Below are 115,343 nucleotides of genomic sequence, written 5' to 3' on the forward strand. Positions count from 1 at the left end.
TGATAGCAACCGGTGATGGACCTTCGACGTCGACCCGCTTGATGCGGGATCCGGTGACCTCGATAAGTCCCTGTTCAGCAACGTCCTCGTCGTCCTGGGCAAAAGCCATGGACGGTATACTCGCAAAGGATGCTGCCACACCGGCCGTCAATGCGTAACGCACTGCGTCCTGGATGGGATTTCGCTCTTTCATAAGTCCTCCTCAGGGAGAGGTTAGTAGTTTTGATAACGACGGAAGATTCCGCTATTACCCCTAAGCCAACTAAGAAAACGCCGAATTCAAAAAACAACGGATTCCGTAGTTGCGGCGATACTAGCACAACAAAGCCAGAAAGAAATAACTTGTGGTAAAAAAATTACAAGCCTTGAGACCCAGTCAAAATCAGGCAACCGAGGCACTCGCTGGGGCAACTCATACCCGTGGCGTCAGCAACTGTACGCCAATTGAGAAACTTGGCAAAGGCCTTTTAATTCAATAACTAAGGAGTTCGATACGGGTTTGGTTTTCGGTTGGGAATTCCACTCGAAGCAGATCGACAGACTTTGTTGCAGATAAGCAACAGCCGGCAAGAACCCACTGCGGAATTGGTTGCTGTGGCAACAAAGCAACATCCAGCGCGTTTTTCGCGCTCGAATCAGGCGCCGATGGGGAGCGATGCCCGGAGCATCCTCCCGGCCAACAATTCCTGATCCTGGTAGATGTCCACCAGCGGCTCGGTCAGAAAACCCTGCGCCTCGAATAATGCGATGATCTCCTGGCCCTTTCGTTCGCTTACCGCGGCATTTTGCAAATCGTGCAAGCGGGCCAGGTTGGCATCGAGCTGCAGCCGGTATCGGGCAAGCAAGGCAAGAACATCGGGACCCAGTTTCCGCTGCTGGCGAAAACAATCGCTGACCGATTTCAGCGCGTTTTGCAGGATCCGGGGATCGGGTGTTTGTGAGACCAGCGATTTCAGGTCGGTTGCCGATCGGTTTAGTCGTTCGCGGCTTTCTTCGGCCGCGGGGTCGCCGGCCAGCAAATGCGCCTGGTCGGCGGAAACATTGCTCATATGCTTTAGGAGATCGGCCGCGTGATCGAAAAATCCACTGTTTTCCAGTAGCTTGCCCAGCCTCAGTTCTTCGGCCGCGGTCTGCAGGACCACCGAGTCTGAGTGATGCATCACAAACAACAGGCGCGCTCCAGGGGCGCAAACCCGGGCCAGTTCGGCGACGGTTTGGCTAAGCGGCGTGTACTCCAGCGCATATTGGCCGCTGACCATATCGATACTGTTAGCGGGCAGGCCGCAGTCCTCGGCCGGCGTTTTTGAATAAAAACGGATCGCCGCCAGGCCGTCTGCATTCGATTTCACCATTGCCAGCGGGTCGATGTCCGCCTGATCGATCGCGTGTATCGAAAAACCGCTTTGCCGCTCGCCGGAAATGCGGCTGGCGATCAGCGCGATCGCCCCGTTGCCGGTCCCGATGTCCAGAATCGTCGCGTTGCCTTTGGCAGAGCGGAAAAATTCCTCCCAGACCTGGCGCAGCTTCCCCTGGTAATTACCGTCAAAGGCGTCTGCGCAGGAGGTCAGGAAGCCGTGACGCCAGTAATCGTCCCAATGCGATGTATCCTTGTCTGCCGCCTTTGTCATGTCTGTCCGGGCCGATCTCTGTGCGGCAAAAAACCGGCTCCTAAGATAGCACTATCACCGGCTGGCCAGAATCCGTGCCAGTTCGTCAGCCACCGTTATCTGCTGCCGTTCCGTTATTGCGGGGAACAAAGGCAACGCAATCGTCCGGCCTGCTATGGCTTCCGTTGCCGGCAACGACCCCCGGGGGACCGGGTAGCGTTGGCGGTAGAAATCAAGCAAGTGAACGGCCGGGAAGTAATCCCCCAATTCAATGCCTTTGCGAGCCATCCCGGCGATTAGCCGATCGCGCCGCGGTCGCGGGGCGTCCAGGGTGAGGACATAGACAAACCAGGCAATGCGACCGTGCGCGCAGTCGCGCGGCGGCAGGCTGACGCCGGGTAGTCCTTCGAGCAGCCGGTGGTAACGGGCTGCCGCTGTACTTCGTCGTTCCAGGAACTCATCCAGCCTTTCGAGCTGGCCCGCCCCAAGCGCACAGGCGAGTTCGGCCAGCCGGTAATTATGGCCCAGCCGGTCTGCCAGGAAGCCGTCCGCTGTTCTTCCCTGGTTCCTGAGGGCGCGGCAGAGCGCCAGTAATTCAAGGTTCCGGCTGACGATGGCGCCCCCTTCGCCGGTAGTGATGAGTTTGTTGGGATAGAAGCCAAAAACACCGCAATCGCCCACACTGCCGACCGGCCTCCCGTTGCTGCTTGCGCCCAGCGCTTCGCAGGCGTCTTCGATCAGTCGCAGATTGTGGGCCCGGCAAAACTCAAGTACCGGGTCCATGGCAACCGGCCGGCCAAACAAGTGGACAACGATAACAGCCCTGGTCCTGTCGCTGACGCAGCGCGCCAGGTCTGCGCAGTCCATGTTCATGGTGTCGCGGCAGATATCGATAAAAACCGGTGTCGCGCCCCGCCTGACTATCGCATTGACCGTCGCGACGAAAGTAAAGGACGGCGTGATGACCTCGTCGCCGGGCCCGATATCCAACGCTTGCAGGCACAGATCCAATGCTGCGCTGCCCGAGCTGACCGCCACCGCACCCGGACAAGCGCAGCGTTCCGCGAGCGCGGCCTCGAATTCGTGCAACCTGGATCCCTGGCTCAGGCGGGTGCTACGCAACACCTCGGCAACGCCGGCAATCTCCGGCTCGGAGATATCGGGTTGCGCCAGGGGAATTTCAGCCATGGCCGGGATTGCGCTGTTCGGTCAGTACAGGGTCCGTGCAGGCGGGCACGTTTTTCTTTATCAGCAGTTCTTGTTTTTCCGGCAAACCGGCAATCAAGCTGGCGATCTGGCGTCCGGCGGTGCCGTCGCCATAAGGGTTTTGCATGTCGTACAACGAGGCCCGGAAAGTTTCGCTGCTGGCTTTGTCGATCGCGGCACGGATTTGGTCCGCTTGCGCCGGGCAGTCGATGATGTTGTCCGCGCGTTCGCGCCCCTGCTGGCGTATACCGATGTTGACCGCCGGTAATTTCAACGCCGGCGTTTCCATGATCCCGCTCGAGGAATTACCGATAAGAAAAAGGCTGTGCTTCAACAGCCCCCAGTAATCCAGGTGAGCCAGGTTCACAAACAGGCTGGCATTGGCGTTGCGCCGGCAGAAATCACGGGATTGCCGGATCAGCTTGCGGCTTCCCGCGTCCGCATTCGGGAAGCAGATGATCTTGGCAAGGGAAATATTTTCCAATGCGCCGAGCAAGGCAATGGCATCGGCTTCCGGGTCCGCCGCCAGCGTGACCGGGTGTACGGAAACCATGCAATAAGGCTGATCGAGATCGATTGCCAGTCTTTCACCGAGCTCGGCCGGGCCAGGGATCGTGGCTTCACGCAGGTGATCCAGTGACGGCGCACCGACCTGGTGTACGCGCCAGGCCTCTTCCCCCAGCGCCAGCACCCTTTGCTTTGCCATGGCCGTCGGCGTGAAATGGACGTGGCTAAGCTTGGTCAGGGCGTTGCGGACCGCATCGTCGATCGCGCCCTCGCTGATCTCGCCGCCCTCTATATGGGCGATCGGAATCCGCAGCGCCAGCGCGACGCTGGCCGGCGCCAGCATTTCGTATCGATCGGCGATGACCAGCACCAGGTCCGGCCGGTCGCGGGACAGTATTTCAGTCAGCCCCAGCGTCGCCAGTCCTATGGATTTGCTCATACCGACATCGCTGTCGGAACTGAGCAGGCACTCGACCGTTTCATCGACGGTAAAACCCTGGCGCTTGATTTCATCGGCGGTCGAGCCAAATTCGGGCGCCAGGTGGGCGCCCATAACGACCAGTTTCGGCTCGATCCGCGGGTGGGCCAGCATCTGCCGCAGCGGCCAGTGCAGGTGGCCAAAATCCGCTCTTGACGAGGTGATGACCGCGACTCTCACAGGCTGGCTCATCTCAGGTCCGTTGCCCGCGCGCGCTGGTGTTCCACGGGTATGGGAAGGCGCCATCCTCGATCTATCGTAGCGCCCAAAAGGCCAGTCCCTGGCTGATCTGCTCATGGTCAAGCCACTGGCCCTTGAGCATGACGCCCCTGATTTTTCGTGTATTGCTGATATCTGCGAACGGATTGGCTTCGAGCAGGATCAGATTCGCAGACAATCCCACCCGGACACGGCCAAACTGGTCTTCGGCGCCGAAGTAGCGGGCTGGATTGACAGTTCCGGTCCGCAACGCCTGGTAAGGCGTCAGACCCGCAGCGACCAGCAATTCGAGTTCCTGGTGAGCAGCGACTCCGGGCACGTTAAAAACCTGGGGGGCGTCAGAACCCAGCAACAGGCCCGCGCCCTGGTCGTGCAGGGCTTTGATGAGCTTGCGGCGGAGCGCGATAAACTGCTCCGCGGCCGCCCGATCGTAACCGGGATCGTTGAGTATCGCGTTTTTGCTCTTCGACCAGCTCGCGAGTGTAGCCGCCGGGACATAGGCCATTTCCGGCCACAGGGACATTTCCGAGGCAGCCGGCGGCAGGACCCAGTGCTCCAGAAATGTTTGTGTCGGGACGATCCAGACACCCGCCTTCGCGGTCGCACTGGCCAGCGGCTCGATCCGGGCTTCGTCGATCAGGCCTGCCAGCCCCAAACCGAACAAGCCATTGGCTGCGTCGGGATAGGCCGTGTCTTCCGGAACCAGCGCCTGCAGGTAGCCGTCCAGGTGATCGATGCTGGCCTGGCCCAGCCGCAACGCTTCGGGCACGCCGACCAGCAAGCCGACATGACCGGCGTAGGGGATGCCGAGTTCGTCGGCCACGCGATCGATCGCCCTGAATTCGCGCAGATTCAGCCCGGGGTGAAGTTTGACGAAGTCAAAGCCCGCGGCCTGCTGTTGCCTGACCTTGCTGCCCGCGTCCGCGGGGCCGTTAACGCTGCGGCCGTTCAGCGATGGCCCGGAGGTGTAAAGTCGAGGGCCGAATCTGTGCCCCAGCGCCAGTTGCCGCCTGAGATCCAGGTGATCCGCCGCGCCCAGCATGCCCCTGACTACAGTGATGCCGTGGGCGACATTGAGAAAAAGGATTCGGTCCAGGTTGTCCGGATCGGCCAGCCCCGGAATATGTGCGTGCATTTCCGCCAGCCCCGGCATCAGGTAGAGGTCATCGCCGCGGATTTTCCGCGTCCCCGGGGGCAGCGGGATTTCATCGGCCGGACCCATTTTGCTGATGCGGCCTTCTTCGATGATTACCGTTTGCGATGCCAACACGACTTCGCTATCCATCGTCAAAACATTGACATTGACGAACGCAAATGGCACAGACGCGGCGCTGGCGTAATCGCTGCCGAAGGCCGCAATACCCAGCAGGAAAACAGTCAGCAACCGAAAAATCATGGCCTGGGTCTCACCGCAAGTACAAAGAGCCCCGGCGGCCAGACGCCACCGGGGCCGAACGCATAGCGCCTACTCGCCGAGTATGCGCAAGGTAACCCGGCGATTTTCTGCGCGGCCCGCGGCCGTCGCATTGCTGGCGATCGGGTTGCTTTCGCCATAACCCCTGGCGCTCAGCATGCCGGCGTCGACCCCATGGCTGACGAGGTAGTTCATGACAGACTGGGCCCGGCGCCCGGACAGGTTCTGGTTATACGCGGCCGATCCGGAACTGTCGGTGTAACCGGCAACTTCGACTCGCAGATCGCTGTTCTTCAGTAGCGTGGCCGCGGCGTCATCGAGACGCGCCGACGAATCGGCGGTCAGGTCAGCGGAATTGGTCTCGAAATTAACCCCCCGCAGGTGGATTTCCTCCTGCAATTCGCAACCGCGATTGTCGACCCGCGTGCCAGCCGGCGTGCCCGGGCAGTTGTCCATATAGTCGGCCACGCCATCGCCATCGCTGTCGAGAGGGCATCCGCGCCCATCGACCGGTGCACCGGACGGCGTATCCGGGCAGCGGTCAGCGCCATCGACCACCCCATCGCCGTCGGCGTCATATTCGCATCCGTTCGCCTTGACGGCTCTGCCGCGTGGCGTGCCCGGGCATCGATCAGCGCCATCGGCCACGCCATCGCCATCCGCATCGCTGGGTGCGCTCGGCGCGGGCTCTGCGTGGGGAGAGCCAAAAGGAATCTGCAGACCGATCATCGCAACCAAATCGTTGGTCGAGCCGTTCGGGGCGAAGAACTTTCTCAGTCTCAGTTCAGGGCGCAACGAGACGGTGCCGCCGCGGCCCAGATCGATCAGCAAGCCCATGCCGATCGAACCTGTTTTTTCACGAAAATTAAGGGCCGGATCGGTACTGTCGATATTCATGGCGCCCAGCCCCAGCAAAAAATAGGGCGACCAGCTTGCGTCACGGAACCAGACTCGCAGGAAGTTCAGCTCCAGCTCGCGGATATCCTGATCCGCGCCCCCGCTGCCGGGGTGATTGACACTGGTGTACATCAGTTCCAGATTCACTTTGTCGGTCAGGGCGCGGCCAAAGCCAACGGCAAAACCGGACTCGTCTTCCCGCGGTTGGCCGTCGGCTACCCATACGCCGATGGCTGCGGGTGTCAGATACCACTGCCCGGCCTTTTCCTCGGCCAATGTCACGTTTGCCCAGATCAGGCCGATGCACAAAAACGCAAGAATTCTGGAAAGTTTCATTGGGTAGCTCCCCGGCTGTTGCAGGTGATGGTGTCCCGCAATCTGTGTGTTGCGATGGCGCCAACAGTCATTGATGGCGTGATAATAACCGAATTTTCTTGCCGGTACAGCGTGGATCAGGGCGAGAGAATTTCGGCCCAGTTATTGATCAGGCTGTCACGGCGCCTCAGCAAGGCGCGAATCTGGTCGCGGTTGATATAAGCGCCGAGTTCGGCGCTCAACTGCTCGGCATCCAGCGCGGCAAGCCGGTCGGCCATTTCCCGGGGCATCTTCAGCTCGCGCTCGCGCACGTACGGCGGTTTGTTGCGATAGGTTCGGAAACTGCGCGACTGGTCTATCAGTTTGAGCATCCAGTCGCCTTGCGTGTAAGTGACATTCTGTTGCGTGCGATCATCGTTATAGATCAGCGTGTCCCAGACATACATCAGGTCGTGTTGTGGTTGCAGCGGACACCAGCCATTGGCCTTGATCTTCTCGCGGTTTTTTTTCAGCAGGCTGATCAATCCATCCATCCAGAAAATCAGCGCGCCATCTTCGCCGTTTATGTTGCGCTCGACCGCAACCGGGACCATATCGAGACCCAGCATGCGGTCCAGCCGGTAAGCGGCGATTTCATACTGCCAGCGGTCTGAGACGTTCAGCATGCGGTTTTTATTGGGTCCGCGGCCGCGGCGAATTTCGGTCGACTCGGTCTTGAATATCGCGTCCAGTTGAACGCCGTCTTTTTCCAGGGTCAGGCGAGTCGGCAGGGTGACGCCAACGGGGATTGCCTCGCTGCCGATTACGCTCGCGGTACGCAAGAATTCCGCCAGCTCGTCATCCGACATATTGTTGGGCCGGGCGCCCACTTTTCTTGTTTGCACGTACGGGGATTCGAGGCCTTCCCGATCGAGGTAGCGGACCCGCAGACCATGCTCGTCGATAATCAGTGCGGCGGCGCTGCCGCCGTAGTGCGAAGTCAGCATGCCGGTATCCAGCAGGACGATTCTGCCGTCATCCCGGCTTTCAACTTTTCGGCTCGTTGTTGGCGTGTGTCCGAGTACCGCGCGTTGCACCTGCTGAGTCTCCAGCGCTCGCCTGGTGTTGCTGCTTTCGCTGAGTGGATAGCACAGCGCGCTGCCGCGATACCAGAGCGGGCCGTCGGCGTTGAGTGCCACGCCTTCATTGGCAGCCAACAGGCTGCTGGCGGCGAGACGAAACTCTTCCCTAACATCTTCGTCGGCTGCCAGGATCGTCGCAATGGCGATTACATCCGGGACGTTTTGTTTCGAAGAGACAAAACCTGCTTTGTTCAATGCATGCCATGCTTCCGCGTATAGTCGAATTTCCGCCAACATGGTTTGGTTCAGTTCGCCTAACGGCATTTCGCCGATCACCGGGGCCAGCCCGCCGTGCACGAAAAGCGTATCGTTGACGACGAGTACTACGGATTGTTCAAGCAGCCAGTTGCCGTACTTGCCCTGCGGCGAGAAAGCCTCAAGACGGGCAAAATATCCGGCCGGGAATTGTCGATCGAACTCCGCCCTTGTTTGATCGCTGGACAGGGTCGCCTGATCACGCTGGCGCTGATAATTGGCGTATGCGGCCTGGCGTTGTGCCACTGTTTCCTCGCCGGCAAATTCGGCAATCTCCTGTTCAGACACGTATCGCCAGTCACCGATCATGTTCATTACTTCGTGATTGCCCAGTGCCAGCAATACTTTGCCGCCGGCTTTGCCAGCCTGTGTCTGCAATGACATCAGCAGATCCAATGCCGCGCGCGATGCCGGACCGCGATCCACGATATCGCCAAGGCTGACCAGATAACTGTCGCCGCCGGACCAGTTGCCCTCGTCGTCGATGATGTCGGTTTGCCTCAAGATGCTGGCCATGTCCTCGTAGGCACCCGAAACATCGGCAATGACGACCACGCGGGATACACCGGAATACCTCGCTTCTGGATTATCCTCGGCGATTGCCTGGCCAACGGCCAGCACCATGATCGCTAGATGGAGGAACAGATTGAGCAATGGTCTGCGGGTCATAAAATTCAACCGTCGGTAAGCCGTTATTGATAACGTCACTGAGTAAGGCTAGGCGAAGCGAAGCGTTTTTGCCATAGTCTGGACGGCTGCGGGCGGATTTGGAGCGCAGGTGAGCTGATATGAGGATGGATTCACTATGAACCGAGTAATCGTTTTGCTGCTTTTAGGTCTTGCGGCCTGCGTTTCGCTGGCGGAACCGGTCAATGTTAAGGTCCGCGTCCTCGCTAACGACGCCAAGTTCGTCGGCACCAGCATGGGCGGCGTCAGGGTTGTCATTAGCGACATCGAAAATGGCGTCGTGCTGGCCACTGGGATCACCCGGGGCGAGACCGGGGACACCGGGCTGATCATGCACCAGCCACGGGCGAGAGGCGCGTCCATCATCACCGACGGAGCCGCGGTTTTTAGCGCCAGTATCGATATCAGCCGGCCGACCAGGGTTCTGGTCGAGGCCAGCGGCCCGCTGGGGTTCCCGAATTCCATGGCGCAGATCAGCGCAACCCACTGGCTGATCCCCGGCCATGACGTCGCCGATGGGTGGACCATGACTTTGCCGGGTTTTGTCCTCAAACTGATCGATATCCCGCGCAAGGCCGGCCGGGGTGACGATATCCCGGTCCATGTGAAGCTGGTCATGATGTGCGGTTGTCCGACCGAGCCAGGTGGGCTGTGGGATTCCGATCAGTACACGATCAAGGGCCAGATATGGAGCGGAGACACGGTGGTTTCTGAAGCCGACCTGGAGTACACGGGGAAAACCAGCCATTATCGCGCTGCCATAACGGCGACAGAGCCTGGCGTGCTGGAACTGCTGGTTTATGCTGTGGATACCAGCACCGGGAACACGGCCGTTGTGAAAGCGCCGCTGCTGGTTGATGAATAAGCCACCGAGATTTTTTTTGTGGCCTGTAATCGGCATGTCGGTGGCCGTGTTGGTGGTTGGCTGCGAGTCCATAGGGCGCACCGACTTTGAACGCCATAGCATGAGCAGTCTGAAAGTCCTGCCCGGTAGTGACGATGGCCTGCTCCTATTCGAAGCCAACACCAGCGCCCAATACCCAGACAGCCCCAGCGGGGATATCCAGCGCATGAAGTGGGCGGCCGACTGGATGGAAATCCGGGGATTTTGTCCGCACGGTTTTGCGGTGGAATCGCGTCGGCGCTATACGCCTGCGGATGACAACCCGTTTCGATACCACTTGCGTTACGAGCTGCGCTGCCTGTCGCCGGCCGAATAGCGACGATTCATGAATCAGCTGCCCGGGCCCTCACCAGGAATCCGCGATCCTTGGTCAAATATACGGGCTATTGCAGGTATTTTTCGAGCAAGGCTGCATAGCTGCCATCGCTCTTTTGCTCCCGCAAGGCGACGTTGATCGCGTCGACAAGCGATTGCTCGACCGATGCTTTTGCGAACATCAACCGTACCTCCCTGGTCTTGACGGCGATTGAATGGGCTTCTACTTCTTCGGCCAGCCCTTTCTTGCGAATGACCGCGGCGGCGACGAATGGGTCCTCGAGGAAGCCGTCCGCCTCAAAATTGATCAGGTTTGAGAAATTCATTTCCGAGATCGGTACGCTGATAAACAGGTCCTCGTATTCAGGGTGGTCCTGCAAAGCTGTAATTTCCTCACCATAAAGGTATTGGGATACCACGCCAATCCTGAAACCCTGCTCAAGCAGATCGCCCAGGTTGTCAGCCTGGAATCGTCCTTTTTCTCCGGCGCGGACAAAGAGCACGAAAGTCTCATCGCGATAGGGGTCCGAGAACATGGCGAATTCGGCTCTGCCCTCGGTCCTGGTTGCGCCCGGCAGCATATTGATATCGCCCTTCTTCAGCATTTCGAGCAGACTGGCCCAGTCACTGGCCAGGAACCTGGTCTTGCAGCCGATTCTGGCGGCAATTCCCCTGATCAACTCGACATCCAGTCCACGCAGCTCGCCGCCGAGATCCTGGTACTGGTATGGCTCCCACGGGTTCCAGCCTACGACCAGCGTACAATCTTCCGCGGGTTCCGGCGCGGGCACGGCTTTGCCCGGGCTGGGGTCAACGCCATCGCATGCGGCCAGTGTGAGCAAGAAAGCAATAATTAACGAACAGTCGGCGATTCGTCGCATAGTGGCCTCCAGGATTCATCAGACACCGACAGTAGTATCCCTTTTGTGCTTTTTTCTGCCCTGCGATCGTGACTACTGCTGATACCAAGTATAGGACACAGACTAATGATTTTGGGGTGCCCGGCCATTGATCTGCGTTGACATGGGCAGTCTTGGCGGACAGCAGGATTCTTTCATGAGCGATGCAGCATTTGATGCGGATCTGATTTGCCGCTATGGCGGTCAGGAGCCCCGCTATTCATTTTCCAGGCGGTAGCAGTGTTTTAACGACGGATTCCGTCCAGATACCGCAATTAGGGAGTATTCGGTCTGCTCGCTTGCTATGTTGGCCAGGACCAGACGGGAAGAAACATGAAAAAGTCGCGAGCCCTTTTTCCAATAGCACTGCTGCTGCTGTCGCCGGCAATTTACGCGGTCAGTGTTCCGGCAATCCATGCCGGCCTTTATCCCAGCGAACGCCACGCCCGCATGGCGGACCTCGATTACCTCGTTGGAATCTGGGAGATGACCAGCCGGGAGACGATTTCCGGCGGCCAGTATGCCGAAGCGAGCGGTATCCGGTCTTGTGTGTGGGTGCTCGATCGCACGGCAATTCGGTGCGATGACATATTTACCCATGTTCGTGCGACCAACGGGTTTCCCGATCTTTACGAACCCAGGGACAGGCTTTTCTATATCACGTTCAATGAGCAGGACGGCAATTACGAGTTTCTTTACATGAGCGCGCTGAGCGCCGAAAAAAACATTTTCCCGGCCGAGTTCGATATCGGCAGCAAGACCTTGTTGCACGAAATTCCCGGTGAGTCCCCCGGGCAAAGCGGGGAGGCCATGCAAGGTACGTGGCAAAAACTTATCGATGACAACCAGATTCGCGAAGAATACTGGATGATGTCCGGCGACGGCGGCACCATGGAATCGATAGAAATTACGTTGCGGAGAATGGTCGGCGGCGACAGGGACGGATTATTTTTCTGATCGCCGGTCCGGTCAGTCGCTGCCAAAGTACCTGCTGATCACCCGATCGCCCGGCTGAATTCCGTATTTGTCCGCTACGCCGGCGTTGAGTTCGAGCACTGCCAATACCGGTTCGCCAGACACAATGCTGTCAAGAGCATATGGCTCGGTTTCTTTTTCGATCCGGGCAATGGTGCCGTCCCGCCTGATAAACAACATGTCCAGCGACAACAGGGTGTTTTTCATCCACATGCTGATATTGTGAGGTTGTTGATATACGAACAGCATCCCCTGGCGTTCGCCAAGCTCATCGACAAACATCAGGCCACGCGCCTGCTGTTTCCCCGACAAGGCAAGAAATACGGATATTTCCAGGCTGCGGCCAGCCCGAGTCTCGATCCGGATCGTCGTTTGCGTGAAGCCCTCGATACCATCGGCGTCGGCCGGGCATGCCAGCAGAAAAAAAACGCCAGCCACCACGATAAAAGTGCGGCTGACGTTCCTTGCAAGAGTCTTTTTGTGCTCGAATCGATTGCTCGCTTTAGTCATTCCCCGATTCTACCAGCAGCGTCTTGGCGACGCGTCCCCGCATCGTGCCCAGCCCCCTGGCGCCGTGCATAACCAGGGTCAGCATGCCAATAGTGTAAACCGGCCGGCGCGGCATGCGGACGCCGTGAAATGATCCATTAATTCTCCCTTCCACCGGCGACCGGACTTTGCCTGCCGCAGGAAACAGCAAATTTCGGGTGGCCGGGGTTTCGTTCTGAGGCTAGAGTAAGGCTATGAATCAACCAGTGACTAACCTTGACCCAAGAAACCACGAGCGCATCGCCGCCGCGATCGGATTTATCCTGGACCATTACCAGGATCAGCCGCGGCTGGAGGATATCGCGAAACATGTGGGTCTGAGCAGCTGGCACTTTAACCGTCTCTTCAGGAGCTGGTCCGGGGTCACGCCGAAGCAGCTGGTGCAGTTCCTGTCGCTGCGCGCCGCCAAAGAAAGCCTCGACCGGCAAGCCAGTATCCTGTCGGCATCGCTGAATGCCGGTCTGTCGGGACCCGGCCGCCTGCATGACTTGTTTGTCACCATAGAGGCTATGACCCCCGGCGAATACAAAAATGGCGGCGCCGGCCTGGTTTTGGACTATGGATTCTCGGCAAGCCCTTTTGGCGATGTGTTGCTGGCCGGTACGCGGCGCGGTCTGAGTCACTTGTCGTTTGTCGATCAAGGCGCGGATGGCGCTGCCGATGAGCTGGGCAAAGCCTGGCCGAATGCGACGCTGGCAAGAAATGACCAAAGCATGTCCGCGCTTGCCCGGCAGATTTTTTCAGGCGGGGGGAATGCGTTGCATCTGCGGCTCAAGGGTACGAACTTTCAGCTGCAGGTCTGGCAGGCGCTGCTGAAAATCCCCAGCGGCAACCAGACCAGTTACAGCGAACTGGCCAAGACCATTGGCAGACCGAACAGCCACCGTGCGGTTGCCAATGCGGTCGGCAGAAACCCGGTGGCCTGGCTGATCCCCTGTCACCGGGTGCTGCGGGCGAGCGGCGCGCTGGGCGGATACCGGTGGGGAGTGGACCGCAAGGCGGAAATCCTGACCTGGGAGCTGGCACAAAAGGTATGAGGCCACGATGAGCCGTGCTCGCTTGGTCAACTGGCGAAATGGCCGGTCGGCTGCTATTTTTAGGCAGTAGCGATAAAAAAAAGGCCAGGTCATGATTTACCCGGATATTCTCGCCACCGTCGGCAACACACCGGTGGTCCGTATCAACAAACTCGCGCCCAAGCACGTTGATATGTACGTCAAGTGTGAGGCATTCAACCCGCTGTCTTCGGTCAAGGATCGTTTGGCGATGGGGGTCATCAACGACGCGGAGCGCAAAGGCAAATTAAAGCCGGGCCAGACCGTTATCGAGGCAACCTCGGGAAACACCGGGATCTCGCTGGCGATGGTTTGTGCGGTCCGCGGTTATCCCTTCGTCGCGGTGATGGCCGAGAGTTTTTCGGTTGAGCGGCGCAAGCTGATGAAAGCCCTCGGGGCGAAGGTCATTTTGACGCCAGCGGAGTTACGCGCGACCGGCATGGTAAAATTGGCTGAAGAACTCGCGGAAAAAAACGGCTGGTTTTACACCGAGCAATTCGATAATCCAGCCAATCCGGAATACCACCGCAATACCACCGGCCCGGAGATACTCAGGGATTTTGCCGATATGCCTCTGGATTACTGGGTCACCGGTTATGGGACCGGTGGGACGATAACCGGCGCCGGCCAGATTTTGAGGGCGGCGCGGCCGGGAATAAAAATCATTGCGGCGGAACCTGAAAATGCGGCATTGCTCGGCGGAGGCGAATGGCAGCCACACACCATCCAGGGGTGGACGCCGGACTTCATGCCCTCGGTACTCGACAGGAAAGTCATCGATGAAGTGGTCACGATAGGCGATGTCGAGGCCAGGGAAATGGCGCTCGAGCTGGCGCAAAAGGAGGGAATTTTCTGCGGAATTTCAAGCGGAGCGACCTTATGCGCTGCATTGAAAGTTGCCGAAAAGGCTGACGAGGGATCGGTTCTTCTGGCCATGCTGCCCGATACGGGCGAACGGTATTTGTCCACGGTATTGTTTGAAAACATCACCGAGGAATCGGATACGCTGGACTGACAGACAATTCGATACTCGAAGTCAGTCAATACCGACTCCGATTTTCAGTTATGTTTTTTCCATGTCTGGGCGTTCGAATGCGTGTAGAACAACCCTAAGTCCGCCAGGCTCCTAAAGGGGAACTGCATGAGAAAAGGTTTCAAACGACTTTTATGGATTGCTCCGGTCATCGCCCTGGTGTTCGTTTTTGTGGTTTTGTCACGGCCTGGCCCACTGAAAGTCGCGGTTGCCGAGGTCGAGCGCAGCGATGTCAGGTCTTCGGTGGCCAATACCCGGGCTGGTACCGTTGTCGCCTGCAGGCGGGCATTGCTGGCGCCGCAAATCGGCGGGCAGATAGCCAATTTGTACGTTACGGAAGGAGATGTGGTCAAGCAGGGCGAGCTTCTTCTGGAACTGTGGAACGATGACCGCAAGGCGGAATTGCTGCTGGCGGAAAGAAGTATCCGGGCCAGCCGGGTCCGGGCGGAAGAGGCGTGCACGATCGCCGCCACGGCAGACAAGGAAGCGAAGCGGCTGACGCGTCTGCTGAGCCAGGGGCTGGCATCGCAGGAAGATACCGAGGCGGCAGTGGGTCGCGCCGATGCAACCGAAGCCGGTTGCCGTGCGGCCCGGGCGTTGATCGATGTGAGTGAAGCGACGCGGGATATTGCGACCGCATCACTGGCGAAGACCCGGCTCAAGGCGCCATTCGCGGGTACCGTCGCCGAGATCAATGGTGAAATCGGCGAATTTGTTACGCCATCACCGGTGGGTATTCCCACACTGCCGGCCGTCGACCTGGTCGACAACTCGTGCCTGTACATATCCGCCCCGATAGACGAGGTCGATGCACCGGCCATACGGGTTGGCATGCCGGCGCGTATCACGATGGATGCGTTTCCCGGACAGTTTTTCGCGGGTCATGTCCGGCGGGTGGCGCCGTATGTGCTCGACCTCGAAAAACAGGCGAGAACCGTCGAAGTGGAGGCGGAAATCGATACCATCCCGGCGGACCAGGTGTTGTTGCCGGGATACAGCGCTGACCTGGAGATTGTCCTGGCCGAGCGTAAAGCTACCCTGCGGATTCCAACGCAAGCCATCGACGACGGCCGAGTGCTGGTGCTGGGAGACGACGGCATCTTGCGGGAAAGATCGATTTCGACCGGTATCGGTAACTGGGAATATACCGAAATCCTCGACGGCCTGGAGGCCGGGGAGCGAGTCGTCGTTAGCGTGGATCGTGCCGGTGTCGTAGCGGGCGCGGTCGCCCAGGCGGAGTAACCGAGCAGTATGATCCACCTCGAGAAAATCAACCGGATATTTCAGGTTGGCGATCAACAGGTCAGGGCGTTGCACGATATCGACCTGACAATCAGGAGCGGGGAGTACTTGTCGATCATGGGGCCGTCCGGTTCCGGCAAGTCCACTTTGCTCAATATCCTGGGATTGCTCGATCAGCCCAGCTCGGGGAAATACCAGCTCGATGGCCAGGAAACCACGCAGATGGGTGACGAACAAATGGCCCGAATACGCGGCGGGAAAATCGGTTTTGTATTCCAGTTTTTTCACCTGATCGGCCGTCTCAGCGCCGCGGAGAACATAGAATTGCCGCTAATAATTGCGGAAGAGGCGCCCGCGAAACGAAAACCGAAGGTACAGGAAATATTGCACAAGGTTGGCCTGGAGGACCGTGCCGACCACCGGCCCGACCAGCTTTCCGGTGGCCAGCGTCAACGGGTCGCGATAGCCAGGGCGACCATCACCAGGCCCGATATGCTGCTGGCCGACGAACCGACGGGAAACCTGGACAGCGTCTCGGGTACCGAGGTCATTCAGTTGATGGAAGAGATGAATAACAGCGGGCTAACTGTGCTTGTCGTTACCCACGACCCGAATGTCGGCGATCGCGCACGCCGGAAGATCGAAATGATAGATGGCGCGATCGTTGCCGATACCTCGCAGCGGGCCCATGAGAATACCTGACTTGTTGCAGCTTGCGTCAGGCGCCTTGCTGCGCAGGGGAGCCCGCGCTGGAATGATTCTACTCGCGATGGCGATTGGCGTGGCAGCGGTCATCGTACTGACCGGGCTGGGAGAGGGTGCGAGACGATATGTCAGCGATGAGTTTGCCTCGCTTGGAACCCATTTGCTCATCGTCATACCGGGCCGCGCCGAAACCACCGGGGCAGGCGCTGCCCTGCTCGTCGGCGAAACACCCAGAGACCTGACCTTGGACGACGCCCGCGCGCTGGGTCGCAGCCACGCCATCGAAAAATATGCGCCCCTGGTTGTGGGCTCGGCAGCCGTCAGTTACCTGGGGCTGGACAGAGAGGCGCCGGTCCTGGGATCGACAGCGGAACTGCTCGAGGTCCGCAACTGGAAAATGGCGCAGGGCCGGTTTCTGCCGGACGGCGATATCGATCGCCCCCAGTCCGTTGCCGTTATCGGCGCCAACATCAAACGAGAACTGTTTGTAAATACCAACGCGCTTGGCAAATGGCTGCGCGTGGGTGACCGCCGATTCAGGGTCATCGGGGTCTTGTCTTCCGAGGGCCGGGCGATCGGGATCGACGTCGAGGAGCTGGTTATCGTGCCGGTCGCCTCGGCGCAGATGCTTTTCAACAGTGCGTCCTTGTTCCGAATTCTGGTTCAGGCACGGTCGCGGGACGCAATGCCTGCAGCGAAAAAATTCATCCTTGCAACGATAGCGCGCAGGCACCAGGGCGAAGAGGACATTACCGTCATTACCCAGGACGCTGTACTCAAGACCTTCGATAAAATTTTTGTCGCGCTAACCATGACGCTCGGCGGCATCGCGGCGGTCAGTTTGTTGGTTGCCGGTATCCTGGTGATGAACGTCATGCTGGTCGCGGTTACCCAGCGTACGGCGGAAGTGGGTTTGCTAAAGGCCATCGGTGCCCGGTCGCGTCAGGTTCAGCGCCTGTTTCTTACCGAAGCCCTTTTGTTGTCGTTTACCGGTGGTTTACTCGGGCTGGTGATTGGCTACGGCGGCGCCTGGTTTCTGGGTATCGTCTACCCCGCGCTAACCTTCATGCCGCCATGGTGGGCGGTCGTGGCGGCAATGGTGACGGCTCTTTTCAGCGGCCTGTTTTTCGGTTTGCTGCCAGCCCGCCGGGCTGCAAAAATGGACCCGGTGCAGGCGCTTCGGGGCGGTTGAGATGAGAACCGCGGATATGGCACGGCTTGCAGGTAGCGCAGTGACGGCGCATCGCCTGCGCTCGGCGCTGACCACGCTCGGAATCGCAATCGGGATTTTTGCGGTGGTCCTGTTGACTTCCATCGGCGAGGGCATTCATCGCTTTGTGATGTCCGAGTTCACGCAGTTTGGCACCAATATCATTGGCATCAATCCCGGCAAGGCGACGACCATGGGTGCGTCGATCGGCGTTTTTGGCAGTGTTCGTCCGTTGTCCATCGATGATGCCGAAGCGTTGCGGCGCCTGCCTTATGTCGAGAGTGTCGTGGCCATGGTTCAGGGCAATGCCGAAATTGAGTTTGGCCGGTTGCAGCGTCGAACAACCGTTTACGGCGTTTCACCGGATTTTCCGACAGTGTTCCGGTTCAACGTCGCCAGCGGCAGTTTTTTGCCGCCGGATGATCCCCGCAATCCGCGTGCGGTAGCGGTACTCGGTAGTAAGCTGGCCAACGAGTTGTTCCCGAAAGAGAGCCCGGTGGGTGCGCGAATCCGGGTCGGTGGTGACCGCTACCGGGTTGTCGGTGTCATGGAGCCAAAGGGCACGATGCTGGGTTTCGATCTGGACGATACGATTTTCCTGCCGGCTTCCCGTGGCCTTGACCTTTTCGGCCGCGAAGGGTTGATGGAAATCGATATTCTGTACGCTGAAAATACACCGGTAGACGAGCTGGTCTCCGGCATCAGGCGGCTGTTGATTGCACGTCACGGTGGGGAAGACGTGACCATTACGACGCAGCAGCAAATGATGGACGTGCTTGGCTCGGTTCTGGGCGTGCTGACCTTCGCGGTCGGCGCGTTGGGTGGTATTTCCCTGCTGGTCGGTGGGGTCGGAATATTCAGCATAATGACGATATCGGTAAGCGAGAGAACCAACGAAGTGGGATTGCTCAGGGCGTTGGGAGCCAGTGAAGGACAGATACTCACGCTGTTCCTCGGCGAGGCCATTCTGTTGGCGGCTGCGGGCGGGTTTGCGGGGTTGGTGCTCGGTTGGGGTGGCGCGTGGATGATCAACCTGCTGATTCCCTCGATGCCGGTCCACACACCGCTGTATTTCGTTTTTCTGGCAGAGTTTGCCGCGATCCTTATCGGGTTGGTAGCTGGTGTTGCGCCTGCACGCCGCGCCGCTGCGATGGTCCCGGTGGAAGCGCTACGGACCGAATGAACAGGCCCTGGCAGTCGTTATTTTGACGGGACAATCTGATCGATAGGCAACGGCCGGCTGATTGCATATCCCTGCGCAAAGTCCAGTTTTAATTTTTGCAGTCTTTTGATGACTTTTTCGGACTCCACATGCTCGGCAATCGTTTTCTTCTGCATGGCATGACTGATTTCGTTGATCGATTTAACCATCTGCCAGTCTATTTCGTCGTCCCCCATACTGCGCACAAAGACGCCATCGATCTTGACATAGTCAACGGCAAGATTTTTCAGATAGGCGAAGGAAGAAATTCCATTGCCAAAATTATCGAGTGCAAACTCACATTCCTGGCCCTTCAGTTTGCTTATGAACCGGTTGGTTGCCGAAAGATTTTCCGTAGCGATGTTTTCGGAAATCTCAAAGCACAATTTCCGGCCGGGGATGCCACTTTCGCTGATTTGCCTGGATAACGAGTCGGCAAAACCCTTGTCGGCAATCGAATCAGCCGACAGGTTTATGAAGAACTTGCTGTTGTCGTTCATCAGCCGGCTGTTTTCCGTCAGCCAGGCCAGCGCCTTGATGATAATCCAGCGGTCCATGCGAATGGACAGGTTGTAGCGTTCGACTGCCGGGAAGAAAGCGCCTGGCGGGATTTCCCGGCCGTCCTCATCCAGCATCCTGACCAACAACTCATAATGGAAAAAATCGGCGTTATCTGCCAGCGGCTTGATCGGCTGCGCTGCCAGATGAAAGCGGTTTTCCTGCAGCGCTTGCTTGACTCTGGCCACCCAGCCGAGTTCACCCATTCTTTGCAGAGCAGTGGAGTCGTCCTCGACGAAAAGATGGACACGGTTTCTTCCGGAATCCTTGGCGCGGTAACAGGCTGCGTCGGCAGCGCCCATAACTTCGCTGAGACGCCTCCGCTCTGGCGAGATGGGCACGATTCCGATGCTGGCGCCGATCGTATGAATCTGACCACTCCAGGAAAAGCGGAGTTCATCGACCATAGTCCTCAGGCCTTCGGCAACGCGAACCGCGTCCTCTTCGCCGCAGTCGTGAAGTATCAGCGCAAACTCGTCGCCACCCAGTCTACTGAGCGTATCGCCGTGCCGGACCCGAGACTGCAGTTGCTCGGCGACCTGCCGCAGCAATTCATCGCCCGCAACATGGCCGCAGTTGTCGTTGATTTCCTTGAAACGATCAAGATCCATATAGCAGACTGCGTGCGGCCCTGGCTGGACGTGAATGTTATCCAGCAAGCTCTGCAGGCGGCGCTCGAATTCACGCCTGTTGAACACGCCGGTCAAAGGGTCGTGACTCGCTTCATAGGAAAGTTGGGCCGACTGCTCGTGAGTTTCCGTAATATCTGTCAGTGTTCCCTCGAAATAAGTCAGCCGGCCTTGTTCATCGGTTTCTGCGCGCGAATTCTCGAGTACGACAATCTTGCTGCCGTCTTTTTTTCTCAGGACCAACTCCGCGTTGCGTATCTTCCCATCCTCGTCAATTGCCTTGCGCCAGTTGGTCCGGTCTTCGGGATACATATATACATCCCGGGTAATATCCAGTGCGAGCAATTCATCTTCGGAGTCATAGCCCAGCATTCTGACCAGTGCCGGGTTGGCTGAAATAAAGCGGCCTTCAGGGCTGGTTTGGAAGACACCGGCGACGACGGATTCGAACAATTCCCGATACTTGGTTTCCGATGCCTGCAGTTGCTTGAGCGTATGTGTTCTCTCCGTCGTATAACGCAAACTGCGGGTAATCAGGTCCTGGGTCGCCGTCTGCCAGTTGATGTACTCGATGGCGCCCTTGGCGACCGTATTCTCGCCAAGCGCTTCTTCCTGCTTGCCGACCAGCGTAATCACCGGGATCTTTGCCGACCAGGACTGGAGCATCATGTAAGTTGACAGCCCCTGGCTGTCAGGAAGATTGATATCGAGTAGTACGACCGCCGGGTCATGGTCTGTCAGGCTGCCGAGCGCCTCGTCCAGCGTACCGCTCATTTCAATTTGGTAGTCTCGACCGGCCGGTGTCTCGAGCGCACCGACCACCAGGTCCTTGACCCTCCGGTTGTCTGTAATCAACAGGACTAGGGACTGCTCTTGCTGCACCGCACATTATCCCTTTGTTGAGCATGCCGATCGGGTGTTCCGGGTCTGAGCATACCGAATTCCCCTTTAAATGCGACCCAATTTTCCTTTTCCAACAAGGGTCCTCAGGCATCCGGTGGTTGTACGCCGTACTGCATCCACTGCTGTCGCCCGCAAGTCGCTGGGTTAACTGCTATGCTTAAATATCTGAGCGTGCAGGATCAAAAACGTGCGGAACTCATTATTGCACGGATTTTATCTGGGTGATTTGCTGGTCGAACCACTGAAAGGGCGAGTGACAGGCCAGGGCCCTCCCCGACATTTGCCATCAAAGGCATCTGAAGTGTTACTGAATCTTGCCAGCCGGTCGGGCGAACTGTATACGCGCCAGGAATTGCTCGACAAAGTCTGGGGCGACGGCCGCGGCAGCGATGAAGCGCTGGGTCATGCGATTAGCGAATTGCGGCATGCGCTGGATGACCATCCGGACGATCCGAAATATATTCAGACGGTCCCGACCCGTGGTTACCGGCTGGTTGCCGATGTCCGGGTGGCGAACGCATTGCCGAATGATGCCGCCGGTGCGGAGTTTCTCGAGATTCCCGGCGCCGGTCGCAATTTTCCCTTGTTCAATTCTTTGTTGCGCAGGGGTGTAGTCAGGGCGGGGCTCACCTATCTTGTCATCGGCTGGTTGTTGCTGCAGGTTGCCGATGTGGTCGTTGACAGGATACCGTGGCTGCCGACGTGGTCGGCGACCTTTATGATCTACATGGTGGTTGGCGGGCTTCCCATCGCGCTCCTGCTGACTTGGTTCCTGGAGTTTGCTGAAGGTCGCTGGACCATCGATAAGGGGGCCGGGCAGTACCCCGATAAGAAGTCTTTCAATCAAAGTTACATCATTTTGCTGGTTTCTGTAGTCATTGCCGGCGCATTGCTCTCCGCTTACCAGTTGTTTGTCAAGCCTCTGCCATTCGTACAATCGCAAGCTGAATTCAGACTGGCCCCGGTCGCCGAGATACCGGTTGAGCCTCATACGATTGCGGTCCTGCCGTTTCTGAATATCGACGGTAGTGATGACGGGCGCGTATTCAGCGAAGGGCTGGCCGAGGATGTGCTTGACCGTCTTGCCCGCATCCCGGGCCTCAGGGTTTCGTCACGCGGTGATGCATGGTCGCTGGCGGCCAACTCCACATCGCAGGAGGTGCGCTCACGGCTAAAGGTCGCGCATTTCCTGGAAGGCAGCGTCCGCGTAGTCGAGGATCGGCTGCGGGTTGTCGTTCAGTTGATCAATTCGGAAACCGGGTTTCACCTGTTTTCGAGGCGCTTCGATCGCAGGCTGAACGAATGGTTTGAAGTTCAGGATGAAATCACGCGACTGACGGTAGCCAACCTGCGGGTAGCCTTGCCGTCGCAAACGCTGGAGCTGTCCGCATCCTTGTCTTACGACGATAATCTTGACGCCTACGCACTTTACAGGCGAGGCATGCGAGCTTTTTACCAGCCGAAAAGCAGGCAGAGCATCGCCGAAGCCCTGGATTGGTTTGCACAGGCGCTGGTGGAAGACCCGGAATATGCGGCGGCCTACGCGGGTCTTTGCAAAACCTATACAGCCGGTTACCTGGCGATCGATGAGTCGGCTTTTATCGCCAAAGCCGAAACAGCCTGTGCAAACGCGCTGGCCATTAACCCGAATCTGTATGTGGTGTACGAGGCATTGGGGGATCTTTACCACCAGACCGGAAAGGACGCGGAGGCGGAATCCAGCTATCGCAGGGCGCTGTCTATAAACGAAAAAGATGTTCCTGCGCTTATCGGGCTGGGCAGGGTTTACTCCCGGATACAGCGGCTCGACGAAGCGGAAGCGTATTTTCTAAAGGCTGTGGCCCTGCAGCCGGGGAACTGGTCCAGTTACAACGCTCATGGCGGCTTCCTCTACCACAACGGCAGGTACACCGATGCGGCGAGACAATATCGGAAAATCGTGTCTTTGGACTCGAAAAACTCGACTGGCTACACCAACCTGGGTACAGCCCTGATGCTGTCCGGCGATTTTCCTCAGGCCATCGCAGCGTTTACCCAGGCGCTGGAGATCGGGCCGCATCGCACAACCTATTCCAACCTGGGGCTGCAGTATTACTATCTGCATCGGTATGAGGAGGCAGTTTCCGCTCACCAGGAGGCGGTTCGTTTGGCGCCGGATAATCACCTGGTCTGGGCAAATCTGGGTGACGCCTGGTATTTCGCGGAGGGCCAGCGCAATGCAACCAGCGCTTTTGGCAAAGCCGAGGAATTGGTCGATCAGCGATTGAGCGTCAATCCCAATGATCCGTCGGTACTTATGGATGCTGCCTGGATAAAGACAATGCTGGGCAAGCCGAATGAAGCGAATGAACTGACAGCTGCCGCTGTGGCAATAATGCCGTCCAATCCTTACCTTGTGTTCGCAAGAGCGCTGATCAATCTCAGGCAGAATCGAGTATCCGCAGCGCTGGCAGACCTGGAAACAGCGGTGGCAATGGGCTACTCAGTCAAAATAATTGCTGCCGAGCCCTATTTGGAGTCGTTGCGAATTGAACCACGGTTTACGGCTCTGCTCAAAAGTTCGGAGAAAAATTAGTCGTAAGAAACGAGCGGCGCACAGCCGGGCTTACCCGGGTAAACACAAGTACCGCTCAAGGAGGCACATAATGAACAGAATAGCCATTTTGATCGCCGCGCTTTTGCTGGTGCTGAGTGGGTGCGGTAAGAACGACGGGTCGAGACCGGGGTTTCAATATCCGCCCCCAACAGAAAAACAATGTCTGCACGCGTTTGCGACCATTAATACAATGGCCCCGAAAATACAGGTCCACCCGGAAACTGTAGTCGTACAAATGGAATGTAAATTAATACTTCAAATTGTGCCGCCACGGAAGATAATGGGTGATGTCACAATTAAGCATGAGGATTCCCCAAATGCCGCCCCAAGTAACTGGCTCGACAAAACAAATGACGGCAGCACAGACCTCATCCTGATCGACGTTCCAAAAAATGCCGCAGAAGGCATACACAAATACTCAGTTTCTATTCCTGGCTTCGAAAAACTGGATCCGCGTGCAGATGTAATTCCCTGATAGAGGACGCGGACTAGCGGAGGCTCAGGCTTCGTCCAGAAAGGAATCGCAGGTGGCGCGCGACTCATCGATTTCAGGAATCGACGAGCAAATGGCTTGCATTTTCATGCGAATCAGCCGAATGCTGTTGTCGTTCGCGCCATCTGCATTCCACTCGCGGAATTTCGAATCGAGCTTGACCAGTCGTTTCTTGGTACGCTGATAAAAAGCGTTCCCGTGCCCATCGAGTTCATCAAGAACACGGATGGTTTCTTCTTCTATCAGGCTGATATCGGTCGGCACCAGATCAAGCAGGCCGACCAGGTAATTAAATCCCCACTGGAATCGTGTGGCGGAACCGCTTGACTCGTCATAGGCCCGCCGTAGCCAGTCGACCGCTTCGTCTGTCCGGCCTGCGCGCTCGGCGAGTTCCGCCAGATCGAGCATAAAGTAGTACGGCGAATGCGATTTTTGGAGTTCACGAGTGAGCAACTCAGTTGCTTTTTCATCCATACCCGCTTCGGACAGGATATTCCAGGCCGCGTTAATGACCGCCTGGCGCTCAAAAGGGTTGGTCACCTGCGCGTCGGCCCAGTCGACATGATTGGCGATCTGCTGTTGGAATTCGGGCGACAGCGGTTTGTCGGGGTCATCTGCCCGCGCCATCCGGATGCGGCCGCGACTGGTATACAGTCTTTCCATTACTGAAATCCCTGGATCGGCCGCGACGATTTTCAGGGCCTGGCCCCACAGACCGAGCAGCGAGGCGCGGCGGGGACTTTCTGAGGCTGTAAATGCCCGCGCCATCTCGCCGGATGAAAAAAGGACGAATTCGAGATTGGCAAGGACCAATTTCCTTTCCCCCAGCAGGGTGCGGAGTGTTTTCAATGCTTCATTTTTCAGATTTTCACTTGGCGTGAATGGTTGGTCGTCGTCAGCAATAGCTTCGGCAATCGCGGACAGGTATTCAGTGTCGATTCGGCTGCAAATTTCGGTCAGCGGTTGCGGACAGATTGAAGACAAGGTTTCGAACAGTTCGAGTTTGTTTTTGCCGGCCAGTACTCTCTCGTTGTCCTGCCCCCAGCTGTAATAAGCCAGCAGACGGTATTCTTTTTCGTTTAACGCCGGCCCATGCCCGGTAACGCGGTCGATGAGTCTTGCCACTGGTTGAATATTGCTCAGGGCCAGGTCCAGTACGCTGTTATAACGCTGGATATCGATGCCGCCGGGAATGCGAGTCACTTCCACGCCTTGCGGTGAAAATATAATCATCGTTGGGTAGCCCATGACGCCGAATCCCTCGCCGATGCGTTGGGCGTTGACGGTATCGCCATCCAGATAGACTGGAACAAACAACGAAGATTTCGCAACAAACTCCTGACGATTAAAGATAGTGGCCTTGATCTGGTTGCATGGCGGGCACCAGTCCGCACCCCAGTAGAGGAATATCGGCTTGTCTTGTTTTTCGGCCGCGGCAAAAGCTTCCTCGGGAGAACCCTCGAACCACTGGATTTTGCCGACTGTAACCTGGTTCGATGAATTGCCTGCCGCGTCATCCGGCGTTTCCGAGTCGTTGCTGCCGCTGCATCCGGCCAGACCCATCGCCGTTAGGAGGAGCAGGATCGCTGGCAGTGTCATTTGCTTTGGGATCATGGGGTATTCCGGTTTTCAACGATAATGCAAGCAGCTTATTGGATTATTTACGTTTGTAAAGACCAGATCGGCAAGCAATGGTTACATCCAGGCCACTCTTGACATAGGCTGGAGGAAAGCATAGTCGGGGGGCTAGCCTTGGTGAAGTATGCGGGCCAGCAGTTTCCAAGGTATGATCGCTCGCCTTTGCCGATGCATTGACTGTTTATCGAAGACCGGTTTGCCGGCGCCAAATCAAAGGAAGAAAAATCAGCGGGAGCAGGTACAGCTATGATTCAATCACCGATAGGCGTCTTGTTCGCGCTGGTTTCCGTGGCCGCTTTTTTCTTTTATCTGGAAAAAAGCACCGGATGGAAAGTCTTCAACCTGTTTCCGCCGCTGCTTTTTATATATGCCACGCCGGTGCTGTTGAATAACCTTGGCGTCATGCCTGCCGATTCGGTTGTGTACACGGGTATGCGCGATTTTGGCCTGCCGGTTTTTATTACCCTGATGCTGTTGTCGGTTGATATCGGAGCTGCGGTACGGGTGATGGGCAAGGGTGTCCTGGTTATGTTGCTCGGTAGCGTCGGGGTGGTCGTCGGCGGCGTTGTTTCTTTTATGGTCGTACACGGCTGGCTGGCGGAAGATGCCTGGAAGGGGTGGGGTGCACTCGCTGGAAGCTGGATCGGCGGCACCGGTAACATGGCGGCCGTGGCCGGCGCGTTGGACACACCACCCGAGCAACTGGGTCTGGCGGTTCTCGCAGACAATCTCGTTTATGTAGTCTGGTTACCGATCTTGCTGGGGTCCAAGGCATTCGCCGAACGCTTCAACCGCTGGACCAAGGTGTCGGAAAATCGGGTGGCCGAGATGGAAAAGGCGGCCATGGAACTGCACAAAAATGACGCGACACCGGAAATGCGAGACTACCTGTTCCTGGCATTTATCGCCTTTGGCGTCACCTGGCTCGCGGCCTGGATCGCGCCGCTGCTGCCCGAATTCCAACCGGTACTGTCTACATCGACCTGGAATTTGCTGCTGGTCACGACTTTCGCACTGGCCTTGTCCTTTACCGGCGCCAGGAAGATAGCCGGATCGCACAACGTCGCGATGGCAATTATCTATATATTCGTTGCCAGCATGGGTGCGAGAGCATCGATGGAAGGACTCGGGCAAGCGCCGGCGTTTGTCCTCGGCGCCTTTATCTGGATCAGTATTCACGGCGCGTTTTGCCTGGCTGGCGCCTGGCTGTTCCGGGTCGACGTGCACAGCGCGGCAATTGCCTCGGCCGCCAATATAGGGGGCGCCGCTTCGGCGCCAGTCGTTGCCGCATATCACAGGCAGAGCCTTGTGCCGGTCGCGATACTGATGGCCCTGATTGGTTATGCGATCGGAAATTACCTGGCTTTGCTGACTGCCCGCCTGGCTTTTTGGGTCGGCAGTTGAGAGCAGGCCATGAGCTGGCAACAGGAACACCGGCCATTACCCGATGACAGCGACTGGGTCGTAGTGTTCGAATGCCGGTCGGCGGCTGGCTGCCGGGAACTGGCGCTGGTCCTGCAGGCGCAGAATATACACTGCAAAGTATCCGGTGAGTCTCACCGTTTGCTGTTGGTGCCAAGTGCGGATCTCAGCCGGGCGAACGCGGAACTTCTTGCCTACCTCGATGAGGAAAGCAAGCCAGTCCCGACACCGCCCCCGGCGCCAAAGCAGTCCAGCGGCATCGCCGGTGTTGTTGCTTATGTCTCGCTGCTTTTGATGTTCGCCTATTGGCAGAGCCACCAGAGTTTCGGTGTCGACTGGCTGGCCAGTGGACGGATTGATTCCACCGCCGTGTTGTCCGGCCAGTGGTGGCGGAGCGTAACGGCCCTGACCCTGCACCTGGATCTGGCCCACCTGACTGCGAACCTGGTGTTTGGCGCCGCGTTTGGCTATTTTGCGGCACAGCTTTTTGGTAACGGGCTGGCGTGGGCCGGTATTTTGCTTGGTGGTTCGCTCGGAAATTACCTGAATGTCTGGTTGCAAGGGCCGGGTCACCGCTCCATCGGCGCGTCTACCGCTATATTTGCGGCGCTGGGGCTGTTATCCGCGTTCACCTGGAGGCGATGGCGCAGACCCGGTGAAAAACTGCTCAGACGCTGGTCGCCAATACTTGCCGGTATCGCACTGCTTGCCTATACCGGCGCAGGCGGCGAGCGAACCGACGTGTTGGCTCACCTGACAGGCTTTGTCTGCGGTCTGCTGATAGGAGTCGCCTACGGTGCGGCGGGAAAGCGAATCCTGCTGAGTGCAGCGGCGCAAAGGATATTGGTGATGTTGGCTTTGTTTGCCCTGGCGCTGAGCTGGATGCTGGCGATTCAGTCGAATTCGGGGCGCCTGATCTGAACAGTGGCCGCGATCTCACCGCCGCTCTCGCTGCCTGTATCGGGCTGACCGCTTGCGCTGGCTTGCGCCGCTGAAGATTCATCGGTTCTGAACGTATTGGACCTCGGCATGGCGATTGTATTGTCGTCCCGGTCTTGACTGGCCAGTTTGTGAAAGCGATTGCGCAAGTCAACCAACGATTTCTGTACTACCTTCATAGAAAGTTCTTTTTTCGCCAGCTGCCCTTTGAGCTCTGCGATTTGAAGTTGCTGCTCCTTGCCGGCGACCTGGTCTGCCGCCGCCAACTGATCTGCATTCAGCTTGAATGTCTGCGTCTCGTCGCTGGAATCCAAGTGTCCTGATTTGTCTATACCGTCTGTTTTCTGATTGAGAATTTCCGAATGCAGGCTTTCAATCAATTTCTGCTTCTCTTCAAGCTTGGCTTTGTACTGTGAAATCTGGACATCACTCTTTCTGTGCTGGCCGCGCTCCAAGTTATGTTTGTCTATGTCGCCTTGCAACTCTTCGACCAATTTTTGTTGCGCCTTGTTACTGGTTTCCAGGTCCTGGTACCGTCGCGTGGCGTCTTTCACTGCATTCTGTAACTTGTCCAGGTCTTGGCGTTGATTGCCGAGTTTTACCCGCAGTTCTTCATTCTGGATCTGGAAGCGAATGTCGCGAGACTGAATCGCGCTCATGCTCAGCGTGTCCTCACCCGCTGATTCTTCACCGGCTCGGGCTTGTGCCAAACGAGCTTCCGCCATTCGGACTTTGACCTTTATTTCCTCAACGGTTTGTTTTAGCCCGCTGATCTTGGTCCGGGCCTCCGCTTTCTCTTTGAGAAAGAGGTCTGTACCTTTCTTCAGCGCTCTATTATTAAACTCGAGCGATTCGATTTTTTTCCGAAGTTCGATCGCCGTTTGGTCGGCTGTCTGAATCGTGCCCTCCATATTGGAAAGCATGTCAAGTTGCTTGCGGGCGAGCTTAAGTTCGTCGCGAAGCTTCTGTGTTTTCTTTTCATTTACCTCGAACTCGCTGTGGTTGTTTTTCTGCTTGTCGAGTTGCTCGCGCGCCTGTACGAGTTCACCGCGGAGCTCCTGTACCTTTTTCTCGTTGACCCCGAACGCTTTGTTGTCTCTTGCCTGCTTGTCCAGCTGTACACGGGCCTGCTCGAGTTCGCTGTGCAGTTCCTGGACCTTTTTCTCATGGGTATCGAAAGCGCCGTGGTCTCTTAGCTGTTTGTCCAACGAAGACTGCAACTCGTCCAGTTTTCGCTCCAGCGCCTGTCTGTCCGTCCGCCGTTCAATCAGGTCCTTGCGTAGACGGCTTATCTGCTCGGCTTGTTCCCGGGAAAATGTTTTCTCGGTTTCGAGTTCGGCCTTGACCGCATCAGCTACTGCAGTCAATTCCATACCGGAAGAATCAACCGCGTTCCTAGATGTTGTCTCCAGCCGGGATATTTCTTTTACCTTCTTTTTCAGGTCTTTCTGCAATCGTGACGATTCGGCTTTCCAGTCGTCGCGATTTTCCTCGGCGAGCTTGCGATCGTTTTTGTATTTTTTTGCATTGTTTTTCAGGCCATCAATTTTCCCGTTGAGGAAATCGATTTGCTCGTCGGTCGGCAGGTGTTTTACTTGCTTACGCAGTTCTCGGGTCAGTGATTGCTGATCGCTGAGATCGGCCTTGAGCGCGGAGATCAGCGTTTCCCATTCACCAAAGGTACGAGACAGGCGCGACAATGCTTTTCTCGCCGCGCGGCGAACGTCTTCTACAGTCTTTGCTCGTTCCATCCCATCCATACTGGGCCTGTCCTTGGTCAGGTCTGCCGGCGTGTGCCGGCGCAACGGCTTCACCGCCCGTCCCTGGCTGATTGATTATGACAAATATTGTATTAGCCGCGGTCGCAGTGATGCGATGCTTGTCACATTTTTAGCAGTCGGTCGGCATGGGGAAAGGCTTGAAAAACAGCCTGTTTAGCCCTCACGTCAGCAAGACGGGAGCCGCCCGGGCCTGCGCCTGGAAACAGCGATTCCCGGTGAGCAGCGGGTTAGTCCGACTTTCTGTCCGGGAATTCTTTTATATAGAGATCCTGCTTGGCAAACGGAATCTCGATCTGGTGTTTATTGAATTCCTTGTAGATTTGCTGGTGCAACTGGTCCAGGATACGACCGCGAAGCACCGGCTGCTCGACCCACCCCAATAGCTCGAATTCAAGGCCCGATGGGCCGAATCGGCGGAAGCGGACCCGAGCTTCCGGTTTTCGACAAAGATCGGAGCAGTCGTGCGCGATGTCCATCAGCACTTTTCTCACCAGGTCGATATCGCAGCCGTAGGCTGCACTGACCGCGACCCGGATGCGATATTTCTCATGAGGGCCGCCGCTTTCATTGAAAATCTTGCTGTTGCCCATGACCCCGTTGGGGATGGTGATTTCGACGTCGTCCCTGGTCAACAGCCGTGTGCTGCGCATGCCGATGTGCGTTACTTCGCCACGCTCGCCTGAATCCAAGACAATGAAGTCGCCGATCTTGTAAGGCGCATCCACGAGTATGGACATGCCGGCGAAAAAGTTGGCCAACGTGTCCTTGGCGGCAAAGCTCAGGGCCAGCCCGATGATTCCGGCGGACGCCAGCCAGGCCGTGACATTGATATTCCATGCCAGCATAACCATGTAAATCCCGATTGCGACCAAGGCGATGACGGCCAGGTTGATCAGTAGAGGCTGGGTACGTGGCTGAACGATGTTGAACGCATGCTGCTTATTGCCCAGGTACCCGATCAGCATGCGGGCGAATTGCATGAAGAATTGCAGCCAGACGATAATAGCGATGGTCTTGAGTAGGGCCAGCGTCGCGAATGTCGGGGTGGCAGGCATTTTGAGCCACAAGGTGGCGACGCCCAGACCGGTGAGAATAACCGCCAGCCGCAGCGGCCGATGCAGGATCTCGATCAGGCTGTCGTCAAAGGTATTCTTCGTCCGCGATGTCCAGCGCCCGATGACCCGTGACAGGACACGATCAACGATGCGCGACAGTATCCATGACAGCAGGACGATGACCGCGGCTTGGACCAAGCGGTACGGACCCAGTACCGAAAACAAAGGCAGAAGTTTGTCCGACAGGAAGTCCACCAGGGGGTTTCCGCTCGGATCAGTCTGTTCCATTTTCATTCTCCTTAGAGGCTGATTCGCTGCCAGGCTGGCAGCGCCGCAGCCACTCGGCCCGCTTGCGGAAAAACATCTGCAGGCCGTCAATCTCGGCTTGCCGAATATCCGGATGCCATGCTTCGAATATCAGCACGATACGTTCGCAGTCGCCGCGGTTCCAGGCTTCATGCTCGAAGCTGTCATCGAAGGCCAGAATTTTACCGGTTTCCCAGTGCCGGGTTTCTTCGCCAACGCGGATTCCACAGCCGTCCGGAATGATCAGCCCGAGGTGGATGGTCAGTCTAAAATTCATTTGGCCGTAATGGGGAATGATGTGGCCGCCAGGCTGCAACCGTGAAAAGAAGATTTCGGGCATGTAGTTTTCGGCTTCGGGGTAAGGCAGCGATTCCATGACTGCCATCGTTTTTGGGCAGCGCGTGTAATTCTCGGAAATCACGCCGGCCTTGGTCATATGGAAGGATGTCCACACGGGCGAGCCGACCAGCGAGGAAAAGTCAGTGCCCGCCCGGGTCTTGCTGTGGTCCGCGCCTTCCTCGTTGGCCACTATATAAGGGGAAAACTCTGCCTGTTCTTCGAGCAAGGCGTCCAGTTCGCCACGAATATCATCGTAGGCGGCTTCCACCCGCGACACCCAGTCGAATTCCTCGCTTTCGAACCAAGGCGTCGCCTGCATGCCCGGAATCAGGATGAACTCTGGCCGCTGCATCGGGTGGTTGTATTCGGGCTGCTCCTCGCGATACAAGATCCGCATGGCCCGTTCGAACCTGTCGCGCTCCTTCGCCGGGTATTTGCCTGCAAGTTCGTCGAGAATCTGCTGGTTCATCCGCTTGTAATGCTTGTTCAGCGCCCGCAGCGCAGAACCGATTTCCTGCCGGGCCGCCGGGGTCATTTTCGTATTGGTGGCTGCCTGATCCAGCGCCGGCTCGGTCAATACCGCGCGCTGCAGCAGTTCTGCGCCGGCTTCTGTCCGTCCCTTGGCGGTATACAGCATGCCGGCCTTGATCATGGCGGAAACATTCTCCGGATCCAGGCGGGCAGTATGGGCAAAATTGTCAGCAGCCTTCTCGTTCATGCCCAGATGCCGCTGAACGAAGGCCAGCCGATACCGATAGGCGGCTACATTAGGCTCTGCCTCCGTTGCGTCATCCAGCAGGCTCAAGCTGGAGTCGGTATCGCCGCGGCGGAACGCGAGCATTGCGAGCCTGAAGCAAGCCGGGGCAAACGGCGGCTGCGTCGCAGCGAGTTCCTGCAAGCGCTGCTCCGCCTGTCGCTGCCGGCCTTCGCGCAGGTCTTTTTCCGCCGCCGCAAAGGCTTCCTGTACTGATTCGGCGCTCATGGCTCGTGGTATCGGTCCTTGTTCCTCGCGGTAGCAGCGATCAGCAGTCTTCGTCGCTGACCAGGTCCAGGTTAAAAGTAATGCCGACCCTGGGGATGTCGTTTTGTTGCATTTCCACCCAGTGCTCGAGGTAAGACGGAAACATGACGATCAGCCCGGTTTGCGGTTGCACTGAGAACTCCAGGTTGCTGAATATGGTCTGCCCGGTTTGGCCACCTGGCTCGTGCATGCGAAAACCGGCTTTTGGGTCGAGAAAAGAGATTCGGGCAGAGGTCTTGTTTGCTGAAACGTAATAGGTGCCGCTGATCAGGCTGTTCCGGTGACGATGCACTTCGTGGTAGCAGCCCTTGACGGTGATAGTCCCGAACATGGTTATAAGGTTCAGCGGCGGATCCTCGGTCGAAAAGCCGATGCTCCGCGCAAAGCAGCGGCCGTGGCGCAGTATTTGCCCGCCAATCTCGGCGAATTCCGCGTCCTTTTGAATCTGGTTGCGGCTAAAAAAAGAGGTATAGCCGGTCCGGTACTCCTTTTTGCAGATTTCCACACCTTCCGGATCCGAATTCCTCAGCGTTTCGACCTTCTGTACCAGTTCCCGGTTGAATTCCCTGTCGTCGGTCAGGCGATTGATATAGATAGGCACCGGGAAAACCGGGAACATCGCTTTCTTGTTGTTTTCGGGCGTAGAAAATTTTGTCATGGCCTTTTCCCCGGTTATGCCTGGCGGGTGCGTACAGGATAACCCCTGGCTGCCGCGCTGGAAAACATCGTTTTGTCAGATTTGCCCAACGCGCCACCGTATATTGCTGCCTATAGCTCCGCTTCCTGTGATAGTCTGCCGGCCTTTATCCGGGCGCCAGCCATTGCCTGCGAAGGGGACAAACATGAAAATCGCTCGATTTACCAGCCTGTTTTTTGCGTTGATTCTGGCCGCATGTGACGGGACGGGACATGATCAGGATCAAATGACGGCGGAGGCCGTTGCGGATGCGAGTGAGAAAATCGTTCAGCTCAATGAGTTGTACGAGGAATGTTTCGATCGCTCGATGGAGCTGAACCCGATTTACGCGACTTTCATCGGCGACAATCGATACAACGACCGTTTCGCCAACAGCATCGGCCCTGAGCATATCGAAAAAAAATCCGCATTGACGCACGAGTGTCTCGATCGCTTGCTGGTGATCGGTTCCGACGGGCTGAGCGGTCAGGATTTGCTCAGTTTCCAGATTTTCCAGCGCAACCAGGAAGAAAACCTGGCCGGCGAGAAATTCCCGGGGGAGCTAATGCCGTTGAACCAGTTCAGGAGCACGCCGAATTTCTTCGCGCAAATGGGGTCAGGCGCCAGCCTGCACCCGTTCAAGACGGTCAAGGACTACCAGGATTTCCTGGGGCGCATCGACGGTTTTGTAATCTGGATGCACCAGGCACGGGACAACATGCGGGCAGGCATGGAAAAAGGGCTGGTGCAGCCTCGAGTGCTGATGGAAAAGGTCGTGCCGCAACTGGACGCGCACCTGGTAGCCGATATCGAGGAAAGCCTGTTTTACCGGCCAATTCAAAATATGCCGGAATCGTTTAGCGAAAATGAAAAAACGGCATTGACCACGGCGTATCGCAATGCGATTGCAAACAAGTTGATCCCGGTTTACCTCATGCTGCGGGATTTCGTCCGCGACGAGTATCTTCCGGCCACCCGCGAGAGCGTCGGCTTGAAAGACTTGCCCGGTGGTGATGCATGGTATGCGTATCTCATTGCGACCACGACGACCACCGATCTGTCGGCGCAAGCCATTCATGAGATTGGTCTTGCCGAGGTCGAGCGTATTCATGGCTCGATGCAAGCGGTCATGGATGAAGTCGGCTTCGACGGCACGCTCAAGGAATTTTTCGAGTTCCTGAATTCCGACCCGCAGTTTTATTATGACGAGCGGGATCAGCTCATCGATGGCTACAAGGCGCTGCGCGAGGAAGTGCACGCAAAGGCGCTCAAGATTTTTGATCGCCTGCCAAAAGCGGACTACGAGATTCGTGCGGTCGAGCCGTTTCGCGAAAAGACTGCCTCGGGCGGTTCCTACATGAGGCCATCGCCAGACGGCTCCCGCCCCGGCGTTTTTTATGCGAATGCCTACGATCTGAAGGCGCGGCCGAAATGGGCCATGCAATCGCTGTTCCTGCATGAGGCGATTCCGGGCCATCATTTTCAGGGCGCGCTGACACTGGAAATCGAGGATATGCCGCGTTTCAGGAAATTTGGCGGTTACACGGCTTACAGCGAAGGCTGGGGCCTGTACGCCGAGTCACTGGGCAAGGAAATCGGCATGTACGCGGATCCCTACCAGTATTTCGGGGCGCTCAATGCAGAGCTGTGGCGGGCGATTCGCCTGGTGGTCGATACCGGCCTGCATTACCTGGGCTGGACCCGGCAGCAGGTGCTGGATTTCATGTATGCCAATTCGGCAACGAATGAGGCGAAAGCCGTTGCCGAGGCCGAACGCTATATTGCCATTCCGAGCCAGGCGCTGGCCTATAAGATCGGTCAGCTCAAGATATCCGAGTTGCGCGCCCGTGCTGAATCCGCGCTGGGCGAGCGATTCGATATCAAGGCTTTCCATCGGCAAGTGCTGGAAGACGGCCCGCTGCCGCTGAGTGTGCTCGATGCCAAGATCGATCGCTGGATCGCCAGCCACTGAGCCACCGATGGTTTGACAGGGCGGCGCATGCCGCCCTTTTTTTGCCTCCCGGCCGGTGAAATATGCGGGCTCGCGTGCCTGTGCCGGCGCCTGATCACGGCTGGTGGCCTTGCCACTTGCGGCGGTGGGTTCGCTGAATTTATGCTGCTGCCCGGGCGCAGACGGAGAGAGTGATGAAAGTACGTTTTGCTTTGTTGACCGCGTTAGCCTGGCTTGCCTGCAGCGCAGCGATTGCCGGACCCGCCCTCGAGCAGATCATGGCGGACCCCGACTGGATCGGCAACCAGCCCGAAGGAGCTTACTGGAACGATTCCGGCGAGTCGGTTTTCTATAGCCAGAAACGCCGCGGCGAACGAATCCGCGACTGGTACCGTGTTTCGGTGGACGGCGGCGAGATCCAGGAGCCCGACGCCCGGGGTCTGACTGCGAGTTCGAATGCCAGCCGCGTTTACAACGGTGATCGTACCCGGGTGAGCTGGATTCACGCAGGCGATGTCTGGATTCGTGACCTGCCGGCAGGGGAGTCGCGGCAGCTGACCGCGACCGCAGACCCGGAAAGCGCACCGGTATTCATGGCCGACGGCAACCGGCTTGCCTGGGTTGGCGATGGCGCCTATCGGGTCCACGATTTCGATACCGGGTTGACTCGCCAGCTTGCCGATATCCGGTTGGAGAAAAGCCCCGGGGACGATCCGGAGTTTGACATGCTGCGCGAGCAGCAGATGCGGACCTACGAGACGCTTCGCGAGGACAGGCGCCTGGCCGATTCCCTGGAGAAACACGAGGAGGAGGTACATCGGGCGGATGCCAGCCGCACGCCGCTGCCGATCTACCTGGGCTCGGATCTGCGTGAAGTCACGCGCAGCCTGTCGCCATCGGGTCGTTACCTGATGCTGGTCGTCGAGAACGAAAAAGACGAGCCAGGACAAAGCGGGAAAATGCCCAACTATGTGACCGAGAGCGGTTACACAGAGATTCGCGATACCCGACCGAGGGTAAATCGCAACCCGCCGGCCGGCCAGGATATATTGCTGGTCGATTTGGGAGAAGGGTCGTTTGAAAAGCTGGACCTGGGCGTATTGCCGGGGATCAAAAAGGACCCACTGAGAAAAATCCGCAAGGCCGCGATCGAATGGCATGTCGAGCGCGGGGCCGATAAAGAGCAAGTCGAAGAAAAACTCAAGGCGCCGGATCAACGCACGCTGACGGTCCTCGAGATTAGCTGGAATGCCAACGGTAGCCAGGTCTTGCTGCAAATGGCGGCCAACGACAACAAGGATCGCTGGATAGCGACTGTCGATTTCGAAAATTCCGCCCTGGTGCCGCAGCACCGGCTGACCGACGGCGCCTGGATAAACTGGGACAACAATGAGCATGGCTGGATGCCTGATGGCGAAACCTTCTGGTACTTATCCGAGGAATCCGGCTATTCGCATCTTTTTCTCAAATCCATCGACCAGAAAAAATCCCGGCAATTGACCCGCGGTTCATTCGTCGTGACCGAACCCGAAGTCGACGCATCCGGTATGAGCTTTTATGTTCGAGCCAATCGCACTCACCCCGGTAACTACGAGATCTACAAGGTGCCGGCTGCTGGCGGCGAGTTGGCGCAGATAAGCGCGCTAGGCGGTGTGAACGGTTTTAGTTTGTCGCCCGACGGGCAACGCCTGCTGATCACGCACTCATCCTTGGACCGCCACCCAGACTTGTTCGTGCAGGATGCCGAGGCGGGCGCCGACCCGTTGCGGCTGACCGACACAGTTTCTGCGCAATACAAGGCTATCGACTGGGTCATACCCGAGATCGTCGAAGTGCCATCGAGCCACGTGGACCGGCCTGTCTATTCGAAGCTTTACCTGCCCGTCGATTACGATCCGGCCAGGCAATACCCGGCCGTGATGTTCGTGCACGGCGCTGGATACACTCAGAATGCGCACATGGGCTGGCCATATTATTTTCGCGAATTCATGTTTCACACACTGTTGACGCAAAACGGCTATATCGTCATCGATATGGATTACCGCGCATCCAAAGGTTATGGGCGCGAGTGGCGAACGGCCATCTATCGCAACATGGGGCATCCGGAGCTCGAGGATTTTATCGATGGCGTGGATTTTCTGGTGGAAAACTACAATGTGGACCGCGGCCGGGTCGGTATCTACGGGGGCTCGTATGGCGGGTTCATGACCTTCATGGCGCTGTTCCGCGCGCCCGAACTTTTCGCCGCGGGCGCCGCGCTCAGGCCCGTCGTTGACTGGCGGCATTACAACCATGGCTATACGTCGCGCATGCTCAACACGCCCGAGATCGACCCGATGGCTTTCGAGCGCAGCTCGCCGATCGAGTTCGCCGAGGGTTTGCGGAAACCACTGCTGATCGCCGCGGGCATGCAGGACGACAACGTTTTTTTCCAGGATTCGGTCATGCTGGTGCAGCGTCTGATCGAACTGCAAAAGGAAGATTTTGAAATCGCGATTTATCCGCTGGACCCGCACAGCTTCGTGCATGCGGATTCCTGGCTGGACGAGTACCGCCGCGTATTCAAATTGATGGAGCGACACCTGAAACCGGATTGATTTCCAGCCGGGTTTCAGCAGATGCAAAGGCGCCGGTGACCGCATGAGCGGGCACCGGCGCGTGTCTGAGAGGCTGGCTCCTCGGCGCTGGTTTATTCGCTGTCGCTTTCCGCGTTAAAAGCGACCAGGGTCCCGGCCGCCAGGCAGCCGCTTGCCAGGAACTCGCCATAGGCGTGGATACCCAGGCCGGTCTGCAGGTCTGCCAGCTCAACGCGTTCAATGGTCTGGGTATTTTCGTCTAAATTTCGAGTGATCAACAGAATGCGCGTTTCACCGGTGGTCACGATACAACGATCACCGATCTCGCTACTGATAACCAGGCTGCCACTTGCCAGGTCGATATTCAAAATAATGCCTTTGAGGCGGTCGATAACATCGGCCGTGCGTTTCAGGATCACCAGTGCCGACTTGACCAGGGCTGGCGAGCCGGGGGACAGGCTGATCACGCCATCGACCAGGCCACGATATTCCGCTCGAATCTCGCTGGCATCCAGCTCCACTCCATCGAGTGCGAAGATGCGCGTTCCTGCCTGTAGTTGAACCTGGACTGCCGATCCGGGCGTGAATCCCTGGTTAGGGGCGAGCAGGAAGCCAAACTGGCCGGTGGCAGGATCGACCCCGGTTGCGGTGATTCCACGCAGGTGGGCGAATGTGCCACGGCGGCCGAGTTCTATCGTGACCGTGTCCAGTGCGATGTGCCGGCGGGTATCGGCATCGTCGCCGGCGATCACGCCGGCAAAAGGCGCCGGGAATCCGATTGCCGTTAGTTCCTGCCCGCGAGTCAACTGTTCGAACCTGGCTGGGTCGCCCTGCTGATCGAAGATCCCGGTGTTTTCAGACGCCCGGACCACGATGCAATGACCAAAATTCAGATCGTCGTCGCTATGGTCCGCATCGGCAATGACATGCCTGGGGCAAAGCACGAAGCGCTGATTGTCACTATCGAGACGGACGATCAGGCCGTGAACGCGGGCGAGTTTGCCGAGACGCGTAAAGCGATCGATGCGTATGAAAATTACCGGGCGAACGGTCACTTCACCGTTTGTCGTCGACACGGTAATCGATTTTTCCGCATCAAAATCCAGTTCGATATGCAGCAGGCCGTCAGCGAGGACCTGGATCGGTTCGCTTGGGAAAAGGTCGATACGACCATCGACCGGCAGTGGTGGAGTGATCCTGACGGCGATATCGCCGTTCTCGTCATACTCGATCAGCTCGAGATCGGTCAGAATCATACGGATTCTTCCGTACTGGCCTGCCGGCACATCCTCGATGGCGATTATGTCGGCGACGTTGCCCAGGCTCAGCAGATTGATGGTCACGGGATCCGACAAGACACTGACCGGACCATCCGGCCCGATCAACAAGATTGCGGCGATGCTTGCGTTTACCTCATCGAAACGAAAATCCGGGGCATCGGTCAGCGAAATCGCAACAGTCCCGATTTGCGCTGATAGAGGCGGCTGGTTCGCTGTACTGGTATCGTCGACCTCGCCACAGGCGGCCAACATGGCGGCCAGCAACACACTGGTGAGGATTTTGAGTTGAAAATGACGCATGAGATCTTCCTTTTTCTACCTGGGCGGTTCGCCAATCGGACTTGCGACGGCTGGCCGCTATTGAGCGGGTTTATGGATTTAACGCAGAGTTGCGCCCATGGTTGACCTCGGGCGGATAAAAAAAGGACATCTGCCGTCTGCTTGCTGACAAAAGCTGGAAATTGAATGGGGGCGTACGCTTGCTCGATGAACTGGCAAAACTCGAAGAAACCGCACGACGGCTCGAACCGGATCAGGAGCAGCGCGCCGCGCTGAACCGTGATGTCGAGGCGTATGCCAACCAATTCCTGAACGCTTTACCCGGCCTGAAGACTTATGTGGCGGACGACCCGTCGACGACGCCGCAGCCACCCGCCATTGCGGACGAACCGGCCGGGCTTGCAAAGGCGCTCGCCTACCTGTCATCCGCTGTCGACCGGACCGGGATCAACCCGGCCTCCGGTGGCCACATCGGTTATATACCGGGTGGCGGGGTATACACGGCCGCCCTGGGCGATTACCTGGCCGATGTCTTCAATCGTTACGCTGGGATACTGTTTGCAGGCCCCGGTGCGGTGCGCCTGGAAAAAAGCCTGTTACGCTGGATGGGCTCGCTGATCGGTTTTCCGGAAGGGGCGGCCGGCGACCTGACATCGGGTGGCAGCATGGCCAACCTCACCGGTATTGTCGCCGGCCGGGAGGCGCACGAGGTGAGGGCCGCCGATATACCGCGGACCGTGGTTTATCTCAGTGAGCAGGCACATCATTCGGTAGAAAAAGCGCTGCGGGTAGCCGGACTCGGCGAGTGCGTGTTGCGTTTTCTGGAAATGGATGAGCGCTACCGGATCAGGCCGGAAGCGCTGGCGGCGGCGATAGAGACCGACCGGGCGGGTGCGTTGATTCCGTGGCTGGTCGTCGCCTCGGCTGGCACCACCGATGTCGGCGCCGTGGACCCGCTCGATGCCCTGGCCGATATTTGCCAGCAGCAGCACCTGTGGTTGCATATCGATGCCGCCTATGGGGGTTTCTTCGTACTTTGCGACGCGGCAAAGGAATTGCTCGGCGGCATGTCACGCGCGGATTCGGTGGTCATGGATCCGCACAAGGGATTGTTTCTTCCCTATGGCAGCGGCGCGGTGCTGGTGCGCGATCAGGCCGCCATGCACAGGGCTTTTAATTACCAGGCCCATTACATGCAGGATGCCACCCTGGATGTCGCGATGATGTCACCCGCCGATCTGTCGCCCGAGCTGAGCCGGCCGTTTCGGGGTCTGCGCCTGTGGCTGCCGCTGATGATCCACGGCCTCGCGCCGTTTCGCGCCGCACTGGACGAAAAACTGCTGCTGGCCAAATATTTCCACGAGGAAATCCAGAAAGTGGCTGGTTTTGCAGCGGGACCGGAGCCGCAATTGAGTGTGGCGACCTATCGCTATGTTCCAAAAAGCGGCGACGCCGACCGGTTCAACAAGCAACTGGTCGACGAAGTAAAAAAAGACGGCCGGGTTTTTATCTCCTCAACCCGCATTAATGGCCGGTTCGTCCTGCGCGCTGCAATACTGAATTTCCGCACCCACCGCGACACGGTAGATCTGACGATAGAAATCCTGGCCGATGCGGCGATGCGGCTGGCAAAAACCTAACCCGGCTTAATCATGAATAGTCCGGGCTGGTGGCAGGGGGTATCGATGACACGACAATATCGGTCATTAAAAATCATCGGTTTGCTTGCTCTGGTCTGTTTGCTGTCCGCGTGTGCAGCACGACCCGATTATCATGGCACGGTGCCTGAGGAAGCGCGACTCGATCTGGAAGCCAACCTCGGACTGGTGCGCGTCTGGGAGCATCTGGACATCGTCAGTGCAGCGGTACGCGATGACAGTTTGTTGCTCCATCTGAAACTCGATGGCAGGCCTTTTCACGGTCAGGCCACTCCTTCTACGCAGTTCGATATCAATATTCACACAGACTGGTTGCCGGTATTTTTTATCGAGGAAATCAGCCGGGAGAGTGTAGACGAAGAAAATAACGGCGAAACCAGCATTCCGGTGTTCGACGAGGTTCAGTGGCAGGAAATTTCCCGGCGAGTCGTCGAATCGTTTACACCGAGCCAGCCTTTACAGGGGGTAGTTATTAATTCCCGCGATACCGCGGTATATGCATACCGGAACCACGACGGCAGCATCGTGACCGAGACCGATCGCTCGAAATGGCCGACCGGGATTCCGCTGACCAATGTGCTGCGGCTGGAGAAGCAGGCGGACACCTTGCTTGAAATCATTGGTTCTTATCTCGATGAGACCGGCGTACGCAGCAGCCAGGTGCTGTTCAAGACCGGCGAGCTCGGGCCCCACGCCAGGCCGCTGGTCATCGTCGACCGATCACGCGGCCAGATCGGATTCCTGTCGTTGGAGCCGTTTACCTTTGGCAGCACCCCGACCAGCTTGGTGACCAGCGCCGGCAAGACCGGCTGGCAGATCGTACGCAGTTATTACATCGAACCGTTAAACCGGCCGGTCAGTTTTGTTTCGCGCTTGTTTTTTTTCGTGCTGGATACCGCATGGGACATCACCGAGCAATTATTCATCAACACTTTTTCCTATCGTTCCCTGAAGAATAAACCGATACCGCCGCTCAACGACGGTCCGGGTATGGACCTGGTTGCGTGGGAATCCACTCTCGACAGGATGTTCGGGGCGAAACGCGTCACCGGTATGGCGGAGTTCCTGATCGATGGCGATGAGTTTTTTCCATACTTTATCGATGCGATAAACAAGGCCGAGAAATCGGTCAAGATTCGAACCTATATTTTTGACCGGGATGACTTCGCTCTTGAGATTGCCGACCTGTTGAAAAAACGGTCAGCGGATGTCGAGATCAAGATAACCGTGGACGGCATTGGCAACCAGATGGCGCAAAAGGCAGAGGCCGGAACCACGCCGGCCGGATATCGGGCGCCGCCTGAAATCACGCGCTATCTCAGAGACGGATCCAGGGTTAAAACACGGGTGCTGACCAATCCATGGATGGCCGGCGACCATGTCAAGACTTCGATTATCGATGGCAAGATTGCGTTCATCGGCGGTATGAACATCGGCAGGGAATACCGCTGGGAGTGGCACGACCTGATGCTGAAGCTGACCGGCCCCGTGGTTAACCTGATCGAATACGATTTCGATGGGAAATGGGAGCACTCGTCCATCCTGGGCGATCTCGCGCTGGCCGCGCATTGGATGCGGAAAAAACGCGAATTGCCGGCGCCCGAGGAGTTTGAGATGCGGATATTGCGCACCAAGCCGGCGAAATCCGAGATCTACCGTGCCCAGCGCCAGGCGATACGCAGGGCGCAGAAATACATCTATATCGAGAACGCCTATTTCTCCAGCTCAGCCATTCTCTACGAACTGGTAAAGGCACGCATGCGCGGTGTCGATGTCAGGGTCATCATACCGATGGAAGGCAATCACGGGATCATGAATCTGGCAAACGTCGTGTCTGCCAACACCTTGTTAAAATATGGCGCGCGCGTCTATATTTACCCTGGCATGTCGCATGTCAAGGCGGCCATTTATGACGGCTGGTTGTGCTTTGGCTCAGCCAACATAGACAAAATGAGTTTCCGGGTTCAGCGTGAGATGAACATCGCCAGTTCCGATCCGGAGTTTGCAAGGCTGGCCATCGAAAAAGTATTTGACAAGGATTTCGCGGTAGCGGAAGAATTGACCAGCCCCTTGCCGGAAGACTGGAAAAACACGCTGGCCAGGATAGTCGCCAGCCAGCTTTAATGATTTTATTACGCGGTATTAGCAGAAAAAAACAAAAAATGGCGCGAAAAAAACAACCTGCCTGGGCCGCCTTCGCGGATCGTGAATTGCTCGATCTGCGTTTTTGTGATCTGGGTTTATCGCTAACAGGCACGGTGCTCGAGGTGCGGGTCGAGCGTCTTTACGAAGAACTCGCCGATCGGGAGATCGAATTCCGGCCGCACTGCTGGCTGAGCGAGGAGTGGTTTTCGCCCGATGGCGTGCCTGGTATCGCGATCGCTTTTTATCTCGCTCATCCGCGGCTGATGAAGCTGGAACGAAAGATGATGATGGAGGTCGAGGGCGGCAGCGAGAGCTGGTGCCTGAAATTGCTGAGGCATGAAACGGGCCACGCCCTGGATACGGCATATGGGTTGAGCCGCCGCGTTCGCTGGCGCAGGGTTTTCGGCAATCCGCGCAAGCCTTACCCGAAAACGTACCGGCCAAAGCCAACCAGCATGCGTTATGTGCAACACCTGGCGTTGTGGTATGCGCAGGCGCACCCGGCCGAGGATTTTGCCGAGACATTCGCCGTGTGGCTCAAACCGCGCTCGCGCTGGCGTCACGATTACCGGTCCTGGCCTGCGTTGGGCAAGCTCGAATATGTGAATGAGTTGATGGGTGATATCGCCGGGCGCAAGGCGAAAGTCTGTAGCCGCCGGCACGTCGCTTCGATCAGAAATCTCAAGTTGACGCTGCGCGATCACTATGCGGAAAAGCGCGCGCTGTACGCGATCGATCATGCCGAACTGCACGACCAGGAATTACGCCGGTTATTCGTGGACAATCACCGGGCGAAAAAAAACGCCATGACGGCCGCAACTTTTTTGCGCCGTAACCGCCGCCAGTTGTGTGAGGTCGTGGCATTCTGGACCGGGCAGAATTCCTATGGCGTACACCAGGTGCTCCGCGATATGCAGCAACGCTGCCTTGAATTGGGTCTGCGGGTCGGGCAGCAGGAGGAAGTCGCCATGCAACAGGCGGTTGCCATGTTGTCTACCCACATTATCAACTATCTGCACAGCGGCAGGTACAGGATCGCCGTATGAAGAAGTTGCGCGTCCTGGTTTTGGTGCACGAGGATCTGATCCCGCCAGACCATGACTCGGATTTGGACGAATCGGCGATGCTGGTTTGCCAGACCGAGTACGACGTTTGCGCCACGGTGCGTGAGGTCGGGCACGATGTCAGGGTACTCGGCCTGCGTTATGACCTGGGCGTGCTGCGCAAGACCCTGGTGGGATGGGAGCCGCACATTACCTTCAACCTGCTCGAGGAATTTCACGATGTAACGGCCTACGATCATCATGTCGTCGCCTACCTGGAGTTAATGAAACAGCGTTACACCGGTTGCAACCCAAGTGGGTTGTTCCTGTCGCGGGACAAGGCGCTGAGCAAGAAGATCATGATTTTTCATCGCATACCGACAGCGCGTTTCACCATCGGCAAGGCAGGGCGGCGAATTGCAGGACTGGGAAAACTTCGTTACCCGTTAATGATCAAGTCTGCGACGGAGGATGCTTCACTGGGGATCGCACAGGCCTCACGGGTCACGGACGCAGACAAAGTGCGTGAACGAGTCGCGTTTATTCATGAGCAAACCGGTACCGACGCCCTGATCGAGGAATACATAGACGGACGCGAACTGTATGTCGGCGTCATTGGGAATCACCGGCTGAAGACTTTTCCGGTCTGGGAAATGGATTTCGGCAGACTGCCTGCCGATAGCGCGCGGGTGGCGACGCGCAAGGTCAAGTGGGATCTCGCGTACCGCAAGAAATACGGCATCAGCAGCAAGCGGGCAACCGACCTGCCGCCGGAACTGGAAAAACGCATTCAAAAAATTGGCCGGCGCGTATACAAGGCCTTGCAACTAAGCGGTTACGCGCGCATCGATCTTCGCCTGACCGATGACGAAAAGGTTTTCGTGCTGGAAGCGAATGCCAACCCCGAGCTGTCTTATGGCGACGACTTCGCCGAAAGCGCGGAAGCGGCTGGCTATTCCTACCGCGATTTGCTCGAGCAGATCATCCGCATGGGGATGGGCTATCGGGCCGCCTGGCGCCATTAACAGCCTGTTAGCAACCGTCATTCGTCGTTCTCCGTTTCCCCGTTGTGGCGCGCAAACCAGTCGAGAATATTCGCCGCCTTGGCGATCAACTGGCTGGGTCTGATCGCGATACCGTGCGAGGCCCCGGGGACCCGGACCAGCGCAGTATCGATTTTTCTCAGTTTCAGTGCCTGGTAAAACTGCTCGCTTTCAGAAATCGGCGTGCGCAGGTCTTGCTCACCGGTCAACAGCATGGTTGGTGTGCTCACATTGCCGACCAGCGATAACGGCGAGCGCCGCATGTATTCGTCCTGGTGTTCCCATGGCGGGCCCGGGAACCAGTACCGGTAAACGAAACTGTAAATATCCGCGGTCAGCGCAAAGCTGTACCAGTTGATCACCGGTTTGGCAGCTACCGCCGCCCGGAAACGATCCGTCTTGCCGACGATCCACGCGGTCAACACGCCGCCACCGCTGCCGCCGGTGACATAAAGCTGATCCGGATCGACATAGCCTTTGGCCAGCACTGCGTCCACACCCGACATCAGGTCATCGTAATCGTTGCCCGGGTAGGCATGATGAATCAGGTTGCCGAATTCCTGGCCATAGGAAGTGCTGCCGCGAGGGTTGGTATAGAGCACCACATAGCCGGCGCTGGCATAAAGCTGGATCTCGGCTGCAAACCGCGGCCCATAATTGGCAAACGGCCCGCCGTGAATTTCCAGGATCAGCGGGTATTTCCTTGCCGGGTCGAAGCCTGGCGGCTTGACGATCCAGCCATGCACCGGCCGTTGATCGAAACTGCTCTCAAACCAGATCTCCTCGACCTGTCCCAGTTCCTTGCGGGCAAACAAATCGTCATTGACCGCCGTCAGTCTGCGGGCCTTGCCACCGCGACCATCGATAACCGCGAGGTCAGCCGGGCGATACGTGCTGACCTGGGTAAACGCGATCCGGTCGTGACCGGCGATACTGAAACTCGATGCGCTGTATGGACGCCCCAGCGTGGTGCCACCGAGCGAATCGGTTACCTGGCGCAGTTTTCCGGACAACGACAGATACCCGATGCGCGTGTTGCCCTGGTCGTCGTACTGAAAATAGATGCCTTTGCCATCGCGGCTGAAGCGCGGGTTTCGCAGATTGCGGTCGAAGTCCTCGCTGAGGGCCCGCGAACCGGTGCCATCGGCATTCATGACATACAATCGCGCATTGTCATAGCCTTGCAGGTGGTCATCGAAGCCGGTGTAGGCGATCAGCCGGCCATTACGCGAGATCGCCAGGCTGCCATCGGGGCCTTGACGATCGGTCAGCGCCTGGATTTCGCCGTCATCGACGCTGATCTTGTAGATCTCAGTATTGAGGGGGTCGTACTCCCAATCGTCATGGCGATTTGCGGAGATCAGGATGTGCATGCCATCGGGTGTCCAGTGTATGGGCGTTTCGTGATCAAAGTCGCCGTTGGTGATTTGTCGCGGCGTGCCGCCTTCTGCGGGAACCACAAAGACTTGCGTGTACCCTTGCTCGAGAAAGCCCCGGCCATCGAAGCGATAAGTCAGGCTATCGATCACTCGCACCGGATCCGCCCAATTCGCACCTTTCGGCTTGGCGGGCATTTTCGCGCCGCTATTCGCTTTCATCGACACATGCAGCGTAAAAGCCAGTTGCCGGCCATCGGGTGACCAGGACAGATTGCCCGCGCTGTGGGTCAGTCGTGTGATCCTGGCCGTCTGGCCGCTGTCCAGCCAGCGCAGCATGATTTCCATGTGGCCGTCGATCCGGGCCAGGTAGGCCAGACGCGTGCCATCGGGCGACCAACGCGGCGAAGTGTGGTTGACCAGCCCGGTGGTCAGTGGCCGCAGGTCGCCGCCGTCGTAGTCGATGATCCACAAGTTCGATTTCGCGCGGTCATTCATGATGTCCATGAAATTGCGCACGAAGATGACTTTGTCGCCATCGGGGGAGACTTGCGGATCGCTGACGAATTCAAGTTCGAATATATCACGTGCCGTGAAGCGCTCGGAGGCCTGGAGCGGCGCCACGAAAGCCGCCAGGACCAAGAGAATATTTAAAGCGATCGTTGGTGCATTCATAAGCATACGGTTTCGGGTTTGGCGATCAACTCGCGGCTGGATTCGCAAGCCGCGTTGCAGGATGCCGATATTGCCACAGCAATGGTTCCAGTGTGCTTTTCAGGACGGGCAAGGGGGAAAAAAAGAACCCGCCTGCGCGGCGGGTCCAAATATTTATGGTTTTTTTTATTATGCGGCCAATATTCACTTTGGCTGAAAGGAAAACTTGTCAAATAATGATGCAGAATTCGTGCCGTAAGAAGGATTTATCAGGAAAACAACGGTTTACGGAGCGCGCAGCAAAGCCCGAGGCAGCGAGTTGTAAAGAAAATCGACAGATTTTCGGGTTTGAGCGAAAGCCGGCGAGCCCTCGTTTCCATTTATGCGGGTTTTTTTCGCGTCCCCTCCGTCGATAATGGGATTAACCGCGGCTGTCCTCTTGGAGTATGCTGATTGCACTGGAGGCTTAAGGGTTGACGCTCGGCACGGTGGTGAAGCTACCGTGTGTAACGACGCCGGATAACTCCCTGCCGGGTGACTTGTCTTGCGTGAATGGCGTCAAACCAGCTTTTCAAGGGCAGGGCTATGCGGCCCGGTTGTGATCGAGGGGTTCCGCCGCTTATCCGCAGCGGACGGTCATTCACAAGCAGTTGTCCTGAGTACCGAAGATCCGAACAATCTGCGTTTTTTTAAGAAAATGGGTTCGCATATTGTTGCCGGTGCCAAAGTCGGTGAATTGCATACATGGTGCCTGGCGCTTCCGCTGCCCGGGCCAGAGTAAGGGTGGCGACTCTTGTTAGAGAGCTTTCAGAAATTTGCTTTGTTTCTGCGGCCGGTCAAGCCGCTGGCTTTTGCCGGGTTGTTTCTTTTTGCCGGGATGTTCGCCTGGAATACAATTTGGGCTGCAGATGGATCAGGGGAACAATGGGTGATTCCGTCCATTGTGGGCTTTCTCTGGGCGCTGTCGGTTTACAGTTTTATTGCCGGTTTCCAGCATGTACCCCTCAAAGCGGATTCACAGGCTTCCTTGCTGGCCAAGCTAAAGGCTGTTTTTCGCCGCGCGCCTTACTGGGTCCTGGCTTTCCTGGCGCTGACCAGCAGCGTGGTTGTGTTGATCCTGTCTTATCGCCTGTTTTCGATCTGGCTCCGCGATTTCGGTATTCACTAAGCCACCGGCCATAGACTTCGAGCCATGCACTGGTTTTTCTCCCGGTCGAGCAGCAAGGGCAGGTGGGTGATGTGGCATTCATCCCCCGCTGGAGCAACGAGTGTTGCAAAACCATAATTTTCGATCACCGTCAGCGCCGCTGCGGAATTCGGCGCCGCGAATCGCTGCGGGACGTACATCGTCATTGGTCTGCCAGCTCCAGGTATACGCGCCGATTGCGCTTACCCTTTTTCTCGGTTTTACTGATGATTACCCGGCCGATCTCGTTGCTGTTTTTCACGTGGGTGCCAGCGCAGGGTTGCAGGTCGAGGTCGCCGATTTTGAGTAGCCTGATTCTTTCTGAAGTACGCGGCGGTTTGACTGACAGCGTGCGGATCAGGTCCGGCCGCTTGTCCAGCTCCTCCCAGTCAGTCCAGATGGTTTCTGCCTGGTGCCCGCCCGCAATGAGCTGGTTGATTTTTTCACTCACCGCTTCTTTGTCAATCGGTTCCTGCATGTCAAAATCGAGCCGGCTTCGTCGTTCACCGATGGAGCCACCAGTGACGCCGTAGGGCAGCGCGACGCCGAGAAAGTGCAGGCTCGTGTGCATACGCATCAGCCGATAACGGCGCTCCCAATCGATCTCTATTTCTACCGCATCCCCTTCCGCAGGCAATTCATGACCCGCTTCCGGCACATGCAGCACTTCATGCGTGGGTCCGTAAATGGTATCGGTAATCGGCAACAGACGGCCACTGGCCAGTTTGATTGTGCCAGTGTCACCGGGCTGGCCACCGCCTCGCGGATAAAAAACTGTTTGCCCGAGCACGATTCCGAGCTCGCTGACTCGCTGCACCCTGGTTTGACAGGTCTTGAGATACGCATCCTGCAAATACAGCAATTCGGTCATCGTCAACTCCGGAATTCATGGCGAGCCGGCTGGTTTGGTAAATACTTGTGCCAAACCTATGCTATACGCAAGCTTGGGGGGAAGAAATGGCTGCGCCATCGAAACAGCGTCTGATACTTTGAGCCATCGCCATACTTTTCCCGATGGCCGCAAGTTTCCGGCTAACTCCGCTGTTGTACTGCCTGATGGCTGTTCATGCATTGCTGGTGACGGTGGGCGGTCATTACACCTATGCCGATGCACCGCTGGGTTTTTGGGTGCGGGATTTGTTCGATCTCGCGCTGAGCGGCGCGATCACGGCTCGATTGTTGCTCGCCCGCGTCCAGGATAGGCAGCTCGAAGCCCTATAGCCTGCGTGTCACCGGGGTCCCGGTTTCCAATGCCGTCTCGCGTCCGCCTGCCATGGCCCGAAAAAGTGTGATCTGAGTCACAAAAATGCGCCCGTCTGGGCCCTTCATCCCAAAGCTGTGAACGACCGCACAATCAGACATGGCGGGCGCTGGCACTGTGTCGGGTGCGGTAGTGGGAAAATCTATTACGGAAAACAAAGGACATGGCGCTTGACAGAAATTACATGCGCAGTACCGTCGCTCGCCGCGTGTTCACGCTGTTCGTGCTGGCCGCGTTGCTGCCGGTAACAGTCGCTGGGGTCTGGTCGCTGATCACCGTAAGTCGCCTGCTGGCCGAGCAGGCAGAGGAGCAACTCAAGGACCACGCGAAAACCCTGGGAGTTTCAGTGTACGAAAGGCTGGGGATGGCGGAAATGACGCTGAAAGAGCTGGCCCGGCAATATCAAATCGATCACCTCCATTCCGGAACCCCCTTTGGCCAGCAGCAGTTCAGCGCCATTGCCGTACTCGACGACGCGGGGCTGACCGGCATCAGAGGCGACCTTGACAGTATTCCCGCATTGAGCGAGGAAGGTCTCGAACATATCGCAAGCGGGCTTCCTCTCTTGCTCAGTCAGCATTCGGCGGAACATTTCGAACTGCTGTTGCTGACGGCAGCCGGAGACAATGGCGAAATCCTGGTTGCGCAACTGTTGCCGGAATACATTTGGGGCAATTCCTACTATCTCCCGGACCAGCACCAGATGTGCGTGCTGTGGAGCGATCGCAGCCCGCTGTATTGTTCCAGCGAAGAAATGAAACTGGCCTTGACCGAAGCAATGCCGGATAGCCTTGCCCAGGATACCGATGCCCCGATTCACTGGCGGCAAAATAACCGGAAACTCCTCGGCCAGACCTGGCAGGTTGCGCTCGAACCTCACTTCGCACACGAGCCCTGGGTGCTGCTGATCGGCAAGGCCGATCATGAGGTGCTGGCCGATGTCACCGATTTCCGCATAGTTTTTGTCACGGTTTTTCTTAGCGCTTTGCTGGTCGCGGCGTTAATCAGCAGATCGCAAATCAGAAAGAGAATGGTGCCGCTTGAGAAATTAACCACTTATGCAGGTCACGTCTCAAACAAGAGGTTCCATGAGTCGCTCGATGTGGATAGCGGCGACGAATTCGAAAGCCTGGCGGACAGCCTGCGTAAAATGTCCCGCGGTCTGGCCAGCCATTTTTCCATTCTCGCCACGATGTCGGAGGTCGATCGAAATATTCTGAGTTCGCCGGAGCCGGGTGCGGTAGTCGATATCGTTTTGGCACGGCTGCGAGAAATCGTGCCTTGCCACAACGCAGTGGTGACCGTGCTGGACCGTGCGGCGCCGAAAATGGCGCAAAACTACCTGCTATTCGCCGGCGAGAAGCAAAGTAAAACCAAACGAATAAAGATTGACCGGGATCTCGAGCTGATGTTCTCTGACGCACAGGCAGGAATTTTCCTGGACAGGGAAAAGCCGCCAGGTTTTTGCCAGGATTTGATCAACGATGGCGCTGTCAGCATGTTCTGTGTGCCAATTATCAAAGGTGAAAAGATTTATGGTGTTTTGACCCTGGGTTACAGCGAGGTGCCGGAACTGGATGGCGAACTGATGCGTCAGTCATCGGAGATTTGCGGGCGCCTTGCGTTGGCGATGGCGACGGTTGAGCGCGACGAGCAGTTGTATCACCAGGCACACTTCGACAATCTGACGGGTCTGGCCAACAGGCAGCTTTTCGCGCAGCGTCTCAACATGGAAATCCGCCGGGCGGAACGCGACCGTGGCTTGCTCGCACTGTTGTTTATCGACCTCGACAATTTCAAGATCATCAATGACGTCCGCGGGCACAGTGCAGGCGATCAGTTAATTCGCAAGGTTGCGGAGCGGCTTGGCAAGCGTGTCCGGGACAGCGATCTGATATCACGATTAGGTGGCGACGAATTTACCATCCTGCTTTCCTCGATCGATGGAGAAGAGGATGTCAGCCGTATTGCCAAGGAAATTCTCGAAAGCCTGCAAAAGCCGTTTACAATCGATGGCAGCCAGCATTTCATAAGCGCAAGTATCGGGGTCACCCTGTATCCGGGTGACGGCAGAACAGTGGAAGAATTGCTGCGCAACGCTGACACTGCGATGTATCGCGCCAAGGAAGCTGGTCGTGATCAGTGCATGTTCTTCCAGGAAGAAATGAATCTTGCGGCGGTGCGCAGGGTAAAACTGGAAAGCCAGTTGCGTACCGTTGTGGAGAGCGGCGGGATGAAAATGCATTTTCAACCGCTACTGGATTCGCAAACACTGGAGGTTGTCGGGGCGGAGGCGCTGATGCGCTGGCCGGTTTCCAGCGAGCGAGCGAGCTCGCCCGATGAGTTTATTCCAGTGGCCGAAGAGACCGGCCTGATCGTGCCAATGGGCTATGCCGCGCTGGAAGAGGCATGCCGGGCGATGATGGTTTGGCGAACCAAGGGTATCGAATTGGCAAGTATCGCCGTAAATGTATCACCACGACAGTTTAATGAGCCCGGTTTTGTCAGCGAAGTCCTGGCCATTCTTGGTCGCCATGGACTCGAGCCCCGGTTTCTGGAGCTCGAGATCACTGAAAGATTGCTCCTTGAAGAGGTGCAGCGCATCCGCATGGTGCTCGAAGAGCTGTGCCGCCACGAAATTCGCCTGGCTATCGATGACTTTGGAACGGGCTATTCAGCGCTGGGCTATTTGCGCCGTTATCCTGTCCAGACCATCAAAATCGATCGCAGTTTCGTGCATGAGATCGACCAGGCTGAAAGCCCGCAAAAACTCACCCGCGCAATTATCGCCATGAGTCATGGTCTTGGGAAAAGGGTGGTCGCCGAGGGGGTGGAAAATCAGAAACAATACGAGGTGCTGGCAGCGCAAGGTTGCGATCTGGTGCAAGGCCACTTGTTCAGCCATGCAATGCCGATCGATACATTTGCCAGCTATGTAAGGAAACAGAATGGCAAAGTGATGATGAAGGCTCTGATGGCCGGCGATACATAGGCCAGGCAAGTCAGAGTTTCCCTGACTGGCGAGCCTGACTGGCGAGCCTCATTGCCGGCGTCTTCGAAACGCGATCAGGGCAAGCGTCAGCAGTGTAACCAGCGAGGGGACCAGGGCGATATTGATCAGCCGCAGGTTGCGCCCGAGTTTTTCAATGTTTCTGTCGAGGTCGTGTCTGACCTGGCGCAATTCTTTTCGGATCTCCGCTCGATCGGCGATGTACCGGTCGATCTCCACTCTTTGCTCGTCGCTGAGCGTAAGGATTTGTCCATCTGATTGGTCCGCCTGTAATTCGCTCAGCGCTGTCTCGGTTTCTTCGAGTTTTGCCTGCAGTTCCTGCTCTTTCGCGCGGAACTGCTGATCCGCTATCCGCCGCAGCGTTTCTACCCTTTCGAACGGGCGGGAAAAACTGGCGCTGCCTCTAATGCTGATCAGGGCTTCGCTGCCACTGAGATTATCGAGCGCATTGGCGACAAAATCGCCGTTGTTGGCAAATTTCGACAGCATTCGCTGACCGAAGAAATTGCTGACTTGCACCCACAGGTGGTTTGCCAGCATGTCCGCATCACCGACGAGAATGATATTGACCGGCTCAAGGGATTGCGCCAGGTGCGCGGTTTCGGCGGTATCGTCGTCGTTATCGGGCGGAGTGTCGCCGAAAGCGGAGCGCACTTGGCCGCTGAGCCGCGCGGCGATAACATATGGTTGCCCGGAGGGTTCATAGCCATCTCGCAGGCTGTCCACATCCTGCAGATAAAAAAACCGGCCAATCGGGAGCAAAGCAGAATCCTCGGTCGTTGACAGTAAGGGCTGCAAAGTCGTGGTTGCGTCATCGGCCAGTGTGAAATGCCCGCTCAAGGCGACGTTGACGCTGCTCAGCAAACCGGTCAGCACGTCCTCGTCATTCAATTGCGCAGCGCCGAGCCCGAGCATGCCGATGTGCTCAATCGGCCGCGGCCCGCCCGTACTGACGGTCAGTGCAAGCTGCCGGTCAACCACGACCTGTGCCGGGTCGAACTGCACGCCCCAGGCGGCAAATAACTTCGGAATACCTGAGCTTTGGTCGCCCAGCATTTCATTGAACGGATTCTGCAGATCGGCGGCGGCGGTATCGGTTTCCGCCAGCGGATCGACAAACACGATCAGGCGCCCACCCTTGAGGACGAACTGATCGATCGCGTAAAGGGTGGTGGTGGGGAGTTGCTTGGGATGCACCAACATCAGTACATCGATATCCGGCTCGATCTGCAGGCCGTTTTTCGGCAACGCGCGAATCTCGAACATTTCGCTGATCGCTCCATGCACGGCCCAGGGCTGCTCCGGCGATCGGGTCGCCGGATTCCAGCCACCGGCGAGCGGCAGCTCGCTAAGCAAGCCGATGACGGCACGTTGCGGGTGGCTCAGCGTGTAGATCAGTTTGCTCAGGTCGTATTCGAGGAATTGCTCGTTGCGTTGCTGGAACGCAGGTACGATGATCACGTCATCGAAATCGTTGGTGCCTACCAGCCCGAAGTAAACAGAACCGATTCCGCGGCCTGCCTGCATCGCTTGCAGACCATAGTTCATCGCCTGGTCTTCTTCCTCGGAAAACGGCAGTGGATCGATGACCTGTAACTCGATCATGCCACCCGAGCGCCGTACGTATTCCTCGAGCATTTCCCTGACGCGGTTTGCATAGATCCTGATGCCGGGGAGTTTTCTGGTCGCTTCGTCGGAGAAAAAGAAGCGCAGGGTCAACGGTTGATCGATTGTCGCGAGAATCTCCGCGGTGCCTGCCGATACGCTGTACAGGCTGTTTTCCGTCAAATCCAGGCGCAAACCCTTGAGAAAGGTATTGCTCAGCAGGATCAATAAAACAAAACCAGCCGCTAGTGCAAGCAGCGAGAGCGCTCCCGTTGTTTTTTGTGCCATTGCTTTGCTGTCGCTCATGCCTTAGTCCGCTTTCTTCAGGTTGAGTACGATGGTGCTCGCATAAAGCCAGCTTGCAATGAGCACGGCAAAAAAGACGATATCCCGCAAATCGATCACGCCTTTGGACAGCGCCTGGAAGTGCGTCAAGAAACTGAATGAGGCAACGGTGTCTACGATTAGCTGGGGGAGCCAGCCGTGCAGGACATCGAGAACCAGCCCGAAGCCACTGAGCAGGAAAAGAAAGCACACGACAACGGTAATGATGAACGCGATAACCTGGTTGCGCGTCGCGGCCGATATGCAAACGCCGATCGCCATGAAACCGCCTGCCATCAGCAAGCTGCCCAGGTAGGCCGTAGCGATGGCGCCATTATCCGGCTGACCCAGATAGTTCACGGTAATCCAGATCGGGAATGTCAGCGCCAGCGCGATTGCTGAGAACGTCCAGGCCGCGAGAAATTTCCCCAAGGTCGCCTGCCAAAGCGTAAGCGGCAGACAAAGCAGCAACTCGATGCTGCCGCTGCTGCGTTCCTCGGCCCACAAGCGCATCGATATTGCCGGGATCAGGAACAGGTATAACCAGGGATGAAAGCTGAAAAAGGACGCCAGGTCGGCTTGGCCTCGCTCAAAAAAATTACCCAGGTAGAAAGTGAAGGCGCCCGAAAGCAGTTGGAAGATAACGATGAAAACGAAAGCCAGCGGCGTCGAAAAATAGGCTGCGAGTTCTCTTTTGAAAATGACCCTGATCTGGCTCATGCGCCGTGCCCCGTCGTAATATTCCTGAACACCTCTTCCATGCGACCGCTTTCCAGATGTAATTCCTTGAGGTTCCAATTCTTGTCGCTGGCAAGGCGGCTGATGTCCGGTAACAACGGTTGATTGCCTGCCGGGAAAGCTGTGATCCGCCCGGTTGCCTGATCCAGTTCAACCGATGCGACCCGGGGAAGCGCCGCAAGATCCGTTTTGATTTGGTCCACGCTGCCGGTGACCAGCGAGAGACTGACGGCGTTGTGGTAACGCGAACGGGCGATCAGGCCGTCCGGCGTGTCATCCGCCAACAGCCGGCCGCGCGCGATTATCATGACCCGGTTACAGACCGCATCCACCTCTTCGAGTATATGGGTCGAAATGACGATGATCTTGTCGGCCGCCATGTCCTGTATCAGTTGTCGCACTTCCTGCTTTTGGTTGGGGTCGAGACCATCGGTCGGTTCGTCCAGGATCAGAACCTGTGGATCGTGAATAATGGCCTGTGCCAGGCCGACCCGCCGGCGGAATCCCTTGGACAAGGTTTCCAGCCGCTGGCGCAATACCGGTGCAAGATGCAAACGCTCGATAACATCGCCCAGGCGCGAACGTCGGAAATCGCCGCCCAGACCCCGGATATCGGCGATAAAGCGCAGAAAGCCTTGTACCGTCATTTCGTCGTATCCGGGCGCCCCTTCGGGCAAATACCCCATACAGGCTTGTGCCGCGACAGGATTGGCGGTCAGCGAGTGGCCGCAGACGCTGACCGTTCCCGCGCTCGGCGTTATGAACCCCGCGATCATGCGCATGGTGGTGGTTTTGCCCGCGCCATTCGGTCCGAGAAAACCCAGCACCTGGCCAGGCTCGACGGTGATCGAAAGTGAGTCGACGGCGACCAGGTCACCATAGCGGCGAGTAAGATTTTCCGTTTTGATCATGAAACTATTATTCCCACGCCAATGACAGGCTCAGGCCAATCTGGCTGCGAGGCGGAATTTAACCACATGACCCGGAACAGAGAAAGGGGAGACGATGCATGGCAAATCCTCCGGGACTTCGCAGGCTTCGTATTGCTCCGGTTACGGCCACGGCGGCCCGGTGGGCAGCCAACCCATGAAGCTGTCGTCGATCGCCCGAGCCCACACCCGGAATCCGCGATTCTTGGCAAAAATATGCGGGTTGGAGTGTGATCCATGTCGTGGTCAGGACAAGAACCGGGTGCGATGCTGGTCACGTGGAGTTGACGAACTTATGGACGACATCGAATATTCAGGTTCCCAACGTATAATCTTGCCGAAAGACATCTTCAATCGCCCGCAGGTCTACCTTGGCGGGGCGATGGAGGATGTCGAGGTGAGCTGTGACCTTGAGCTCGATGGGTTCTCGACGCCAGTTTATGTCAAATTGACGGTCTGGTGTCTGCTCGTCCTGATGGGCTGTCTGATTCCTTCAGCCGCCGGATAGGCGCCTGAGGAATACCTAATTCCGACAGGCTCCCCATGCGCCTTATTCCCGATCGACGACCACCGGTTCTGACTCGCGCAGCGCAGCTCTCGCCTTGCGGCGTACGAAAGCGTATTGGTATTGGTCGAAAGAACTGTATTCGATGGCCTTCTTGTAATACTGGTGCGCCAGAGCCGTTTTCCCGTCACGCATATAGGCGGTCGCCAGCAGGTTGAGAAGATAGGGATTTTCCGAGCTGACGTTTTTCAGGAAAAGGATCGCTTGTCCCGGCTCGCCCGAGGCCAGGTGAACTTCGCCTTGAAGTTGCGCAATCTTTTGCTCGAGGTTCGCGTCGTTGTCTGGTGACAGCGTGCGGCTCAGTTTAACGATTAGCCGTCGGGCCTTGCGAACATCGTTCCTGACCAATGCGACCCTGGCCGTGTTGAACATATAGGCGCTCTCGATCGCGACCAGGCCGCGCTCATCGCCGGCCGACTCCTCGCAGATTCTAAGGATGTTGTCATAGACGTCCTGGGCCGAGCCGTGGTCGCCGTATTCAAGATAGGTATCTCCCAGGCGGTGCAGAAAATAAATATCGCCGCCGCGCGCCTGCCGGTCGATGATCGGGTTGTCACTGCCACTGATCGATGTCTTTCGGTAAAGCACACTCAAGTGCTTGATCGCCTCCGGGAAATTGCCGTCATCGATCAGAGAATCGACCAACGCGACCTGGTATTCGAGGTCTTGCGCCGGATCGGATTCAGCATCGAGTCTTGCAATCAGTATTTCCTGGGCAATCTTTGAATCGCCGCTCAGCGTCAGCGCGTTGGCCATCAAGACATAGCCTTGCCAACGACCCGGGTCTATCCTGATCGCGTTCTCCGCCATGCGCATGGCTTTATCGTATTTCCAGGTCTTGAGATAAAAACCACCGAGCGCCAGGTAGGCTTCGGCACGATCCGGGATCAGCGATCTTTCCTTTTCAAACGCGATATAGGCACGGTAATGATCCTTCAGCGCCAGGTACTGGTTGGCCAGGCTTTGCCAGGCGAGCGCCGAAACCGGGTATTTTTTTACCGCGGCGAGATGCGCATCCCTGGCCGCCGGAACCAGGCCGCCCTGGTTGAGCGATCGTCCCAGGTACAACAGCACCTCGGCGTCGTTAGGATAGGTTGCAGACAGTTCGAGCAGCAGATCCTTTCGCAGGCGGTTTTTCAGAAGTAATTTAACGAACCGGCGTTCGTTTTTTGGCAGCAGATAAAGATTCGCACCGGCCCTGACCCGATGCCAGTTCGCTTTCGGTACATCCAGGATACCGAGTTGCAAGTGAGCGCGGACAAACTCAGGATCCAGCTTCAGCGCTTTACGATAAAGACGAATGGCGCTATCGATATCAAAATTCCATTGTTTGTGACGTGCGTGTCTGAAGTACTCCCGGGCTTTCGAACTGCTGGTCGTGATCGGCAGCGTTGCCGGCTGCTGTGCGGGGATCGTACCGATGTCGAGGGTCTGCTCCACCAGTCCATCGAGTTCCGGGATGCCGGCCACTGCCCAGCTTCCGGCCAGGACCGGGAGCAGGAAAAGGGTAGGCAGAATCCGGTTCATTCTAAAAAGGTGCTTTTCGATCCACGAAATATACTCGGGAGTGACGCCGATGACGTATTAATAACCGTTTGGACGGCCACGGAAAAGGGCGGTTGGTGGTCCTTGAGACCAGCGGTGGTCCTGGCGCGCTGAGGTGCAGGACCCCCGGTTCTGTCAGAGTGTCCCGCTTTGCAGCTCAGGCGTTGTCAGCGACCTGAAAAGAAGTCGACATCTCTTTCTGGAGGGGCGCCGGCACTGGCTGATAATGACTAAAAGCCATCGTGAAGCTGCCGACACCGCCAGTCAAAGAGCCCAGCCTGGTCTGGTAATTTTCCAGCTCGGCCAGCGGCACTTCTCCGTCTATACGGACCTGGTTGCCGGTGAGAACTTCGTTGCCGTTGATGCGACCACGACGCGAGGACAAATCGCCGGCGATATCGCCCATGTGATCGCCCGGCACGGTGATTTCAATCTTGACGATGGGTTCGAGGATGATCGGCTTGGCCTGCTTGATGGCTTTAACGAACGCTTTTTTCCCTGCCGCGACGAACGCAACTTCTTTGGAGTCAACGGGATGGTATTTGCCATCGTAAACGGTAACCCGAATATCTTGCATTGCGTATCCGGCGATCGCACCGGATGTCAGTATCTGGCGCACTCCTTTTTCGACCGCCGGTATGAACTGGTATGGAATCGAACCACCAACGACCTTGTTGACGAATTCGAAACCCTGGTCCCTCGGTAGTGGCTCGATGCGCAGAAAAACTTCGCCAAACTGGCCGGCACCGCCAGTTTGTTTCTTGTGACGGTGGTGACCCTCGGCCTTGCGGGTGATGGTTTCGCGATAAGGGATACTGGGCGGCCGGGTGTTGACCTCGACGTGAAAGCGCTCTTTCATGCGCTCCATTATCGCGCGCAGGTGAAGTTCGCCACTGCCGCGCAGGACAGTTTCGTTGGCGGCCGCATGGTGCTCCACGACGAGGCTGGGGTCTTCCGCCGAAAGTTTTGCAAGCGCTTCGGACAATTTTTGTTCGTCACCCCGTCGTTTTGGCGTGATCGCAACACCATGCATCGGTGGTGGACTGCTAACGGCCTCCAGATGGAAGCGATCCTCGTCATGCGAATCATGCAGCACCGAGTCGAATTCGATTTCATCCACTTTTGCTACCGCACAAATATCGCCAGGTATGCCTCTGACCATTTCGACATGCTCTTTCCCCTGCAGGCGATACAAATGGGATACCTTGAACGGCTTTCGCGCATCGCCGATAAAAAGCTGGGTATTTGGCGAGATCGTACCCTGGTGAATACGGAAAATTCCCATGCGTCCGATAAACGGGTCAACGATGACTTTGAACACATGGGCGATCACATGTTTATCCGCATCCGGCTCCACCTTTACTGCCTCGGCATTGTCTCCCTCGCCCTTGATAAACGGTGGCGGGTTGCCCTCCATTGGATTTGGCATCAGCTGCGCAAATATATTGAGCAACTGGTTGATTCCCGCCCCGGTTTCCGCCGACACGAAACAGACCGGGACCAGGTGGCCGCGGCGCATGGCTTTTTCGAAAACGTCATGTAACTGCGACGGGTTCATGTCCTGTCCCTGTTCGAGGTATACCTCCATCAGTTCCTCATCGAGTTCAACAACCTGGTCGATAATTTCAGTGTGCGCCTCCTCTACAGATGAGAAATCGACGGCTTCTTCGTTTTTCGGCTCGAAATAACAGTCAATGACCTTTTTCGCGTCATCGGCTGGCAGGTTGACGGGCAGACATTCGTTGCCGAATGTCTCCCTGATATCGTTCATCAACTGCTGCAGGTCTATGCCCGGCACATCAATGTGGTTGATGATGATCATACGGCACAGACCGTCTTTGGCTGCGGCTTCCATCATCCTTCGGGTCACCAGTTCGATACCGTGTTCCGCGTGGATAACCACGGCCACGGTCTCGACGGCCGGTAAAATCGCGATACTGCGCCCGGCAAAGTCCGGGTATCCGGGAGTGTCTATCAGGTTGATGTGGGCGCCTTCATGCTCAAGCGAGCAAACGGCGGTTTCCAGCGAATGGCCCAGTTCTTTTTCGTGGGGATCGAAATCACAAACCGTGCTGCCTCGCTCCACGGTTCCTCGCGAGCGGATGGTCCCGGTTTTTTCCATCAATGCTTCGGCCAGCGTGGTTTTGCCGGCCGCGCTGTGGCCGACAAGGGCTATGTTGCGGATATCCGCAGATTGATAACTGCTCACGGCGCTTCTTCCTTTTTTTATGTTCTACAGCATCAGCTTGACCCGTCGTCGGCGGAAACAATCGGATCCGGCAAACGCCTTTCTGTCTCGCGGTCCGTTGGCGAAGCATCATGCACGCTGACGGGCCGGACTGGGAACTGACCGATCAGATCGCCCTGACCGGTATTCCAATATTAATTTGATTTAAGTACGGCGTATATGCGGTCTTTGTGCAGCAGACGTTTCTTCTTAACGTCTTCGCAATATTGATTATTGCGGGGCTCGACACCTTGTTCTATACGTATAACTTCGCGATTCAGCCGGGTGTAATCATCGGCGAGGTGGGCAAAGGTCTCGTCTGATTCCCAAAGTTTGTCTATCAACTCAGAAAACTCCGGGAATTCGTGCTGAAGATCGTGATTCTGGCCCATTATTGAGTCGATATTGATTAGATCTGCACTCATCGGCGTCTACCCCCTGTAGATAGGTCTGGAATGTGGATTAAGGTATTCGTTTGCTTCTCCTGGCGTGCCTGGCGCTGGTCGTCGGACCAGGGCCTTGTCGGGTTACGAGACCAATATAGCGCGCACGGAGCAGACCTGCATTCCTGCAATGCAGCAATTGAAAAAAACCCTTGATTACAAGGAGTTGAATTTTGGGGGAGGCGCTTTTGGGAGCAGTAGAGGGGACGAGGGGCGAAAGCAGGCGCAACGGGCCTATTCTTGGTTTTCGACTTCTTTGAGCGCCCGCATGATGCCGTCAAGACCCACTATTCTGTCTTTGTCTTTCTTCTTGCAACTGCGGAAGTATTTGCTAAAAGCCGCGACCTGGCCAGGTTCCGCCTGGCGCAGATAGGACAGGACATCCGTATAGGTACGATCTTCTTTATCGCCGATTGTTGGATTTTGCGCTGCCATAACGGGCTCCCTACCCATTGCCGTGTCTGTACCATAGCCCGTGGTCGGATTGGCCCACCGTGAACCAGTTCGCAGTTCGGGAAATTGCTGTAATGGTTGAAAACAGGGGCTTTCAGGTGGCCGCCGGTGGTGTGGCAGCGCGAGGTTTGCGGATCTGGCGCATCAGGATCAGCAGGACTCCCAGCAGGGTACAGCTGCCACCGGCTATCATGCGCGGCGTCAACTGGTCACCCATCAAAGTTACGCCGAAGATCACCGCGAAAACCGTGGCCAGCAAAAACGTGGGCATGACCAGCGACAGATCATAGCGCTGGATCAGGTAATACATGCCGCTGTGGGCGAGAACGCTGGCAGCCAGCGCCGTAAAAAGAACTGCTCCCCAGACCGACAGATCGGCCTGCAGCAAAATCGCAAACTGCCCGGGCTCAACTGCCAGGGACAGGCCGAGGAGTAGCGGCCAGCTGATCATCGCGATCCAGCTTTGTAGTTCAAAAACACCGACGCCGGTCAATTTCTTGGCGACCAGCAGCCCGCTGGCGCCGAACAGTGAGCCGAGAACCACCAGGGCGAGGGCGTTTCGATAGGCGAAGACTTGCGGGTCGAAACTTATCAGCATGATGCCGCCAAAAGCCATCGACAGGCCCAGCCAGCGCCAGAACCTGATTTTCTCGCCGAGAAACAGCATCGACAACACCGTCGCAAAAGGAATGCCAAGCTGCATCGCGATGGCAACGCTGGATACATCTGCGGCCATCGCGAGCCCGGTATAGGTCAGCGCAAAATGTATGCCGCCGGTAGCGACCGCGACAAAAATGACGGCGGGCATCTGGCCTCGATGGATTTTAAGAACCGGTAGCAGCACTATCGCGACGATGGCGAAGCGCAGGAAAGTAAACAGGATGGGTGGGATCTGCCCAACGCCATATTTGGCGACGACCACATTTAGGCCCCAGATCAGGTTGATCAGCAGGATCAGGAGTAGGTCTTTAGCAGCCAAGGAATATCCTGGAAGCTTATGCGAAACGGGGAAATATCCGTTATAGTCGCCTGCCTTTCCACAATACCGCAAGGGAAATTCCATGCTAATGCGAATTAGTTTCGATCTCAGCGAAAGTGACCTGCGTCATTTCGACTTGATCATGAAGGAGGCTCGCAGTGCGGCGAAAAAATCGGCGCCTGAGCAAATCATAACGGCAACACGCGAATTGCTTGTCAAGTTGGCAAACTCGAAAGTACCGGCCTTCGTTGAGCAGCGGCTGGAGCTCTTGCAGACGATGGTGGCCATGGTCACCGACGATGAATTCAAACTGCCCGCACCCGAGGTCACGCGGGCGCTGAACGGCCTGGCGTATTTTGTCGAGCCGGACGACCTGATTCCCGACCACATTCCCGGTCTGGGGTTTCTGGATGATGCCATCATGATCGAACTGGTGGCTCGCGATCTAAAGCACGAGCTGGATGCTTATCGCGATTTTTGTCAGTTCCGCGAACAACGGCGACCCCCGGGCGAAAATGACGGGCGCGGCGGCTGGCTGGATTCCCGGCGACAGCGGTTGCTCGCGCGCATGCGCCGGCGGCGCGAGAAGAAACAGCGAAGTTGATCGTACCGGAAGCAAGAGAACAGGAATTGCTGCTCGCTGCCGCGCGCATCGCGCGGGACCACTTTGGCATCGGCGGCAGCGCCAGTCGCCTGCATGGCTGCGAAGGACATATTTTCCGTGTCGGCGACGACGACGACAGGCTATGGGTGTTAAAGCTGAGCCCGGATGGCTCGACCGACTCCATCGAATTGCAGCGCAACGTCTTGCAGTTCCTGTCATCGAGAAATCCGGGTGTTGCGATCCAGTCGTTCAGACCCGCAATTGGCGGGAATCTGCCAAGAGTCCAATTTGACGGTGGGCATTGGCTGGCATGGGTGGTCAGTTTTCTGCCAGGGCCGGTTCAGGCTTTAACTCCCCGGGCGCAGCGCTCGCCCCGCGAGCTCGGATCGGTCATGGGCCGCCTGGACAAAATACTTGCTGATTTTGACGATGACAGGGTAAGGCGGTATCTACGCTGGGACCTCGCGCAAGGGAAGGATTTGCGGGCGGGTCGCGAAGCGATCCAGGATCCGGCACGCCGCGAACTGGCCGGCGGTATGCTCGAGCGCAGCCTGACGATGGTCGAGGGTCTGCAAGCGGACCTGAGAAAGTCGGTCATCCATGGGGATGCCAACGACTACAACCTGCTGACCAGCGGCGATGGCGCAAGCATCTCGGCGGTGATCGATTTTGGCGACCTCGTCGAGAGCTGGCGAGTTGCCGAAGCGGCCATCGCGGCCGCATATGCTCTGCTCGATTCGGATGAACCGGTAGCGGTGGCGGTCGAAGTGCTGGCCGGTTATCACTCGGAGTGGCCGCTCAATGAAGCGGAAATCGAGGCTTTCATGCCGTTGGTCGAGCTTCGCCTTTGCATGACCGTAATTCACGCGGCGATGGCGGCAGATGACGGTGACGAGTATTCACAAATTCACGCGGATGCCGTATGGCGTGCGCTGGCTGCGCTCGAGGATAGAAATCTTTGCCGCGGGCATTACCAGTGCCGTGCTGCCTGCGGACTGGATTCCACGCCGCAGACACGGCCCCTGACCCAGTGGCTGGCGAAACGCTCCGCTGGTTTTTGCCCGGTTATTGCGGACAATTTGCTGTCATCGGCGATCGTGCTGGATCTGTCGGTGGGCAGCGATGAAGTGAGTGCGCCGAACGATGACGTCGAGGCCTTGACCGAAAAATTGTTCGCCCACATCGAGTCGGCCGGCAGCACGGTAGGTATCGGCCGCTACAGGGAAAACCGCAGCCTGTACAAAAGTGAGCTTTTCAGGTCCGCAGGCAAGGAGGCGCGCAGCTTTCATTTGGGTCTGGACCTGTTCGCAGCGGCGGAGACGCCCGTCATGGCGCCGCTGGATGGCCAGGTGCTGAGCGTCACCGACAACGCCCGCGATCTCGATTACGGACCCACGGTTATTTTGCGGCACGATGCCGATGGTCAGGACTTCTTTACCCTGTACGGCCACCTGAGCCCGGCCACGCTGGATCATCTCGAGCCGGGACAGGATATCGGCGCGGGCGAGACGATCGGCTGGATCGGCACCTACCCTCGCAACGGCAACTGGCCGCCGCACCTGCACTTCCAGGTAATGACCGACATGCTCGATTACCAGGGAGACTTCCCCGGCGTCGCCAGCCCATCGGAAGCGTGGTACTGGCGGGGTTTGTGCATAGACCCAAACCTGATACTGGGCCTGGATCTGCCGCTCGATGCTGCCCAGGACGATCCTAGGCGTTGAGGATGTCGAGGATCGTAAGGATGTTCAGCCATGCCGGAAAACCACCCACGAAATCGTTGACGCCATGCTGGAGCAGGGCGTTATGCTCGGCGCGGATGGCCTGAGCCCGGCCCGGCCAAGAGGACAAAAAGGGGAAAAATAGTGACATATATGAAATGGCCAATGCTGGTTGTTTGTGGGTTGTTCGCCGCCTGCGAGCAGGGCACGGAGACCGCGGTAAGCGGGGACGCGCCCAAACAGGTTGAGCGACCCCGTTTCGAGATTAGCAGCGACGAGGTCTTCGACGCCGGCAGTATCCCGGCCTACAAAGGCAGCCATGACGAAATATATGCGCATATCGACCGCAACCTGGAACAACATCTGGCAAATCTTCAGCGCTGGGTCAGGCAGCCATCGATCAGTGCGCAAAATAAAGGTATCACCGAGATGGCGGGCATGCTGCGCGATGACTTGCTGGCCATAGGCTTCGCCGAGGTCGAACTGGTGCCCACCGACGGACACCCCGGCGTTTTTGCTCATTACGATGCGGGCGCGGAGAAAACCCTGGTCGTCTATATGATGTACGACGTGCAGCCGGTGAATCCCGAGGACTGGCTGGTGCCGCCGTTCGCCGGTGAACTCGTCGAACACGATCTTGGCAGCGTGCTGATGGCGCGCGGTGCGACCAATCAGAAAGGGCCGCAGCGGGCCCTGTTGAATGCGCTGGAGTCGATCATCAGCGTGACCGGCAGCCTGCCGGTAAACCTGATCGTGCTGGCCGAAGGGGAGGAGGAACTCGGTTCGCCGCACTTTCCCCGGATTATCGAAAAATACAAGGATCGCCTGATGGCTGCCGATGGCGTGTTCTTCCCGATCAACTCGCAAAACCGCGCGGGCGATATGCGCATGATACTCGGCGTCAAGGGCATCATTTACATGGAGCTGGAGGCGCGCGGCGGTCCGCATGGCGGACCGGTCAACCATGAAGTGCACGGCTCGTTGAAGGCCAATATCGACTCGCCGGTCTGGCGGCTGGTGCAGGCGCTGGCAAGCATGACAACGCCCGATGGCAATACCATTTTGATCGATGGCTATTACGACAAGGTCCAGCCACCGCCGGCGGAGGATATGCCGCTGATCAACTCCATGCTGGCATCCGCCGATGAGAAAAAGGCGATGCAGGCGCTGGGCATAGAGCGCTGGATCGATGGCCAGACCATGCAGGAAGCGCAGATGGATTATCTGTATAACCCGACCCTGAACATCAACGGTATCTGGGCTGGGTACACGGGAGCAGGGACAAAAACCATCTTGCCGCACGTGGCGACCGCAAAAGTGGACTCGCGCTTGCCACCGGGCCTGGACCCGGATGAAATGATGGCCCTGATCCGCACCCACCTGGACAGGCACGGCTTCACCGATATCACGATCCGACCGATGAGCGGTTACCCGGCATCGCAGACTTCTCTCGACTCGGAGCTGGTGCAGGCGGCGATCAGCGTATTCAATAAATATGGTGCGCCGCCAAGCGTTGAGCCTCGACTCGGCGGCAGTGCGCCTTTTTATGTGTTCACCGATATTTTGCAGCTGCCGATGGTGTTCACCGGTATCGGCCATGGCAACGGTGCGCACGCACCCAACGAGTTCATGGTGATCTACCCGAAAGCCGGCTCGAAAATCGCTGGTCTTGCCAAGATGGAAAAAGGCTATGTCGATATTTTGTACGCGCTGGCGGGACAGTAACGGGTTTTTTCGCGAACCCGGGGAGCGAGGGCGTGAGCGGTCCAGTCAATTTACGGCGGGAAATACATCGAAATCCTGAACGCTCGGGTCGCGAAACCGGCACGGCGAAGCGCCTGCTCCGGTTTTTCGAGCCGCTGCAGCCCGATGAAGTAATCGAGGAACTGGGCGGTACCGGGATCGCGTTTGTTTTCTCGGGCACGCAAGCCGGGCCGACGATCCTGCTCAGGTCTGAACTCGACGCCCTGCCGATCCAGGAAGTAAATGAGTTCGAGCATCGCTCGCTGCACGACGGCACCTCTCACAAATGCGGTCACGACGGCCACATGGCCATACTGGCCGCAGTCGGCGAAAAGCTGTCACAGAAACGACCCGCGCGCGGAAGAGTCGTGCTGTTATACCAGCCCGCCGAGGAAACCGGCCAGGGGGCGGCGGCGGTTGTCGCGGACGAAAAATTTGCGCCCATCAAACCGGACTTTTGCTTCGCGCTGCACAACCTGCCCGGTTTTCCGCTCGGTGAAATCGTCGTCCGCAACGGAACCTTCAGTTGTGCGTCGCGGGGCCTGGCGATCAGGCTCACCGGCAAGACGGCACATGCGGCTCAGCCGGAGACGGGCGTGAGCCCGGCGAAGGCGATGTGCCAGCTCATCGCCGAGCTGAGCGAGCTGCCGTCGGTCATGGATTTTGGCAACGAACTGGCATTCGCCACTGTAGTGGGCTCGCGTCTTGGCGAGCAGGCGTTCGGTACCGCGCCCGGCGAAGCCGAGATCTGGGCCACGTTGCGCAGCGAAACCGATGCGACCATGGCGCGTATGGTAAGCCATGCCGAAGGCCGGATCCGGCAACTGGCGGTTGAGCATGGCCTGGAATCTGGTATCGCCTACCGGGATATTTTCGCAGCCACGGTAAATTCGGAGCGCGCCGTCGATGTGATTCGCCGGGCGGCCGGCAATGGTCCGTTGAGCATTGCCGAGCAGCCGTTTCGCTGGTCGGAAGACTTTGGCTGTTTCGCCTCTGTTGCACAGTGCGCGATGTTTGGTCTCGGCGCCGGCGAGGCCATGGCCGAGCTGCACAACCCGGATTATGATTTTCCCGATGCGTTGATTTCGCTTGGCGCGGACATTTTTCTGGGCATACTGGAACAGGCGGGAAAGATGCAGAGCCCGTGAGTTTCTCGCTATTACTTCAGGCAGGACAGCCCACAGGAAAAAGACTCGTGAATGACAAACTCAATATCGCGATACTCGGCGCCGGCAATATCGGCACGGCGATTGCCAACGGCCTGGCGAAGGCCGGGACGGTCAGTGCTGACAGGATCATGCTGACCCGCCGCAAGATAAATTTTCTGGACGATATGAAAGCGCAAGGCTTCGGCGTATGCGCGGACAACAAAGAGGCGATTGGCAAGTCGAATATCGTCATCGTGGCGGTCGAACCCCAGCAACTCGATGAACTCATGTCGGAGATCGGCCCCGAACTGAAAGCCGGCCGCCATATCCTGATATCGGTGGTGTCGGGCGTCGATCTCGCGCAACTCAGGCTAAAGATCGACGCCAAAGTCGAATGCGTCCGGGCGATGCCCAATACCGCGACCGCGGTACGCGAGTCGATGACTTGCCTTGCATCGGATGATAGTGGCGGCGCGGGAATCGCGGCGGCCAAGGCGATCTTCGGCAGCGTCGGCCAGACCCTGGTTATCGACGAGGAACTGATGGGTGCGGCCACGGCGCTGGGGGCCTGTGGTGTCGCGTTTTTCCTGCGCGCGATCCGGGCAGCCTCGCAGGGCGGCATCGAAATCGGTTTTCATGCCGAAGATGCGCTGGCGATTGCGGCGCAAACCGCGAAGGGGGCGGCGACCTTGTTGCTGGCCCACGAGAAACACCCCGAACGTGAAATCGACCGGGTCACGACGCCACGTGGCTGCACGATAGCGGGTCTCAACCAGATGGAGCACGAGGGTTTCAGCTCGGCGATGATCAAGGGGATCACGGTATCGGCGGAGAAAGCGAGCTGTTTGCTGGCCGTGGGAAAGGATGGTTGAGAAAGCTTCGGCCCTGCACTAATTCTTGTTCCAGACCTTATCTAGAAATATTGGCCAGCGCGGATCATCGTGCAGACCGGCGAGCAATGCATCGGTTTTGATCCAGACCAGACCCGGGTCTCTGACTTTCAGAGCGGTTTCCAGCCACTCGAACGCGGCCTCGAGATCGCCGGCATCGGCGTAGATTTCCGCGATCTGGTAGGCGTCTTTCTTGCCGTATTCGCGGATAAATTCATCGAGCGCTGCCGCCCATGCGTCCTGCTCGCCGGTTCGTCCGAGCACCAGTATCCTGCCGAAGTCACGAACCCAGTTCACCGGCTCTTTTTCATATTCAGCCATGGCATTGGCCAGGTTTCCCTGCAGCAGGTAGTTGTATGCGATGTTACCGTGAATTCGTGCGACACCCGGGTCGATATCGAGCGCATGGCGTTGCAACTCCATACTTTCATCGAATCTGCCGGCAATGGTCAGCGCGGATGCAAGGCCAGCGATAGAAAGTATGGATAATGGGTCCAGTTTGACCGCCTTCTCCAGGCATTCGAGCGCAAAATCTCTTTGACCATCCATCGCCATTTGCGCACCGTACCAATTCAGGGCGTCGATGTTGTTGGGTTCCAGTTCAAGGGCGCGCAGAAATGTGGCCTTGGAAGCTACCAGGTCGAAGCCATATGCCCACTGGCCCGCCCCCAATGCGATGTGCGCCTCGGCCAACTGATCGTCCAGTGCCAGTGCTCGCTCCGCATACCGGCGGGCGATGGCATATCCTTGTGCAAACTGCAGCGACTCGGTATAGGTCCCGGTCCAGCGCGCCTGACTTAATGAGAGTTGCGCCCACGCCGCTGCATAGTCTGGATCGATGGCCACCGCCTCGTGAAGAACCGCGATCGACTGTTGAATATTGTCGCTACTGACATGTTCGCGGAGATAGCGGCCACGCAGGTACAGGTCGTAGGCCTCGATATTGTCTGTTCCCCGTGAGCCGACGACTTTTTCACCGGCATTGCCAAAAAGCGTGACTTTCAGCGCCGCGGCAACCGAGGCCGAGATCTCGTCCTGGATCGCGAATATATCGTTCAGCTCGCGGTCAAAAGTCTCCGACCACAGGTGGAAACCGGTTTCGGTATCGATCAACTGGGCAGTGATGCGGACCATGGGCCCCGATTGCCTAACGCTGCCCTCGAGCACATGGGCGACGCCGAGTTGTTCGCCGATCAGTCGCAGATCCTTGTTCTCGCCCTTGAACTGGAATGACGATGTTCGGCCGGCAACCTTGAGCCCCGGCATCTTGGCCAGTACATTCAGCAACTCCTCGGACAGGCCATCGGAGAAATACTCGTTCTCGATATCACCGCTCATGTTGACGAACGGCAGCACCGCGATCGATTTTTCCGGCACCCTGGCGGGTGTTACCCCAGCCTGATCCGGGGCGCTGATACTAGCCACCTCATCCCCAGAGCCGCTCAGGACCAGCTTGTCGTACAGCAGGAATCCAACCGCAATCGCCAGCGCGCCGATGATCATGAAATCCAGTTTGCGGCCGGTCCGGGTCGTGATCGACTGACTGCGATCGACGTCTTTTTCTTTTTTCAGCCCTTCCGGCGTCATCTCGAACGCCCAGGCGAAGATCAGGGCGAACGGGAAACCGATGATAATCAGCGCCGCGGTGACGGAGATGGCCCAGTCCGGCACGTGGAGCGCGGGAAACATCACGTCCACGACCTGTATCGTGACCCAGGCGACGATGATATAAACCAGTGCAACCCGCGTTACATTGCGACGCATCAATTCCTTGAAAAAGTCTTGCATCGGCTGGCCCAAAACCACGACAGCGGCAAGCTTAGCAGAGCGCCGCCTCACCACCCAACGCCAGGGCAGGCTTTTTTTAGCCCTTTGCTGTCATACCAGGCAGTCCAAGCCATCCAGCAGCATGTGGATGAGCAGGCCAATACCAAGCAGCCGGAGCGGACGGACGAAAACGATAAGCGCATAGACCAGGATGGCCGGCCATTGGTGCAGCGGATGAAAGCCGATGCTGCAACGGGTCGGATCGTATACCGGTGACGCCAGCAGATGATCCAGATCGACCAGCATCGTGGCGAGCATGATCAGCCAGGCTTTTAACCAGTATTTCCGGAAAAACAACCAGGCGATCCCGCCGGGTACCGCGGCATGCAGGATCAGGTGGATCAGCCCGCTGGCCGTGACGTTGCTCAGAGCCCGTGTCGTTCCAGCACCCTGGCCAGGAAGCCGGGTTCGGCACGGTTACGGTAGTTTTCGGTCTCGTCGACATCCAGTACGGAGCCATCCGCGGCCAGCACGATGGTTGTCGGCAACACGGTGTCGGTGTCGTAGCCGAGAGCCTGCATCCCGGCAGGCAGCCCTTGGTCATGGTTGATGCCGAGTACGGTCGCGGCCTGATTATCGGTGTCTACCCAAAAATCGAAAGGGACGTCGAACCGGGCAGCCAGCTCGCGAGTTTTTCTGGCTGGCTGCGGGCTGATCAGCACGATGCGGGCGCGGTCGCCCAGCTCACGATAGGCTGCGGCGAGTTCTTTGACCTGGACTACGCAGAATGGGCACCAGTTGCCACGATAAAACATCAACAACGCAGGTTTGCCGAGCAAGTCGCGGCTGTATACCGGCTTGCCGTCCAGATTCAGCGCCGAAAATTCCGGCAAGGGTTGCCCATTTTCGATTCTCGATGCCGAGCGATCGAGACGGCTGTACCAGAATTGGTAGGTCGCGTACGCAGCCAGGCACAGTCCGGCCAAGCTGGCGGCAGCGAGCGAACCCGCTCTGAAAACCCAGTCAAACGCTGCGAGCAAGGCGCCTGATGCCATGGTCAGCGAAACCGGGGTCAGGCGGGCCTGGTCGGCGGGCAATTTCCTGCCCAGCATTACCAAACCCAGCACCAGCAGCATCGGCGCGGATGCGAGGAGGGCGCCCAGCCAGCCAGGTGAAAAACCGCCGCCAAGATGGATGACAGCCTGGATCGAGACCACGGTCAGCAGCGCAAAAAACGCCATGACAAAAACCGATTTGACGCCGTTCATCATTTGTCCGCCGTGAAGTAAAAAACGCTCATCGTCCAACGCGTGCGCGACGGTGCGTCGGGTACGATGGAGGCCTTGATGATTTCCTGGTAACGGCCGTCGATCCGGAATTCCAGCCGCGCGGAAACAGCCTCGCCGGCTCGTGTCGTTCCCGAAAAACGCAGACTGATCGTGCCTGGTACGCTGCGTTCTGCCAGGCGGGCATCGACGCGAATGGTATTGAAGTGATTTTCGTAGGCAATCCAGCCTTGCATGCATAGCTTTTTTTCTTCATCGCAAAAAAGCTTGTTCTTGACCAGGACAAAGGTGTGTGCATGCAATACTGGTGAGCAAAACAGCAGGATTGCGAGCAGCGTTCCACGCCAGATGCCTGCGGCACGGATCATGATAGTTTTCCGGTAACTCATGTTGGCCATTATAGACCGCACCTTTCAAAGCGAAGTTCTTTTTTGTTGTTAGAATCGGTTCCTTGATTCTGCAGGCTGGAGATCGGGCATGGATTTTTTGAAGAAAGCTTGTCTGAGCGCTGGCTTGCTTGTAGTGGTACAGGCGCATGCCGCCGATCCGGTGGAACTCGAACTGCCACCGGGATTCGAGGCGACGGTATTTGCCAGCGGCCTGGGGCGAGCGCGCCACCTCGTGGTTCGGGGAAACGGCGATGTCTACGTTACGATGCGTCGTAGCAAAGACGGCAAAGGCGTCATCGGCTTGCGCGACAATGACGGAGACGGCGTCGCCGACCTCCAGGCGGCCTTCGGTCATGCGGGCGGCACTGGCGTGGCCATTTATCGCGATTATCTTTTTTTCTCCTCGGATGACACTGTTTACCGGATGAAATTCGCCGATGATGAACTGGTGCCCGGCGGTGATTTGGAAGTCGTCGTGTCCGGGTTTCCGCGGCAAAGTTCACACGCGGCGAAGTCGTTGGCGATTGGCGCCGATGGCAGCCTGTTCGTGAACTCGGGGGCGCCGTCCAACGCTTGCCAGAAGCGTGCCCGCTCGGCCGGCTCGAAGGGGCAGAACCCCTGCCCGCAGCTGTTCCGCGGCGGCGGTATCTGGAAGTTTTCAGCGGATCGTCTGGACCAGGACCAGGTGGCCGATGGTCAGCGCTATGTGACCGGTATCCGCAATTCGGTGGCGTTGGCTTTCAACGACGCTGCTGGCGAGCTGTATTTCGTCATGCATGGGAGGGATCAGCTCGATAGCCTTTGGCCGCGGTTTTTCAGCGCCGACCAACGCGAGGAACTGCCAGCCGAGGAATTTCACCTGGCTCTTGAGAGTTCCGATTTTGGTTGGCCCTATACCTATTACGATGGTTTGATAAATCAGCGCATGGTGGGGCCCGAATATGGCGGGGATGGCAAAAAAACGGCGCCGGATGGCAAATACCCGGACCCGCTGGTGGCTTTCCCGGCGCACTGGGCGCCCAATTCGCTGGTTTTCTATGCCGGCAGCCAGTTTCCCGCCGAATACCACGGCGGTGCCTTTGTCGCGTTTCACGGATCCTGGAATCGCGCGCCGGGCCTGCAAGGGGGCTACGAGATTGCGTTTGTGCCGATGAAAGAGGGGAAACCGTCCGCGGAATGGCGCACCTTTGCCGATGGTTTCATGGGCGACAGACCGATTCGAAATCCAGCGCAGGCGAAGCACCGGCCGGTCGGTCTTGCGGTCGGACCGGATGGCAGCTTGTATATCAGCGACTCGACCGGCGGGACCATCTGGAAAATTTCTTATTCAACTGCGGATTGAAGACAACTCAGCGCTGGATGATGCCCGCCAATGCCTCGTCGATTGCGGTCAGCGTCTCGTCATCGAGTTGAATTCCTGAAGCGGCTGCGTTTTCCTCAACCTGCTCGGGTCTCGATGCACCGACTATCGCGGACGCGACATTGGGTTCACGCAATACCCAGGCCAGCGCAAGCTGGCTCAGGCTCATTCCGAGTTCGTCCGCAAGCGGGCGCAGATTGTCGACGGCGTCAAACAAGGAGTCGTCAAGCAAGCGCTCCATGAACTGGTTCATCAATGGATTGGCTGCCCGCGAGTCGGCAGGTAATTCACTGCCGGGCTTGTACTTGCCAGTCAGTACTCCTTGTCCCAGCGGTGACCAGACGATCTGGCCGATACCGTTTTCCCTGCACAAAGGTATGACTTCTGCTTCAGGGTCCCGCCAGATCATGGAATATTGTGGTTGGCTGGATACAAAGGGCGCGACACCGTCAATATTCATGGCGGCCTGAATTTGTGGCGCGGTCCACTCGCTGAATCCGATATAACGCGCCTTACCGGCTTCCACCACTTCGTTCAAGGCCTGCATGGTTTCTTCCAGCGGTGTGTCGGGATCATAGCGATGGCACTGGTACAGATCCACGTAGTCAGTACGCAAGCGCTGCAAAGAATCGTTGATTTGTTTGTGAACCTGCTCTGCGGAAAGCCCGCTGTCGGTGTCGGTCATCGGGAAGTACAACTTGGTCGCCAGGACATAGCTATCCCTGGAGCGACCCACCAGCGCTTCGCCCAGGAAAGTCTCCGCCGCGCCCTTGCCGTAAACATTGGCGGTATCGATAAAATTAATGCCGCAATCGAAGGCTGCCGCCAGGCAGTTCCGGGCGCTGTCTGATGCCACGCCGACACCGTAGGTCAGCCACGAACCCAGCGCGATTTCCGAAACCTCCAGTTCGCTGTTTCCCAGTTGTCTGTATTGCATGTTCCTGATCCTTATTGGCATTTTGCGTGCCGGACGCGGCCGGGACGAAGAATGATCCATTTTCTTTTAACATAAACCAGATGATTCAATTTAACCATGGTTCCGAAGACCTTATTTGGTGCGGGAGCAGCGGCTTTTTTTCCATATTGTGCGCTGACTCACAGAATACATTGGGTGGCCGGATGTAGTCTGAGCCCATGCGCAAAAAGTATTACACACATTTTTTGCTTAACGAGCGGCAGGGTAGTTGCAGCGAATACAGTGGTGTCGTTGAGATAAACCGGCTTGCCCAGCACGAATTTGAAGGCGAAGAAATAAAGACGCTGCTGGCACAGAATTTCGACCTCGAGGCAGAGGAAGTCACCGTACTCGACTGGTCACGATTGCATTAGATTCGAATTAGCCCATGATCCCCTTAGGCTAACTTGCCCCCGATTTATCGGGGGCTTTTTTTTGCCTGCCTAATGCACGATGTCGGCGTTTGGACGCGAGGGGTTGCGCAGGGTCTTTAGGAAAGCGATCAGTTCTTCCTGCCGGCGCACATCCATGGACAAAAAACGATCGCGTGCCCATTCCGCATCGCCGCCGTGTGAGGTGATCGCCTCCTCAAGGGTCAGCGCCCGGCCGTCATGCATATAGGGCGCGGTATCGGCAACGCCCCACAGCTTGGCGGTAATATACTCGCGGTTTTGCTGTTTGCTGGCCGCCGAAAAATCTTCCGCGAGGTCCGGACCCATGTCGTGTCTCTTGAGATCCGAAAACATGGAAACCTCCACGCCGCCGCTCGATGGTTTGAAGCCCATGGGTCCTCGACGAAGATCGACCCGGTAATACACGTTGTCGGAAGGGGCGTCATCGACGACCGGAAAACTGAAGTCAAGCCAGGGGTTTTCCGTGGTCATCATTGGTCGATGGCAGTCGCTGCAGCCTGCTGCATGGAAACTGGCGATTCCTTTTCTCGCCGCACGCCGGGCGCGCAACCGCACCGGGGTGTCCTGGGTAGCGACAAAAATCTCCAGTGCACTCATCTCGCCGATGAGAACCTCGTCGGTAACACCGTCGCCATCATCATCGACACCGGGTCCGAATATCTCGACTGGCTGCATGCCCATGTGAAACATCATGGCGCCCTGGCTAAATTGCCTGAGCGTGGCGAATTGACCTTTGCGCCCGAATGGCCTGACCACCAGGTCGGCATCGATGCCCTGGACACCGGAAGTATCCAACTGACCATGGTTATCCGCAGAAATTTCGCCGAAATACACACCCTTGCTCGACAGCCTGATTGTCTGACCCGGGTTTTCCAGCGCTGTTGACTTCAGTGCTTGCAAATCCGCGGTCATTTCCTGGCCAATCGCCTGTACTCCGCCGCTGCCGAATAGCGAATTCGAGTTAATCAGCCGGCCATCGAAGCTGGCCTCGCCCCTGAGTAAATCGTCTGCCACATCGATGACTCGCGGCATAAACATCACGGAAGCGGACATGCCGCCAGCGCCGCCAATGCCAAAAATCGTGGGGACCGTGTCCGTGCTGACCAGATTGTGGCACTCGACACAGGTCTGGGCATCCAGGCCATTGACCCGCAAAAAGGTGCCGTTACCTTGTAATGTCGGCCGACCGCCGGGTGTAGTGGCGTCAGCCAGGTTCTGTGGACCGTCTCCAAACCCGTGGGCATGGTTGAATGGCGTTGCAAAAATCGCCAGACCTGCTTTCCGAAGCTGGTTCAGGCTCAGGTTCCCACTGACGATCTGGTCCTGGGTAATGCGCGGGCCGTCCGGGCCGAAGGTCTCGTCGTCAGGCGGTTTTTCTGACAGGACAGTCCGAGGCAGGAAGAGGGCCAGAATAATGGATAATAATGCGCTGCTTGTCTTGGGCATGGCTGGATGGCACCGTAGTTTTTTTGTAATTCTGCAGAAGAAATTTATGTGTTTTAGCGGCGCGATTCAAGTTGAAATACGGCCAGTCCGCATTATGTCAATCAGTACGGATACTGTTCGGGCAGGCCGGATTTGTCGTCGGAGAGCCCGGGTTATACACTCCCGGGTCGCCGCGCCAGTTCGGCCAGGCGTTATTGGCCTGGGGAATCATCGTAATTTAAAACTATTGGCGGGACCCATATGAAAATCAAATTCTTGCATATACCCGGATTCATACTATGCATCTTCACCCTTGCCGCCTGTACCCAGGAAATGGATCAGTCTGCGGTGGCCGAACAGGCGCTGACCCTGGGTATCGAGACCGCTAATTTCGACACGACGGTGCGGCCACAGGACGATTTTTACCGCTATACGAATGGAACCTGGCTGAAAAATACACAAATTCCGGAAGACAAGTCGAATTACGGCAGCTTTACCGCGCTGGCTGACGAGGCCGAGGAAAATCTGCGGGTTTTGATCGAGGAAGCCGCAGCCGACGAAAAAAAGGAGCCCGGCAGCGATGCACAGAAAGTCGGCGATTTCTATTTGAGCTTCATGAACGAAGAAGCCGTTGAGGCGGCCGGAACAACCCCGTTGGACCAACCGTTGGCACAAATTGACCGGATTCAAAGCAGCGCAGACGTTATCGCCTATATCGGCGCCAGCCAGCGCAAGGGTCTGGCCAATCCGTTCGTGCTTTTTGTCAACCAGGACTCCAAGGATTCGACGGTGTATGCCGCTTTTATGCACCAGACCGGTCTGGGACTTCCCAATCGCGACTATTATCTTGAAGACGATGAGAGATTTGTCACCCTGCGCGCGAAGTATCGCGATTACGTGGGGACGATGTATGAGCTGGTCGGGCTCGAAGGCGGCGCAGCAGCCGGGCAGACGGTCATGGACATGGAGACGGCGATTGCCGAAGCGCACTGGACGAAAGTACAGAACCGTCAGCGTGACAAGCTATACAACCCGTACAATGTCAGCGGCGCAAACGAATTGACCCCCGGCCTTGACTGGAATATTTTTCTCGCCGAGGCCGGACTAGACCCGGCACGGGATTTTATCGTCCGCCAGCCGAGTTTTTTTACCGCACTGGGAAAAATGATTGCGCAAACCCCGGTCGATGACTGGAAGACCTATTTCCGGTTCAAGTTGATCGATTCGGCGGCGCCTTTCCTGAGCGCGGCGTTTGTCGAAGCATCCTTCGACATGCACCGGCGGGCGGTACAGGGTGTCGAGCAGAATCAGCCGCGCTGGAAACGCGCCGTCCAGGCGACCGACGGCAACGTAGGCGAACTGGCAGGAAAAATGTATGTGGCGAAACATTTCTCGCCCGCAGCCAAGGGTCGCATGAACGAAATGATCGAAAACCTGCGCATGGTTTTCAATGAGGCGATCGATGAACTGGAGTGGATGGGCGAGCTGACCAAGGAACAGGCGCAGGACAAGCTGGCGAAATTCAATACCAAGATCGGTTATCCGGACAAGTGGCGGGACTACTCGACTCTGGAAGTCGTTGCCGGCGATCTCGCGGGTAACATCCTGCGCTCGAACGCAAGCCAGTACGACCGCATGATCGGCAAGCTGGGTGGGCCTATCGACCGAAGCGAGTGGTTGATGACGCCGCAGACGGTTAATGCCTATTACAACCCGCCGATGAATGAAATCGTATTCCCGGCGGCTATCCTGCAACCGCCGTTCTTCAATGTAGCAGCGGACGATGCGGTCAACTACGGTGCCATCGGCGGCGTAATCGGCCACGAGTTCAGTCACGGCTTCGATGACCAGGGGCGTAAAACGGATGGCGATGGCAACCTGCGCGACTGGTGGACCGAAGAAGACGCGGCCGAGTTTACGGCGCGGGCGCAGGGCCTGGTTGACCAATATGCCGCATACAGCCCAATGGAAGGCGAATACCTCAACGGCGAGCTGACCCTGGGCGAGAACATCGGCGACCTCGCCGGCCTGACCATGGCCTATCGCGCCTACCAGCACTCGCTCGGCGGCAAGGAAGCGCCGGTTATCGATGGATTCACCGGCGACCAGCGCTTCTTCCTTGGCTGGGCGCAGGTCTGGGCGCGCAAGTACCGTGACCAGGAGTTGCTGCGCCGCCTGAAAGTCGATCCGCATTCGCCCAGCGAATACCGGACCAATGGCACGGTTTCGAATATCCCGGAATTCTACGCTGCATTCGATGTGCAGGAAGGCGATGGCATGTATATCGCCGAAAAGGATCGGGTGAAAATCTGGTAGTCTCCGGTCAGTTGAAAAAGTAGTTTAGTCCTGAACCCGGCAGATTCTTGAGAGTCTGCCGGTTTTTTCGAGGTGTCAATATGTTGCCAAAGCTTAGCTTTGCATTGATTGGAGCGCTGCTCCTGTCTTCCTGCACTCAGGATGCCTACGATCCCGGTCGCGATTACTTTTCCTTTGCCAATAGCGATCAATTTGTCACCCGTCATCTTGACCTTGATCTCACCGTGGACTTCGATGCCAGGCAATTGGCGGGTAGTGTTCGTTTGTCCATGGAACGACTCGATCCGGCGGCGAGGGAACTGGTGCTCGACAGCCGTGCGCTGCATATCGAAAGTGTGAGCGTAGCTTTGCCGGATGGTTTGGAATGGGATGCCGGATTTCGGATCGGCGCCAGTGACAAGATTCTGGGTGAGCCCCTGACCATCAGTTTGCCCGACGGCTTTGATCCGGATCCGGCATTCAGCGTGACAATTCACTACCGGACAGACCCGGGCGCCACGGCGCTGCAATGGCTGCCGCCGGAGCTTACCGCGGGCGGCAAACACCCGTTCCTGTTTTCACAGTCGCAGGACATACATGCACGGAGCTGGGTACCGTTGCAGGACACGCCATCGGTGCGGGTCAGTTATGCCGCCACGATTCGAACCCCGCCCGAGCTGCTGGCATTGATGAGCGCCGAAAACGATCCGTTGACGGTACGCAGCGGAGAGTATCGCTTCGAAATGCCGCAGCCTATACCCAGCTATTTGCTTGCGATCGCCGTCGGCGATCTTTTCTTCGCGCCATTGGGGCCGCAAACAGGCGTATATGCCGAACCGGAAGTACTGGCGGCGGCGGCGTATGAGTTTGCCGATACCCAGCACATGCTGAATGCGGCAGCCGAAATGTATGGCGACTATCAGTGGGGCCGTTATGATTTGCTTATTTTGCCGCCCAGTTTTCCTTATGGCGGCATGGAGAATCCCAGGCTCTCATTTATTACGCCTACTATCCTCGCCGGCGATCGCAGCCTGGTTTCGCTGATCGCCCACGAGCTTGCCCATTCTTGGTCGGGAAACCTGGTCAGCAACCAGACCTGGCGCGATATCTGGTTGAACGAAGGCGTAACCAGCTACCTGGACAAGCGCCTGATGGAAGTGCTTTTTGGCAAAGAACGAGCTGACGAAGAACGGGTCATCGATTACCGGGAATTGATCGAGCAGCTCCCCGATATCAAGCCCGAGATGCAGGCCCTGGCGCCGAGGCTCAGCCGCGAGGACATCGAGAAAACGCGGGGCACGGTGTATTACAAGAAAGGCCAGCTCTTGCTGGAATACCTGGAACATGCATTCGGTCGGGATGTTTTCGACGAATTCCTGGCCGCCTACTTCGCTCATTTCCGGTTTCAGGCCATTACCAGTGAACAGTTTCTTGGCTATCTGAAGGAGAACCTCCTGGACCGGTATCCTGGCAAGGTCAGTCAGGCGCAGGTGGAACAATGGCTTTATCAGCCGGGCCTGCCGGAAGACGCGGTGATTCCGCAATCTGAATCGCTGCGTAGAGCCGCCGATCTGGCATTACAGTGGGCGGGTGGCGAAGTCTCCCTTGAGTCGGCGCCACTTGCGGACTGGAGTTCTCATGCCATCGTGCATTTCATTAACTCGCTGCCGGATACGCTCAGCAACGAGCAGCTAATGGAGCTGGATCAGGGAAATGGCTTGAGTTCAACGAGGAACGCCGAAATCAGTCGAGCCTGGTTCATCCAGGTGGCCAAACGCAGATACCAGCCTGCTTACGAGTCGATGCGGCAGCACCTGATCCGGTACGGGCGGATGCGGCTGGTGGTGCCGGTATACAAGGCTTTGGTCGAAAACGGTCAGGACCAGGCGCTGGCGGAAGAAATTTTTGCCCTGGCGAAGCCCGGCTACCACCCGATAACGATCATGGCCGCGGGGTCGGTGTTGGGCGATACGGCCGGCCAATAGGCCACTGCTACCAGCGCAATTCGTCGGCGCCTTCCGCGGCGGTTGCGAGCGCCACCATGCCGCTTGCCATCGCACACAGGCGGCCTTCGCTAAACAGGTTTCCCTCGACAAAACAAACGCTGTCGGATCGTTTCAGCGCAACCGCGTATGCGGTGACCGTCGGTCCATGAATCGCGCGGATAAATTTGATCGACAATTCAACCGTGCCCGCCGGCTGACCCAGATAATGAACGGCCCCGGCGACACCCAGCGATGCATCCAACAAGCCGGCCACCACGGCGCCGTTGACGTAGTCGCTGCCCAGCCCGCCCAGATGCTGTGGCAGGATCTCCGTAAGCACGACCTTGACGACGGTATCGTCGCTGATATCGAGTTTACTGCCAAAAGCGACCATGGCCGGCAAGGCGTTGAAATCCCGCTGCCACTGATAACGCTGGTTTTCATCCATGGGGATGGCTTTGCCCCGCGCCTTGAGGCTTTGAATCGATGTTTTCTCTTTAATGTCCATCGTTTGCTGCGATTGCGTGGACCAGGCAGGCTGGCAGCCGTATTCTGACACGAGAGATTGCCTCAGTCACCGTGCTTTTGGGTCAAACCCTGGTGGAAAAATCGATGAATCAACCTGGACAAAGTTCGCCTGGCAATCAGATCAGCATGAGCCTGCCGGCCTGGACCTATAGGCATGCGGAGTTTTTTGAACTGGAAAAACAACGCATATTCAGGCGTTCCTGGCAGGTCGTTTGCCATGTATCGGACATCCCGGAGCCGGGCGATTATTTTCGCTTCGATTTCCTCGATGAACCTCTGGTCGTTTTGCGAGACAAGCGGCGAGCTGTGCGGGCTTTTGCCAATGTCTGCCGTCACCGGGCAGCGAGGCTGCTGGATGGTGAAAATGGCAGCATGCGCGGAAGCTGTAGCGATGGACTGATCCGTTGCCCATACCACGCCTGGACTTATGACCTGGATGGCCGGTTGGCCCATATGCCCCATGAGGGGTCTTATCAGGGCTTCCGGAAACAGGATTGCCGTCTGCCGGAAATTGCTGCCGATATCTGGATGGGGTTTATTTTTGTCTCGCTGGAACCGGCCACGCCAACTGTCGGCGAGATCATGGCGCCATTTGACGAAAGCCTGTCCCCGTTACGCATGGATCAGATGAAAGCACTGGGCCGGGTTAGCCTGAGGTCGCGCAAGGTCAACTGGAAAAACGTTGTGGACAATTATGTAGACGGTCTGCACATCAATGTGGCGCACCCGGGTTTGCGCGGCGTCGCCGGCAAGAATTATCGCTTGAGCGCCGGTGAGCATGTTCAGCACATTCAGTCGCAATTGCATGACAGCGGGTCGCTCGGCTGGTCCGAGCGCATGTATTTGAAAGTGCTGCCGGAGCGTGCCGACCTGCCCGCTGAGCGTCGCCGGCTGTGGGAATATTTTCTGCTGTGGCCGAACACGGCATTCGATATTTACCCGGACCAGGTGGACTTCATGCAAATGTTGCCGCTTAGCTCCGGGGAAACCCTGATTCGCGAGATTTCCTATGCCCTGCCCGATGAATCGCGGGAAATGCGGCTGGCCCGCTACCTGAACTGGCGGGTCAACCGGAAAGTCAACGCGGAAGACAAGGACCTGACCGAGAGAGTGCAGCACGGCATGGGCAGCAGCGGTTTCAAACAAGGGCCGCTCGCGAGCAATGAAGTCTGTCTCAGGTTATTTGCCGACAAAATTCGCAGTATTTTGCCCGTTGCAAAGCTGGCCGAGGAACCGGCGGGGCCTCTGGCACCGGAATAGACATGGAGTTGTCCGTGCGCAACGAATGGGGTTCGATCGATACGCTGTTGATGCGGCATCCAAGGGAGGCCTTTGCAAACCAGGCGCAGATAGACCGGCAATGGCAGGCGCTCAATTACCGTGCCGCCCCGGATTTTGTGGTCGCGTGCCGGGAATTCGATGCCTTGCTCGAATTGTTGGCGCCGAGAGTCAACAAGATTGAACTGTTGCCGGTCGATGGCAGCAGTATCGATTCGTTGTATCTTCGTGATTCCAGCGTCTTATGCGATGCGGGTTCCATCCTTTGCCGAATGGGCAAGAAAAACCGGGCCGGTGAACCACCCGCAGTTGCAACCTGGCTAAGTGAAAATAGCCACGAGATAGCGGGCAGGATTGTCGATGATGGGCTGCTCGAAGGTGGCGATCTGCTCTGGCTCGATGAGCGTACCGTTGCTATCGGTCAGGGTTATCGGAGCAATCTTCAAGGCCTTGAGCAGTTTTCAAAATTCGCCGGCAATGATGTCGATGTGATTGCCGTACCTTTGCCGCATTGGAAGGGGCCAACCGACGTATTGCACCTGATGTCCGTGATCAGTCCGCTGGACCGGGATCTGGCCCTGGTTCATTCGCCACTGATGCCGGTGGTTTTCCGCGAGTATCTTTTGTCGCGGGATATTCGGCTGCTCGAGGTTCCCGCAGCGGAATATCCGGAACTCGCCTGCAATGTGCTGGCGCTCGGGCCCCGATTGTGCCTGATGGTATCGGGCAATCCGCTGACCCGGGCTTTACTGGAAAAAGCCGGCTGTGAAGTCCTGGTTTTTTCCGGCGACGACATTTGCCGGAAGGGGGAAGGAGGGCCGACCTGCCTGACCCGGCCATTGCGGCGTGCAGCGACCCGATGACGACGCCGATGGCCTCGGCATCGAGCGATGCCGATATTGCAGACCTGGCTGCATTTTATGCGGCCCAGTCCTGCAAAAAAGAATTTATCGATAAATTAAGTACTTGGCCCGGCTAGCGGTCTGTCCTGGCCGGGCTTCTCGGTGTTTGCAATATATTTCTGCAGACCGGGGTCCAGCCGAGTCGGGTCCAGGCCGCTGGCTGGCGGCAGGGCTCTCGAGTTGGCGGTGTTCCAGAACAGGACATTTGCCGCCAAGGCCCGATCGAGCAGGTCATCGTTCAGTGCCGCCAGGGTTTTGCCTGTGTAGGTGTCCTCCAGCTTCAAACCCAGCTCGCGGCCGATTGCGACGGCTTTCCTGCCTTCAGGGGTGCTGCGCGCATATCCCGCACCGAGATATCGCTGGCGTATATCGAATCGCTCCGGGTCGAACGGCAGATCCGGGAAATTATCGTCGTATTTCCTCAGGCGCATGACCGTGCGCCGCCACAGCGATTCCAGCACGCGCGGATTCGCCACTGACTCATCGACAACTCTGACCGCGACGATGCGGCTGTCGAGCCTTGCGGCGGCAAGACCCAGCCCCAGCCCTGCGACACTGCCGGTCGTACCCATCGCCATATAGATGAAATCGGGCTCCGCCAGCAAACCCTGTTCGATTTGCATGCGGAGTTCGAATGCCGCGCTGACAAAACCTGTTGCACCGGTTGCGTTTGAACCGCCGGCGGGGATGATCAGCGGATAAACGCCGGTTCTCTTTTTCTCGCGCCTGAGTTCTATGATTGCCGCTGTCGCCTGTTCGCTAATGTCTGGATAATCGCAGGTTCGCGCGCCGCTGCGCGCCACGGCGGCAAGATTGGCCGCAAGATAAGATGTGGCGGGTTGCCGGGAAAGAATCGCGATGCAATCGAGGCCGAGTTTTCTACTGCAGCGCGCGGTTGCCAGCACGTGATTTGAACCCGCCACGCCGAAGGTCATGACGGCCTTGCGATTTTCAGCGAGCGCACGACCGAGCAGAAACTCCAGTTTGCGCATCTTGTTGCCGCCGTACAGCGGGCTGCTCAGGTCATCGCGCTTGATCCAGACCCGCTTGCCAGGTTGTCCCGGCCAGCCTCGCCGGGTAATCGGCGTAGGCAGATTGGTCAGCGAGACCCAAGGCAGACCGCCGCCCAGACCCGGGTAGTATTCAAACAAGGCTGCCACCTCTTCAGCTTACCTTGTCGGCTTGCCCCCGCTCCATTTTTTTCGTGTTGTTCCGGCGGCCGCCCATGGCGGTTACGATCGAACCGCCGACCACCAGGACGGCGCCTGTCAGAGCCAGCGCTCCAAGGTTCTCGCTGGCCAGCCGGTCGGGAAACGAGCGACTGTAGATTTCGGCAAAAGACAGGGTCAGCAGTGGCGTAATCGCAAGGATCGCGCTGACCCTGGTCGCCTGCCAGTGATTCAGTGCTTCGGCAAAAGCGCCATAGGCGACCAGGGTATTGACGGAAGCCAACAGCAGCAGACCCAGCGCAAAACCGTTTATTTCGAATATTGCCGAAGGACGCGCCCAGGGCCAGAACAGCAACATCGACGCACAATAGAGCAGGAACATGATCTGGTTCGATTTCAGGTGCCGCAGCAACTGTTTCTGCGCCAGCGCGTATGCCGCCCAGCTTGCAGATGCCACCACGACCATCAGCACGCCGCTGGTATAGGCGCCGAGACCGGTGAACATCTCGGCTAGCCGATCATTGAAAAACAAACCCATGCCGCTCGTCAGGATCAGTACGCCGATCCACTGCCGACGTTCGAATCGTTCGCCGAAGAGCAGCAGCCCCCCTGCCATCAGCATGATGGGTGCCAGTTGTATGACGACTTGTGCGGTCCCGGGGCTGACCAGATTCAGGCTCAGAAGATACAGCAGGTAGTTGCCGGTCAGCCCGACAACCGCGATCAGCAGCAACCAGCGGGCGTTTGTCGACAGGCTGCCGATGGCGGGAAACCTGGCCGTTGCCCCGAGATATACTCCGACCACCAAGGCTGCGATCAGGAATCGATACCAGGTGATGGTGGCCGCATCCATATGCGCGAGCAAAAGTTTCAGCACGATCGGCAAAACGCCCCACATCGAAACCGTGGTGAGCGACAACAGCAGACCCAGTCGCCATCGTCCGGTCGTTTGATGCATGGTTTTATTCCTGACAGTTCGCGAAAAGCAGAAAGCTTATTCCTGTGTCCGGCCGGAAGCCACCCGGTGCATGGTTTTTCTTCGCTGTCGGCGGTTATGCAGGTTTGAGTGATTTAGAGATTCACCGGTTTCCCGGGTCGTGATCGAAAATCAACACATCGTGTGTTAATTTGTCCGGGTCCACACTATTGGCTATCGGAGCAAGCCGTGCCTGACCGCTATACGCCGGGCATCCTGGTTGAAGAATCAGTTGCGCCAGAGCAGGCTATTGAAAATGCCGCCGCCGCGATCACTGCTTTCGTTGGCCGCACCTTGCGCGGACCGCTTGATCTGCCCACCGAAATCAATAGTTTCCGCGACTTTAACGAGGTTTTCGGTAGTCTCTGGCGTTCGAGTCCGCTGTCTTTCTCGGTCGAGCAATATTTCTTACAAGGTGGCCGGAAGGCGATTATCGTTCGTGTTATCAATGGCGGAAGCAGCGCCACAATAGAAATTCCGTGCGGCGAGGAAATGCTGACGCTCGAGGCCAGGTCGCCGGGTGCGCACGAAGCACTGCGCGTATCGATCGATTACGACAATATCGAAGACAGTAACGAGCAGCTTTTCAATATTGTCATTCAGCGATTGCGTGACCAGCGCTCGACCATCGTCGCGGACCAGGAAATTTACCGCTGTGTCGGGATGACAGAAAACGACAGCGGGAATATTGCCAATGTCCTGCTCGATTCAGATCTGATGCGGGTCGTTGGCGAGGTGCCTTCGCAGCGGCCCGACCGGACCGTAAAAAATAGCGCGTTGGCGGAAGTGGCTTACCTGGGGGTGTCAGCGAAGGGGAGCGACGGTAGTGAAACGACCGATTACGATCTGATCGGTTCGGCCGCAGAGGCCACCGGCATGCACGCTCTGCAGAAAGTGCCTTGTTTCAATTTTCTCGTGTTACCGGCGCATGCGCGCGGCGAGGGACCGGGCCCGGTCGCGTTGCTGGCTGCGGCACGATTGTGCCGGCAGCGTGGAGCGATATTGCTGACCGACCCCGATGCGGCATGGAGCAACCCGGCCGACGCGATCGCCGGTATCAGGCGACTGAATTTTGCCAGCGACAATGCCGTGATGTTTTATCCCTGGCTAAAGACGATCAATCGGCTGACCGGTAGAATGGAAGATTTCCCGCCATCCGGTGCAATGGCAGGCTATCTGGCGCGTGGTTCGGCCGATGGCAAAGTCTGGCGAAAGCCGGAGGAAACCCAGGTTCTGCTGCGCGGTGGGATACGCATTTCCCGGATCGTGCCGGATGACCAGGCCGTTCACCTGCGGGCGTTGGGGGTCAACGTTCTCAGCAAGCATGGTTCGCTCGTGCAAACCGGTTCCGAGCTGATGACCCTGGGTCCGGGTCCGGGCGGCAGCCGGTCGCTGCGCGCCAGGCGGGTCTTGCAACAGTCCATCGAAAGCATTCGCCAGGGAACCCGCTGGATAGTGTTCCAGAAAAACGATGAGTACCTGTGGAAAAAGGTTCGTCTCCAGGTGGAGGCCTATCTTGCCAAAATACACCGTGAGGGAGCTTTCCCCGCCGGCAAGCAGAGTCAGGCCTGGTTCGTCCTGTGCGGGCCCAAGACCCACAGCGAAATCGATCTCGTGGAAGGCGCACTGAACATCATCGTAGCCCTTGCCCCCGTTCGGCCCGGTCAGTTCCTTGTTTACCGGATCCGTCATCTGATTGGCCGATCGGATGTGACCCGGGTCATCGGCCTGGAACTGGAAAGCATTAATTATCTGAGCGGCTGAACAACCGCAGCCTGCTAGTCCGGAATACCATAGCCACCACCGCCTGGCGTGTCGATAATCAGGATATCGCCGGGTTCGACCTGGAAACTTGCGGTAGCGTCGAGCCGGACTAAATCGCCGTTTGCTTTTTGCAGGCTGTTTCTGCCGGCAGCGGCATCTGCCCCACCCGCCAGGCCGGATGGTGCGGTTTTGCGATGACCGGAAAGTATCGCCGCCGTCATGGGTCGCAAAAACTCCAGGCTGCGATGCGCACCATTGCCGCCACGATACTTCCCATCGCCGCCGGATTTTTCGCGAATCGAAAATTCACGTACCCGCACGGGGAACCTGCTCTCGAGAACTTCAGGATCTGTCAGCCTGGAATTCGTCATGTGGGTGTGGATCGCATCGGTGCCATGAAAACCATCGCCGGCGCCGGACCCACCGCAGATTGTTTCGTAGTATTGCCATCGCGAATCGCCAAAGGTCAGGTTGTTCATCGTTCCCTGTGCGGCTGCCTGCAAATTCAGGGCGCCGTATAGCACGTCGACGATGCACTGGGAGGTTTCCACGTTACCGGCGACCACCGCCGCCGGGTATTCCGGCGCGAGCATACTGCCTGCCGGTATTTTGATCGCCAGCGGTTTCAGGCAGCCCTCGTTGAGCGGGATCTTGTGATCGACGAGGGTTCTGAACACATACAATACAGCCGCGGTACACACCGATGCCGGCGCATTGAAGTTGTTCCCGGCCTGCGGCGAGGTCCCTGCGAAATCGATAATTGCGCTGCGCTTTTTTTTGTCCACGCAGATCGCAACCCGTATCGTCTGCCCGGTATCCATGACCGACGAGTAGCTGCCGTCCTTGAGGTTGCTTATTGCGCGCCGAACGGACTCCTCGGCGTTGTCCTGGACATGCTCCACATAGGCCTGCACGGTGGCCAGTCCATAGTGGTCGATTACGTTGCCGAGTTCCTGCAGGCCACGCCGATTTGCCGCGACCTGTGCCTTGAGGTCCTCGATATTTTGTTGCGGGTTTCGCGCCGGCCATTCGCCGCTGCCTAGCAGATTGAGCAACCGGGCCTCATCGAGTTTCCCGTCCCTGACGATCCTGAGGTTATCCAGCAGCGCGCCTTCCTGTTCGATCCGGGTGCTGTCCGGTGGCATCGAGCCCGGTGTGATGCCGCCGATATCGGCATGATGTGCGCGCGATGCCAGGTAGAAAACAGGCTTTGCACGGTCAAACCAGACCGGCGTGACCACAGTAATATCGGGCAAATGGGTGCCGCCGGCATAGGGCGCATTGAGCGCGAAACTGTCGCCTGGCTGCATCTCCGCCGCGTGCTTTGCGACCACCGTGGCGACACTGGCGCCCATGGACCCCAGGTGTACCGGCATGTGTGGAGCGTTCGCCACCAGCCCGCCCCCTTCATCGAACAAGGCGCAGGAGAAATCCAGCCGCTCCTTGATGTTGACCGAATGCGCCGTGTTACGCAGCACCACACCCATCTGGGTCGCGATATGCATGAACAGGTTGTTAAAGACCTCCAGCATGATCGGGTCTGCGCCGGTGACCGCGCAGCCGTCTGCCGGCTTGACTTTTTCATCGCTCCTTTCCAGTTGAAGATGTCCGTCATCGAGAACGCTGGCTCGCCACCCGGGATCGACCACCGTGGTCGCAGAATCATCGAAAATCACTGCCGGGCCATCGATTGCACAGTCAGCCCCCAGGTCAACGCGGTCGAACCAGTCAGCGGTTTGCCAGCCGCCCGGGCAATAAAAGGGCAACTGCGCGACCGCATCCGGCAACGGTGATGCCGCCAATAACGCTGGCTGGATGTTTTCCGGTTCACCGATGGATTCGACGGCAAGGTTTTCGATGACCACGGCCTGGCCGGAAACCGAAAAGCCGTAGTGCGCGCGATGAGCGCTTGCGAAATCGTTTTTCATCGCGACCGGATCGGACCACGGTACCGTCAATACACTGTCGGAGCCCTGGTAGCGAAGCTGCGCCTGGCATCGGGTTTGCACACTCCTGCCTGCCGCTTGCTGCGCGGCGACTGCTGCGCGTGACTGCCGGGTCAACTGCTCAGCGAGCGGCTGCAGGGCGGCCAGCGATTCCTCGTCGAGAACGGTCGCAACGGTCTGTTGCCGCAGATCGCGGATTTCGGCCAGCCCCATACCCAATGCCGACAACACACCGGCCTGGGGGTGAATCAAAATCCGGCGCATGCCGAGGCTGTCTGCAACCTGGCAGCAAAGTTGCCCGCCGGCGCCGCCAAAGCAATACAGGGCGAACTCCTGGGCGTCGTGACCACGCTGGACGCTGACCGTCTTGATCGCGTTCGCCATATTTTCGACGGCGACAGTCAGGAATCCTTCCGCGACTTCTTCCACGGATTTTTCCCCGCCAGTTCCTGTGCTGATCTGACTGGCGAGTTCAGCGAAGGCCTTGCGGGTCGCGTCGAGATCCAGCGACTGATTGCCGGCAGGGCCAAAGACCATCGGGAAAAATTTTTCGCTCAATCTGCCCAGCAGCAAATTGGCGTCGGTAACGCACAACGGGCCATTCCTGCGGTAACAGGCTGGCCCCGGGTCGGCGCCCGCGGATTCCGGGCCAACCTGAAGTCGATCGTCGCGAAAGCGCAGACGCGATCCGCCGCCGGCGGCGACGGTTTCGATACGCATCATCGGCGCCCGCATTCGTACGCCGGCGACCTCGGTCTCGTAGACTCGTTCATAATCGCCGGCATACAGCGAGACATCGGTAGAAGTGCCACCCATGTCAAAAGCGATCAGCCGGTCGCAACCGGTGGCGGTACCCGCTTTTGCCATGGCCACCACGCCGCCGGCAGGACCCGACAGGATGCTGTTGCGGCCATGAAAGCGATGCGCTTCGGTCAGCCCGCCGTGGCTTTGCATGAACAGCAGGCGCATATCCGGATTCTTTTGGGTTAGCGCATCGTCTATCCGATCCACGTAACGCCTGAGCAGTGGCGTCAGGTAGGCATCGACCACGGTGGTATCGCCGCGTGACACCAGTCTGATCAGCGGCGCAGATTCGTGCGACACCGAGATCTGCGCGAAGCCGATGCGCGCCGCGATCGCCGCGATGGTTTTTTCATGGTCGGGGTAACGGTAACCATGCATCAGCACGATGGCGAGTGCCTTGAGGCCCTGTTCAAAAACCGCTTCGAGTTGTGCCTGAACCTTTTCCTGGTCCAGCGGCATCAGCAGTGTGCCATCGGCCGCCACGCGTTCGGCGATTTCGACGACCCGGCTATAAAGCATGTCGGGTAATACGATTTCCCGGGCAAAAATATCGGGGCGGTTCTGGTAACCGATACGCAGCGCATCGCCAAAGCCTTGCGTAATAATCAGCGCGAGCGGTTCACCCTTGCGCTCCAGCAAGGCGTTGGTCGCGACCGTCGTGCCCATTTTGACCGCGCCTAGCGGATGTGCCCTGAACGCAATGTTTGCAGAGTCATCGAGTACCCGCCGGATACCCTCCAGCGAAGCATCTGCATACCGATCATTTTCGGACAACAATTTTAGCGTCTGGATGCGCCCATCGGGCCTTTGCGCAACTACGTCGGTAAAGGTGCCGCCGCGGTCGATCCAGAATTGCCATTTTTTCTCTTCAGTCATCGATTTTTGAACTACGAAAGACGCTGGTCCGGCCAGAGGCGATCAGGTTAGCACCTGCGCAATACGAATGTGCCGGTTCAGCCTTCGTTCAGCTTTCGCAGCTTAAATTCAGATTATTCATGAAAGACACAGGAGATTCCGACATGTTCAGCCCATCACGCGACAATCTGTATTTTGGAAAAGAGACCCAAGAGAAGGATTTGTTATACTGATCAGCCCAAATATGCCGGGAGAAAAATCATGAACAGAATTGTGTCAGGCGTATCTGTTCTTTCTGTGGCGGTCATTTTAGTTGGCTGTACGGCGAGCTCACATGTACAGGATGTTCGCGCTGATAATGCGACTCGCCTTACCGTCGGGACGGTACAAAGAGAAATCCGGATTGGTATGTCGGCTACTAATGTCGCCGAGGCTTTGGGTTCGCCGAATATCGTGACTACCGATGGGGATCGCCAGGAAACCTGGATCTACGACAAGATATCGAGCGAAGTCGCTTATTCCAGAAGCAGCGGCACGGTCGTCGGCCTGATTTTCGGTAATAGCGCTGCGGGCCTGGGTGCTGGCAGCAAGTCGGCGGGTGCCACAGCGTCATCCCAACGCACACTTACCGTGATCATAAAGTTTGATGGCGACAATTTGGTTCGCGACTTTTCATACCACACTTCGCGCTTTTAGTACGGCGCCAGTCCCTTGATTTTTGCCGATAGCTGGGCCAAGAGTAGGGCCAATAGCAGGTTCGTGCTCCCGGCCTTTGGTCTGCTGGCCGTCCTTTTCCTGACTGCTTGTGCAGCAAAAGGAATGCCGGAGGGCGCGCTGAGGTTGCAGGAGAGCACACTGGACCTGAGAAACATCCAGACGAGAACATTTTCCGCTGATTCCGAAATAGAGATCCTGGCCGCGTCTATCGCGGTGTTGCAGGATATGGAATATAGTATAGATGAAATCGAACGGCCGCTCGGCGTATTGAGCGCCTCCAAACTCGTTGACGCCGATTCATCCAGTCAAAAGACCGGTTTGTTTTTTCTCGACCTATTGTGCGCGATGACAGGTAGCAGCGAATGTGATTCGTCGACTTATGCCGATGACTCGCAAAAAATAATGCTCACAATGGTGGTGACTCCCAGTCTTGCCAATGAAAACGACTTCGTTACGCGGGTGACGCTCCAGCGCGTCGTTTTTGATAAGCAGTCCCGGGTGAACCTCAGGGAAAAAATTGTCGATCCGGAAATCTACCAACAAATTTTTGACAACCTTTCAAAATCGCTCTTTTTGCAGGCAAACGAATGACAATCACTTTCAGGCCATACATGTTGACGCTGGTTTCCTTACTCGCAGCCGGGTGCGCTACTGTCCCGCCGGACGTCATTGGTAGCGGCACCCAGCTCGAAATCCGGCAAATGCAGACCAGGGAGTACGATACCCTGGACAAGCAAATGACCATGCGTTCGGTCATTTCGACGCTTCAGGATCTGGGTTTTCTCATCGATAAGGCGGATTTGAGTCTGGGAACGATAACCGCTACCCGCCTGCATCAATACGAGATGCGAATGACGATCACGGTCAGGGAAAAGGGGGAAAGTCGGGTCGCCGTTCGAGTTAGTGCCCGCATCGGGGAGAAAAATGTGGCCAATCCGAAAACCTATCAAGATTTTTTTGTGGCTTTGGACAAGGCGATGTTCCTAACTCTTCACAAGGTTGACTGAGGCTCTACTATATTGAATGTCCGCTTGCGGCCGAGGCTGTGTGAAAACCCGAATTCGAAAAAGATGGTGGTAAAGCCTTACCGAATACACTCGCTTCAAGCTCCAATTTGGGCTGTCAGATCGTTGTCTGATCGCTGCACATTATCAAAGTGAAGCGCTGTCCCATCGGTCGCCAAAACTGATGATTTTTCACACAGCCTCGGCCACAAGCGGACACAACTGCTCATATTCTGTTCAGCAATTTGGAAACAGAATCTCTTAAGTGAAAACTGTATGAAGTTGACGTACTACTGCCGTACAGATTTCCTCCTTTCGTCGGATTTCATTGTCAATGACGAAAGTTTAAAGTGAAATGCGCTTTTGCTCAGGGGAGAAACATAATGAGAAAGCTTGCCATTTTGATCGCGTCGCTTCTGCCTGTTATTGCGTTCGCACAAAACGTCGGGAAAGAAGCGGAAGGCGTTGTCGACCACCAGGAATTGCGATCCGGGAGCGGCGGTGTTGTGTACTTGGCCGGGAGCGACGAACCCTACACTGGCTTGGTTCGAGACTTCTATCCAAACGGTCAGCGAGAATCAGAATCGAGCTACGTCGATGGCAAGCAGGACGGCATCGACACCGAGTGGTACGACGACGGACAGAAGAAGGCCAAAAGAACCTGGGCGCTCGGCCAAAGAGTGCATGAGATTCTATGGTGGGAAAACGGGCAGAAAAGGCACGAATCGAAATACGTCGACGGCAAACTCCATGGCGGTACATCATGGTTTGAAGATGGAAACAAGAGAAAAGAAGACGTCTGGGTCGGCGGGCAAAAGAAGTCACGGACCGAATGGCACGAGAATGGAAACAAGAAATCAGAAGAATTCTACGTTGCTGGCAAAAAAGATGGCCAGTTTACGGCGTGGTACGAGAACGGACAGATGCAGGCTCAGGTTCCATTCTCCGAAGGTGCTCCGCATGGCAACGTGACCACGTGGGATCCAGAGGGGCGCAAGAGACTTGTAGAGAACTACGTGCACGGCAAAAAGGATGGCGTGAGAATTGAATGGCACGAGAATGGACAGATGAGGACCGAAGAGTTGTATCGTGCCGGTCAAAGGAAAGTCCTAAAAAGATGGGATGTGCATGGAAAACTCCTCATGAGCTGGCCTGAAGAGAATGCGCAAGATGATACATCTGCAAACGACAACGCTGTGCGCATGGAACAACTGAAGAAACGCGGCGGATGATTCTACGAAAAAGGCTCTGACGCCCCATATTCGGGAGCCGTGAAGGACTACTATCCGAATGGAAACAAGAAAAGTTCGTTAACCCTGGTTGATGGAAAACCGGTGGGACGCCAGTTCATGTGGCACGCCAGCGGGACCATAGAAGGCGAAGCGGAGTTCGATACTGATGGTACTGGCTACGGGAAAGAGTGGTACGAAGACGGACAATTGAAAAGAGAATCGCAATTTCGCAACGGAAAGGCCCACGGGCGAGAGACAACCTGGCATCCGAACGGACAGAAGAAGTCCGAAGAGACCCACTTTAGAAACGGATGGCCGACAACCGGTACGGCTACGACATGGCACGAAAACGGGCAAATGAAGTATCAAGAGACGTGGGGTGGTGGATCGATGAGAGAAAAGAAGTGTTGGGACGAGGAAGGAACCGAAATAGATGGATCTTGCCGACGATAATCGAATTGGATGAACGGCCGCTTCGGGTTGCGACCGCAGTCGTATGCGGACGTCGCGCTGGCGTTCTCGACAGTGAATCGCATTTTCTGATTTAGTATATTACCGCCGAGCCACATTTTTTCGCATAGTTCGTTTCGGCAAACGGCATTCGCAAACTGGATTTCTTATGGATCGCAACCTGGCCGTGATTCTGACCCTGGTTTTGTACCAGGTGGTGATGCTGGCGATCGGATTCTGGGCGATTCGCCGTACACGCGATACCGAGGATTTCTTTCTCGGCGGACGCAAGCTGGGGCCGGTGGTTGCGGCGATCAGCGCATCGGCCAGTTCTTCGTCTGCCTGGACCTTGCTGGGGGTAAGCGGGGCGGCCTATCTTTGGGGTGTATCGGCGGTCTGGCTGTTCCCGGCGACCTTGATGGGTTTTTTGATCAACTGGGGCCTGGTCGCGCCGCGGCTCGAGAGGCTGGCCCGAGAAAGTGGCGTCCTGACCTTGTCGGAACTGGTTGCCGGCAATCCGCTGGATCCGGGATTCAAAAGAAACATCCGGCTGTGCAGCCTGATTATTCTCTTTTCCTTTTTGTTTTATGTGGCCGCCCAGTTCCAGGCCGCCGGCGATGCGTTTTCCAATACCTTCGGTTGGTCGGCAAGAATCAGCCTGTTGGTGGGGGCTGGAATCATTCTCACTTACACGCTGCTCGGTGGTTTCTGGGCAGTCAGCGTCACCGATACCTTGCAGGGCCTGATGATGGCTGGTAGTGCCGCGTTGATCCCGGTGGTTGCGGTAATCGCCGTGGGCGGGCCGGTCCAGGTATGGCATGGCCTGCAAGAGTTGGGGCCACCGCTGGCCAGCCTGGGCGGCAGTTATGGCTGGTTCCTCGGCTTGTTCTTCGTCCTTGGCACGCTGGGAATCGGCATGGGCTACCCGGGGCAGCCGCACGTGGTCAATCGTTTCATGGCGATGCGTTCGGCAAAGGAGATTCCGCAGGCACGCGCCATCGCAATCGGCTGGGCCTTGCTGGTTTACTCGGGCATGTTGGTTTTGGGCTGGTCCGGCAGGGTCTTGTTCGGCGGTCTGGACGCTCACGAACAGATCTTTTTCGAAGTGGCAAACCAGCTGCTCCCGCCGGTGCTGGCGGGCGTCATGATCGCCGCGGTGCTGTCGGCCATCATGTCTACCGCCGACAGTCAGCTGCTGGTGGCGTCGTCATCGGTAGCCTATGACTGGCAGCTGGCAGAGCGCGGGCGCAAATCGTCGATACTCTATGCCAGGCTGGTCGTTATTCTGCTTGCCATCCTGTCTGTCATGCTGGCGATGTTCGCGCCCGAGGCGATTTTTTCGCGGGTGCTGTTCGCCTTTCATGCGCTGGGTTCATCTTTTGGGCCGATCCTGCTGATCAGGATATTCAAGGGTCAGGTCGCCTCGAATGCCGTGTATCAGAGCCTGTTGGCAGGCGTTGGGCTGACAATATTGTTGAACTGGCTGCCCGATACGCCGGGCGACTTTGCCGAGCGGCTGTTGCCGTTCGGGGTCGCGTTCTTCCTGGCCTGGCGTGGCCTGCCGGCCGAGCAGGGGTCGTCGGGCGCCTTGGCATCCATGACTTTCCCCGAAGATCGCGATTACGACTGAGCTGCATCCTTGCAATCAGGGCTGGTCACAACGCTGTCTTTCCGTTTGAATAGTTCTGGAGTATCTGTACGAGTCTGAAATCATGAGCCTTGAGAAAAAGCTCCGTACCCTGATCGCCCTGGCGATGATCGTGCTGGCTGTGGTGGGCGTGGCCGCCGTTCTTTATTTGACCGGCATACTGCTGGACGTGTCAGCACATCTGGCGGCGGCGCCGGCCTTTCTCAGATACCTGTACTGGGGCGTCTTAGTGATGGGTGTGCTGGCAATAGCCTGGAGTATTTATCGCCTGCTCAGGCCCGGCCACAAAGCAGAAACCGGGCAGATTTCTTTGCCGGATCAGATGGACGCCGCCGGTATGGCTGCACGGCTCGATGATGCCGAGGCGATCGGTATCGATGTCACGGAGGCGCGACGGGAATTAGAGCGGCTTGCCCGGGGCAACGTGGCTGGAACCCTGGCTTTGGCGCTGGTCGGCAACGTCAGCGCGGGGAAAAGCAGCCTGATCAAGGCGCTGATACCCGGCGCGGATCCGGTGATCGATGTCAGTGGAGGCTCGACGCGTAGCGTCAATCGTTACCAGTGGCGGGCGGATTCGGGCGATGTGCTGGAACTGGTGGACCTGCCCGGGCTGAACGAGGTTGCGGGGACGCTTGAGCAAATTACGCTCGACGAGGCCTTGCGCAGTCACCTGATCGTCTTCGTCTGTGAAGGTGATCTGAGCCGTGACGAATACCAGGCGCTGGCGCAACTGCTGGCGCTGGAGAAACCATTGCTAGTAGCGATCAACAAAAAAGATCGCTTCAGCGAAGGTGAACTCGCCGGGATCCGTACACGCTTGCGTGAGCGTGTCGGTTTGGAGCATGTACCGGTGGTTGCGATCAGTGCGGGTGGTTCGGAGATTGTCATGCGCGTCGATGCTGACGGCGAGCAGCGGCAAACGCAAAGGACGCGGGCAACCGAAATCGATGAATTGCTGGGCGCGCTCGAGCGTTTGCTCGATGGATCGCCCGAGGCATTGCGGCAACTGCGTGACCGCGCAGTATTTTTCCTGGTCGAGAGCCGCTTGCAAAAAGCCAGGAGCGCACACCTCGATGAAGCAGGCGCCGATCTGGTCAAAACCTATACGCGGCGTGCGGTGATCGGAGCGCTGGCGGCGGTCAGCCCGGGCACCGATATCCTGATCCAGGGTTACCTGGGTGCCGGCATGGTCAAAGCCCTGTGCAAATTACATGGAGTTTCGGCCCGGCAACTGGATATCGACAACTTCCTGAACTTCAGTCAGCGCCATATCGGCCGCACCTTTCCGTTGATGCTGGCGGTTGCCGGCAACGGTCTGAAGGCCTTTCCCGGCGTCGGTACGCTGACCGGTGGCCTGGTACACGCAGTCGCCTATGGAATGATTTTCGATTCGCTGGGCCATAGCCTGCGGCAGACGCTGGAACAACGCAGCGAGTTTTTGCCAGGCATGGCCGCGGCAGGTTTTAAGGAGAAACTGGGTGAAAATCTGGAGTCGCGTAGCGGAGCACTTGCCAAGATGGCTGTCGAGACGATCCGGGAAGGACTTGTCGGCCAGCCAAACGGAGACCGCGAACGAGAAGATCGACCAGGGTGAGGATCATCTCGCCCTGGCTCGGGCCAGCCTGGAGGAATTGATCGCCGATCCGCGTTTAGCGGGCAGCGTGCGGACATCGCTGAACGCGGATTACCAGGAATTGGCAGCGATGATCGATAAGCTCGAACACGGCCACTTGCATATTGCTGCATTTGGACGGGTCAGCACCGGGAAGTCTTCGTTGTTAAATGCCTTGCTCGGCGAGCAGCGGTTTGCGGTAAGCGCCTTGCATGGTGAGACGCGATCGCGGTCAGTGGCTCAATGGCAACAGGAGGAAAGCCAGGGGGTGTTCCTGATTGATACGCCCGGTATCAACGAAGTAGAGGGCGAGGAACGGGAAAAGCTGGCGACCGAAGTCGCAGGTCGGGCCGATCTCGTTTTGTTCGTTACCGACGGTGACATGACGGACAGCGAATTGCAGGGTCTGCGCGAAATTGCGGCGATGGACAGGCCGATATTACTGGTGCTGAACAAGGCGGATCGCTACGGACCCGATGAACGCGTCCGTCTCAGGCAGTCACTCATCCGTCATGCCGCCGGTTTGATCGCGGAAGAGAATATCGTGCTGTGCTCGGCTGCACCGGCCCCGATGATGTTCCTGGTCTCCGGCGAGGATGGCGTGGAACGCGAAGAACGCCGCCCGCAGGAAGCGGATTTGAACGAACTGAAAGAGCGGCTATGGGAAATTCTGGAAGCTGAAGGCAAGACGCTGGCCGCGGTAAACGCCGGCCTGTTTGCCGCGCAACTGAGCGATCGGCTCGGGCAAAAAATCTTGCGGGTCAGGCGGCATCTGGCCGATCGGCTGATCAAGATCTATTGCATTGGCAAGGGCGTCGCGGTAGGGGTCAACCCGGTTCCGGTTGCGGATCTGCTGGCAGCCGCTTTCGTCGATTTTGGCATGGTGATTCACTTGTCGCGGTTGTATGGCTTGCCCCTTGGCAGCAGCGAGGCGGGCAAGCTGGTCAAGGTCATCATGGCTCAATTGGCCGCGTTGATGGGGACGGTCTGGGCGGTAAATTTTATATCCAGCGCGCTCAAAGTTGGCACCGCGGGTTTGTCCACGCTGGTAACCGCCGGAGCGCAGGGCGCGGTGGCTTATTACAGTACCTACGTGGTTGGCCGGGTCGCTGAGGAATACCTGGCGCAAGGCTGTTCCTGGGGTAGCGGTGGCCCGAAACAGGTCGTGCAGCAAATACTCGAAAGCCTGGATCGTGAGTCCATTATGGCCCAGGGCCGGGAGCAGGTATTGGCTCGCCTGAAACGAGTGCAACGAGCTTGAGTGCAGCCGGTAAAAAAAGAGTTCAGCGGATTCGCGATGTTGTCGCGCGCATACCGCTTGGGAAAGTCGCCAGTTATGGCATGGTTGCGGATTTGGCCGGCTATCCGCGGCATGCGCGCTTTGTGGGCAGGGCGCTCGGCGAGTCATCCGATGGGCGAAGTGTGCCCTGGCACCGGGTGATCAATGCGCAGGGACGAATAGCGTTTCCACGGGACAGCGAATGTTTTGCCGAGCAGAGTCAGCGGCTGTCGAGAGAGGGTGTGACCGTGGTGGCGGGCAGCGTCGATATGACCGAGTTTAGCTGGCAACCCAGTCTGGACGAGATGCTTTGGGGGCCGGATCCGGTCGCTTTCTGAGGTAGGCGCCTCGCCGCGTCCGTGCTATTTTGACGCCCGCGTTCTGGAAAGGAAAGCAATGAAAATCTGGTTTTCACATGGCCAGGATGGGTCGCCGACCGGCGACAAGATCCAGATGCTGGCGAAGATCGCCGCCGACCGGGGCTGGCAATACGATTCCATCGATTATCGCGGGATGGAAGATCCCCGGGATCGAGTCGATAAGCTGCTGGTTGAATTACGCCAGGCTGGTGGGCCGGTTACCCTGGTCGGTTCCAGCCTGGGCGGCCATGTTGCGGCAACCGCCAGCATGGATGTCGAATGCCTGGGGTTGTTCTTATTGGCGCCCGCTTTTTATTACCCGGGTTACGAGGAACATACACCGGTGCCCGATGCCAGGCATATCGAGATCATCCATGGCTGGAACGACGACGTCATACCGGTCGATAACAGTGTGCGCTGGGCACGCGAGCATGCGGCGGTGCTGCACATCGTCAACGGCGGTCACCGGTTCGAAGAGAACATGCAGGAACTGACGATGCTGTTTACCGCCTTCTTGCAGAAAATCGAAGGGCTGGCCGGTTCAACGCCGTAGGCGAATCGCCCGATCGGCGATTCTGTCGATCAACCCGGGTGCGATCAGCTTCAGCCAGCGACCCATTTTTCCGCGCGCCGAAGTAATCAGCAAGCGCTGTCGTTTCCGCATCGCGCCGGCGATCAGGGCGGCACAATCCTCGGTGCTCATGATGCGTGCCTCCTGCATGGGTGTTTCACCCATGATTTCGCCGTCACCTTTGATGGCGCGGCGGTGAATCTGGCTGACCACGAAATCAGGTGCGATGATGCTGACGCCAACGCCGGTGCCGCGAAGTTCGATGCGCAACGATTCGAAAAACCCGACCATCGCATGTTTGCTCGCCGCGTATCCCGTTCGGCTGGGGACGCCGGTCAGCCCGGCCAGGCTGGCGACGGCGACGATAAGGCCCCGACTCTCGAGCAGGTGAGGCAAGGCAAAATGCGTGCAATAAACGGCGCCCAGGTAATTGATGTCCATGAGTTCCCGGAAAACCAGCAGATCGCTGACTTCGCTGAATTCTGCCCACATCGTCGCACCGGCGTTGTTGACCAGGATATCGATCCGGCCGAATCGGTCGATGCTGTTTTTAACCAGCGATTCACAGTCTGCTTTGCCGGTGACGTCGCATCTGCACACCAGCGTAGTTGCCCCGGCGGCCGCACATTCCCTGGCCAGGCTTTCGAGTCGCTCACGATTTCTCGCCGCGAGGACCAGCCGCGGACCCTGCGGAGCCAGTTCCAGTGCAAGAGCCCGCCCGATACCTTCGGATGCACCGGTTATAATAATGGTCTTGTTATTAAAATCCGGCATGGATGGTGGGACGGGTTTGAATTGGGAGCACAAAGATTAGCACGATAAGTGAAAGTGAAACGCGGAGGATGAAATGATCAGAAAAATTAGTTTGGTTTTGAGCCTGGCTGTCCCGATGATGGCTTGCGGGAGTGCGGAAAAAGACGCTGCCGAGGACAATAACGAAGAAGCTGCGACGGCCGAGGAAATCTTTAGCGAGAAAACCGTGTTTGACCCGATGGTCGATGCGATAGAAAAGGCCGAGGCTGTCCAGGAGACTGTCGACAAACAAAAGGAGCAATGGGACAAAATACTCGAAGAGGCAGAAAATGGCGATGGCGAAACCTGATCGCTTTGCTGGGGACATCGATTCTCAGAGTCGTTGTTGAGGCTTGCTGAATGCAAAGAATCCCCGAACCGGAGTTAATGAACGAGCCTGAACAGGCACGCGCCTACGCCGAAGCGGATTTCGACGAGGCTAATACCTTGTTCGTCGATCTGTTTACCAGCCGGTTTCCGGATTTTCATCGCGGTCGCCTGCTCGACCTGGGTTGCGGCCCGGCAGACATCAGTTTGCGTCTGGCGGCGGCATTGCCCGGGTTGCTTGTCGATGGAGTCGATGGCGCCGGAGAAATGTTGAAATTTGGCCGTGAACGGCTGGCGCTGGACCCGGCGCTGGCGTCCAGGGTCACGCTGATCGAGGGCATTATCCCGGGAGTTGAATTGCCGGCCAGCCAGTATGGGGCGCTGATCAGTAACAGCCTTTTGCACCATCTGCACCAACCCGATGTGCTTTGGCAAATGGTTTGCGGGCTTGCGGCACCGGGTGCGATTGTGATGATCATGGATTTGTTCAGGCCGCCAGACTGCGATCGTGCGGCGTCGCTCGTTCAATGTTACGCGCACGATGCGCCACCGATCCTGCAGGAGGATTTTTATAACTCGTTGCTGGCCGCCTTTACGCCAAACGAAGTCATGGAACAGTTGGCCCGGAATGATCTCGAATCATTGCAGGTCGAAACGGTTTCCGATCGACACCTGCTGATCAGCGGGCGGCTCGGCTAAAGGATTCGGGCGATGAGCCTGTCCGCAGTCAGTCGGTTTTTTCTTTACCTGAGGAGGAAAATTCAGCGTCTTATCCTGCGTTGTAAGGTTGTGCCCGACGATCTGGCCGAGCTTCAACTGCGCACGGATATTCCGGTTTGTTATGTGCTCGAATACAGCGGTCGCGGAAACCGGATGGCGTTGGACGAGGCTTGCCGGCGGCACGGGCTACCCGATGCTGAAAATGGTCTGGAATTGACGGATGTAACAGAACGCCGGGCGATTTTTTATCTGAAGCATTACCACGGTTGGTACCGGCGCAGGAGTCTGCATATTTCGGACCGTCTACGGCGGCTGGTCGAGGCGGCGTCGAAAAACCCGGATATGGAAATACAGATTGTACCCGCGGCAATTTTCTGGGGACGCGCGCCGGAACAGCGCTCGGGCCTGAAGCTGCTGTTCAGCGAGCAGTGGAAAGAAGGCGGGCGCTGGCGGCGCCTGATGCAGGTCCTGTTGCAAGGCAGGGAAACGATGGTCCATTTTTCCGCCCCGTTGTCGCTGCGCGACATTGTGGACGAGGGACTGGGTCCAAAAAAAGCAGAAAGAAAAATTGCAAGAATTTTGCGCGTGCATTTTCGTCGCCAGCGAGCTGCGACCATCGGGCCCGATCTTTCTCATCGCAGGAACCTGCTCAAAAGCATACTGCGCACCAGCGAAGTGCAGGCGGCGATTCAGAAAGAGGTTTCGTCAAACCAGATGTCGGAGAAGCGGGCCAGGGCCAAGGCTCGCTCCTATCTGAAAGAAATTTCCGCGGATTATTCCTATCCGGTGGTCAGGTTTCTGGCCATCGTTCTGAGCAAGGTCTGGAACCGTCTGTATGATGGCGTAGATCTTGCCAATGTCGATAATCTAAGGCAGATCGCGCCAAACTACGAACTGGTTTATGTCCCCTGTCACCGCAGCCATATTGACTATTTGCTGCTTTCCTATGTGATTTACAACCAGGGTCTGATGGTTCCCCATGTCGCTGCCGGCAAGAATCTCGATCTGCCGATAATCGGATCGATTCTGCGTAGCGGGGGCGCTTTTTTTCTTCGCCGCAGCTTCAAAGGCAAGCGGCTTTACTCTGTGGTATTCGAATCTTATCTGTCCGCGATTATAGCGCGTGGTTATTCGATCGAGTATTTTGTCGAGGGCGGGCGCAGCCGTACCGGGCGCCTGCTAAAAGCGAAGCCTGGCATGCTCGCGATGACGGTGCGCAGTTTTTTGAAGGACAGCACGCGGCCGATCGCTTTTGTACCTGTTTATTTTGGCTACGAAAAGCTGATCGAGGGCCAGGCTTTTATTCGTGAACTGCGCGGCGGGACAAAAAGCAAGGAAAGTTTTTTTGGTTTCCTGCGATATTTGCCGTCACTGCGCAACAGCTTTGGCAAGGTAGCCGTTAACTTCGGTCAGCCTTTGATTTTGCACGAGTTGCTGGATGAAATGCGCGAGGACTGGCGGAGCGATGAGGGCAGTCCGCAGTGGTTACCGCAGTTGGTCTCCGAGTTGGGTGACCGGATCATGCTGCGGATCAACGAAGCGGCCTCGGTTAGTCCCGCGGCGTTGCTGAGCATGGTTCTGCTAAGCACGCCACGGCAGGCCATGCTGGAAAGCGATCTCAGGGAGCAACTGGAGATGCTGGTTCAGTTGTTGTCGGCCGCGCCATACTCGCCGTGGATGTCGGTCACTCAAAAAACCGCGGACGAAATAATTGCCCATGGCGAAGCACTCGCTATCGTAAGCCGCGAAGAAAGAGAGCTCGGTGCGGTAGTCCGCATGAGAAACCGCAACGCGGTACTGATGACTTACGTCCGTAATAGCATCCAGCACCTGTTTATCCTGCCATCGCTGGTCGCCGCCTGTTTTACCAATCGCCCGCAACTTAGCGAGGCGGAGTTGGTAAGGCTTTGCGGGCTGGTTTATCCGTATCTCCAGGAGGAGCTGTTTTTACGCTGGCGGGTAGACGAACTCGCAGTAGAGGTTCCGAAAGTATTGCGAACCATGCGTGACCTTGGCCTGGTCAGAGAGGACGATGCGCGTGGCGTTTTTCGCCGCCCGGATACGGGCGCCCCACAGGCGGCGCAAATCAACTTCCTGGCGCGGACATCGTCACAAGCGCTGGAACGATTTTATATGGCGATCGCCGTGCTTCTCAGCCGCGGGAGCGGGCAGATAAACGCGGTGGAACTGGAGGAGGCGAGTCGCCGGGTCGCCCAGCATATGGCGTTGTTATATGAACTGGATTCACCCGATTATTTCGATCGCTCGTTGTTCAGGAGTTTCGTCTCCAGGATGCTGGCGAAAAAATTTCTGCGCGAAAATTCAGATGGCATGCTGGTTTTCGATGAGGCGCTTGAGAAGGTTGATCAGGACGCGCGCCTGGTACTCGGCGAACAGGTCAGGCTGAGCATCATGCAACTGGCGAGCCGATTACCCGACAAACAGCAGTCAAATGCCGCTAAATGATCATGCTGCAGTGCAGCGCGCAGCCCGCGCCGAATGCACTGCCGATCTTGCGCTTGTAATGGCAACGATCCACACAGGGCGCGCAGGCCGGGTCATCTGTCCCATCTGGCTGCATGGCGGACCAGGGACCGGGATTCATCAAAATCGGGGAAAATCATAAACCTAACGACGATGATGCCGGCCTGGCCAGGCGACCGGGCGATCTCGCCTTGCAATTCTGTGCCTACCGACGCGAAAAACCCCAAAGGACGGGAGCCCGGGCTTTAGCTGACTTGCCGCCGAAGGCATAAACAGGCAGGATTCGTCTTGAAAAACACAGGCTTGCAAGGGGAAACCGCGCTGGATTTTCATCTGAAGGCGCTTTGCCGTTGCAAAAATCGACGAGCGAAAATAACAGCCTGATAACAATCATGCGAGCACATCATCCGGGGAAGCAAATGAAAACCATACCCACAGACCGGCGCCGTCAGTCGGCACCGTTACCAGGCGCGATTCTCTCTGTTTTGTGCCTGTCAGTATTGCTTGTGCCAGCGGCCTGGCCGGTTGAATTTGGCGATTCAACCGATGGCTTGTACGGCAGCTGGGATACCACCATTTCCTATGGACAAACCTGGCGGGTGCAAAGCCCGGATTTGGAACTGATTGGCCTGGCAAATGGCGGTACGGCGCTGTCATTGAATCACGATGACGGTACGCTGAACTACGACACCGGGACGATCAGCCGAGTATTCAAACTCACCACCGAGATTGAAGCAAACTACAAGAATTTCGGATTTTTTGTCCGTGGTTTTGCTTTTTATGATGAGTGGAACGAAGAACAAGACAGGCTGCGCACGCCTTTGGGCTTACAGGGAAATGACCTGGTCAGCAGCGATTTCAGAGTCCTTGACCTGTATCTGTCGGCCAAGTTTGATCTCGGTTCGATGCCAGGCGAACTGCGGGTCGGCAGCCAGGTGCTGAACTGGGGCGAGAGTACCTTTTTCCCGGGCGGCATTAATGTTATCAGCCACTTCGATGTCTCGCGTCTGCGTACGCCCGGTGCGGAGCTCCGTGAAGCCTTGATCCCTCAGGATCTCGCGTGGTTATCGCTGGGCACATCGGAAAACACGAGTCTCGAGCTGTTCTACCAGTTCGAGTGGGACGATACGAAACCGGACCCGGTTGGATCCGCGTTCAGCACCAATGACTTTGCGGTCGGCGATGGCCAACAGGTGATGCTGGGATTCGGCATCTGGAGCGACCTGGGTACGGATTTCTCGCAGTTCAATGGCGGCACTATCGATAACTTCAACTTTGTCAGCCGCTTGCCCGATCGCAACGCGAAAGACAGCGGCCAGTTTGGCGCTCGCTTTACCTGGTACCTGGACGGCTTGTTCGATGGCACCGAGTTCGGCCTTTATTACATCAACTATCACAGTCGCCTGCCCTATGTGAACGGTGTTACCGGATCACAGGTGGGACTGGGCAACGGTATCGGTGCCGGAACGGCTGTGGGCGGGGCTGCGCAGGCGATCGCGTCCGGGCTGCCATTGAATACAGCGATCGCGGTTGGCACCCAGGCTGGGCTCAGCGCTTCCGCTGCAGCGGGCGGCAATCTTGATGCTGCGTCCGCGCTCCAGGCCGCGACCATCGGTGCGAATGCCGCTTTGCAGGGTGTCGATGCGTTGGCGCTGGCCAATGCCTTTGGTACTCACTATTACGCAGAAACGGCAGGCTACTTCGTCAATTTCCCCGAAGATATCGAGGTGTTCGGGGTGAGTTTCAATACCCAGATATTCGGTATTGCGGTGCAGGGCGAGGTGGCTTATCGCGACAAGCATCCGCTGCTGGTTGACGACGTGGAGCTTCTGTTTGCGGCCCTGTCCCCGCTGAACGCGGCACTGGGTGCGTTCGGCCAACTGGGACCATTCGGCGTTAACCAGGAAATTATTGGTGGCCGTGAGTTCAAGACCACTCAGTTTGATTTGACGCTGACCAAGGTTTTCGGCCCGACGCTGGGGGCCTCGCAGGCCGTACTGTTGTGGGAGGGCGGCTTGTTCAGGGTTAGCGATATGCCGGACCAGGGCAGTGGCGGACCCAACGGGCTTGGCTTGCGTCTGAATGGTCCGGGTACCGATATAAGCGGAAACGCATTGCTGTCATCGGCGCATTTTGGGCTGGTCGAAACGCCCGATCATTTCGCATCGGCCTCGTCCTGGGGTTACCGTTTGGTCGGACGGCTGGATTATGACAGCCTGATCGGACCGTGGAATGTTGCGCCGCGCTTTGCGTGGGCGGACGACGTAAACGGTGTGTCACCGGGACCGGGCGGGCTGTTTGTCGAGGGCCGCCAGGCGTTCACGTTCGGCGTCTCGGCGACCTATCAAAACACCTGGGTGATTGACCTGTCTTATACAGAGTTCAAGGGCGCAGGCCAGTACAACCTGATCAATGACCGTGACTTTATCTCTTTTAGCGTCAAAACCTCGTTCTGAGTCGCTGAACCTGGCAATCGGAGTCAAAAAAATGATGAAAAAACTACTAATTGGCGCAGGTACAGCCGCTGTTTTGAGCCTGGCCGCCGCCAGCATCCATGCCGAAGCGACAGCGGAACAGGTGGCCTCGCTGGGTGGAGACACCTATACGCCCTTTGGCGCGATCAGAGCCGGTAATGCCGACGGCTCGATCCCGGAATGGACCGGTGGCCTGGCATCGGCGGCAGAAGCCGGGTTCCCGGAATTCAAAACCGGCGGGCATCACCCCGATCCTTATGCGAACGACGAAGTGCTCTACACGATCAACGCACAAAACATGGGCCAGTACGCGGATCAGATGACCGAAGGCCAGAAAGCGATGATGCGGACCTACCCGGATACTTTTTTCCTGAATGTGTATCCGACCCGAAGGAGTGCGGCCTTTCCGCAGCGTATTTACGACGCGACCAAACTGACCGCGGCAAGCGCGCAACTGATTCCGAGTGGCAACGGCGTGACCGGCTCGGTTATCGGCATACCGTTTCCGTTCCCGAACAACGGGCTTGAGGCGATCTGGAATCATGTGCTGCGTTATCGCGCGGAAAAGGCGTACCGGACGATCGGGCAGGCGGCGGTAACCTCCGGCGGTAAATACACCATGGTCAAGTTTGCCGACCAGTACATCGCCAATTACAGCCTCGTCGGCATGACTGAAGAGAAGCTGGATAACGTGGTTATTTACTTCATGCAGAAAATCAGTTCGCCGCCGCGGCTGGCCGGGCAGGTTTTGTTGGTGCACGAAACCATGGATCAGGATCGTGAGCCTCGGCGCGCGTGGTTGTACAACCCGGGGCAACGTCGGGTCAGGCGGGCGCCGAATGTGGCGTTCGACAGCCCGCGTACGGCATCTGACGGTCTTTCGACCAGTGACCAATTCGATATGTACAACGGCAGTCCCGAACGTTACGACTGGACGCTGGTTGGCAAGAAAGAAATGCTGGTTCCGTATAATTCCTACAAGATCCACAGCAAGGATCTGAAATACACGGATGTTCTTCATGCCGGTCACGTCAACCCGGAACATGCCCGCTACGAGAAGCACCGCGTGTGGGTAGTCGATGCTGTCGTCAAATCTGGCTCGCGGCATATTTACAAACGGCGCACTTTCTATATAGACGAAGATTCCTGGCAGGTTATGGCGGTGGACTGCTATGACAACCGCGACCAGATCTGGCGGGTCCAGGAAGGGCATTCGATCAATTACTACGATCAACCGTCGTTCTGGACGACCCTGGAACTCACGATCGATTTGCAATCCAAGCGCTACCTGGCGATTGGATTGAACAATGAGGAGCCGAATACCTATATTTTCGGTGCGGACCTCAAGCAAAGCGATTTCTCCATCAGCGCATTGCGCCGGGCAGGTACCCGCTAGCGGCTTTTTCGGGGCAGCTTCGGCTGCCCCTGTCCGCTCGCCGCGCATGAAATCAATACTGTTCACGTTTACGACCGCGGTTGGCGCCTGCCTTTGTGCGTTTGCTGTTGCGCTTGCCCAGGATGAGCCGGCTTTTGGCGACCGCTGGTCCGCGCCGGCCAGGCTGGCCAGCCAGGATTTACTGCTTGCCATCGATGGCGTCTCCGGGGGGCTGGTTGTTGCCGGGGCGCGTGGCCATATATTGTTTAGCGGCGACCAGGGCGTATCCTGGAGGCAATCCAGCGTTCCGACACGTGCCACGCTGACCGGTGTTGATTTTGTGACGCTCGATATCGGCTGGGCTGTCGGCCATGACTCCATCATTTTGCATACCGACGACGGCGGTGAAACCTGGGCTATACAAAATCACGATCCCGCTGCCGAAACACCCTTTCTCGATGTTTGGTTTGCCGATGAGCAGAACGGGATTGCCATTGGGGCATATGGCCTGATGCTGGAAACAAGCGATGCCGGGACAACCTGGGAACAGGTGGCGTTTGAGCCCGTCACGCCAGCCGCGGTGACCGATGAAGCAGAAGCAGAGGACGCCTGGTGGGAATCGGAGATGGGTGGGGATTATCACCTGAACGACATCATGGAGACCCGTGACCGGCGGCTGTTTATCGCTGCCGAAGCCGGCAACATCTACCGCTCTGATGACCTGGGCGCAAGCTGGTTGACGGTTTCGCCCGATTACCAGGGTTCCTTTTTTGGAGTTTTTGAAGTCGAGGCCGGACGAGTTATCGCGGTTGGGCTGCGCGGCAACCTGTATTACACCGACGATCTTGGAGCGAGTTGGGTGCACGTCAGGCTGCCGACGATTGCCACACTGAACAGTGGCATTCGCCTCGTCGATGGAACCATCCTGGTGACCGGTCTGGGTGGCGCTGCACTGGTGAGTCGGGACAACGGGGACAGTTTTGAGCTGCATACCCAGCAAAATCGCAAGGGTATTCAGACCGCATTACAGCTCGATGACGGCAGCGTAATGGTGGTCGGCGAGGCCGGTGTCGATACGCTGGTGCTTGGCGCCGAGGGAAGTGCGAACAGTGACTGAAACGGGACCCATCGCTGCCATAGAAAACTTTATTTTCAGGCGCCGCCAGTGGGTCGTCGCATTCTTCGTCATAACCACTGTCTTCATGCTTTTCTCGGCGGTGACCAAACTGGCCATCGATGCCGGGTTCGACAAGATGGTGCCGATGAAGCACGACTACATGCGTACCTACTCCGAGCACCGGCAGGAATTTGGCGGCGCCAATCGTGTCCTGATCGCGCTGGTGGCGGACGGCGATGATATTTTTAGCCCCAGGTTTTTTGAAGCGCTGCGGGTAGCGACCGACGAGGTCTTTTTTATCGCGGGCGTGGATCGGGCGGCCGTGCAATCGGTGTGGACGCCCAACGTACGCTATACTGAGGTCGTTGAAGATGGCGTTCGGGGTGGTCCGGTCATTCCATCCGATTATACGCCCGACGCCATTGGCCTGGCCAAGGTCCGGGAGAATATCCTCAAGGCGGGCATCGTCGGCCGACTGGTTGCCAACGACTTCTCGGCGGCGATAATCAGCGCACAATTGCTGGAAAGCAACCCCGAAACCGGGGAGAAACTAGACCTGGTCAGGGTCTCGCATGACCTGGATGAAATGGTCAGGGCCAGGATTCTCGATGACCCGGCATTTGAGGGCATCGAGGTCAACATCATCGGTTTTGCCAAGGTGGTTGGCGACATAGCGGATGGCACCGGTCGAGTCCTGTTGTTTTTCCTGGTCGCGGCGCTGATTACGGCGGTACTGGTTTATCTCTATTGCCAGTCATTGAAAATCACCCTGATCCCGCTGTTATGCTCCCTGATTGCCGTGGCCTGGCAACTGGGTTCGCTGACCTTGCTGGGGTATGGCATCGACCCGATGGGCATCCTGGTGCCGTTCCTGGTTTTTGCCATCGGGGTCAGCCATGGCGTGCAGATGATCAGTTCGGTCGGCTCCGAGTTGTTCAAGGGCGCCAACTGCCGCGAAGCCGCCCGGATCAGTTTCCGCCGCCTGCTGGTACCCGGCGGAATTGCCCTGGCCAGCGATACGATCGGGTTCATCACCATTCTTTTGATCCCGGTCAGGGTTATCCAGGAAATGGCGATTACCGCGAGCCTGGGTGTGGCCGCGATTATCCTGACCAACCTGGTTTTGCTGCCGGTCCTGATTTCCTACTTGAATCTCGGCGACGATTACCGCGATCGTCTGCGGAGGCGTTCCGAAAACCTCAAGGGATTTTGGATCCGGCTTGCCCGCATTACCGACCGGAAGCCGGCCGCGATCATGCTGGCAATTGCGGGCGTTCTGTTGGTGTTTGGCTATTGGAAAGCAGCGGAAGTCAAAATCGGTGATCTGCACAAGGGCGTGCCGGAATTGCGCGCGGAATCGACCTATAACATGGACAGCGCATCGATCACCGATAGATTTTCAATCGGGGTCGACATCATCACGATCATTGTGGAAACGCCGTCACAGGGCTGCGTCCAGTATGAAGTCATGAACGCAATCGATGAATTCGCCTGGCATATGCGCAATGTCGAAGGCGTGCAGGGTGTCGTCGCGCTGCCGATGATTTCCAAGATCATCAATACCGGCTGGAACGAAGGCAACCTGAAGTGGCGCGTGTTGTCGCGGAACGAGGCGATCCTGGTTCAGTCGGTCGCCTATGTCGAGACCAGTACCGGGCTGTTGAATCGTAACTGCGACGTGATGCCGGTGATGATGTTTACCACCGATCACAAGGCCGAAACGATTGAAAATATTGTCGCTGAGTTCAAAGCCTATGTTGCCGCCAATCCGACCGACGGGGTCAGCATTCGCCTGGCCAGCGAAGACGACGATGTGAAGTTTCGCCTGGCGACCGGCAATGTGGGCGTGATGGCGGCGACCAACGAGGAAGTCTCCGATGCCCAGTTCCCGATACTGGTGGGCGTGTTCACAGCAATCATCCTGTTGTGCTGGGTCACCTTCCGGTCCCTGCGCGCCGTGCTTTGCATTGTCCTTCCCCTGGGCCTGGTTTCCCTGCTGGCTTACGCGCTGATGGCCTTTTTGGAAATAGGGCTAAAAGTCAATACTTTGCCAGTCGTCGCGCTGGGCGTTGGCGTGGGCGTGGACTATGGAATTTATATTTTCAGCCGCATGCAGGAGTTCCTCAAACGAGGAGAAACATTGCACGCGGCGTATCTGAATACACTGACGGTAACCGGTAACGGCGTCGTTTTTACCGCGGTTACCCTGGGTATAGGCGTTGCGACCTGGATATTTTCCCCGTTGAAGTTCCAGGCGGATATGGGAATTTTGCTGACCTTCATGTTCCTGGTGAACATGCTGGGCGCTATTTTTCTGTTGCCGGCGCTGGCAGCCTGGTTGTTTCCGGAAAACAGCCGGGAAAGCTGATATCGCAGATTTTCCTCAGGCGTTCAGATCAGGGATCATTTCACTTTGCAGGCGCTCGATCGCATCCTTGATCAGCAGCTTTCTTTTTTTTAGCCGCTTTAACATCAATTGATCGACAAATGGATCCTGCGACAGCCTGACGATAACTTCATCGAGATCGCGGTGTTCCATACGCAGTAGCTTCAGCTTGCGCAATTTACCGAATGCCTCGGTGTTGATTTTATCGTCCATGGTCGAAAATCGATTGCATGATCAAAGCTTAGACAACTTGCTTGTACGATGCCATGCGGGCAGGCTGAATCATGTCGGCAGCCGTGGCCAATCTACCGTCCTGTCGCCAAAAACCAGGAAGAACGGGTTTAGCAGACTGGCCTTTTGGTTGTATCGAATAACCTCACCGTCGATATTGGTCATTTGTCCGCCTGCAATTTCGACTACCGCCTGGGCCGCTGCCGTGTCCCACTCCGATGTGGGGCCAAGGCGGGGGTAGATATCTGCGCTGCCATCGGCAACCAGACAGATTTTCAGGGAACTGCCCATGGCAACGAGCTCGTAATCTCCGAGGCGCTCGAGGAATGCGTCCAGGCTGGCGCCGCGGTGAGACTTCGAGCCAACCACCCGGACAGGATGCTGGCATTTCGTGCTTGCATGGATGCTTACCGGCTCCTCTCCCGCATCCTGGCGCCAGGCGCCTGATTCCCGGCAGGCATAGTAGTCGCGACCGCTCACCGGCACGTGGACCACGCCGAGCACCGGCCGGTGCTCGTCGATCAGCGCGATATTCACGGTGAATTCGCCGTTGCGTTTCACGAACTCGCGGGTCCCATCCAATGGATCGACCAGCCAGTAGCGCGACCATCCGGACCGGGTCTCAAAACCGATCTCCGCGGATTCCTCGGACAGGATCGGCCAGCCGGGCGTCAGTTTTTCCAGCCCGGCCAGGATGGTGTCGTGGGCGGCCAGGTCGGCAGCCGTCAGCGGCGAGGCGTCCGCCTTGGTCTGCACTGCAAAATCGGTCTCATAGACGGCCAGAATTTGCTCGCCAGCCTGGCGGGCGATGTCGACGATCCCGGGCAACAAAGATCCGATTTCTTTCTCGTTCATCGATTTCTCGGAGACTCGATTGAATGGTGCACAAGGGTATACCATCCATCATCCATGGAATACCTGCGATGACAAGCAGCAATGCCTGCATGCCGAACTGGCAACAGACCGATACCGTGCTGCTCGATATGGACGGCACGGTGCTGGATTTGCGTTTTGACACCGTGTTCTGGCGGGAGACCGTGCCGCGGCGTTATGCGGAACTCAACGGCATCGGTTTTGCACAAGCTCTCGGGAAGCTTGAGCCAAAGTACGCGGAGGTACAGGGGACGCTGGACTGGTATTGCCTGGATTTCTGGAGCGCCGAACTTGGCATCAACCTTGAGCGGCTCAAGGCAGAGGTAGAACAGCATATCGAGTATCTGCCCGGGGCGCTGGATTTTTTATGCTGGCTGGGACGAACCGGCAAGCGCGTTGTCCTGGTGACCAATGCCCATCAGGACAGTCTCAATCTGAAGATCAAACGCACGGGTCTGGACCGGCATTTCGACGCGTTGTTCACTGCGCATGAATTTGGTTTGCCCAAGGAATATCCGGAGTTCTGGGGGCGTTTCGCCAGGCAGGAACAATTTGATCCGGCCAGGACCCTTTTTGTAGACGACAGCTTGCCGGTGCTGCGTGCGGCGAGGGAATTCGGGATCAAGCAGCTTTTTGCGATCAGCCGGCCGGACTCTGGCGCGCCAGGCCAGGACACGGCCGAATTTCCTGCCATCGCTGACTTGTCGGGCCTGCTCCAGTCTGGCTAGCGCCCGCGTGGCCTGCTCCTGCCCCTGAAGGCAGGCTTGCCCGATCGTTGGCTTTTTCTGTGCTTTTCCGGTTTTCGCGGGCGCGGCGGCGGCCGTTTCAATTCGGGAAGCAAGTCAGGCGTTATCTTGCCTACCGGGATCCGGTGTTCGATGTATTCCTCGATGTCCGGCAGGTACACGACAGAGTCCTCGCAACCAAAACTGATCGCGTCTCCGCTGGCGCCGGCTCGAGCCGTCCGGCCGATGCGATGTACATAGTCTTCTGCGTCCTGCGGGAGATCGTAATTGAAGACATGACTGACATCGGGTATGTGCAGGCCGCGCGAGGCCACATCGGTAGCAATCAGGACCGGCAGTTTCCCGCTGGTGAAATCACGTATCAAGGCCTGGCGTTTTCGTTGCGGCACATCGCCGGTAATGGCGCGCGCATCGAAACCGTTGTGGACCAGCCATGCTTGTAAATGTTCCGCACCTCTTTTCGTGTTGAGGAACACCATGGTCCGGGTGGCGTTCATCTGTTGCAGCAAGCCGACCAGCAAGGATATTTTTTCGTGGTTGGACGGGAAGTAAATAAGCTGGCGAACCCGGTCGACGGTGATCCGGTCGGCCTCGATCTTGATGAGTTCCGGGTCGTTCATATGCTCGTATGCCAGCTCGAGTACACGTTGCGACAAGGTGGCTGAGAACAGCATATTCAATCTCGCCACAGGCGGTGGCAGACGTCTGAGCAAATAACGAATATCCCGGATGAAACCGAGATCGAACATCCGGTCGGCTTCGTCGAGCACGACGACCTCAACCGAATCCAGGCTGAAAATCCGCTGCTTGAAATAATCGATGAAACGGCCCGGCGTGCCGATCAGCACATCCACGCCCCGTTGCAACATCTGGCGTTGCTTGTCGTAGTCCGTGCCGCCGTAGACCAGTCCGATCTTCAGCCCGGTATGGGCTCCAAGCATCTCCGCGTCTTTGGCAATCTGGATGGCCAGTTCACGGGTTGGCGCGAGTATCATCGCCCGCGGATCGTTGAGCCGCCTTTGTGCGCCAGCCGGCCGCGTCAACAGCCGTTGAAACAGCGCCAGCAGGAAAGCGGCCGTTTTGCCGGTGCCGGTTTGCGCCTGGCCCGCCACATCGTTGCCGGCCAGCGCTCGAGGCAGGGTTTTTGCCTGAATCGGCGTGCAGTATTCGAATCCGGCGTCTGCCAGCCCCTGATTCAGCTCTGGAGCAAGGTTGAAACTGTCGAATTCGACATCTGTAAGCGGGTTATCGGGCATTTAGGGTACTTTCTTGTTGAATTTTCGGTCTCAGCACTTGCAACCGGCGAATGACCGGTACAAAATGTACTCTATTACGCAGCGGCTTGCAGTGAGCCCGCCGAATCCTTCACCAGCAGTCGATTCCCAGTAGCCGAATTCAAAAGCCGCGTATTTCAGAACATATTGCCTGATTAATTGTCCGGCGTCATTTTTCCGATTTTTTCTTTAACCGGCGTTGCCGGTAAAAAACCATAAGACCTGATACCCAGAAGGAAGCCTAAGTTGAGTGAGCAAGTAATCCATACGAGTGACGATAGTTTTGAAGCCGATGTCATTAAATCAGAGGTGCCGGTGCTGCTGGATTTCTGGGCCGAATGGTGCGCCCCGTGCAAAATGATTGCGCCGATCCTCACCGAGATAGCCGAGGAATATAAGGGACGCCTGAAAATTGCCAAACTCAATATCGACGAAAACCCGTCGATTCCCCCCAAATTCGGGATTCGTGGAATCCCAACGCTGATCCTGTTCAAAAACGGGACGGTCGAAGGACAAAAAGTCGGGGCGCTTTCCAAGTCCCAGTTAACCGCATTTCTGGAAACCAACTTGTGAGGGGCTACTTGGGCAATCAACCACGCGGCGGACGCAGCACGAACAAGTCCGGTAACCGAGCCAAAGGCGGTAACAACGGCAAGGGCGGGAAAGGTCGTTCGCGGCGTCCTCGCGAGATTGACGATGGCACCCGGGCAGAAGAGCTGGAAATAATTCCGGCAGAAGAGCTCGATGCGAAAAAATCGTCGTTAAACCTGACCGAACTCAAACACCGTCCGGTCACCGAGTTGGCGGAACTTGCGGAGGAAAATGGGCTGGAGGACCTGGCCCGTGCCCGCAAGCAGGATATTATTTTCACCATCTTAAAGGCCCATTCGCAAAAGGGCGAGGACATCTATGGCGATGGCGTGCTGGAGATCCTCCAGGACGGTTTTGGTTTTCTTCGTTCTGCCGATAGTTCCTACCTGGCCGGCCCCGATGATATCTATGTGTCGCCGAGCCAGATTCGCCGCTTCAGTTTGCGCACCGGCGATACC

99 protein-coding genes (1 of these 99 running past the window's edge) are annotated in these 115,343 nt (G+C 57.3%); 57 read left to right on the forward strand and 42 right to left on the reverse strand.

The window, feature by feature from the left end:
• From IIA05_02300 to IIA05_02330, 7 genes are all read right to left on the reverse strand, one after another.
• Positions 1-193 (reverse strand): hypothetical protein (locus IIA05_02300; protein MCH9025930.1); only part of this gene is annotated, 193 nt, incomplete at its 3' end.
• A 442-nt stretch (positions 194-635) separates the two neighbouring features.
• Positions 636-1,628: a class I SAM-dependent methyltransferase gene (locus IIA05_02305; protein MCH9025931.1), complete on the reverse strand. Its 993-nt coding sequence runs from the start codon at positions 1,626-1,628 to the stop codon at positions 636-638.
• 54 nt (positions 1,629-1,682) lie between these two features.
• A complete protein-coding gene (locus tag IIA05_02310) occupies positions 1,683-2,795 on the reverse strand; it encodes a DegT/DnrJ/EryC1/StrS family aminotransferase (GenBank protein ID MCH9025932.1) in 1,113 nt (370 codons plus the stop codon).
• A complete protein-coding gene (neuC, locus tag IIA05_02315) occupies positions 2,788-3,990 on the reverse strand; it encodes a UDP-N-acetylglucosamine 2-epimerase (hydrolyzing) (GenBank protein MCH9025933.1) in 1,203 nt (400 codons plus the stop codon). The genes IIA05_02310 and neuC overlap by 8 nt, the downstream gene beginning before the upstream one ends.
• Before the next feature lie 61 nt (positions 3,991-4,051).
• Entirely contained in the window at positions 4,052-5,413 is a 1,362-nt protein-coding gene (locus IIA05_02320; protein ID MCH9025934.1) for an amidohydrolase family protein, read from the reverse strand.
• 69 nt (positions 5,414-5,482) lie between these two features.
• Positions 5,483-6,664 carry an OmpA family protein gene (locus IIA05_02325; protein MCH9025935.1) on the reverse strand — a complete coding sequence of 394 codons (1,182 nt, stop codon included), beginning with the start codon at positions 6,662-6,664 and terminating at the stop codon, positions 5,483-5,485.
• Positions 6,665-6,780: 116 nt separating this feature from the next.
• Positions 6,781-8,688 (reverse strand): metallophosphoesterase, encoded by a 1,908-nt coding sequence (locus IIA05_02330; GenBank protein MCH9025936.1) that lies wholly within the window; start codon positions 8,686-8,688, stop codon positions 6,781-6,783.
• 136 nt (positions 8,689-8,824) lie between these two features.
• Here IIA05_02330 and IIA05_02335 point away from each other — a divergent pair, with 136 nt between their 5' ends.
• Both IIA05_02335 and IIA05_02340 read left to right on the forward strand, forming a co-directional pair.
• Positions 8,825-9,571, forward strand: a complete 747-nt coding sequence (locus IIA05_02335) for a hypothetical protein (GenBank protein MCH9025937.1) — start codon at positions 8,825-8,827, stop codon at positions 9,569-9,571.
• A 34-nt stretch (positions 9,572-9,605) separates the two neighbouring features.
• Positions 9,606-9,926, forward strand: coding sequence for a hypothetical protein (locus IIA05_02340; GenBank protein MCH9025938.1), 321 nt, complete (start codon positions 9,606-9,608; stop codon positions 9,924-9,926).
• 67 nt (positions 9,927-9,993) lie between these two features.
• Here IIA05_02340 and IIA05_02345 read toward each other — a convergent pair whose 3' ends face one another.
• Positions 9,994-10,806, reverse strand: a complete 813-nt coding sequence (locus IIA05_02345; protein ID MCH9025939.1) for an amino acid ABC transporter substrate-binding protein — start codon at positions 10,804-10,806, stop codon at positions 9,994-9,996.
• Positions 10,807-11,157: 351 nt separating this feature from the next.
• On the opposite strand from IIA05_02345, the gene IIA05_02350 reads away from it, so the two are divergent.
• Entirely contained in the window at positions 11,158-11,781 is a 624-nt protein-coding gene (locus tag IIA05_02350) for a DUF1579 family protein (protein ID MCH9025940.1), read from the forward strand.
• A gap of 12 nt (positions 11,782-11,793) precedes the next feature.
• Here the strand turns inward: IIA05_02350 and IIA05_02355 are convergent, their stop codons facing one another.
• The gene (locus IIA05_02355) at positions 11,794-12,309 is read right to left on the reverse strand and encodes a DUF192 domain-containing protein (protein MCH9025941.1); all 516 of its coding nucleotides are present in this window, start codon (positions 12,307-12,309) and stop codon (positions 11,794-11,796) included.
• Positions 12,302-12,463 carry a hypothetical protein gene (locus tag IIA05_02360; protein MCH9025942.1) on the reverse strand — a complete coding sequence of 54 codons (162 nt, stop codon included), beginning with the start codon at positions 12,461-12,463 and terminating at the stop codon, positions 12,302-12,304. The genes IIA05_02355 and IIA05_02360 overlap by 8 nt, the downstream gene beginning before the upstream one ends.
• Before the next feature lie 79 nt (positions 12,464-12,542).
• On the opposite strand from IIA05_02360, the gene IIA05_02365 reads away from it, so the two are divergent.
• The 6 genes from IIA05_02365 to IIA05_02390 all read left to right on the forward strand — a co-directional run bounded on the left by IIA05_02365 (position 12,543) and on the right by IIA05_02390 (position 18,776).
• Complete coding sequence (locus IIA05_02365) at positions 12,543-13,385, forward strand: methylated-DNA--[protein]-cysteine S-methyltransferase (protein ID MCH9025943.1); 843 nt, start codon at positions 12,543-12,545, stop codon at positions 13,383-13,385.
• A gap of 91 nt (positions 13,386-13,476) precedes the next feature.
• Positions 13,477-14,418: a cysteine synthase A gene (gene cysK, locus IIA05_02370; GenBank protein MCH9025944.1), complete on the forward strand. Its 942-nt coding sequence runs from the start codon at positions 13,477-13,479 to the stop codon at positions 14,416-14,418.
• A gap of 126 nt (positions 14,419-14,544) precedes the next feature.
• Positions 14,545-15,678: an efflux RND transporter periplasmic adaptor subunit gene (locus IIA05_02375; GenBank protein MCH9025945.1), complete on the forward strand. Its 1,134-nt coding sequence runs from the start codon at positions 14,545-14,547 to the stop codon at positions 15,676-15,678.
• Positions 15,679-15,687: 9 nt separating this feature from the next.
• Positions 15,688-16,380, forward strand: a complete 693-nt coding sequence (locus tag IIA05_02380; protein ID MCH9025946.1) for an ABC transporter ATP-binding protein — start codon at positions 15,688-15,690, stop codon at positions 16,378-16,380.
• Entirely contained in the window at positions 16,367-17,575 is a 1,209-nt protein-coding gene (locus IIA05_02385; protein ID MCH9025947.1) for an ABC transporter permease, read from the forward strand. Before IIA05_02380 ends, IIA05_02385 begins: the two co-directional genes overlap by 14 nt.
• Before the next feature lies 1 nt (position 17,576).
• Positions 17,577-18,776, forward strand: coding sequence for an ABC transporter permease (locus IIA05_02390; protein MCH9025948.1), 1,200 nt, complete (start codon positions 17,577-17,579; stop codon positions 18,774-18,776).
• 17 nt (positions 18,777-18,793) lie between these two features.
• Here the strand turns inward: IIA05_02390 and IIA05_02395 are convergent, their stop codons facing one another.
• Entirely contained in the window at positions 18,794-20,863 is a 2,070-nt protein-coding gene (locus tag IIA05_02395; GenBank protein ID MCH9025949.1) for an EAL domain-containing protein, read from the reverse strand.
• Positions 20,864-21,071: 208 nt separating this feature from the next.
• Between IIA05_02395 and IIA05_02400 the strand changes: the two genes are divergently transcribed.
• Positions 21,072-23,459, forward strand: a complete 2,388-nt coding sequence (locus IIA05_02400) for a tetratricopeptide repeat protein (protein ID MCH9025950.1) — start codon at positions 21,072-21,074, stop codon at positions 23,457-23,459.
• A gap of 70 nt (positions 23,460-23,529) precedes the next feature.
• The gene (locus IIA05_02405; GenBank protein ID MCH9025951.1) at positions 23,530-23,955 is read left to right on the forward strand and encodes a hypothetical protein; all 426 of its coding nucleotides are present in this window, start codon (positions 23,530-23,532) and stop codon (positions 23,953-23,955) included.
• 24 nt (positions 23,956-23,979) lie between these two features.
• Here the strand turns inward: IIA05_02405 and IIA05_02410 are convergent, their stop codons facing one another.
• Positions 23,980-25,587, reverse strand: coding sequence for a thioredoxin family protein (locus tag IIA05_02410; GenBank protein MCH9025952.1), 1,608 nt, complete (start codon positions 25,585-25,587; stop codon positions 23,980-23,982).
• 270 nt (positions 25,588-25,857) lie between these two features.
• On the opposite strand from IIA05_02410, the gene IIA05_02415 reads away from it, so the two are divergent.
• Both IIA05_02415 and IIA05_02420 read left to right on the forward strand, forming a co-directional pair.
• Positions 25,858-27,015 (forward strand): DUF819 family protein, encoded by a 1,158-nt coding sequence (locus tag IIA05_02415; protein ID MCH9025953.1) that lies wholly within the window; start codon positions 25,858-25,860, stop codon positions 27,013-27,015.
• A 9-nt stretch (positions 27,016-27,024) separates the two neighbouring features.
• Complete coding sequence (locus IIA05_02420; protein MCH9025954.1) at positions 27,025-27,954, forward strand: rhomboid family intramembrane serine protease; 930 nt, start codon at positions 27,025-27,027, stop codon at positions 27,952-27,954.
• Here IIA05_02420 and IIA05_02425 read toward each other — a convergent pair.
• From IIA05_02425 to IIA05_02440, 4 genes are all read right to left on the reverse strand, one after another.
• Positions 27,927-29,786 carry a hypothetical protein gene (locus IIA05_02425; protein ID MCH9025955.1) on the reverse strand — a complete coding sequence of 620 codons (1,860 nt, stop codon included), beginning with the start codon at positions 29,784-29,786 and terminating at the stop codon, positions 27,927-27,929. The genes IIA05_02420 and IIA05_02425 overlap by 28 nt on opposite strands.
• Before the next feature lie 194 nt (positions 29,787-29,980).
• The gene (locus IIA05_02430) at positions 29,981-31,096 is read right to left on the reverse strand and encodes a mechanosensitive ion channel family protein (protein MCH9025956.1); all 1,116 of its coding nucleotides are present in this window, start codon (positions 31,094-31,096) and stop codon (positions 29,981-29,983) included.
• Positions 31,083-32,435 carry an aspartyl/asparaginyl beta-hydroxylase domain-containing protein gene (locus IIA05_02435; protein ID MCH9025957.1) on the reverse strand — a complete coding sequence of 451 codons (1,353 nt, stop codon included), beginning with the start codon at positions 32,433-32,435 and terminating at the stop codon, positions 31,083-31,085. Before IIA05_02435 ends, IIA05_02430 begins: the two co-directional genes overlap by 14 nt.
• Before the next feature lie 40 nt (positions 32,436-32,475).
• The gene (locus tag IIA05_02440) at positions 32,476-33,132 is read right to left on the reverse strand and encodes a hypothetical protein (protein MCH9025958.1); all 657 of its coding nucleotides are present in this window, start codon (positions 33,130-33,132) and stop codon (positions 32,476-32,478) included.
• Between the two features lie 184 nt (positions 33,133-33,316).
• Here IIA05_02440 and IIA05_02445 point away from each other — a divergent pair, with 184 nt between their 5' ends.
• Positions 33,317-35,122, forward strand: a complete 1,806-nt coding sequence (locus tag IIA05_02445; GenBank protein MCH9025959.1) for a DUF885 domain-containing protein — start codon at positions 33,317-33,319, stop codon at positions 35,120-35,122.
• Between the two features lie 173 nt (positions 35,123-35,295).
• Positions 35,296-37,698, forward strand: coding sequence for a prolyl oligopeptidase family serine peptidase (locus tag IIA05_02450; protein ID MCH9025960.1), 2,403 nt, complete (start codon positions 35,296-35,298; stop codon positions 37,696-37,698).
• Between the two features lie 92 nt (positions 37,699-37,790).
• Here the strand turns inward: IIA05_02450 and IIA05_02455 are convergent, their stop codons facing one another.
• Positions 37,791-39,257, reverse strand: a complete 1,467-nt coding sequence (locus tag IIA05_02455; protein ID MCH9025961.1) for a DUF4382 domain-containing protein — start codon at positions 39,255-39,257, stop codon at positions 37,791-37,793.
• A 179-nt stretch (positions 39,258-39,436) separates the two neighbouring features.
• Here IIA05_02455 and IIA05_02460 point away from each other — a divergent pair, with 179 nt between their 5' ends.
• The 4 genes from IIA05_02460 to IIA05_02475 are packed head-to-tail and all read left to right on the forward strand — an operon-like array spanning position 39,437 to position 45,107.
• Complete coding sequence (locus IIA05_02460; GenBank protein ID MCH9025962.1) at positions 39,437-40,876, forward strand: aminotransferase class V-fold PLP-dependent enzyme; 1,440 nt, start codon at positions 39,437-39,439, stop codon at positions 40,874-40,876.
• A gap of 45 nt (positions 40,877-40,921) precedes the next feature.
• Entirely contained in the window at positions 40,922-43,018 is a 2,097-nt protein-coding gene (locus tag IIA05_02465; GenBank protein ID MCH9025963.1) for a phosphatidylserine/phosphatidylglycerophosphate/cardiolipin synthase family protein, read from the forward strand.
• Positions 43,019-43,056: 38 nt separating this feature from the next.
• On the forward strand, positions 43,057-44,085 hold the full coding sequence (locus tag IIA05_02470; GenBank protein ID MCH9025964.1) for a putative zinc-binding metallopeptidase: 1,029 nt from the start codon (positions 43,057-43,059) through the stop codon (positions 44,083-44,085).
• Positions 44,082-45,107, forward strand: a complete 1,026-nt coding sequence (locus IIA05_02475; protein MCH9025965.1) for a D-alanine--D-alanine ligase — start codon at positions 44,082-44,084, stop codon at positions 45,105-45,107. The genes IIA05_02470 and IIA05_02475 overlap by 4 nt, the downstream gene beginning before the upstream one ends.
• Positions 45,108-45,124: 17 nt before the next feature.
• Here IIA05_02475 and IIA05_02480 read toward each other — a convergent pair whose 3' ends face one another.
• Positions 45,125-47,176 carry a S9 family peptidase gene (locus tag IIA05_02480; GenBank protein ID MCH9025966.1) on the reverse strand — a complete coding sequence of 684 codons (2,052 nt, stop codon included), beginning with the start codon at positions 47,174-47,176 and terminating at the stop codon, positions 45,125-45,127.
• Positions 47,177-47,699: 523 nt separating this feature from the next.
• Here IIA05_02480 and IIA05_02485 point away from each other — a divergent pair.
• Entirely contained in the window at positions 47,700-47,936 is a 237-nt protein-coding gene (locus tag IIA05_02485) for a hypothetical protein (protein ID MCH9025967.1), read from the forward strand.
• Positions 47,937-47,948: 12 nt separating this feature from the next.
• Positions 47,949-48,323 (forward strand): hypothetical protein, encoded by a 375-nt coding sequence (locus IIA05_02490; protein MCH9025968.1) that lies wholly within the window; start codon positions 47,949-47,951, stop codon positions 48,321-48,323.
• Here IIA05_02490 and IIA05_02495 read toward each other — a convergent pair.
• Entirely contained in the window at positions 48,320-48,508 is a 189-nt protein-coding gene (locus tag IIA05_02495) for an FMN-binding negative transcriptional regulator (protein MCH9025969.1), read from the reverse strand. The two genes, IIA05_02490 and IIA05_02495, sit on opposite strands and share 4 nt — an antisense overlap.
• Entirely contained in the window at positions 48,505-49,212 is a 708-nt protein-coding gene (locus tag IIA05_02500; GenBank protein MCH9025970.1) for an alanyl-tRNA editing protein, read from the reverse strand. Before IIA05_02500 ends, IIA05_02495 begins: the two co-directional genes overlap by 4 nt.
• Before the next feature lie 143 nt (positions 49,213-49,355).
• On the opposite strand from IIA05_02500, the gene IIA05_02505 reads away from it, so the two are divergent.
• A complete protein-coding gene (locus IIA05_02505) occupies positions 49,356-49,562 on the forward strand; it encodes a DUF2238 domain-containing protein (GenBank protein ID MCH9025971.1) in 207 nt (68 codons plus the stop codon).
• 203 nt (positions 49,563-49,765) lie between these two features.
• On the forward strand, positions 49,766-52,594 hold the full coding sequence (locus IIA05_02510) for an EAL domain-containing protein (protein MCH9025972.1): 2,829 nt from the start codon (positions 49,766-49,768) through the stop codon (positions 52,592-52,594).
• A gap of 48 nt (positions 52,595-52,642) precedes the next feature.
• Here the strand turns inward: IIA05_02510 and IIA05_02515 are convergent, their stop codons facing one another.
• The 3 genes from IIA05_02515 to IIA05_02525 are packed head-to-tail and all read right to left on the reverse strand — an operon-like array spanning position 52,643 to position 56,190.
• On the reverse strand, positions 52,643-54,523 hold the full coding sequence (locus IIA05_02515) for a Gldg family protein (GenBank protein ID MCH9025973.1): 1,881 nt from the start codon (positions 54,521-54,523) through the stop codon (positions 52,643-52,645).
• A 3-nt stretch (positions 54,524-54,526) separates the two neighbouring features.
• The gene (locus tag IIA05_02520) at positions 54,527-55,261 is read right to left on the reverse strand and encodes an ABC transporter permease (protein MCH9025974.1); all 735 of its coding nucleotides are present in this window, start codon (positions 55,259-55,261) and stop codon (positions 54,527-54,529) included.
• The gene (locus IIA05_02525; protein MCH9025975.1) at positions 55,258-56,190 is read right to left on the reverse strand and encodes an ATP-binding cassette domain-containing protein; all 933 of its coding nucleotides are present in this window, start codon (positions 56,188-56,190) and stop codon (positions 55,258-55,260) included. The genes IIA05_02520 and IIA05_02525 overlap by 4 nt, the downstream gene beginning before the upstream one ends.
• Positions 56,191-56,503: 313 nt before the next feature.
• Here IIA05_02525 and IIA05_02530 point away from each other — a divergent pair, with 313 nt between their 5' ends.
• Positions 56,504-56,716, forward strand: coding sequence for a hypothetical protein (locus IIA05_02530; protein ID MCH9025976.1), 213 nt, complete (start codon positions 56,504-56,506; stop codon positions 56,714-56,716).
• A 42-nt stretch (positions 56,717-56,758) separates the two neighbouring features.
• Here IIA05_02530 and IIA05_02535 read toward each other — a convergent pair whose 3' ends face one another.
• From IIA05_02535 to IIA05_02555, 5 genes are all read right to left on the reverse strand, one after another.
• Positions 56,759-58,300, reverse strand: coding sequence for a hypothetical protein (locus IIA05_02535; protein MCH9025977.1), 1,542 nt, complete (start codon positions 58,298-58,300; stop codon positions 56,759-56,761).
• Between the two features lie 175 nt (positions 58,301-58,475).
• A complete protein-coding gene (locus IIA05_02540; GenBank protein ID MCH9025978.1) occupies positions 58,476-60,527 on the reverse strand; it encodes an elongation factor G in 2,052 nt (683 codons plus the stop codon).
• A gap of 173 nt (positions 60,528-60,700) precedes the next feature.
• Positions 60,701-60,937 (reverse strand): DUF465 domain-containing protein, encoded by a 237-nt coding sequence (locus tag IIA05_02545; protein MCH9025979.1) that lies wholly within the window; start codon positions 60,935-60,937, stop codon positions 60,701-60,703.
• Positions 60,938-61,222: 285 nt separating this feature from the next.
• Positions 61,223-61,423, reverse strand: a complete 201-nt coding sequence (locus IIA05_02550; protein ID MCH9025980.1) for a hypothetical protein — start codon at positions 61,421-61,423, stop codon at positions 61,223-61,225.
• Positions 61,424-61,535: 112 nt separating this feature from the next.
• Positions 61,536-62,420 carry a DMT family transporter gene (locus IIA05_02555; GenBank protein ID MCH9025981.1) on the reverse strand — a complete coding sequence of 295 codons (885 nt, stop codon included), beginning with the start codon at positions 62,418-62,420 and terminating at the stop codon, positions 61,536-61,538.
• Between the two features lie 82 nt (positions 62,421-62,502).
• On the opposite strand from IIA05_02555, the gene IIA05_02560 reads away from it, so the two are divergent.
• The 6 genes from IIA05_02560 to proC are packed head-to-tail and all read left to right on the forward strand — an operon-like array spanning position 62,503 to position 68,508.
• On the forward strand, positions 62,503-63,024 hold the full coding sequence (locus IIA05_02560; GenBank protein ID MCH9025982.1) for a DUF1232 domain-containing protein: 522 nt from the start codon (positions 62,503-62,505) through the stop codon (positions 63,022-63,024).
• Positions 63,021-64,748: a peptidoglycan DD-metalloendopeptidase family protein gene (locus IIA05_02565; GenBank protein ID MCH9025983.1), complete on the forward strand. Its 1,728-nt coding sequence runs from the start codon at positions 63,021-63,023 to the stop codon at positions 64,746-64,748. Before IIA05_02560 ends, IIA05_02565 begins: the two co-directional genes overlap by 4 nt.
• On the forward strand, positions 64,720-64,890 hold the full coding sequence (locus tag IIA05_02570) for a hypothetical protein (protein ID MCH9025984.1): 171 nt from the start codon (positions 64,720-64,722) through the stop codon (positions 64,888-64,890). Before IIA05_02565 ends, IIA05_02570 begins: the two co-directional genes overlap by 29 nt.
• Before the next feature lie 20 nt (positions 64,891-64,910).
• Entirely contained in the window at positions 64,911-66,470 is a 1,560-nt protein-coding gene (locus IIA05_02575) for a M20/M25/M40 family metallo-hydrolase (protein MCH9025985.1), read from the forward strand.
• Between the two features lie 32 nt (positions 66,471-66,502).
• Positions 66,503-67,636 carry an amidohydrolase gene (locus IIA05_02580; protein ID MCH9025986.1) on the forward strand — a complete coding sequence of 378 codons (1,134 nt, stop codon included), beginning with the start codon at positions 66,503-66,505 and terminating at the stop codon, positions 67,634-67,636.
• Between the two features lie 47 nt (positions 67,637-67,683).
• Complete coding sequence (gene proC / locus IIA05_02585) at positions 67,684-68,508, forward strand: pyrroline-5-carboxylate reductase (protein ID MCH9025987.1); 825 nt, start codon at positions 67,684-67,686, stop codon at positions 68,506-68,508.
• Between the two features lie 18 nt (positions 68,509-68,526).
• Here the strand turns inward: proC and IIA05_02590 are convergent, their stop codons facing one another.
• Genes IIA05_02590 through IIA05_02605 form a run of 4 tightly spaced genes read right to left on the reverse strand, consistent with a single transcriptional unit; the run spans position 68,527 to position 71,947 of the window.
• Positions 68,527-70,365 (reverse strand): hypothetical protein, encoded by a 1,839-nt coding sequence (locus tag IIA05_02590; protein ID MCH9025988.1) that lies wholly within the window; start codon positions 70,363-70,365, stop codon positions 68,527-68,529.
• Positions 70,366-70,404: 39 nt separating this feature from the next.
• On the reverse strand, positions 70,405-70,722 hold the full coding sequence (locus IIA05_02595; protein MCH9025989.1) for a hypothetical protein: 318 nt from the start codon (positions 70,720-70,722) through the stop codon (positions 70,405-70,407).
• The gene (locus IIA05_02600; GenBank protein MCH9025990.1) at positions 70,719-71,561 is read right to left on the reverse strand and encodes a redoxin domain-containing protein; all 843 of its coding nucleotides are present in this window, start codon (positions 71,559-71,561) and stop codon (positions 70,719-70,721) included. Before IIA05_02600 ends, IIA05_02595 begins: the two co-directional genes overlap by 4 nt.
• Positions 71,561-71,947, reverse strand: coding sequence for a hypothetical protein (locus IIA05_02605; protein ID MCH9025991.1), 387 nt, complete (start codon positions 71,945-71,947; stop codon positions 71,561-71,563). Before IIA05_02605 ends, IIA05_02600 begins: the two co-directional genes overlap by 1 nt.
• 109 nt (positions 71,948-72,056) lie before the next feature.
• On the opposite strand from IIA05_02605, the gene IIA05_02610 reads away from it, so the two are divergent.
• The gene (locus tag IIA05_02610; protein MCH9025992.1) at positions 72,057-73,310 is read left to right on the forward strand and encodes a PQQ-dependent sugar dehydrogenase; all 1,254 of its coding nucleotides are present in this window, start codon (positions 72,057-72,059) and stop codon (positions 73,308-73,310) included.
• A gap of 7 nt (positions 73,311-73,317) precedes the next feature.
• On the opposite strand, the gene IIA05_02615 is transcribed toward IIA05_02610, so the two are convergent.
• Positions 73,318-74,265, reverse strand: coding sequence for an aldo/keto reductase family protein (locus IIA05_02615; GenBank protein MCH9025993.1), 948 nt, complete (start codon positions 74,263-74,265; stop codon positions 73,318-73,320).
• Positions 74,266-74,462: 197 nt separating this feature from the next.
• Between IIA05_02615 and IIA05_02620 the strand changes: the two genes are divergently transcribed.
• The gene (locus tag IIA05_02620; protein MCH9025994.1) at positions 74,463-74,657 is read left to right on the forward strand and encodes a hypothetical protein; all 195 of its coding nucleotides are present in this window, start codon (positions 74,463-74,465) and stop codon (positions 74,655-74,657) included.
• 69 nt (positions 74,658-74,726) lie between these two features.
• On the opposite strand, the gene IIA05_02625 is transcribed toward IIA05_02620, so the two are convergent.
• On the reverse strand, positions 74,727-76,142 hold the full coding sequence (locus IIA05_02625) for a hypothetical protein (protein ID MCH9025995.1): 1,416 nt from the start codon (positions 76,140-76,142) through the stop codon (positions 74,727-74,729).
• Positions 76,143-76,382: 240 nt separating this feature from the next.
• Here IIA05_02625 and IIA05_02630 point away from each other — a divergent pair, with 240 nt between their 5' ends.
• A complete protein-coding gene (locus tag IIA05_02630; protein MCH9025996.1) occupies positions 76,383-78,437 on the forward strand; it encodes a hypothetical protein in 2,055 nt (684 codons plus the stop codon).
• An 80-nt stretch (positions 78,438-78,517) separates the two neighbouring features.
• Positions 78,518-80,401: a M1 family metallopeptidase gene (locus IIA05_02635; protein ID MCH9025997.1), complete on the forward strand. Its 1,884-nt coding sequence runs from the start codon at positions 78,518-78,520 to the stop codon at positions 80,399-80,401.
• A gap of 7 nt (positions 80,402-80,408) precedes the next feature.
• On the opposite strand, the gene IIA05_02640 is transcribed toward IIA05_02635, so the two are convergent.
• A complete protein-coding gene (locus IIA05_02640) occupies positions 80,409-80,909 on the reverse strand; it encodes a PaaI family thioesterase (protein ID MCH9025998.1) in 501 nt (166 codons plus the stop codon).
• A 104-nt stretch (positions 80,910-81,013) separates the two neighbouring features.
• Here IIA05_02640 and IIA05_02645 point away from each other — a divergent pair, with 104 nt between their 5' ends.
• Together IIA05_02645 and IIA05_02650 are read left to right on the forward strand one after the other, a co-directional pair.
• Positions 81,014-82,189, forward strand: a complete 1,176-nt coding sequence (locus IIA05_02645; GenBank protein MCH9025999.1) for an aromatic ring-hydroxylating dioxygenase subunit alpha — start codon at positions 81,014-81,016, stop codon at positions 82,187-82,189.
• 2 nt (positions 82,190-82,191) lie between these two features.
• Positions 82,192-83,070, forward strand: a complete 879-nt coding sequence (locus IIA05_02650) for a hypothetical protein (GenBank protein MCH9026000.1) — start codon at positions 82,192-82,194, stop codon at positions 83,068-83,070.
• 95 nt (positions 83,071-83,165) lie between these two features.
• Here the strand turns inward: IIA05_02650 and IIA05_02655 are convergent, their stop codons facing one another.
• Together IIA05_02655 and IIA05_02660 are read right to left on the reverse strand one after the other, a co-directional pair.
• The gene (locus IIA05_02655; protein ID MCH9026001.1) at positions 83,166-84,269 is read right to left on the reverse strand and encodes a pyridoxal-phosphate dependent enzyme; all 1,104 of its coding nucleotides are present in this window, start codon (positions 84,267-84,269) and stop codon (positions 83,166-83,168) included.
• 4 nt (positions 84,270-84,273) lie between these two features.
• Positions 84,274-85,236 carry a DMT family transporter gene (locus tag IIA05_02660; GenBank protein MCH9026002.1) on the reverse strand — a complete coding sequence of 321 codons (963 nt, stop codon included), beginning with the start codon at positions 85,234-85,236 and terminating at the stop codon, positions 84,274-84,276.
• A 207-nt stretch (positions 85,237-85,443) separates the two neighbouring features.
• Between IIA05_02660 and IIA05_02665 the strand changes: the two genes are divergently transcribed.
• Positions 85,444-87,018, forward strand: a complete 1,575-nt coding sequence (locus IIA05_02665; protein ID MCH9026003.1) for a phage tail sheath family protein — start codon at positions 85,444-85,446, stop codon at positions 87,016-87,018.
• A gap of 14 nt (positions 87,019-87,032) precedes the next feature.
• Here IIA05_02665 and IIA05_02670 read toward each other — a convergent pair whose 3' ends face one another.
• Positions 87,033-90,644 carry a hydantoinase B/oxoprolinase family protein gene (locus IIA05_02670; protein MCH9026004.1) on the reverse strand — a complete coding sequence of 1,204 codons (3,612 nt, stop codon included), beginning with the start codon at positions 90,642-90,644 and terminating at the stop codon, positions 87,033-87,035.
• A gap of 240 nt (positions 90,645-90,884) precedes the next feature.
• Between IIA05_02670 and IIA05_02675 the strand changes: the two genes are divergently transcribed.
• From IIA05_02675 to IIA05_02720, 10 genes are all read left to right on the forward strand, one after another.
• Positions 90,885-91,319, forward strand: a complete 435-nt coding sequence (locus tag IIA05_02675) for a hypothetical protein (GenBank protein ID MCH9026005.1) — start codon at positions 90,885-90,887, stop codon at positions 91,317-91,319.
• 15 nt (positions 91,320-91,334) lie between these two features.
• On the forward strand, positions 91,335-91,931 hold the full coding sequence (locus tag IIA05_02680; GenBank protein MCH9026006.1) for a hypothetical protein: 597 nt from the start codon (positions 91,335-91,337) through the stop codon (positions 91,929-91,931).
• A gap of 20 nt (positions 91,932-91,951) precedes the next feature.
• On the forward strand, positions 91,952-92,347 hold the full coding sequence (locus IIA05_02685) for a hypothetical protein (GenBank protein ID MCH9026007.1): 396 nt from the start codon (positions 91,952-91,954) through the stop codon (positions 92,345-92,347).
• A gap of 380 nt (positions 92,348-92,727) precedes the next feature.
• The gene (locus IIA05_02690) at positions 92,728-93,576 is read left to right on the forward strand and encodes a toxin-antitoxin system YwqK family antitoxin (GenBank protein ID MCH9026008.1); all 849 of its coding nucleotides are present in this window, start codon (positions 92,728-92,730) and stop codon (positions 93,574-93,576) included.
• A gap of 39 nt (positions 93,577-93,615) precedes the next feature.
• Complete coding sequence (locus tag IIA05_02695; GenBank protein ID MCH9026009.1) at positions 93,616-94,029, forward strand: toxin-antitoxin system YwqK family antitoxin; 414 nt, start codon at positions 93,616-93,618, stop codon at positions 94,027-94,029.
• A 166-nt stretch (positions 94,030-94,195) separates the two neighbouring features.
• On the forward strand, positions 94,196-95,656 hold the full coding sequence (locus tag IIA05_02700) for a sodium/proline symporter (protein MCH9026010.1): 1,461 nt from the start codon (positions 94,196-94,198) through the stop codon (positions 95,654-95,656).
• Positions 95,657-95,738: 82 nt separating this feature from the next.
• Entirely contained in the window at positions 95,739-97,268 is a 1,530-nt protein-coding gene (locus IIA05_02705) for a 50S ribosome-binding GTPase (protein MCH9026011.1), read from the forward strand.
• Positions 97,255-98,547 (forward strand): DUF697 domain-containing protein, encoded by a 1,293-nt coding sequence (locus tag IIA05_02710; protein ID MCH9026012.1) that lies wholly within the window; start codon positions 97,255-97,257, stop codon positions 98,545-98,547. The genes IIA05_02705 and IIA05_02710 overlap by 14 nt, the downstream gene beginning before the upstream one ends.
• The gene (locus IIA05_02715; GenBank protein MCH9026013.1) at positions 98,544-98,903 is read left to right on the forward strand and encodes an MGMT family protein; all 360 of its coding nucleotides are present in this window, start codon (positions 98,544-98,546) and stop codon (positions 98,901-98,903) included. Before IIA05_02710 ends, IIA05_02715 begins: the two co-directional genes overlap by 4 nt.
• Positions 98,904-98,961: 58 nt before the next feature.
• Positions 98,962-99,477, forward strand: coding sequence for an alpha/beta hydrolase (locus tag IIA05_02720; GenBank protein ID MCH9026014.1), 516 nt, complete (start codon positions 98,962-98,964; stop codon positions 99,475-99,477).
• On the opposite strand, the gene IIA05_02725 is transcribed toward IIA05_02720, so the two are convergent.
• Positions 99,466-100,269: an SDR family oxidoreductase gene (locus tag IIA05_02725; protein MCH9026015.1), complete on the reverse strand. Its 804-nt coding sequence runs from the start codon at positions 100,267-100,269 to the stop codon at positions 99,466-99,468. The two genes, IIA05_02720 and IIA05_02725, sit on opposite strands and share 12 nt — an antisense overlap.
• A 73-nt stretch (positions 100,270-100,342) precedes the next feature.
• Here IIA05_02725 and IIA05_02730 point away from each other — a divergent pair, with 73 nt between their 5' ends.
• From IIA05_02730 to IIA05_02760, 7 genes are all read left to right on the forward strand, one after another.
• On the forward strand, positions 100,343-100,597 hold the full coding sequence (locus IIA05_02730) for a hypothetical protein (GenBank protein MCH9026016.1): 255 nt from the start codon (positions 100,343-100,345) through the stop codon (positions 100,595-100,597).
• Between the two features lie 50 nt (positions 100,598-100,647).
• Positions 100,648-101,313 carry a class I SAM-dependent methyltransferase gene (locus tag IIA05_02735; GenBank protein ID MCH9026017.1) on the forward strand — a complete coding sequence of 222 codons (666 nt, stop codon included), beginning with the start codon at positions 100,648-100,650 and terminating at the stop codon, positions 101,311-101,313.
• 12 nt (positions 101,314-101,325) lie between these two features.
• Positions 101,326-103,800: a glycerol-3-phosphate 1-O-acyltransferase PlsB gene (gene plsB / locus IIA05_02740; GenBank protein MCH9026018.1), complete on the forward strand. Its 2,475-nt coding sequence runs from the start codon at positions 101,326-101,328 to the stop codon at positions 103,798-103,800.
• Positions 103,801-104,237: 437 nt separating this feature from the next.
• Positions 104,238-106,274, forward strand: a complete 2,037-nt coding sequence (locus IIA05_02745) for a DUF1302 domain-containing protein (GenBank protein ID MCH9026019.1) — start codon at positions 104,238-104,240, stop codon at positions 106,272-106,274.
• 34 nt (positions 106,275-106,308) lie between these two features.
• Positions 106,309-107,688: a DUF1329 domain-containing protein gene (locus IIA05_02750; protein MCH9026020.1), complete on the forward strand. Its 1,380-nt coding sequence runs from the start codon at positions 106,309-106,311 to the stop codon at positions 107,686-107,688.
• 46 nt (positions 107,689-107,734) lie between these two features.
• Positions 107,735-108,784 carry a hypothetical protein gene (locus IIA05_02755; protein MCH9026021.1) on the forward strand — a complete coding sequence of 350 codons (1,050 nt, stop codon included), beginning with the start codon at positions 107,735-107,737 and terminating at the stop codon, positions 108,782-108,784.
• Between the two features lie 85 nt (positions 108,785-108,869).
• Positions 108,870-111,152, forward strand: a complete 2,283-nt coding sequence (locus tag IIA05_02760) for an MMPL family transporter (GenBank protein ID MCH9026022.1) — start codon at positions 108,870-108,872, stop codon at positions 111,150-111,152.
• A gap of 15 nt (positions 111,153-111,167) precedes the next feature.
• Here IIA05_02760 and IIA05_02765 read toward each other — a convergent pair whose 3' ends face one another.
• Both IIA05_02765 and cysQ read right to left on the reverse strand, forming a co-directional pair.
• Positions 111,168-111,383, reverse strand: coding sequence for a DUF465 domain-containing protein (locus IIA05_02765; protein ID MCH9026023.1), 216 nt, complete (start codon positions 111,381-111,383; stop codon positions 111,168-111,170).
• A gap of 69 nt (positions 111,384-111,452) precedes the next feature.
• On the reverse strand, positions 111,453-112,256 hold the full coding sequence (gene cysQ, locus IIA05_02770; protein MCH9026024.1) for a 3'(2'),5'-bisphosphate nucleotidase CysQ: 804 nt from the start codon (positions 112,254-112,256) through the stop codon (positions 111,453-111,455).
• Between the two features lie 89 nt (positions 112,257-112,345).
• Between cysQ and yrfG the strand changes: the two genes are divergently transcribed.
• Complete coding sequence (gene yrfG, locus IIA05_02775) at positions 112,346-113,002, forward strand: GMP/IMP nucleotidase (GenBank protein MCH9026025.1); 657 nt, start codon at positions 112,346-112,348, stop codon at positions 113,000-113,002.
• On the opposite strand, the gene IIA05_02780 is transcribed toward yrfG, so the two are convergent.
• Positions 112,999-114,276: a DEAD/DEAH box helicase gene (locus IIA05_02780; GenBank protein ID MCH9026026.1), complete on the reverse strand. Its 1,278-nt coding sequence runs from the start codon at positions 114,274-114,276 to the stop codon at positions 112,999-113,001. The genes yrfG and IIA05_02780 overlap by 4 nt on opposite strands.
• A 264-nt stretch (positions 114,277-114,540) precedes the next feature.
• On the opposite strand from IIA05_02780, the gene trxA reads away from it, so the two are divergent.
• Positions 114,541-114,867, forward strand: coding sequence for a thioredoxin TrxA (gene trxA, locus IIA05_02785; GenBank protein ID MCH9026027.1), 327 nt, complete (start codon positions 114,541-114,543; stop codon positions 114,865-114,867).
• Between the two features lie 152 nt (positions 114,868-115,019).
• Positions 115,020-115,343, forward strand: partial view of a transcription termination factor Rho gene (gene rho, locus IIA05_02790; GenBank protein MCH9026028.1) — the start only. Its footprint extends 969 nt past the window's final position; 324 of the gene's 1,293 nt are visible here — the first part of the coding sequence; it begins with the start codon at positions 115,020-115,022; the stop codon falls past the right edge of the window.

This window comes from Pseudomonadota bacterium (assembly GCA_022572885.1).
Classification (GTDB): domain Bacteria; phylum Pseudomonadota; class Gammaproteobacteria; order Steroidobacterales; family MnTg04; genus MnTg04.

Bases quoted from the DNA above. Each gene is read 5' to 3' on its own strand.
- IIA05_02305 (MCH9025931.1), bottom strand. From the start codon at position 1,628: ATGACAAAGGCGGCAGACAAGGATACATCGCATTGGGACGATTACTGG.
- IIA05_02310 (MCH9025932.1), bottom strand. From the start codon at position 2,795: ATGGCTGAAATTCCCCTGGCGCAACCCGATATCTCCGAGCCGGAGATT.
- neuC (MCH9025933.1), bottom strand. From the start codon at position 3,990: ATGAGCCAGCCTGTGAGAGTCGCGGTCATCACCTCGTCAAGAGCGGAT.
- IIA05_02320 (MCH9025934.1), bottom strand. From the start codon at position 5,413: ATGATTTTTCGGTTGCTGACTGTTTTCCTGCTGGGTATTGCGGCCTTC.
- IIA05_02325 (MCH9025935.1), bottom strand. From the start codon at position 6,664: ATGAAACTTTCCAGAATTCTTGCGTTTTTGTGCATCGGCCTGATCTGG.
- IIA05_02330 (MCH9025936.1), bottom strand. From the start codon at position 8,688: ATGACCCGCAGACCATTGCTCAATCTGTTCCTCCATCTAGCGATCATG.
- IIA05_02335 (MCH9025937.1), top strand. From the start codon at position 8,825: ATGAACCGAGTAATCGTTTTGCTGCTTTTAGGTCTTGCGGCCTGCGTT.
- IIA05_02340 (MCH9025938.1), top strand. From the start codon at position 9,606: ATGTCGGTGGCCGTGTTGGTGGTTGGCTGCGAGTCCATAGGGCGCACC.
- IIA05_02345 (MCH9025939.1), bottom strand. From the start codon at position 10,806: ATGCGACGAATCGCCGACTGTTCGTTAATTATTGCTTTCTTGCTCACA.
- IIA05_02350 (MCH9025940.1), top strand. From the start codon at position 11,158: ATGAAAAAGTCGCGAGCCCTTTTTCCAATAGCACTGCTGCTGCTGTCG.
- IIA05_02355 (MCH9025941.1), bottom strand. From the start codon at position 12,309: ATGACTAAAGCGAGCAATCGATTCGAGCACAAAAAGACTCTTGCAAGG.
- IIA05_02365 (MCH9025943.1), top strand. From the start codon at position 12,543: ATGAATCAACCAGTGACTAACCTTGACCCAAGAAACCACGAGCGCATC.
- cysK (MCH9025944.1), top strand. From the start codon at position 13,477: ATGATTTACCCGGATATTCTCGCCACCGTCGGCAACACACCGGTGGTC.
- IIA05_02375 (MCH9025945.1), top strand. From the start codon at position 14,545: ATGAGAAAAGGTTTCAAACGACTTTTATGGATTGCTCCGGTCATCGCC.
- IIA05_02380 (MCH9025946.1), top strand. From the start codon at position 15,688: ATGATCCACCTCGAGAAAATCAACCGGATATTTCAGGTTGGCGATCAA.
- IIA05_02385 (MCH9025947.1), top strand. From the start codon at position 16,367: ATGAGAATACCTGACTTGTTGCAGCTTGCGTCAGGCGCCTTGCTGCGC.
- IIA05_02390 (MCH9025948.1), top strand. From the start codon at position 17,577: ATGAGAACCGCGGATATGGCACGGCTTGCAGGTAGCGCAGTGACGGCG.
- IIA05_02405 (MCH9025951.1), top strand. From the start codon at position 23,530: ATGAACAGAATAGCCATTTTGATCGCCGCGCTTTTGCTGGTGCTGAGT.
- IIA05_02410 (MCH9025952.1), bottom strand. From the start codon at position 25,587: ATGATCCCAAAGCAAATGACACTGCCAGCGATCCTGCTCCTCCTAACG.
- IIA05_02415 (MCH9025953.1), top strand. From the start codon at position 25,858: ATGATTCAATCACCGATAGGCGTCTTGTTCGCGCTGGTTTCCGTGGCC.
- IIA05_02420 (MCH9025954.1), top strand. From the start codon at position 27,025: ATGAGCTGGCAACAGGAACACCGGCCATTACCCGATGACAGCGACTGG.
- IIA05_02430 (MCH9025956.1), bottom strand. From the start codon at position 31,096: ATGGAACAGACTGATCCGAGCGGAAACCCCCTGGTGGACTTCCTGTCG.
- IIA05_02435 (MCH9025957.1), bottom strand. From the start codon at position 32,435: ATGAGCGCCGAATCAGTACAGGAAGCCTTTGCGGCGGCGGAAAAAGAC.
- IIA05_02440 (MCH9025958.1), bottom strand. From the start codon at position 33,132: ATGACAAAATTTTCTACGCCCGAAAACAACAAGAAAGCGATGTTCCCG.
- IIA05_02445 (MCH9025959.1), top strand. From the start codon at position 33,317: ATGAAAATCGCTCGATTTACCAGCCTGTTTTTTGCGTTGATTCTGGCC.
- IIA05_02450 (MCH9025960.1), top strand. From the start codon at position 35,296: ATGAAAGTACGTTTTGCTTTGTTGACCGCGTTAGCCTGGCTTGCCTGC.
- IIA05_02455 (MCH9025961.1), bottom strand. From the start codon at position 39,257: ATGCGTCATTTTCAACTCAAAATCCTCACCAGTGTGTTGCTGGCCGCC.
- IIA05_02465 (MCH9025963.1), top strand. From the start codon at position 40,922: ATGACACGACAATATCGGTCATTAAAAATCATCGGTTTGCTTGCTCTG.
- IIA05_02470 (MCH9025964.1), top strand. From the start codon at position 43,057: ATGGCGCGAAAAAAACAACCTGCCTGGGCCGCCTTCGCGGATCGTGAA.
- IIA05_02475 (MCH9025965.1), top strand. From the start codon at position 44,082: ATGAAGAAGTTGCGCGTCCTGGTTTTGGTGCACGAGGATCTGATCCCG.
- IIA05_02480 (MCH9025966.1), bottom strand. From the start codon at position 47,176: ATGAATGCACCAACGATCGCTTTAAATATTCTCTTGGTCCTGGCGGCT.
- IIA05_02495 (MCH9025969.1), bottom strand. From the start codon at position 48,508: ATGACGATGTACGTCCCGCAGCGATTCGCGGCGCCGAATTCCGCAGCG.
- IIA05_02500 (MCH9025970.1), bottom strand. From the start codon at position 49,212: ATGACCGAATTGCTGTATTTGCAGGATGCGTATCTCAAGACCTGTCAA.
- IIA05_02505 (MCH9025971.1), top strand. From the start codon at position 49,356: ATGGCCGCAAGTTTCCGGCTAACTCCGCTGTTGTACTGCCTGATGGCT.
- IIA05_02510 (MCH9025972.1), top strand. From the start codon at position 49,766: ATGGCGCTTGACAGAAATTACATGCGCAGTACCGTCGCTCGCCGCGTG.
- IIA05_02515 (MCH9025973.1), bottom strand. From the start codon at position 54,523: ATGAGCGACAGCAAAGCAATGGCACAAAAAACAACGGGAGCGCTCTCG.
- IIA05_02520 (MCH9025974.1), bottom strand. From the start codon at position 55,261: ATGAGCCAGATCAGGGTCATTTTCAAAAGAGAACTCGCAGCCTATTTT.
- IIA05_02525 (MCH9025975.1), bottom strand. From the start codon at position 56,190: ATGATCAAAACGGAAAATCTTACTCGCCGCTATGGTGACCTGGTCGCC.
- IIA05_02530 (MCH9025976.1), top strand. From the start codon at position 56,504: ATGGACGACATCGAATATTCAGGTTCCCAACGTATAATCTTGCCGAAA.
- IIA05_02535 (MCH9025977.1), bottom strand. From the start codon at position 58,300: ATGAACCGGATTCTGCCTACCCTTTTCCTGCTCCCGGTCCTGGCCGGA.
- IIA05_02545 (MCH9025979.1), bottom strand. From the start codon at position 60,937: ATGGGCCAGAATCACGATCTTCAGCACGAATTCCCGGAGTTTTCTGAG.
- IIA05_02550 (MCH9025980.1), bottom strand. From the start codon at position 61,423: ATGGCAGCGCAAAATCCAACAATCGGCGATAAAGAAGATCGTACCTAT.
- IIA05_02560 (MCH9025982.1), top strand. From the start codon at position 62,503: ATGCTAATGCGAATTAGTTTCGATCTCAGCGAAAGTGACCTGCGTCAT.
- IIA05_02570 (MCH9025984.1), top strand. From the start codon at position 64,720: ATGCTGCCCAGGACGATCCTAGGCGTTGAGGATGTCGAGGATCGTAAG.
- IIA05_02575 (MCH9025985.1), top strand. From the start codon at position 64,911: ATGCTGGTTGTTTGTGGGTTGTTCGCCGCCTGCGAGCAGGGCACGGAG.
- IIA05_02600 (MCH9025990.1), bottom strand. From the start codon at position 71,561: ATGAACGGCGTCAAATCGGTTTTTGTCATGGCGTTTTTTGCGCTGCTG.
- IIA05_02605 (MCH9025991.1), bottom strand. From the start codon at position 71,947: ATGATCCGTGCCGCAGGCATCTGGCGTGGAACGCTGCTCGCAATCCTG.
- IIA05_02610 (MCH9025992.1), top strand. From the start codon at position 72,057: ATGGATTTTTTGAAGAAAGCTTGTCTGAGCGCTGGCTTGCTTGTAGTG.
- IIA05_02615 (MCH9025993.1), bottom strand. From the start codon at position 74,265: ATGCAATACAGACAACTGGGAAACAGCGAACTGGAGGTTTCGGAAATC.
- IIA05_02620 (MCH9025994.1), top strand. From the start codon at position 74,463: ATGCGCAAAAAGTATTACACACATTTTTTGCTTAACGAGCGGCAGGGT.
- IIA05_02625 (MCH9025995.1), bottom strand. From the start codon at position 76,142: ATGCCCAAGACAAGCAGCGCATTATTATCCATTATTCTGGCCCTCTTC.
- IIA05_02630 (MCH9025996.1), top strand. From the start codon at position 76,383: ATGAAAATCAAATTCTTGCATATACCCGGATTCATACTATGCATCTTC.
- IIA05_02635 (MCH9025997.1), top strand. From the start codon at position 78,518: ATGTTGCCAAAGCTTAGCTTTGCATTGATTGGAGCGCTGCTCCTGTCT.
- IIA05_02640 (MCH9025998.1), bottom strand. From the start codon at position 80,909: ATGGACATTAAAGAGAAAACATCGATTCAAAGCCTCAAGGCGCGGGGC.
- IIA05_02645 (MCH9025999.1), top strand. From the start codon at position 81,014: ATGAATCAACCTGGACAAAGTTCGCCTGGCAATCAGATCAGCATGAGC.
- IIA05_02650 (MCH9026000.1), top strand. From the start codon at position 82,192: ATGGAGTTGTCCGTGCGCAACGAATGGGGTTCGATCGATACGCTGTTG.
- IIA05_02660 (MCH9026002.1), bottom strand. From the start codon at position 85,236: ATGCATCAAACGACCGGACGATGGCGACTGGGTCTGCTGTTGTCGCTC.
- IIA05_02670 (MCH9026004.1), bottom strand. From the start codon at position 90,644: ATGACTGAAGAGAAAAAATGGCAATTCTGGATCGACCGCGGCGGCACC.
- IIA05_02675 (MCH9026005.1), top strand. From the start codon at position 90,885: ATGAACAGAATTGTGTCAGGCGTATCTGTTCTTTCTGTGGCGGTCATT.
- IIA05_02685 (MCH9026007.1), top strand. From the start codon at position 91,952: ATGTTGACGCTGGTTTCCTTACTCGCAGCCGGGTGCGCTACTGTCCCG.
- IIA05_02690 (MCH9026008.1), top strand. From the start codon at position 92,728: ATGAGAAAGCTTGCCATTTTGATCGCGTCGCTTCTGCCTGTTATTGCG.
- IIA05_02700 (MCH9026010.1), top strand. From the start codon at position 94,196: ATGGATCGCAACCTGGCCGTGATTCTGACCCTGGTTTTGTACCAGGTG.
- IIA05_02705 (MCH9026011.1), top strand. From the start codon at position 95,739: ATGAGCCTTGAGAAAAAGCTCCGTACCCTGATCGCCCTGGCGATGATC.
- IIA05_02720 (MCH9026014.1), top strand. From the start codon at position 98,962: ATGAAAATCTGGTTTTCACATGGCCAGGATGGGTCGCCGACCGGCGAC.
- IIA05_02725 (MCH9026015.1), bottom strand. From the start codon at position 100,269: ATGCCGGATTTTAATAACAAGACCATTATTATAACCGGTGCATCCGAA.
- IIA05_02730 (MCH9026016.1), top strand. From the start codon at position 100,343: ATGATCAGAAAAATTAGTTTGGTTTTGAGCCTGGCTGTCCCGATGATG.
- IIA05_02735 (MCH9026017.1), top strand. From the start codon at position 100,648: ATGCAAAGAATCCCCGAACCGGAGTTAATGAACGAGCCTGAACAGGCA.
- plsB (MCH9026018.1), top strand. From the start codon at position 101,326: ATGAGCCTGTCCGCAGTCAGTCGGTTTTTTCTTTACCTGAGGAGGAAA.
- IIA05_02745 (MCH9026019.1), top strand. From the start codon at position 104,238: ATGAAAACCATACCCACAGACCGGCGCCGTCAGTCGGCACCGTTACCA.
- IIA05_02750 (MCH9026020.1), top strand. From the start codon at position 106,309: ATGAAAAAACTACTAATTGGCGCAGGTACAGCCGCTGTTTTGAGCCTG.
- IIA05_02755 (MCH9026021.1), top strand. From the start codon at position 107,735: ATGAAATCAATACTGTTCACGTTTACGACCGCGGTTGGCGCCTGCCTT.
- IIA05_02760 (MCH9026022.1), top strand. From the start codon at position 108,870: ATGCTTTTCTCGGCGGTGACCAAACTGGCCATCGATGCCGGGTTCGAC.
- IIA05_02765 (MCH9026023.1), bottom strand. From the start codon at position 111,383: ATGGACGATAAAATCAACACCGAGGCATTCGGTAAATTGCGCAAGCTG.
- cysQ (MCH9026024.1), bottom strand. From the start codon at position 112,256: ATGAACGAGAAAGAAATCGGATCTTTGTTGCCCGGGATCGTCGACATC.
- yrfG (MCH9026025.1), top strand. From the start codon at position 112,346: ATGCCGAACTGGCAACAGACCGATACCGTGCTGCTCGATATGGACGGC.
- IIA05_02780 (MCH9026026.1), bottom strand. From the start codon at position 114,276: ATGCCCGATAACCCGCTTACAGATGTCGAATTCGACAGTTTCAACCTT.